115 protein-coding genes, 1 tRNA gene, 3 pseudogenes and 1 riboswitch (1 of these 120 cut by a window edge) are annotated in these 113305 nt (G+C 51.7%); of the genes and pseudogenes, 74 read left to right on the forward strand and 45 right to left on the reverse strand.

Annotated features, from left to right (window positions below; all coding sequences use genetic code 11):
* Positions 1 to 41: 41 nt before the first annotated feature.
* The 3 genes from thrB to rnc all read right to left on the reverse strand — a co-directional run bounded on the left by thrB (position 42) and on the right by rnc (position 2719).
* Complete coding sequence (thrB, locus tag NSCA4_RS0105775; protein ID WP_016687254.1) at positions 42 to 959, reverse strand: homoserine kinase; 918 nt, start codon at positions 957 to 959, stop codon at positions 42 to 44.
* Between the two features lie 46 nt (positions 960 to 1005).
* Entirely contained in the window at positions 1006 to 1932 is a 927-nt protein-coding gene (era, locus tag NSCA4_RS0105780) for a GTPase Era (RefSeq protein ID WP_016687255.1), read from the reverse strand.
* A gap of 67 nt (positions 1933 to 1999) precedes the next feature.
* Positions 2000 to 2719 carry a ribonuclease III gene (rnc, locus tag NSCA4_RS0105785; protein WP_016687256.1) on the reverse strand — a complete coding sequence of 240 codons (720 nt, stop codon included), beginning with the start codon at positions 2717 to 2719 and terminating at the stop codon, positions 2000 to 2002.
* A gap of 272 nt (positions 2720 to 2991) precedes the next feature.
* On the opposite strand from rnc, the gene NSCA4_RS0105790 reads away from it, so the two are divergent.
* From NSCA4_RS0105790 to nusB, 3 genes are all read left to right on the forward strand, one after another.
* Entirely contained in the window at positions 2992 to 3315 is a 324-nt protein-coding gene (locus NSCA4_RS0105790) for a DUF2185 domain-containing protein (protein WP_016687257.1), read from the forward strand.
* Between the two features lie 76 nt (positions 3316 to 3391).
* On the forward strand, positions 3392 to 3871 hold the full coding sequence (ribH, locus tag NSCA4_RS0105795; protein ID WP_016687258.1) for a 6,7-dimethyl-8-ribityllumazine synthase: 480 nt from the start codon (positions 3392 to 3394) through the stop codon (positions 3869 to 3871).
* A gap of 145 nt (positions 3872 to 4016) precedes the next feature.
* Positions 4017 to 4448 (forward strand): transcription antitermination factor NusB, encoded by a 432-nt coding sequence (gene nusB, locus NSCA4_RS0105800; RefSeq protein ID WP_003744263.1) that lies wholly within the window; start codon positions 4017 to 4019, stop codon positions 4446 to 4448.
* 410 nt (positions 4449 to 4858) lie between these two features.
* On the opposite strand, the gene NSCA4_RS0105805 is transcribed toward nusB, so the two are convergent.
* The gene (locus tag NSCA4_RS0105805; protein ID WP_016687259.1) at positions 4859 to 5323 is read right to left on the reverse strand and encodes an Lrp/AsnC ligand binding domain-containing protein; all 465 of its coding nucleotides are present in this window, start codon (positions 5321 to 5323) and stop codon (positions 4859 to 4861) included.
* Positions 5324 to 5456: 133 nt separating this feature from the next.
* Between NSCA4_RS0105805 and NSCA4_RS0105810 the strand changes: the two genes are divergently transcribed.
* Positions 5457 to 6716 carry a D-amino acid dehydrogenase gene (locus tag NSCA4_RS0105810; protein ID WP_016687260.1) on the forward strand — a complete coding sequence of 420 codons (1260 nt, stop codon included), beginning with the start codon at positions 5457 to 5459 and terminating at the stop codon, positions 6714 to 6716.
* Between the two features lie 243 nt (positions 6717 to 6959).
* Here NSCA4_RS0105810 and NSCA4_RS0105815 read toward each other — a convergent pair whose 3' ends face one another.
* From NSCA4_RS0105815 to NSCA4_RS0105830, 4 genes and pseudogenes are all read right to left on the reverse strand, one after another.
* Positions 6960 to 8297, reverse strand: coding sequence for a DUF3482 domain-containing protein (locus NSCA4_RS0105815; RefSeq protein WP_016687261.1), 1338 nt, complete (start codon positions 8295 to 8297; stop codon positions 6960 to 6962).
* Between the two features lie 72 nt (positions 8298 to 8369).
* Entirely contained in the window at positions 8370 to 9710 is a 1341-nt protein-coding gene (locus NSCA4_RS0105820; protein WP_016687262.1) for a DUF2868 domain-containing protein, read from the reverse strand.
* Positions 9711 to 10051: 341 nt separating this feature from the next.
* A pseudogene (locus tag NSCA4_RS12875) lies at positions 10052 to 12276 on the reverse strand (NADP-dependent isocitrate dehydrogenase).
* A gap of 452 nt (positions 12277 to 12728) precedes the next feature.
* Positions 12729 to 14420 carry a sigma-54-dependent Fis family transcriptional regulator gene (locus tag NSCA4_RS0105830; protein WP_016687263.1) on the reverse strand — a complete coding sequence of 564 codons (1692 nt, stop codon included), beginning with the start codon at positions 14418 to 14420 and terminating at the stop codon, positions 12729 to 12731.
* Between the two features lie 426 nt (positions 14421 to 14846).
* Between NSCA4_RS0105830 and NSCA4_RS0105835 the strand changes: the two genes are divergently transcribed.
* The 14 genes from NSCA4_RS0105835 (at position 14847) to dmpE (ending at position 26524) form a co-directional block, all read left to right on the forward strand.
* Positions 14847 to 15101: a phenol hydroxylase subunit gene (locus NSCA4_RS0105835; RefSeq protein WP_016687264.1), complete on the forward strand. Its 255-nt coding sequence runs from the start codon at positions 14847 to 14849 to the stop codon at positions 15099 to 15101.
* A gap of 119 nt (positions 15102 to 15220) precedes the next feature.
* Positions 15221 to 16231, forward strand: coding sequence for an aromatic/alkene monooxygenase hydroxylase subunit beta (locus NSCA4_RS0105840; protein WP_016687265.1), 1011 nt, complete (start codon positions 15221 to 15223; stop codon positions 16229 to 16231).
* Complete coding sequence (locus NSCA4_RS0105845) at positions 16228 to 16500, forward strand: MmoB/DmpM family protein (RefSeq protein ID WP_016687266.1); 273 nt, start codon at positions 16228 to 16230, stop codon at positions 16498 to 16500. Before NSCA4_RS0105840 ends, NSCA4_RS0105845 begins: the two co-directional genes overlap by 4 nt.
* Before the next feature lie 35 nt (positions 16501 to 16535).
* Complete coding sequence (locus tag NSCA4_RS0105850; protein WP_016687267.1) at positions 16536 to 18035, forward strand: aromatic/alkene/methane monooxygenase hydroxylase/oxygenase subunit alpha; 1500 nt, start codon at positions 16536 to 16538, stop codon at positions 18033 to 18035.
* A 102-nt stretch (positions 18036 to 18137) separates the two neighbouring features.
* Positions 18138 to 18500, forward strand: a complete 363-nt coding sequence (locus NSCA4_RS0105855; RefSeq protein ID WP_016687268.1) for a phenol hydroxylase subunit P4 — start codon at positions 18138 to 18140, stop codon at positions 18498 to 18500.
* A 13-nt stretch (positions 18501 to 18513) separates the two neighbouring features.
* Positions 18514 to 19575, forward strand: coding sequence for an NADH:ubiquinone reductase (Na(+)-transporting) subunit F (locus NSCA4_RS0105860; protein ID WP_016687269.1), 1062 nt, complete (start codon positions 18514 to 18516; stop codon positions 19573 to 19575).
* A 65-nt stretch (positions 19576 to 19640) separates the two neighbouring features.
* A complete protein-coding gene (locus NSCA4_RS0105865; RefSeq protein ID WP_016687270.1) occupies positions 19641 to 20549 on the forward strand; it encodes an acetaldehyde dehydrogenase (acetylating) in 909 nt (302 codons plus the stop codon).
* 10 nt (positions 20550 to 20559) lie between these two features.
* Entirely contained in the window at positions 20560 to 21591 is a 1032-nt protein-coding gene (gene dmpG, locus NSCA4_RS0105870) for a 4-hydroxy-2-oxovalerate aldolase (RefSeq protein WP_016687271.1), read from the forward strand.
* Positions 21588 to 22379 carry a 2-oxo-3-hexenedioate decarboxylase gene (gene dmpH, locus NSCA4_RS0105875; protein ID WP_016687272.1) on the forward strand — a complete coding sequence of 264 codons (792 nt, stop codon included), beginning with the start codon at positions 21588 to 21590 and terminating at the stop codon, positions 22377 to 22379. The genes dmpG and dmpH overlap by 4 nt, the downstream gene beginning before the upstream one ends.
* A gap of 21 nt (positions 22380 to 22400) precedes the next feature.
* A complete protein-coding gene (locus NSCA4_RS0105880) occupies positions 22401 to 22592 on the forward strand; it encodes a 4-oxalocrotonate tautomerase (protein ID WP_016687273.1) in 192 nt (63 codons plus the stop codon).
* A gap of 58 nt (positions 22593 to 22650) precedes the next feature.
* Positions 22651 to 22974, forward strand: coding sequence for a 2Fe-2S iron-sulfur cluster-binding protein (locus NSCA4_RS0105885; RefSeq protein WP_016687274.1), 324 nt, complete (start codon positions 22651 to 22653; stop codon positions 22972 to 22974).
* A gap of 58 nt (positions 22975 to 23032) precedes the next feature.
* On the forward strand, positions 23033 to 23959 hold the full coding sequence (locus NSCA4_RS0105890) for a catechol 2,3-dioxygenase (RefSeq protein ID WP_016687275.1): 927 nt from the start codon (positions 23033 to 23035) through the stop codon (positions 23957 to 23959).
* 196 nt (positions 23960 to 24155) lie between these two features.
* Entirely contained in the window at positions 24156 to 25616 is a 1461-nt protein-coding gene (locus NSCA4_RS0105895) for a 2-hydroxymuconic semialdehyde dehydrogenase (RefSeq protein WP_016687276.1), read from the forward strand.
* Between the two features lie 122 nt (positions 25617 to 25738).
* On the forward strand, positions 25739 to 26524 hold the full coding sequence (gene dmpE, locus NSCA4_RS0105900) for a 2-oxopent-4-enoate hydratase (RefSeq protein WP_016687277.1): 786 nt from the start codon (positions 25739 to 25741) through the stop codon (positions 26522 to 26524).
* 351 nt (positions 26525 to 26875) lie between these two features.
* Here dmpE and NSCA4_RS16025 read toward each other — a convergent pair whose 3' ends face one another.
* A complete protein-coding gene (locus NSCA4_RS16025; protein WP_016687278.1) occupies positions 26876 to 27238 on the reverse strand; it encodes a PM1805 family lipoprotein in 363 nt (120 codons plus the stop codon).
* A 556-nt stretch (positions 27239 to 27794) separates the two neighbouring features.
* The gene (gene purF / locus NSCA4_RS0105910) at positions 27795 to 29345 is read right to left on the reverse strand and encodes an amidophosphoribosyltransferase (protein WP_029609570.1); all 1551 of its coding nucleotides are present in this window, start codon (positions 29343 to 29345) and stop codon (positions 27795 to 27797) included.
* Between the two features lie 213 nt (positions 29346 to 29558).
* Between purF and NSCA4_RS0105915 the strand changes: the two genes are divergently transcribed.
* Positions 29559 to 31073, forward strand: coding sequence for a polyamine aminopropyltransferase (locus NSCA4_RS0105915; RefSeq protein ID WP_016687282.1), 1515 nt, complete (start codon positions 29559 to 29561; stop codon positions 31071 to 31073).
* Between the two features lie 453 nt (positions 31074 to 31526).
* On the opposite strand, the gene cysI is transcribed toward NSCA4_RS0105915, so the two are convergent.
* From cysI to NSCA4_RS0106005, 17 genes and pseudogenes are all read right to left on the reverse strand, one after another.
* Positions 31527 to 33281 (reverse strand): assimilatory sulfite reductase (NADPH) hemoprotein subunit, encoded by a 1755-nt coding sequence (gene cysI / locus NSCA4_RS0105925; protein WP_016687284.1) that lies wholly within the window; start codon positions 33279 to 33281, stop codon positions 31527 to 31529.
* 193 nt (positions 33282 to 33474) lie between these two features.
* A complete protein-coding gene (locus NSCA4_RS0105930; protein ID WP_016687285.1) occupies positions 33475 to 33939 on the reverse strand; it encodes an MliC family protein in 465 nt (154 codons plus the stop codon).
* 221 nt (positions 33940 to 34160) lie between these two features.
* Positions 34161 to 34286: a type B 50S ribosomal protein L36 gene (gene ykgO / locus NSCA4_RS13825; RefSeq protein ID WP_003685279.1), complete on the reverse strand. Its 126-nt coding sequence runs from the start codon at positions 34284 to 34286 to the stop codon at positions 34161 to 34163.
* Complete coding sequence (locus NSCA4_RS13830; RefSeq protein WP_003744241.1) at positions 34286 to 34561, reverse strand: type B 50S ribosomal protein L31; 276 nt, start codon at positions 34559 to 34561, stop codon at positions 34286 to 34288. Before NSCA4_RS13830 ends, ykgO begins: the two co-directional genes overlap by 1 nt.
* A 152-nt stretch (positions 34562 to 34713) precedes the next feature.
* Positions 34714 to 35450 (reverse strand): annotated as a pseudogene (locus NSCA4_RS12890) (toxin-antitoxin system YwqK family antitoxin).
* Between the two features lie 347 nt (positions 35451 to 35797).
* A complete protein-coding gene (locus NSCA4_RS0105945; protein WP_016687286.1) occupies positions 35798 to 36115 on the reverse strand; it encodes a hypothetical protein in 318 nt (105 codons plus the stop codon).
* Positions 36099 to 36401: an integration host factor subunit alpha gene (locus NSCA4_RS0105950; RefSeq protein WP_003675494.1), complete on the reverse strand. Its 303-nt coding sequence runs from the start codon at positions 36399 to 36401 to the stop codon at positions 36099 to 36101. The genes NSCA4_RS0105945 and NSCA4_RS0105950 overlap by 17 nt, the downstream gene beginning before the upstream one ends.
* 73 nt (positions 36402 to 36474) lie before the next feature.
* Entirely contained in the window at positions 36475 to 38838 is a 2364-nt protein-coding gene (pheT, locus tag NSCA4_RS0105955) for a phenylalanine--tRNA ligase subunit beta (RefSeq protein WP_016687287.1), read from the reverse strand.
* Between the two features lie 28 nt (positions 38839 to 38866).
* Positions 38867 to 40057 carry an HpaII family restriction endonuclease gene (locus NSCA4_RS0105960; protein ID WP_016687288.1) on the reverse strand — a complete coding sequence of 397 codons (1191 nt, stop codon included), beginning with the start codon at positions 40055 to 40057 and terminating at the stop codon, positions 38867 to 38869.
* A gap of 2 nt (positions 40058 to 40059) precedes the next feature.
* Positions 40060 to 41155: pseudogene (locus NSCA4_RS13340) on the reverse strand (DNA cytosine methyltransferase).
* On the reverse strand, positions 41145 to 41570 hold the full coding sequence (locus NSCA4_RS0105975; protein WP_016687289.1) for a very short patch repair endonuclease: 426 nt from the start codon (positions 41568 to 41570) through the stop codon (positions 41145 to 41147). The pseudogene NSCA4_RS13340 and the gene NSCA4_RS0105975 overlap by 11 nt, the downstream one beginning before the upstream one ends.
* A gap of 16 nt (positions 41571 to 41586) precedes the next feature.
* On the reverse strand, positions 41587 to 42576 hold the full coding sequence (gene pheS / locus NSCA4_RS0105980) for a phenylalanine--tRNA ligase subunit alpha (protein WP_016687290.1): 990 nt from the start codon (positions 42574 to 42576) through the stop codon (positions 41587 to 41589).
* 247 nt (positions 42577 to 42823) lie between these two features.
* Positions 42824 to 43183: a 50S ribosomal protein L20 gene (gene rplT, locus NSCA4_RS0105985; protein ID WP_016687291.1), complete on the reverse strand. Its 360-nt coding sequence runs from the start codon at positions 43181 to 43183 to the stop codon at positions 42824 to 42826.
* 12 nt (positions 43184 to 43195) lie between these two features.
* Positions 43196 to 43393 (reverse strand): 50S ribosomal protein L35, encoded by a 198-nt coding sequence (rpmI, locus tag NSCA4_RS0105990; RefSeq protein WP_002232040.1) that lies wholly within the window; start codon positions 43391 to 43393, stop codon positions 43196 to 43198.
* Between the two features lie 146 nt (positions 43394 to 43539).
* On the reverse strand, positions 43540 to 44061 hold the full coding sequence (gene infC, locus NSCA4_RS0105995) for a translation initiation factor IF-3 (RefSeq protein WP_074895063.1): 522 nt from the start codon (positions 44059 to 44061) through the stop codon (positions 43540 to 43542).
* 17 nt (positions 44062 to 44078) lie between these two features.
* Positions 44079 to 45992, reverse strand: coding sequence for a threonine--tRNA ligase (gene thrS / locus NSCA4_RS0106000; RefSeq protein WP_016687292.1), 1914 nt, complete (start codon positions 45990 to 45992; stop codon positions 44079 to 44081).
* A 54-nt stretch (positions 45993 to 46046) separates the two neighbouring features.
* Positions 46047 to 46123: transfer RNA gene (locus tag NSCA4_RS0106005), tRNA-Val, on the reverse strand.
* Positions 46124 to 46379: 256 nt separating this feature from the next.
* Between NSCA4_RS0106005 and tgt the strand changes: the two genes are divergently transcribed.
* The 4 genes from tgt (at position 46380) to prmB (ending at position 50190) form a co-directional block, all read left to right on the forward strand.
* A complete protein-coding gene (tgt, locus tag NSCA4_RS0106010) occupies positions 46380 to 47495 on the forward strand; it encodes a tRNA guanosine(34) transglycosylase Tgt (protein ID WP_016687293.1) in 1116 nt (371 codons plus the stop codon).
* A 109-nt stretch (positions 47496 to 47604) separates the two neighbouring features.
* The gene (gene hemH / locus NSCA4_RS0106015; protein WP_016687294.1) at positions 47605 to 48615 is read left to right on the forward strand and encodes a ferrochelatase; all 1011 of its coding nucleotides are present in this window, start codon (positions 47605 to 47607) and stop codon (positions 48613 to 48615) included.
* A gap of 138 nt (positions 48616 to 48753) precedes the next feature.
* A complete protein-coding gene (locus NSCA4_RS0106020; protein WP_016687295.1) occupies positions 48754 to 49152 on the forward strand; it encodes a c-type cytochrome in 399 nt (132 codons plus the stop codon).
* Positions 49153 to 49290: 138 nt separating this feature from the next.
* On the forward strand, positions 49291 to 50190 hold the full coding sequence (gene prmB, locus NSCA4_RS0106025; protein ID WP_029609575.1) for a 50S ribosomal protein L3 N(5)-glutamine methyltransferase: 900 nt from the start codon (positions 49291 to 49293) through the stop codon (positions 50188 to 50190).
* An 81-nt stretch (positions 50191 to 50271) separates the two neighbouring features.
* Here the strand turns inward: prmB and NSCA4_RS0106030 are convergent, their stop codons facing one another.
* From NSCA4_RS0106030 to NSCA4_RS0106045, 4 genes are all read right to left on the reverse strand, one after another.
* Positions 50272 to 50466, reverse strand: a complete 195-nt coding sequence (locus tag NSCA4_RS0106030; RefSeq protein WP_003744600.1) for a YbdD/YjiX family protein — start codon at positions 50464 to 50466, stop codon at positions 50272 to 50274.
* A complete protein-coding gene (locus NSCA4_RS0106035) occupies positions 50456 to 52537 on the reverse strand; it encodes a carbon starvation CstA family protein (RefSeq protein ID WP_016687297.1) in 2082 nt (693 codons plus the stop codon). The genes NSCA4_RS0106030 and NSCA4_RS0106035 overlap by 11 nt, the downstream gene beginning before the upstream one ends.
* A gap of 288 nt (positions 52538 to 52825) precedes the next feature.
* Positions 52826 to 52954: a hypothetical protein gene (locus NSCA4_RS16030; RefSeq protein ID WP_255265283.1), complete on the reverse strand. Its 129-nt coding sequence runs from the start codon at positions 52952 to 52954 to the stop codon at positions 52826 to 52828.
* 14 nt (positions 52955 to 52968) lie between these two features.
* Positions 52969 to 54009, reverse strand: coding sequence for a zinc-dependent alcohol dehydrogenase family protein (locus tag NSCA4_RS0106045; protein WP_016687299.1), 1041 nt, complete (start codon positions 54007 to 54009; stop codon positions 52969 to 52971).
* A gap of 161 nt (positions 54010 to 54170) precedes the next feature.
* Here NSCA4_RS0106045 and mutY point away from each other — a divergent pair, with 161 nt between their 5' ends.
* Both mutY and NSCA4_RS0106055 read left to right on the forward strand, forming a co-directional pair.
* On the forward strand, positions 54171 to 55250 hold the full coding sequence (gene mutY / locus NSCA4_RS0106050; RefSeq protein WP_016687300.1) for an A/G-specific adenine glycosylase: 1080 nt from the start codon (positions 54171 to 54173) through the stop codon (positions 55248 to 55250).
* Between the two features lie 78 nt (positions 55251 to 55328).
* Positions 55329 to 56798 (forward strand): protein adenylyltransferase SelO, encoded by a 1470-nt coding sequence (locus NSCA4_RS0106055; protein ID WP_016687301.1) that lies wholly within the window; start codon positions 55329 to 55331, stop codon positions 56796 to 56798.
* 144 nt (positions 56799 to 56942) lie between these two features.
* Here the strand turns inward: NSCA4_RS0106055 and NSCA4_RS0106060 are convergent, their stop codons facing one another.
* Positions 56943 to 57689 carry an amino acid ABC transporter permease gene (locus NSCA4_RS0106060; protein WP_016687302.1) on the reverse strand — a complete coding sequence of 249 codons (747 nt, stop codon included), beginning with the start codon at positions 57687 to 57689 and terminating at the stop codon, positions 56943 to 56945.
* 360 nt (positions 57690 to 58049) lie between these two features.
* Here NSCA4_RS0106060 and trhP point away from each other — a divergent pair, with 360 nt between their 5' ends.
* The 3 genes from trhP to NSCA4_RS13840 all read left to right on the forward strand — a co-directional run bounded on the left by trhP (position 58050) and on the right by NSCA4_RS13840 (position 60247).
* Positions 58050 to 59402: a prephenate-dependent tRNA uridine(34) hydroxylase TrhP gene (trhP, locus tag NSCA4_RS0106065; RefSeq protein ID WP_016687303.1), complete on the forward strand. Its 1353-nt coding sequence runs from the start codon at positions 58050 to 58052 to the stop codon at positions 59400 to 59402.
* 407 nt (positions 59403 to 59809) lie between these two features.
* Complete coding sequence (locus NSCA4_RS0106070) at positions 59810 to 60007, forward strand: CsbD family protein (protein WP_016687304.1); 198 nt, start codon at positions 59810 to 59812, stop codon at positions 60005 to 60007.
* An 81-nt stretch (positions 60008 to 60088) separates the two neighbouring features.
* Entirely contained in the window at positions 60089 to 60247 is a 159-nt protein-coding gene (locus NSCA4_RS13840; RefSeq protein WP_016687305.1) for a DUF1328 domain-containing protein, read from the forward strand.
* Between the two features lie 121 nt (positions 60248 to 60368).
* On the opposite strand, the gene gcvP is transcribed toward NSCA4_RS13840, so the two are convergent.
* The 4 genes from gcvP to gcvT form a co-directional block, all read right to left on the reverse strand.
* Positions 60369 to 63221: an aminomethyl-transferring glycine dehydrogenase gene (gcvP, locus tag NSCA4_RS0106080; protein ID WP_016687306.1), complete on the reverse strand. Its 2853-nt coding sequence runs from the start codon at positions 63219 to 63221 to the stop codon at positions 60369 to 60371.
* Positions 63222 to 63372: 151 nt separating this feature from the next.
* A complete protein-coding gene (locus NSCA4_RS0106085) occupies positions 63373 to 63924 on the reverse strand; it encodes a DNA-3-methyladenine glycosylase I (protein ID WP_016687307.1) in 552 nt (183 codons plus the stop codon).
* A gap of 107 nt (positions 63925 to 64031) precedes the next feature.
* Positions 64032 to 64418 (reverse strand): glycine cleavage system protein GcvH, encoded by a 387-nt coding sequence (gene gcvH / locus NSCA4_RS0106090; RefSeq protein ID WP_029609577.1) that lies wholly within the window; start codon positions 64416 to 64418, stop codon positions 64032 to 64034.
* Positions 64419 to 64537: 119 nt separating this feature from the next.
* Positions 64538 to 65638: a glycine cleavage system aminomethyltransferase GcvT gene (gene gcvT / locus NSCA4_RS0106095; protein ID WP_016687309.1), complete on the reverse strand. Its 1101-nt coding sequence runs from the start codon at positions 65636 to 65638 to the stop codon at positions 64538 to 64540.
* 207 nt (positions 65639 to 65845) lie between these two features.
* Positions 65846 to 65942, reverse strand: a riboswitch (glycine riboswitch).
* Between the two features lie 209 nt (positions 65943 to 66151).
* On the opposite strand from gcvT, the gene NSCA4_RS0106105 reads away from it, so the two are divergent.
* Complete coding sequence (locus NSCA4_RS0106105; RefSeq protein ID WP_016687311.1) at positions 66152 to 66637, forward strand: Lrp/AsnC family transcriptional regulator; 486 nt, start codon at positions 66152 to 66154, stop codon at positions 66635 to 66637.
* Between the two features lie 414 nt (positions 66638 to 67051).
* On the opposite strand, the gene NSCA4_RS0106110 is transcribed toward NSCA4_RS0106105, so the two are convergent.
* Positions 67052 to 68467, reverse strand: coding sequence for a DEAD/DEAH box helicase (locus NSCA4_RS0106110; RefSeq protein WP_016687312.1), 1416 nt, complete (start codon positions 68465 to 68467; stop codon positions 67052 to 67054).
* A gap of 458 nt (positions 68468 to 68925) precedes the next feature.
* On the opposite strand from NSCA4_RS0106110, the gene NSCA4_RS0106120 reads away from it, so the two are divergent.
* Positions 68926 to 69168, forward strand: a complete 243-nt coding sequence (locus tag NSCA4_RS0106120) for a hypothetical protein (protein WP_016687314.1) — start codon at positions 68926 to 68928, stop codon at positions 69166 to 69168.
* A 192-nt stretch (positions 69169 to 69360) separates the two neighbouring features.
* Here NSCA4_RS0106120 and NSCA4_RS0106125 read toward each other — a convergent pair whose 3' ends face one another.
* The gene (locus NSCA4_RS0106125) at positions 69361 to 70002 is read right to left on the reverse strand and encodes a GrxB family glutaredoxin (protein WP_029609578.1); all 642 of its coding nucleotides are present in this window, start codon (positions 70000 to 70002) and stop codon (positions 69361 to 69363) included.
* A 301-nt stretch (positions 70003 to 70303) separates the two neighbouring features.
* On the opposite strand from NSCA4_RS0106125, the gene NSCA4_RS0106130 reads away from it, so the two are divergent.
* Complete coding sequence (locus NSCA4_RS0106130) at positions 70304 to 72517, forward strand: RelA/SpoT family protein (RefSeq protein WP_016687316.1); 2214 nt, start codon at positions 70304 to 70306, stop codon at positions 72515 to 72517.
* Positions 72518 to 72905: 388 nt separating this feature from the next.
* Here NSCA4_RS0106130 and adhP read toward each other — a convergent pair whose 3' ends face one another.
* Complete coding sequence (gene adhP / locus NSCA4_RS0106135) at positions 72906 to 73949, reverse strand: alcohol dehydrogenase AdhP (RefSeq protein ID WP_016687317.1); 1044 nt, start codon at positions 73947 to 73949, stop codon at positions 72906 to 72908.
* Positions 73950 to 74381: 432 nt separating this feature from the next.
* On the opposite strand from adhP, the gene NSCA4_RS0106140 reads away from it, so the two are divergent.
* Positions 74382 to 75857, forward strand: coding sequence for an aldehyde dehydrogenase family protein (locus tag NSCA4_RS0106140; protein ID WP_016687318.1), 1476 nt, complete (start codon positions 74382 to 74384; stop codon positions 75855 to 75857).
* A gap of 769 nt (positions 75858 to 76626) precedes the next feature.
* Here NSCA4_RS0106140 and NSCA4_RS0106145 read toward each other — a convergent pair.
* The 3 genes from NSCA4_RS0106145 to dnaE form a co-directional block, all read right to left on the reverse strand.
* Complete coding sequence (locus tag NSCA4_RS0106145) at positions 76627 to 76881, reverse strand: hypothetical protein (RefSeq protein ID WP_029609581.1); 255 nt, start codon at positions 76879 to 76881, stop codon at positions 76627 to 76629.
* Positions 76882 to 77118: 237 nt separating this feature from the next.
* Positions 77119 to 78597, reverse strand: a complete 1479-nt coding sequence (ubiD, locus tag NSCA4_RS0106150) for a 4-hydroxy-3-polyprenylbenzoate decarboxylase (protein ID WP_016687320.1) — start codon at positions 78595 to 78597, stop codon at positions 77119 to 77121.
* A 129-nt stretch (positions 78598 to 78726) separates the two neighbouring features.
* Positions 78727 to 82161 carry a DNA polymerase III subunit alpha gene (dnaE, locus tag NSCA4_RS0106155; protein ID WP_016687321.1) on the reverse strand — a complete coding sequence of 1145 codons (3435 nt, stop codon included), beginning with the start codon at positions 82159 to 82161 and terminating at the stop codon, positions 78727 to 78729.
* 12 nt (positions 82162 to 82173) lie between these two features.
* On the opposite strand from dnaE, the gene NSCA4_RS12905 reads away from it, so the two are divergent.
* Entirely contained in the window at positions 82174 to 82485 is a 312-nt protein-coding gene (locus tag NSCA4_RS12905; protein ID WP_176621477.1) for a hypothetical protein, read from the forward strand.
* Between the two features lie 157 nt (positions 82486 to 82642).
* Complete coding sequence (locus NSCA4_RS0106165) at positions 82643 to 83545, forward strand: ribokinase (protein WP_003741510.1); 903 nt, start codon at positions 82643 to 82645, stop codon at positions 83543 to 83545.
* Between the two features lie 367 nt (positions 83546 to 83912).
* Here the strand turns inward: NSCA4_RS0106165 and NSCA4_RS0106170 are convergent, their stop codons facing one another.
* Positions 83913 to 84632, reverse strand: coding sequence for a LexA family transcriptional regulator (locus NSCA4_RS0106170; RefSeq protein ID WP_029609582.1), 720 nt, complete (start codon positions 84630 to 84632; stop codon positions 83913 to 83915).
* Positions 84633 to 84845: 213 nt separating this feature from the next.
* Between NSCA4_RS0106170 and NSCA4_RS0106175 the strand changes: the two genes are divergently transcribed.
* The gene (locus NSCA4_RS0106175) at positions 84846 to 85100 is read left to right on the forward strand and encodes a helix-turn-helix domain-containing protein (protein WP_016687324.1); all 255 of its coding nucleotides are present in this window, start codon (positions 84846 to 84848) and stop codon (positions 85098 to 85100) included.
* A 68-nt stretch (positions 85101 to 85168) separates the two neighbouring features.
* A complete protein-coding gene (locus tag NSCA4_RS0106180; protein ID WP_016687325.1) occupies positions 85169 to 87160 on the forward strand; it encodes a Mu transposase C-terminal domain-containing protein in 1992 nt (663 codons plus the stop codon).
* A gap of 66 nt (positions 87161 to 87226) precedes the next feature.
* Here NSCA4_RS0106180 and NSCA4_RS0106185 read toward each other — a convergent pair whose 3' ends face one another.
* Positions 87227 to 87484, reverse strand: coding sequence for a hypothetical protein (locus NSCA4_RS0106185; protein ID WP_016687326.1), 258 nt, complete (start codon positions 87482 to 87484; stop codon positions 87227 to 87229).
* Between the two features lie 45 nt (positions 87485 to 87529).
* Here NSCA4_RS0106185 and NSCA4_RS0106190 point away from each other — a divergent pair, with 45 nt between their 5' ends.
* The 35 genes from NSCA4_RS0106190 to NSCA4_RS0106355 all read left to right on the forward strand — a co-directional run bounded on the left by NSCA4_RS0106190 (position 87530) and on the right by NSCA4_RS0106355 (position 106545).
* On the forward strand, positions 87530 to 88444 hold the full coding sequence (locus NSCA4_RS0106190) for an AAA family ATPase (protein ID WP_016687327.1): 915 nt from the start codon (positions 87530 to 87532) through the stop codon (positions 88442 to 88444).
* 90 nt (positions 88445 to 88534) lie between these two features.
* Positions 88535 to 88801 carry a hypothetical protein gene (locus tag NSCA4_RS0106195; RefSeq protein ID WP_016687328.1) on the forward strand — a complete coding sequence of 89 codons (267 nt, stop codon included), beginning with the start codon at positions 88535 to 88537 and terminating at the stop codon, positions 88799 to 88801.
* The gene (locus NSCA4_RS15520; protein WP_016687329.1) at positions 88794 to 88931 is read left to right on the forward strand and encodes a hypothetical protein; all 138 of its coding nucleotides are present in this window, start codon (positions 88794 to 88796) and stop codon (positions 88929 to 88931) included. The genes NSCA4_RS0106195 and NSCA4_RS15520 overlap by 8 nt, the downstream gene beginning before the upstream one ends.
* 2 nt (positions 88932 to 88933) lie before the next feature.
* On the forward strand, positions 88934 to 89134 hold the full coding sequence (locus NSCA4_RS0106205; protein ID WP_016687330.1) for a hypothetical protein: 201 nt from the start codon (positions 88934 to 88936) through the stop codon (positions 89132 to 89134).
* Positions 89128 to 89466 carry a hypothetical protein gene (locus NSCA4_RS0106210; RefSeq protein ID WP_016687331.1) on the forward strand — a complete coding sequence of 113 codons (339 nt, stop codon included), beginning with the start codon at positions 89128 to 89130 and terminating at the stop codon, positions 89464 to 89466. Before NSCA4_RS0106205 ends, NSCA4_RS0106210 begins: the two co-directional genes overlap by 7 nt.
* Positions 89463 to 89639 (forward strand): hypothetical protein, encoded by a 177-nt coding sequence (locus tag NSCA4_RS15525; protein WP_016687332.1) that lies wholly within the window; start codon positions 89463 to 89465, stop codon positions 89637 to 89639. Before NSCA4_RS0106210 ends, NSCA4_RS15525 begins: the two co-directional genes overlap by 4 nt.
* A 10-nt stretch (positions 89640 to 89649) precedes the next feature.
* Positions 89650 to 90315, forward strand: coding sequence for a DUF7168 domain-containing protein (locus NSCA4_RS0106220; RefSeq protein WP_255265284.1), 666 nt, complete (start codon positions 89650 to 89652; stop codon positions 90313 to 90315).
* A complete protein-coding gene (locus tag NSCA4_RS15530) occupies positions 90312 to 90482 on the forward strand; it encodes a hypothetical protein (RefSeq protein ID WP_003744997.1) in 171 nt (56 codons plus the stop codon). The genes NSCA4_RS0106220 and NSCA4_RS15530 overlap by 4 nt, the downstream gene beginning before the upstream one ends.
* Positions 90479 to 90676 carry a hypothetical protein gene (locus NSCA4_RS0106230; RefSeq protein ID WP_016687334.1) on the forward strand — a complete coding sequence of 66 codons (198 nt, stop codon included), beginning with the start codon at positions 90479 to 90481 and terminating at the stop codon, positions 90674 to 90676. The genes NSCA4_RS15530 and NSCA4_RS0106230 overlap by 4 nt, the downstream gene beginning before the upstream one ends.
* Complete coding sequence (locus NSCA4_RS0106235) at positions 90673 to 91500, forward strand: HI_1489 N-terminal domain-containing protein (protein ID WP_016687335.1); 828 nt, start codon at positions 90673 to 90675, stop codon at positions 91498 to 91500. Before NSCA4_RS0106230 ends, NSCA4_RS0106235 begins: the two co-directional genes overlap by 4 nt.
* A gap of 1 nt (position 91501) precedes the next feature.
* Positions 91502 to 91747, forward strand: a complete 246-nt coding sequence (locus tag NSCA4_RS12910; protein WP_016687336.1) for a hypothetical protein — start codon at positions 91502 to 91504, stop codon at positions 91745 to 91747.
* Between the two features lie 15 nt (positions 91748 to 91762).
* Positions 91763 to 92284: a host-nuclease inhibitor Gam family protein gene (locus tag NSCA4_RS0106245; protein WP_016687337.1), complete on the forward strand. Its 522-nt coding sequence runs from the start codon at positions 91763 to 91765 to the stop codon at positions 92282 to 92284.
* 432 nt (positions 92285 to 92716) lie between these two features.
* Positions 92717 to 92902, forward strand: coding sequence for a DUF4760 domain-containing protein (locus NSCA4_RS13850; RefSeq protein WP_255265285.1), 186 nt, complete (start codon positions 92717 to 92719; stop codon positions 92900 to 92902).
* Between the two features lie 147 nt (positions 92903 to 93049).
* On the forward strand, positions 93050 to 93454 hold the full coding sequence (locus NSCA4_RS0106250; protein ID WP_016687338.1) for a gp16 family protein: 405 nt from the start codon (positions 93050 to 93052) through the stop codon (positions 93452 to 93454).
* On the forward strand, positions 93451 to 93930 hold the full coding sequence (locus NSCA4_RS0106255; RefSeq protein WP_016687339.1) for a Mor transcription activator family protein: 480 nt from the start codon (positions 93451 to 93453) through the stop codon (positions 93928 to 93930). The genes NSCA4_RS0106250 and NSCA4_RS0106255 overlap by 4 nt, the downstream gene beginning before the upstream one ends.
* A 153-nt stretch (positions 93931 to 94083) precedes the next feature.
* Complete coding sequence (locus NSCA4_RS0106260) at positions 94084 to 94590, forward strand: TIGR02594 family protein (protein WP_016687340.1); 507 nt, start codon at positions 94084 to 94086, stop codon at positions 94588 to 94590.
* Complete coding sequence (locus tag NSCA4_RS14615; RefSeq protein WP_016687341.1) at positions 94587 to 94760, forward strand: hypothetical protein; 174 nt, start codon at positions 94587 to 94589, stop codon at positions 94758 to 94760. The genes NSCA4_RS0106260 and NSCA4_RS14615 overlap by 4 nt, the downstream gene beginning before the upstream one ends.
* Before the next feature lie 33 nt (positions 94761 to 94793).
* Positions 94794 to 95036, forward strand: coding sequence for a hypothetical protein (locus tag NSCA4_RS0106270; RefSeq protein ID WP_016687342.1), 243 nt, complete (start codon positions 94794 to 94796; stop codon positions 95034 to 95036).
* The gene (locus NSCA4_RS0106275) at positions 95008 to 95427 is read left to right on the forward strand and encodes an ATP synthase subunit B family protein (RefSeq protein WP_029609585.1); all 420 of its coding nucleotides are present in this window, start codon (positions 95008 to 95010) and stop codon (positions 95425 to 95427) included. Before NSCA4_RS0106270 ends, NSCA4_RS0106275 begins: the two co-directional genes overlap by 29 nt.
* Complete coding sequence (locus NSCA4_RS16280) at positions 95324 to 95641, forward strand: hypothetical protein (protein ID WP_368471237.1); 318 nt, start codon at positions 95324 to 95326, stop codon at positions 95639 to 95641. Before NSCA4_RS0106275 ends, NSCA4_RS16280 begins: the two co-directional genes overlap by 104 nt.
* Positions 95638 to 95967 (forward strand): hypothetical protein, encoded by a 330-nt coding sequence (locus NSCA4_RS0106285; RefSeq protein WP_016687344.1) that lies wholly within the window; start codon positions 95638 to 95640, stop codon positions 95965 to 95967. Before NSCA4_RS16280 ends, NSCA4_RS0106285 begins: the two co-directional genes overlap by 4 nt.
* 11 nt (positions 95968 to 95978) lie before the next feature.
* On the forward strand, positions 95979 to 96242 hold the full coding sequence (locus NSCA4_RS0106290; protein WP_016687345.1) for a hypothetical protein: 264 nt from the start codon (positions 95979 to 95981) through the stop codon (positions 96240 to 96242).
* Positions 96239 to 96436 carry a hypothetical protein gene (locus tag NSCA4_RS0106295; protein WP_002213613.1) on the forward strand — a complete coding sequence of 66 codons (198 nt, stop codon included), beginning with the start codon at positions 96239 to 96241 and terminating at the stop codon, positions 96434 to 96436. The genes NSCA4_RS0106290 and NSCA4_RS0106295 overlap by 4 nt, the downstream gene beginning before the upstream one ends.
* Before the next feature lies 1 nt (position 96437).
* Positions 96438 to 96941 carry a DUF1804 family protein gene (locus NSCA4_RS0106300; RefSeq protein WP_016687346.1) on the forward strand — a complete coding sequence of 168 codons (504 nt, stop codon included), beginning with the start codon at positions 96438 to 96440 and terminating at the stop codon, positions 96939 to 96941.
* A gap of 2 nt (positions 96942 to 96943) precedes the next feature.
* Positions 96944 to 98590: a phage terminase large subunit gene (gene terL, locus NSCA4_RS0106305; RefSeq protein ID WP_016687347.1), complete on the forward strand. Its 1647-nt coding sequence runs from the start codon at positions 96944 to 96946 to the stop codon at positions 98588 to 98590.
* A gap of 50 nt (positions 98591 to 98640) precedes the next feature.
* A complete protein-coding gene (locus NSCA4_RS0106310) occupies positions 98641 to 100086 on the forward strand; it encodes a phage portal protein family protein (RefSeq protein ID WP_016687348.1) in 1446 nt (481 codons plus the stop codon).
* Complete coding sequence (locus NSCA4_RS0106315) at positions 100073 to 101368, forward strand: phage minor head protein (RefSeq protein WP_016687349.1); 1296 nt, start codon at positions 100073 to 100075, stop codon at positions 101366 to 101368. The genes NSCA4_RS0106310 and NSCA4_RS0106315 overlap by 14 nt, the downstream gene beginning before the upstream one ends.
* A 3-nt stretch (positions 101369 to 101371) precedes the next feature.
* A complete protein-coding gene (locus NSCA4_RS0106320) occupies positions 101372 to 101671 on the forward strand; it encodes a hypothetical protein (RefSeq protein ID WP_016687350.1) in 300 nt (99 codons plus the stop codon).
* A 432-nt stretch (positions 101672 to 102103) separates the two neighbouring features.
* Positions 102104 to 103051 (forward strand): hypothetical protein, encoded by a 948-nt coding sequence (locus NSCA4_RS0106325; RefSeq protein ID WP_016687351.1) that lies wholly within the window; start codon positions 102104 to 102106, stop codon positions 103049 to 103051.
* The gene (locus NSCA4_RS0106330) at positions 103044 to 103373 is read left to right on the forward strand and encodes a hypothetical protein (protein ID WP_016687352.1); all 330 of its coding nucleotides are present in this window, start codon (positions 103044 to 103046) and stop codon (positions 103371 to 103373) included. Before NSCA4_RS0106325 ends, NSCA4_RS0106330 begins: the two co-directional genes overlap by 8 nt.
* Positions 103374 to 103414: 41 nt before the next feature.
* On the forward strand, positions 103415 to 104404 hold the full coding sequence (locus NSCA4_RS0106335; protein WP_016687353.1) for a major capsid protein: 990 nt from the start codon (positions 103415 to 103417) through the stop codon (positions 104402 to 104404).
* A 58-nt stretch (positions 104405 to 104462) separates the two neighbouring features.
* Positions 104463 to 104873, forward strand: a complete 411-nt coding sequence (locus NSCA4_RS0106340; protein ID WP_016687354.1) for a phage protein Gp36 family protein — start codon at positions 104463 to 104465, stop codon at positions 104871 to 104873.
* A 3-nt stretch (positions 104874 to 104876) separates the two neighbouring features.
* The gene (locus NSCA4_RS0106345) at positions 104877 to 105308 is read left to right on the forward strand and encodes a phage virion morphogenesis protein (RefSeq protein WP_016687355.1); all 432 of its coding nucleotides are present in this window, start codon (positions 104877 to 104879) and stop codon (positions 105306 to 105308) included.
* Position 105309: 1 nt separating this feature from the next.
* Complete coding sequence (locus NSCA4_RS0106350; protein WP_003741302.1) at positions 105310 to 105774, forward strand: phage tail terminator protein; 465 nt, start codon at positions 105310 to 105312, stop codon at positions 105772 to 105774.
* A gap of 12 nt (positions 105775 to 105786) precedes the next feature.
* Positions 105787 to 106545, forward strand: a complete 759-nt coding sequence (locus NSCA4_RS0106355; protein ID WP_016687356.1) for a phage tail tube protein — start codon at positions 105787 to 105789, stop codon at positions 106543 to 106545.
* A gap of 148 nt (positions 106546 to 106693) precedes the next feature.
* On the opposite strand, the gene NSCA4_RS0106360 is transcribed toward NSCA4_RS0106355, so the two are convergent.
* Positions 106694 to 106867, reverse strand: a complete 174-nt coding sequence (locus NSCA4_RS0106360) for a hypothetical protein (RefSeq protein ID WP_016687357.1) — start codon at positions 106865 to 106867, stop codon at positions 106694 to 106696.
* Between the two features lie 53 nt (positions 106868 to 106920).
* On the opposite strand from NSCA4_RS0106360, the gene NSCA4_RS0106365 reads away from it, so the two are divergent.
* The 3 genes from NSCA4_RS0106365 to NSCA4_RS0106375 all read left to right on the forward strand — a co-directional run.
* A complete protein-coding gene (locus tag NSCA4_RS0106365; protein ID WP_016687358.1) occupies positions 106921 to 110976 on the forward strand; it encodes a phage tail tape measure protein in 4056 nt (1351 codons plus the stop codon).
* 100 nt (positions 110977 to 111076) lie between these two features.
* A complete protein-coding gene (locus NSCA4_RS0106370) occupies positions 111077 to 111481 on the forward strand; it encodes a hypothetical protein (protein WP_016687359.1) in 405 nt (134 codons plus the stop codon).
* Positions 111482 to 111527: 46 nt separating this feature from the next.
* Positions 111528 to 113305 carry the 5' portion of a hypothetical protein gene (locus NSCA4_RS0106375; RefSeq protein WP_016687360.1) on the forward strand. Its footprint extends 55 nt past the window's final position, so only the first 1778 of its 1833 coding nucleotides appear in the window; it begins with the start codon at positions 111528 to 111530; its stop codon lies beyond the right edge, outside the window.

Here is a 113305-nt window from a genome sequence, read left to right on the forward strand (position 1 = left end):
TGAATCCGCCGACCTTTGAAATCATCACAACATATCTAAATTCAGTTCAGACTTAACAACAAATCCCTAAAAACATTTGGGTCTTTAATAAAAGTCATCTCACCCTCTTGGGGAAAATGAAAATCTAGCAGTCTTGATACCCAAAAGCGTACGCACCCAGCCCGCTGCGCCACAGGAAAATATTCCTTCTCTGCATCAGATAGCGGACGAATGCTTTCATAACCGTCAATAAACGCTTTACGTAACTTCGCGTCCAACTTGTTATCAGAAGTTCTCGACCAATCATTTACTGCGATTGCCAAGTCATACATGAAATTTCCATTACATGCATAATAGAAATCTATGAACCCGGCCACATTTTCATCATCCAACAAAACGTTGTCTTTAAATAAATCGGCATGAATGATGCCGGATGGCAAATGACTGCCGAGATTGTTTTCCAAATCCGAAATTTCCTTACCCAGCAACTTGGTATCAGCCTCATTCAACTGTGGCAATAATTGTTCGTAAGCTTGCTTCCACCATGTGTTATACCGGGGATTTTCCATTTTTTCGGGAAAATCTTGAACTGCCAAATGCATTTTGGCCAACATAGCGCCCGTGTTAAAACACTGAGCCTCGGTCGCCCATGCGGTATCCGCACCGTTTAATCTTGTAACGACGCAAGCCGGTTTACCTGCTAATATTGAATCCAGCTTGCCATCTTTTCGTACAATCGGACTTGGACAAGCCACGCCTTTACCGCTCAAATGTTGGTTCAGATTCAAGAAAAATGGCAATTCATCCTGACGCAGCACTTCAAATACAGTTAAAACATAGCTGCCTTTAGAAGTATTCAAAAAGTAATTACTGTTGGTAATTCCCTGCGCAATGCCTTGCAGCGAAACAAATTCTCCCAGATCGTAATCTGACAAAAATTCCCGTATTTGCTCATCAGAAATATTAGTATAAACAGACATAGACTAAATCCAGTGTAAACAATCAATCGCAGTATTTTCAGACGACCTACAAACCCAGTTCCCTCAGGAAACGCACGTCGTCCGCCCAGCCTGATTTGACTTTGACCCAAACCTTTAAAAACACTTTGGTATCAAACAATTTTTCCATATCGAGGCGGGCTTCGGTGGAGATTTTTTTCAGTTTTTCCCCGCCTTTGCCGATTAGGATGGCTTTTTGGCTGTCTTTATCGACCAATACGGCGATGTAGATTCGGTAAAGGCCGTTTTCCTCTTCTTCGAATTGTTCTATTTCCACGTTCATGGCGTAGGGCAGCTCTTCGCCGAGGTAGCGGAACAGTTTTTCGCGCACGATTTCGGTGGCGAGGAAACGGCTGGAACGGTCCGTCACCATTTCTTCCGGATACATCGGCACGCTTTCGGGCAGATAAGGTCTGAGGCGCGCAAGCAGGTTGGCGATGCCTAATCCGTGTTTGGCGCTGACGGTTTCATGTCCTGCAAATTTGAATTCTGCGCTGATTTGCTCGATAAATTCCTGCAAACCGCCATTGCCCGCTTTGTTTTTGTCGATTTTGTTGATAACGAGGATAACGGGCGTGTTTGTCGGCAGTTGCTTCATCACGATACGGTCGGCATCGGTAAAGCGCATGGCTTCGACGACGAAAACGACGGCATCGACGCCACTCAACGCTTCGGTTACGTTTTGATTGAGGCGGTCGTTTAGGGCGTTGCGGTGTTTGGTTTGGAAACCGGGGGTATCGACGAAAACGAATTGGGCGGTGTCGTCGGTGTAAATGCCGGTAACGCGGTTGCGCGTGGTTTGGGCTTTTTTGCTGGTGATGCTGATTTTTTGTCCGATAAGGTGGTTCATCAGCGTGGATTTGCCGACGTTGGGGCGACCGACTATGGCGACAAAGCCGCAACGGTAGTCGGCGGGATGATTGGATTCGTTTTGCAGGAAGGTTTCGATGTCCATGATGGCTTTCTGTTTGAGGTTTCAGACGACCTTTTCGTATCCCTAGGTCGTCTGAAAAATAAATCGGCTATTTTTTCGCTTTTTTCAAAGGATGGTGTTGCTCGAGCCATTGCAGCGCTTCTTTGGCGGCTTGCTGCTCGGCAACTTTGCGGCTGCTGCCTTGCGCTTTGCAGATGAAGCCCAGTTCGCCCAAGTCGCATGAAATCAAGAACATACTGTCATTGGCATGACCGATTTGTTCTTCGATACGGTATTTGGGCAGCGCAAGGCGGCGGGCTTGGAGGGCTTCTTGCAGGGCAGTTTTGTTGTCTTTGCCCTGCGTCTTGAAATCGGCGCGTTTGACGCGTTCTGCAAACAAGTGTCTCACCACTTTCTCCGCCTCGGCGAAATCCGCATCAAAGCTGACGGCGGCAAACATCGCTTCCATAGCATCGGCAAGGATGGAGGGTCGTCTGAATCCGCCGCTTTTCAATTCGCCCGCGCCCAAATAAAGCCCGTCGCCGACATTCATTTCCAAAGCGATTTCTGCCAACACGCCTTCATTGACCAAGCTCGCGCGCAAACGCGACAACTCGCCCTCGGTCAGTCTGGGGAACGCGTCAAACAACATTTTAGCGACGGTGTAGTTCAAAATCGAATCGCCGACAAACTCGAAACGTTCGTTATTTTTCGCATGGTAGCTGCGGTGGGTCAGCGCCTGCTGCAAAAGCGCGGTATCTTTGAAATGGTAACCCAGTTTATTCTGAATGGCGGCATGCGCTTGCTGTTTTAACACATCTGTTTTCATGAGGACGTTTGTCTTTCTTCTTGCTTCGGAATATCGGGCGGGAGGCGGCGAAAATTCAGCCTCCCAAACCAACCCGAATGCGTTTCGGCACTTGATGCAAATACGGAAACACTTTAAGGCTGCAATAGTCGTCTGAAATACAGTTCAGCCCGTTTCAGACGACCAGCATTGTACCATCAAACCATAAGCGGCAAATATAAAGATACACGATGCAGAGCCAGCCCTAATCATGATAAAATCCGCACAATTTTTACGGCACGCAACACACCACAATGAACAAATTTGCCCAAGCCCTCTCAGCCGCACTCGACCGCTGCATTGTTACCAACACGGTAACCAAACAAGGCGAACCCGTCGGCTTCCTCTACCGCGAAGCCCCCGTTTTCGAAAACGACAGCGGCTGGCGTTTCTTCAGCGGCGACGAGACCGACGAATACACCGACGATCCCGACAATTTCAGCGTCGTCAGCCTTTCCGAAATTACCCAGTCCAATCCCGCCGTTGCCGCGCTCATAACCCAACCCGAAGGCAGTGCATGGGAAATAGGCGAAGACGGCGAGTTTCAAGCCGTTGCCGACTGGCAGCCGCAGGAATAAATCCCCCAATATCGTTTTCAGAAAAGCCAAACGTCGTCTGGAAACCCGTTTACCGCTCAAAATACAAGGAAACACCATGAACATCATCGCCCCGAACCTCGACGGCGTACACCTGCGTATCGGCATCGTACAAGCACGCTTTACCAACGAAATCGGCAGCGAAATGCTCAAAGTCTGCTGCTGCACCCTGCAAGAATTGGGCGTAGCCGACAACAACATCACCATTGCCACCGTACCCGGCGCGCTTGAAGTACCGCTTGTTCTGCAAAACATGGCAGTCTCTGAGCAATACGATGCGCTGATTGCCATCGGCGTCGTCATCCGCGGCGAAACCTACCATTTCGAACTCGTTTCCAACGAATCCGGTTCAGGCGTAACCCGAGTCGGACTCGACTACAACATCCCCATTGCCAACGCCATCCTGACCACCGAAAACGACGAGCAAGCCGTCGCGCGCATTGAAGAAAAAGCCGCCGACGCCGCCAAAGTCGCTGTCGAATGCGCCAACCTCGTCAACTATCTGATCGAAGAGCAGTTTGACGACGAAGAAGAATAAGCCCGAACGCGAAACCCGTAGCTTTACCGCACTCCGGTTTCGCACCATCTGCCGGACAAACCGTTTTCAGACGACCCGTCATCCGACAGAGGTCGTCTGAAACATTCATTACCGCACCTACCGTGCCGCCAACGAAGGAATCCCCATGAAAACCCCACGCCGCCGCGCCCGCGAGTTAGCCGTACAAGCCCTCTACCAAGCCGGCATCAACAACACCGCCGCCCCCGAAATCGCCAAAAACATCCAAGACCAGCCCGACTTCGCCAAAGCGGACGAAGAGCTGTTCAACAAACTCTTCTTCGGCACGCACACCCACGCCGCCGAATACATCCAGCAAATCCGCCCCCTGCTCGACCGCGACGAAAAAGACCTCAGCCCCATCGAACGCGCCGTCCTGCTGATGGCATGCCACGAATTGAGCGCGATGCCCGAGACCCCCTACCCCGTCATCATCAACGAAGCCATCGAAGTGACCAAAACCTTCGGCGGTACCGACGGACACAAATTCGTCAACGGCATCCTCGACAAACTCGCCGCCCAACTGCGCCCGAATGACCCGAAGCGCGGCAACGTATAATCCATTGAGTAATCATAAAAAGGTCGTCTGAAAATTTCAGACGACCTTTTTGGCTTAAATTTAATTAAAGAGCTTGTTCTTGTCGTTGTATTACTCACCCCATATTCTTTTATCATGGAATATAACTACAAAATACAAAAATACAACAATCGAAGAGAAACTTTACAAGAAAAAACTTGCATTACTTCCGCTTAAAGCGCATAATTCATCCCGTTAGCTGGTTCGAGTAGTCAGTTAATAGTTTCTCCTCTATTTCTCCTTTGTAGACTTGGCACACATCCTATTGATGTGTGCATTTTTTTGCTTTTTTCTTTCAATCTAAGATATAAGCAAAGAAGTTGCAATCTTTCATATTTCCCTATCTACTATTTACCAGTGTAATTATTCTAATCTTAGTTTCTGTTCTGCATTCAATCCAAATCCAACACGGTTTCTTCTTTTACTTCTTCCATCACCACATAACTTCGGCTTTCCGCAGCAGCAGGCAGGTGCAGCAAAATATTGCCCAACATATCCCGATAGGCCGACATATCGGGCAGGCGGACTTTAATCAGATAATCGTATTCGCCCGATACCAAGTGGCATTCCAAAATTTGCGGAATCCTCATGACTTCCCGACGAAAATCTTCAAAAATATTGCCTGATTTCGAACGCAGCTTCAATTCAACAAAAATCAACAACCCTTTGCCCAATAAATTCGGATTGAGGCGGGCGTGATAGCCTGTAATGAAATTATCGCGCTCCAGCCGTTTGACGCGCTCGGTAACAGGCGTAGTCGAAAGACCCACTTTCTCCGCCAGTTCCGTCATCGGTATCCGGGCGTTTTGTTGCAGAATTTTTAAAATTTTTAGATCGGTTTTATCCAGTTCTTTCATACTGCTTTTCCTTTTGAATGTCATTAAATAGGGATAATACATACGAAATTATTAGAAATAAAGTGAATATACCTAATAAAAATATCCTAAACTAGCCATTCATAATCAAAAATAATTTTAAGGAGAAAAAAATATGAAGCTGATTGTTTTGGGTGCAGGTATCGCCGGAGTTTCAACCGCATGGTATTTGGCTTCCGAAGGGCATGACGTAACTGTCATCGACCGCGCTGAGGATGTGGCAATGGAAACCAGCTTTGCCAATGCCGGACAGCTCTCTTACGGCTACACCACGCCTTGGGCGGCTCCGGGTATTCCGCTCAAGGCCTTGAAGTGGATGTTCAAGCAACACTCGCCCTTAATTTTTAAACCTGATGGAAGCCTGTTTCAAATCCGCTGGCTCAAACAAATGCTGGACAACTGTACGGCGGAGCGTTATCAAATCAATAAAGAGAGGATGGTTCGGATTTCGGAATACAGCCGTGAAATGTTCCGTCTTTTTAAAGAACAGGAAAACATTGATTTTGAGGGTAGAAACAAGGGGACTTTGCAAATCTTCCGCACGCAAAAAGAAGTTGCCGCGGCTGAAAAAGACATTGCCGTTTTAGAACGTTACGGCGTTCCCCTACGTCGTCTGAAACCTGAAGAATGCTTGGAATTCGAACCCGCGCTACACCATGCTTTACCTAAAATCGCAGGCGGATTGCACCTTCCTGCCGATGCCACCGGCGATTGCCGTCTGTTTACCCGAAAACTGCGCGATTTGTGCATACAGAAAGGCGTGCGTTTTGAATTCGGACATCACATACGCCGCATCATACACGACCGATGCCGCATTACTGCCGTTGAAACCGACCAAGGACAGTTTGAGGCAGACGCATTCGTATGCGCCTTAGGCTGTTTCAGCAGAACGGTTTTGGAGGATTTGGGCTGGGATTTGCCGATTTATCCGGTAAAAGGCTATTCATTGACCCTCCCTGTCGTTCATGATGAAAAAGCGCCGGTTTCCACCGTTCTTGATGAAACATACAAAGTTGCCATCACCCGCTTCGACAAACGCATCCGCGTCGGCGGTATGGCGGAGTTGTCAGGTTACGGATTGCATTTATCCGAAAAACGCCGTGCTACTTTGGCATTGGTCGTCAACGACCTTTTCCCGGGCGGCGGAGATTTGCAGCAGGCGGAATTTTGGAGCGGGTTAAGGCCGATGACGCCCGACAGCACGCCGCTTATCGGCAAAACACCATTGGAAAACCTGTTTCTGAACACAGGACACGGGACTTTAGGTTGGACTATGTCGCTCGGCTCTGCCAAACTGACCGCCGATATAGTCTGCGGTAAGGAAACCGAAATCGGCAGCGATGATTTGGGTTTGTTTCGTTACACGAAAGTTTGACGGCGCAATGCACTGTCTTTGTAAAAAGGTCGTCTGAAAACGGATATAGCAAGTTTCCTCAAACCTATATTCCGACTTTTCAGACGACCTTTTTCAATTCGGTATTGTGTTGTTGCGGGTAAAATCCACGCTGCGGCGTTTTGGATTTTCAACCCGCTACACCTAGTAGAGTAGGTGAGGTTGCCGATATGGCAAAGGTCGTCTGAAAGCCTTGAGTTAAGGTTTCAGACGACCTTTGATTTTTTATCCGCCCAATTTCCTACTCAAACTTTCCGCATATTCCTCGCGCTCGGCGCGGCTGGTTTCGGGGAGGTGGGTGTTGAGGGACGACCATTTCCACCTGCTGCGTGCTTTGTTGAGTTCGGACGGGAGTTTGTCCGGCGTCCAGGGCGCTTTGCGGCTGTGCAACTCTACTTGCGATTGCGCAGCGTGGCCGCGCGTTTGCAGGATGTGGAGCAAATCGAGGGCGCGGGCGGCGAGCAGAGTCAGGGTTTCGGAATCGGTGTGCAGGGTTTGGCGGCCGTTGAGCTTGTCGGAAATAGTGCGGGTATTGGGCAGGATGCCGCCGAGAAAGCCGCCGATTGCCGTCCCCAATCCGAGCGAACCACCGAGCGTGGCGATGTCCAGCCCCAAGCCGATGAGTGCGCCGGTTGCCGCGCCCGTGCCGGTACGGATGCCGTATTCTTTGAGCAATTCGCTGTCGAACGGGTCTTGATGGAAGGCTTTGGGCACCCAGTCGCCGCGGTCGATTTCGCTGTGGTAGAAGCGGTAGAGGCCAAACAGCCGCTGCTGCATCTGCCGTTCGAGCTGGCGTATTTCTGCCTGCATGGTTTGCAGGACGGGCGCGGGGTCGTCGTTTTCGTCGATTTCCTGCGTAAAGGCGGCAACGTCGAGCAGGAAACCTGCGATTTCGTGTCGCGCTTCTTTATCCAGACGCGTCCATTCGCGGCGGCGGGAGGCGGTCAGGCGGTCGATGATGTCATGCTGCGGCAACATGGTGGCGAGCTTGTTCCAGAGGTTCAATTCGCCTTCAAAATCGAATGCGACGGTGTCGAATCCTGCGAAAACGTGCAGGTTGCGACGCGCCAGCATGGTCGTCCACGCTTCGGGAAGCTGCCCGCCGGTAAAGTTGAACACAGGCATGGCCGGTTTGGCGCACCATGAAAGGATGGTCAATTCATCCCGATATTTGTCGAGGACGGGTTCGCGCGCATCGATGACGTACAACGCCATATCGCTCTGCAAAAGCTGCCGCAGCACTTTGGCTTCTTGGTTGAAATCGTGATGCGCGCCGTCGCTGTCGAGAAACTGTTGCAGCCGCTCGATGCCGTCGGCGCGTGCATCCGTATGGGTTTCAAGCCAGTCCAAAACGCCGCCCGCGTCTTCGAGTCCGGGCGTATCGTACAGATACAGCAGCGTATCGGCGCCGTCGGTAATCGCGGCTTCTTCGACATGGCGCGTGGTGGACGGCGCGTTTTTGACTTCGCCGAAGCCGCTGTCGCGCAACAGGGTGCGCAGGAGCGAGGTTTTGCCGGTATTGGTATGCCCGACGACGGCAAGGGAAAGGGGTTGTTTGTTCATGATGTTTTTGAAGAATGGATTTTCAGACGACCTTTTTCAGGATGGCGGCTTTATGGGGCGTTTCAAGTGCGGTCATTGGTTTTTCAGACGACCTTCCTGCGCCGCCTTGTCAGGTTCCAGCCATGCCACGTCGCACTCTGCCAGCGCATTGCGCCAGTGGTTCAATGTTTCGGACAGGTCGTCTGAAAGCGCCCGCTCCGTCAAAAGCTGCACCACCGCCCCGCCCTGCGCCGCTTCAGAGAGTCGGACAATCTGCCGCAACACGCCGCGGTCGGGGACGGTTTCCGCGCGTACGCCGATGAGAAGCTGGGCGGGTTTCTGTTTCAACTCGTTTTCCAAAGCGGCAACCTCTTCCCGATTCGCCGCCACGCCTTTATCCAGCCATTCCTGCGCCAATCTGCCCGCAAACCATGTGCCTTCGTGCCATTCGGTTTCCAGCATGACTGCCCATTTGGGCGCGTCGTTTAAGGTGATTTTCGGAGAAACGGCAGACACGGTTTCCTGACGCGTATCCGCATCGACAATTTTGTTCTGCCAGCGGCGGATGACCGCCTGATAATAAGGTTTCTCCAAATCCAGCTTGCTTTGGCTTGTTTTTAAAAAGATTTTGCACACCGCCCAAGCCAGCAGGCGCGGCAGGATGCCGTAGCAGGCAATGCTGCCGACCAACAATCCCGACCACGCGCGCGCATCGGCGATGTTGCCGTTCAGACGACCTTCGACCACCGCCCGCGCATCGGGTGCAGGGAAACCGAGTTTCGACGGCAACCACGCCAACATTTCCACCGCGCGTACCGAAGCGGCATTGCTCAACAGCGTGCTTTCCCAGTTGAACGTATATTGGCGAACCAAAAGCAGCAGCAATACCGACACCAGCATCCCGCTCAGGGTGCAGAGCCATAGACTGTGCGAAGTCGCACCGGCGATCCAACGCGCCGAAGGCTGCCACCACTCGTCCGCATACAGCCGAAACACCGCCTGATTGACGGGATCTTTACCCCGAAACCACGTCGCCGGACTGCTGAAAAACCGCCCCACTTTCACGCGCAGGAACAGCGATGCCAACCATACCGCCAACATCAGCGTATTCATACCCAACACGCCCGCCAAAATCAGGAAGAAATTCAGCCCTTGGCTGTCCATCAGAAGGTAAGTACCTGAAAAGCCGGTACTGAACATCACCGTCGCCGCCACGATCCACAGCCAAAACGACCCGGTACGCACTTGTTCCAAGGTATGCCGAAGCTGACTGTCTCTGTCTATCATCTCCGCGCGGCGGATGATTTTGCCTTCCGCACCGCCTTCGACATGACGCAATGCCTCGGTCGCCTGCACGGGATCGCCGGCAAAAATATAGCCGCCCTCTTCCAAAATACGGACAAGCTCGGCGAGTTTTCGGGATGGGTTCAACATAAATAAGGTCGTCTGAAAGGGATAGTGAAAACGCAAAGATTTTATCACAGCCCTTTTCATTCGTAGACAGGATTCTTGAGTCCGGCGTTTTTATAGCAAATGGCAAGGTTCACTTCTTTTTAACCCCTGTCTGCCACCAACCATCATTTCCGCGCAAGCGGGAATTTATTGGAAACCCCAATAAAGAGATATTGGCAAATCGTCGGTGAAATTCAAAACCAGCTTTCAGACTGCGTGGCAATGTCAAAAAATAAAAACTAAGTACCAAAAAGGTCGTCTGAAAACCTTTGAATACAGGTTTTCAGACGACCTTTCATGTTTACAGCTTTACCGTAACACTTTTACAGCTTTGCCAATGCTTGATTGAACGTTTCACTTGGGCGCATGGCTTGGGCGGCTTTTGCAGCGTCGGGGGCGTAGTAGCCGCCGATGTCGGCTGCTTTGCCATGTGCGGCGGAAAGCTCGGCAACGATTTTGGCTTCGTCGGCGGTCAGGGTTTCTGCCAGCGGCACAAACGCTGCTTTCAATTCTGCGTCTTTATCCTGCGCTGCCAGTTCTTGCGCCCAGTAGAGCGTAAGGTAGAAATGGCTGCCGCGATTGTCGAGTTCGCCTGCTTTGCGTTTGGGCGATTTGTCGTTCAACAGCAGTTTTTCGGTGGCAGCATCGAGCGTATCGGCGAGGACTTGGGCTTTGGTGTTGCCGGTTTTTTGCGCCAGATGTTCAAACGATACGGCAAGCGCGAGGAATTCGCCCAGCGAGTCCCAGCGCAAGTGGTTTTCTTCGAGGAACTGTTGGACGTGTTTCGGTGCGGAGCCGCCCGCGCCGGTTTCAAACATACCGCCGCCGTTCATCAATGGAACGATAGACAGCATTTTCGCGCTGGTGCCGAGTTCCAAAATCGGGAACAGGTCGGTCAGATAATCGCGTAAGACGTTGCCGGTTACGGAAATGGTGTCTTCGCCTTTTTTCAGACGACCCAAGCTGAACTTGGCAGCTTCTTCGGGAGCGAGGATGCGGATGTCGAGGTCGTTGGTATCCAGTTCGGCAAGGTAGGCTTTGACTTTGGCGAGCAGGCTTTTATCGTGTGGACGGTTTTCGTCGAGCCAGAACACGGCGGGCGTGTTGCTCAGGCGGGCGCGGTTGACGGCGAGTTGTACCCAGTCTTTGACGGGCGCGTCTTTGGTTTGGCACATACGCCAGATGTCGCCTGCTTCCACGTCGTGCTGCATCAGGACTTTTCCCGCCGCATCAATGACTTGAACTTGACCGTCGGCTTCGATTTCGAAGGTTTTATTGTGCGAGCCGTATTCTTCGGCTGCCTGCGCCATCAGACCGACGTTGGGCACGGTACCCATGGTTGTCGGATCGAACGCGCCGTGTTCGCGGCAGAAGTCGATGGTTGCTTGATAAACGCCTGCGTAGCTGCTGTCGGGAATCACGGCTTTGGTGTCTTGCGCTTTGCCGTCTTTGTCCCACATACGGCCGGAATTGCGGATCATCGCGGGCATGGAAGCATCGACGATGACATCGCTAGGAACGTGCAGGTTGGTGATGCCTTTGTCGGAATCGACCATCGCCAAATCAGGGTTGGCAGCGTAAACGGCGGCGATTTCGGCTTCGACGGCGGCGCGGGTGTTGGCATCCAGTTTGTCCAGATTGGCAAGCAGGTTGCCGAAGCCGTTGTTGACGTTGACGCCTGCGGCAGCTAGTTTGTCGCCGAATTTTTCAAAGACGGGTGCGAAGAATACTTTGACGGCGTGTCCGAAGATAATCGGGTCGGACACTTTCATCATGGTGGCTTTCATGTGCAGCGAAAACAACACGCCTTTTGCTTTCGCGTCTTTTACTTGCTCGGCAAGGAAGGCGAGCAGGGCTTTTTTGCTCATCACGGTCGCGTCGATGATTTCGCCGGCTTTCAGGGCGACGGGCTCACGCAGCTCTTTTTTGTTGCCTTGTTTGTCGGTAAACACGATGGACACGGAAGTCGCATCGGGTACGGTAACGGATTGTTCGTTATGGAAAAAGTCGCCGCTTTGCATAGTGGCAACGTGGGTTTTGGAGTCTTTCGCCCATGCACCCATGCTGTGCGGATTTTTTTCGCAAAGTTTTTCACTGCTTTAGGCGCGCGGCGGTCGGAGTTGCCTTCTCGCAAAACGGGATTGACCGCGCTGCCTTTGATGCGGTCGTAACGTTCGCGCACGGCTTTTTCTTCGTCGGTTTGCGGGTCGGCAGGATAATCAGGGACGGCAAAGCCTTTTGCCTGCAATTCTTTAATCGCGGCGGTCAGTTGCGGTACGGATGCGCTGATGTTCGGCAGTTTGATCACGTTGGCGTCTGGCTGTTTCACCAGCTCGCCCAATTCGGCAAGCGCATCAGGTACGCGCTGCGCTTCGGTCAAATGATCGGGGAACGCCGCCAAAATGCGGCCGGACAGGGAAATATTGCTGGTTTTGACTTCGATACCGGCATGGCGGGTAAACGCCTGCACAATCGGCAGCAGGGATTGGGTCGCCAGCGCGGGGGCTTCGTCGGTATGGGTGTAGATAATGGTGGCTTTGCTAGTCATGGGATATTCTCTTGTAGGTTAGGTTTTTCTTTTCGAATGCGGTGTAAAAGGCGCACTGCGTGGCTATTATGGCATATTTCGGCAGGCTTGGGATATGGTTTTAATATGTTATCAAGCGGCTTGTAAAGGTCTCTGCCAATCAATCACCTGCTCCAACTTCAATAGTGGGGAAACGGTTGATGTGTTTGGTAATCATGGCTTGGGCGGTTTATTGGAAGAAGGTGTTCATGAGGAATCTCCTAAATGTCTTGATTGAGAATTTAGGGGATTTTGGGGGATGCAAAGGTCCCCGCCTATGATTTCTCTTGCTCTTTTCCCGGTCATTTGACCAGTATGCGAGACAAAATCTAATCGGTTTACTAAGTTTTCCAATCCCGTTTGGCAATAAACAAATAGCCAGTCTGAGAAAGTTCAGACTGGCATGGTTATATTGACTGCATTAATTGCGTTTATTAAGCATGCAAACTGTATTTCTTCAACTTGTAGTCCAGCGTGGCGCGGCTGATATTCAGTTTTCGCGCGGCTTCGGAAATATTGCCGCCGCTGCAGCGTACAGCTTCCCGCAGAATATCGGCAACCCAGTTTTCCAAATCGAAACCGTTCTCCAGTAGCTGGCTGATATACGCATCTTTGCTGTTTGTGTTCACGCTGGCCGACAATGCTTCACCGGCTATACTGAAATAATCCAAACCGGGTGTGAAATGTGGGAAAAGGTTTTGCGCTTCAATAACATGGTTGTGCTCGGTTAGGATGATGCCGCGTTCAATAACGTTTTCCAACTCGCGGATGTTGCCTAGCCATTGGTGTTTGAGTAGGAGTTCGCGCCCCTGGTCACTGATGCCGAGTATCTTTTTCTTGTAAATCTCACTGTATTTATCAAGAAAATATTTGATTAGCAAGGGAATATCCTGCCTTCGTTCGCGCAGAGGAGGAATATAGACGGGGAAGGTGTTGAGGCGGTAATAGAGATCGGCGCGGAATTTGCCGGCAGCTACAGCTTCAGCGAGGCTTTCATTGGTGGCGGCTACCAGCCGTACATCGACTTTGAGTACTTGTACGCCGCCTACGCGCTCCAGTTCGCCTTCTTGCAAAACCCGTAATAATGCGGCTTGTGCCCGCGGAGATAGTTCGGCGACTTCATCGAGGAAAATCGTGCCTTTGTCGGCTCGTTCAAATTTGCCGGCTTTGCTTTGTGTGGCGCCGGTAAAGGCGCCACGCTCGACGCCGAAGAGTTCAGCTTCAATTAGTTCGGGCGGGATGCAGGCGCAGTTGATGGCGACGAAAGGCTGGTTGCTTCTGTCGCTGCCGGCGTGCAGCCCTTTGGCAAAGGCTTCTTTGCCGACACCAGTTTCGCCTTCAAGCAATACAGCGGCTTTGCTTTTGGAGGCTTTGTTGAGCATTTCACACACATGGCGGAAGGCAGGAGATTCGCCTACAGCATCAAATAGACTGTCTTGCTCGAGCAGGTCGTTTTGCTTGCGGTGTTTAAGTTCGTCTAACTCGCTACGCAGGCTGAACAGCTCTTCTTCAACGGGATCGGGCAACATCGAGCGTTCTAAATCAGTAGTCTCGTCCCATTCTTCTATAGGTTTTCCGATGATGTGGCAGTGGGTATGCCCCATGGCTTCACATTGGGTTTCGGTAAAGGCAATCTGCTTGCCCATGAAATAGCTGCTGTATCCGCTGGCATAGCCGAGCAAAGTCCAACACACTGGCTCTTGGCTGATACCGTTTTTCTTTTTGTGGTAGGCCACTTCAAGCGAATCTTCCCATGCAAATACTCCGTAAAACTTGCCGTGTTCGATGTCGATATCGAGCGTAACTGGCGTCACTTTCACCATGCCACGGGTGGTGTGCAGCTGGGGGCCGACTAGAAATGCATCTCTCGGGTTGCTGCAGGGACGTACTTTTTGGGCGGTTTCGGCATCTTGCACACCAGCGTAATAGCCATATCGCATGAAAAAGCGTTTCGCCCGTTCTTTACCCAAAGATTCGACCAAATCTTCGCGTAGCCGCCATAATGCGTAGGCGTGGCTCAGTAGCATACGCTTTTCGCAAAACCAGATTTTTCCGTTCTCCACATCAAATCTGATTTGATTTATCAGGTCTTGTTTGTGTATCTGTGTTGTTTGGTGTGGTGACATAGTATTGTTCCTTTGTACGTATTATCACGGTGGCCTTTATTTGTTTGTTTACTTATTCATTTGTATCTAAATGCCTATCTGAAAAAAACAGTTTTCAGATAGGCATTTGATGGCACCTTGTGTACTAATATTCACACCTATCAACATTTTGTCAAATATTTTAGTGATTTTGTAACTGTCATTACTATGTTTTATATTTATATTTTCATTTCTGTTTGATTATTTGATGAAAATGGCTTCTGCACTTCACCAAATGATGAAATATTTTTCCAGATTGCTTTTCATACCTCTGTATGTATTTCCCTGTAAAAAAATTATTTACTTAATTATCATTATCTTGCGATTTATATTTGGGTTTGGCATTAAAAATGCTTAGTCTTTCATGAGGCTTGTCCATTATGAGTCCATTATAAGAGGAGGAAGTGGATGAATATGCAAACAACTGCTCCGGCCAGATTTGTAAAGTATGTTCGGGTACGCAGCGAGTCTGATGCTCGTTTTGTTGAGTTTGACTTTGCGATTAATGACCCATCGCTGTTTGTGGAGCTCATCATGCCGAAAGACTGTTTTGATGTGTTTTGCCGACGCAACGAAGTCGTGTATATGACCGAAGAGCAAGCGGAGAAAAACGATGAAGAAGCAGCCAAATGGCGCTACGGTACTGAAGCCGAGCTACGATAAATCAATCAATACCATAAAAGCTGTGGTACACGGTTTCAGACAGCCATTTTAAGTCAAGGTCGTCTGAAAATAGTCAGTTTCACAGCCATAACCATCCCTCAAGGAGAAGGAGAAACAGAATGTCTTTGGAAATCAAAACCGCTACTATCGACCCTGTGCGCCAAACCTACGCGCACATCGCCCGTCGCTTCGGCGAGAAGCCTGCTTCCCGTTATCAGGAAGCAACTTACGACGCCCAAGCTGCCGTCAATTTTCATTATCGCCCGCTCTGGATGCCCGAAAAAGAACTGAACGATCCCACCCACACCACGCTGACTATGCAGGACTGGTATGCGCTGAAAGATCCGCGCCAGTTTTACTACGGTGCTTATGTGCAAAACCGCGCAAAGATGCAGGATACAGCCGAGAGCAACTATGCCTTCTTTGAAAAGCGCAATCTCGCTTCGCTGATTGAAGAAAGTGTGAAAACGCGCATCATCACTGGTCTTTTGCCGCTGCGCCATGTCGAGCAAACAGCCAACCTGAACATGATGTCGTGCTGTGCTTACGGCTACGGCACTGCTTTAACTCAAGCATGCTTATATGCCGCAATGGATCGCTTGGGTATTGCCCAATACATATCGCGCATCGGTCTCTCGTTGGACGATAACAGCGGTGAATCATTAGCCGTGGCCAAAAAAGCATGGATGGAGGAACCTGTGTGGCAGGGTGTGCGTGCTTTGTGCGAAGAGCTGCTGGTCCATAAAGACTGGGGGGAATTGTTCGTTGCCCAAAATCTGGTAGTGGATACCTTACTGAATATCGTTTTCTACCAGCATTTCGACAAATGGCTGTCTGCCAACGGAGCGCGCGATATTTCTATGTTGACCGAATTCATGCAGTCCTGTTTGAAAGACCAAGCTGGCTGGGCAGATAACGTGTTGAAAACGTTGGCCGCCGAAAACGAAACCAACCGGGAACAGCTTAAGATCTGGATGGAAAAGTGGCAGGAAAAAGCCTTTGCTGCCTACCGCCCTATCATTGCTGATCTGTTTGGCAACGAAGCCGATAACATATTGGCAGAAACAGCCGTCCAAATCCAGCAACGTGCTGCGAAAATCGGATTAATCGAAAAAGGAAAAAAAGCATGAGTTCAAAAGTTTATCTCGCCCTGCAAGACAACGACACTTCCCGCTACATCGTAGAAGCCATCGAGCAGGATAACCCAGAGGTGGTGGTAATCCACCAGCCCGCTATGATTCGAATGGAGTGTGAAGGGCAATTGGTTGTTAAGAAAGCCACCGTGGAAGAGAAAATGGGCCAAAGCTGGGATGTGCAGGAGCTGCATCTGAATTTAGTTACCATCGGCGGCAATGTGGATGAGGATGATGAACAACTCACCTTAAGCTGGAACCGTTAATAGCTGGCTCGAGGATTAAAGAGGAGAAAAAAACAATGGCAAAGCTGAATTTAAAAGACAAATATCGTTTGCTTACGCGTGATTTAGATTGGGATTTTTCCTATCAAGACCGCAAAGAAGCATTTCCGTATGAAGACTTCGAAGGTATCAAAATTACCGACTGGTCGAAATGGGAAGACCCGTTCCGTCTCACTATGGATGCCTATTGGAAATATCAGGCCGAAAAAGAGAAAAAACTGTATGCCATTTTTGATGCGTTTGCCCAAAACAACGGTCAGCTAAACATCTCGGATCCGCGTTACGTCAACGCCATCAAAATCTTCTTGACCGGTGTTACCCCGCTCGAATATCAGGCTTACCAAGGCTACGCACACGTTGGTCGCCAGTTCAGTGGAATCGGTGCGCGCATTGCCTCGCAAATGCAGTCTATCGACGAATTGCGTCATGTGCAAACTCAGATCCATGCCATGAGCCACTACAACAAATATTTCGACGGCTTCCAAGACTGGAGCCATATGCACGACCGCGTGTGGTATCTCTCCGTGCCGAAATCATTTTTTGAAGACGCCCGCTCAGCCGGCCCGTTTGAATTCCTGCTCGCCATCAGTTTCGCCTTTGAATATGTGCTGACCAACCTTTTGTTCGTACCATTTATGTCTGGCGCAGCACACAACGGCGACATGGCCACCGTTACTTTCGGTTTTAGCGCACAATCCGACGAAGCCCGCCACATGACGCTCGGCCTTGAGATCATCAAATTCCTGCTTGAGCAACACGAAGACAACCTGCCCATCGTGCAGAAATGGATCGACAAATGGTTCTGGCGCGGCACCCGTCTGCTCTCTATTGTGGCTATGATGATGGACTACATGTTGCCGAACAAAGTGATGTCGTGGAAAGAAGCATGGGAAGTGTATTTTGAAGAAGCCGGCGGGGCGCTGTTTAAAGACCTCGAGCGTTACGGCATCCGCATGCCCAAATACAGCGACGTAATCGAAAAAGAAAAAGAACACATCTCGCATCAGGCTTGGTGGATTTTCTACAACTTCGGTCACGCGGCAGGCTTCCACACTTGGATTCCGACAGATGAAGAGCTGGATTGGCTGAGCGAAAAATACCCTAACACCTTCGACAAATACTACCGCCCGCGTTGGGAATTGGCAAAAAAAATGGAAGCCGAAGGCAAGCGTTTCTATTCCAGCGGTCTGCCACAGCTTTGCCAGGTGTGCCAAGTGCCGATGGGCTTTACGGAGATGAACGGAGATGCTGGCGAAATCAGCTATCGATGCGCTGAGTTTGAAGGAGAGCGTTACCACATGTGTTCGGATGGCTGCTACGACATCTTTATGGAAGAACCTGAAAAATTCGCCCAATCCTGGTTACCCGTGCATCAGATTCTACAAGGAAACTGTGGAGGTCCTGAACTGGAGAAAATCCTCAGCGAGTATTACCGCATCAACGTCGGTGCCGACAATCTGGACATGAAAGGTTCACCCGACGAGCAGCGCTGGAAAGAATGGAAAGGCGTGGCCTGACAAGCAATTTAGCGAAGCTCACAAGTTCGTTTTAGTGAAACTCGTAAAGCTCGTTTTCAGACAGCCTCATCGTCAATCAATAACAATATAAAAGGAGAAACCATGCCAACTAAAGCCATCCATGAAAACTATCATGGCGACATCCGCGACCGCCGAGAAAACTTTGGCGGCAACATCCTAGTGTATGTCGGATGGGATGAACACCTGCTCTTCTGCTCAGCCAAAGCGTTTCCGCTTCCGCCGTCCATGACCTTCAAAGACTTCCGTGAGCATGTACTGCCCGAAGGTTTTGCGCAACATCCTGACTTCGAACACATCAAGTGGAACGAAGTGCAATGGCAGCTCAACAACCAAGCCTTTTTGCCTGATGACGGCAAAACGTTAGAGCAGCTCGGTTTCGACCACAAATCGCTGCTACGCTTCAAAACGCCCGGGCTGAAGGGCTGGAACGGCACCGGCGTGTAGAAAGGGGGAAATCATGAGTTATCAAGTAACTGTAGAACCCACCGGTGACGTGATTGAAGTGGAAGAAGGTCAAACCATTTTGTCTGCTGCGCTGCGTCAAGGCGTTTGGCTGCCGTTTGCCTGTGGGCACGGTACCTGTGGTACCTGCAAAGTGCAGGTTATCGAAGGCTATGGTGATCTCGGCAACGCTTCGTCTTTCGCCCTAATGGACGTGGAGCGCGACGAAGGCAAAGTGCTGGCCTGTTGCTGTATGCCCGAATCAGATATGACCATCGAGGCTGATATCGACGTTGATCCCGATTTCTTGGGTTACACGGTGGAAGACTATACCGCCACCGTCTCTGCGCTGAAGCCGCTTTCGCCTACCATTCTAGGCATTACCCTGAAACTCGATCGACCCATGAAGTTTCAGGCAGGTCAATACATCAACTTGCAAGTACCAAGTGTGGAAGGCACACGCGCGTTTTCTATTGCCAACCCGCCGTCTATGGCTGACACGGTTGAACTGCATGTACGAAAAGTCGAAGGAGGTGCGGCCACCACTTGGCTGCACGAAAGCCTGAAAGAAGGCGATGAATTGCCGCTTTCAGGCCCTTACGGTCAATTCTTTGTGCGTAAGTCCGATGGCCAAGACGTGATTTTCATTGCCGGTGGTTCGGGCTTGTCCAGCCCTGAATCCATGATTTTGGATTTGCTGGAAGAGGACTACACCCACGAGATTTACCTGTTTCAAGGCGCGCGTAATGTGGCTGAACTCTACCATCGCGAGATGTTTGAGAAACTGGCCGAAGAGCATGAAAACTTTCACTACATCCCAGCGCTCAACGCCGCCTCGCCGGAAGAAAACTGGGAAGGCTTTAATGGCTTCGTGCACGAAGCCGTGGCCGATTACTTCAGCAACCGCTGCAGTGGCCACAAAGCCTATCTTTGCGGCCCGCCGCCGATGATCGAAGCCGCTATTACTACGTTGATGCAAAGCCGCCTGTTTGAGCGCGACATTCACATGGAGCGCTTCCTTACGGCCGCCGACGGCAGCGAAACACAAACCCGTTCGGCCTTGTTTAAGAAAATCTAAACCGCGGTTTAGATGTTTAGACAGGTCGTCTGAAAAAACCAAAACCTAATAACGAGGAGAAAGCAGTGACTAAAAAACTTAAAGCTGCCATTATCGGGCCGGGCAATATCGGCACCGACTTACTGATGAAAATGAAGCGTTCGGAGTGGATAGAGCCGGTGTGGATGGTCGGCATCGACCCACAATCCGAAGGTTTGAAGCGCGCCCGCGAAATGGGCATCAAAACCAGCGACATCGGCGTGGACGGTCTGTTGCCCCATGTGAAAGAAGACGATATCCGGATTGCCTTCGACGCTACATCCGCGTATGTGCATGCCGAAAACAGTCGCAAGCTCAACGAGCAGGGCGTGATTATGATCGACCTTACACCCGCCGCCATCGGCCCTTTCTGTATTCCGCCTGTGAATTTGAAAGCGCATGCTGAAAAGCTGGAAATGAACGTGAACATGGTTACCTGTGGCGGACAAGCTACCGTGCCGATGGTGGCGGCCATTTCCCGCGTTCAGCCGGTTAGCTATGGAGAGATCATCGCCACCGTGTCATCCAAATCGGTCGGCCCCGGCACCCGCGCCAACATCGACGAATTCACCCGTACTACCGCGCAGGCTGTGGAAAGCGTAGGCGGCGCCAAAAAAGGTAAAGCCATCATCATCATCAATCCGGCCGAACCGCCTTTGATGATGCGCGACACCATCCACTGCCTCACCGAAAGTGAACCCGACCAAGTCGCGATTACCGAATCCGTACACCGCATGGTAGCTGATGTGCAACGCTATGTACCGGGTTATACGCTGATCAATGGTCCTGTATTTGATGGTAATAAAGTGTCGATTTTCATCGAAGTGAAAGGCTTAGGCGACTTTCTGCCATCTTTTGCCGGCAACCTCGACATCATGACAGCCGCCGGTTTGCGTACTGCTGAAATGTTTGCTGAAGAAGCGGCCAACGGCGTTTTAACCCTGCCTGCGCGCTAAGGAGGAAGACATGGATTTAAAAAGTAAAAAAGTTATTTTGCATGACATGAGCCTGCGTGACGGCATGCACGCCAAACGCCATCAGATTTCTTTAGACGAAATGGTAAACATCGCCACTGGCCTCGATGAAGCTGGTATGCCGTTGATCGAAGTAACCCACGGCGACGGATTGGGCGGCGCGTCCCTCAACTACGGTTTTCCCGCCCACAGCGACGAAGAATATCTCGGCGCAGTGATTCCCAAAATGAAGCAGGCCAAAGTTTCGGCCTTGCTGTTGCCCGGTATCGGCACCGTTGACCACCTCTTAATGGCCAAAGAATTGGGCGTGTCGTGTATCCGCGTGGCCACGCACTGTACCGAAGCCGACGTTTCCCAGCAACACATCACCAAATCCGCCGAGTTGGGCTTGGATACTGTCGGCTTCCTGATGATGGCGCACATGGTACCCTCCGCCAAACTGATCGAGCAGGCCAAGCTGATGGAAAGTTACGGCGCGAACTGCATCTACTGCACCGATTCGGCGGGCTACATGCTGCCCGAAGAAGTGGAGGAAAAAATCGGTGCGCTGCGCCAAGCCCTGAAGCCCGAAACCGAGCTGGGCTTCCACGGACACCACAACCTCGGCATGGGCATTGCCAATTCGCTGACCGCCATCAATGCCGGCGCCAACCGTATCGACGGCTCAGTAGCTGGCTTGGGTGCAGGCGCGGGCAATACCCCGTTGGAAGTGTTTGTAGCGGTGTTGGAGCGAATGGGGGTCGAGCACGGCACCGACTTATTTAAACTGATGGACGTGGCCGAGGACCGAGTGGTGCCGATTATGGATCACCCCATCCGCGTCGACCGCAACGCACTAACACTGGGCTATGCGGGCGTGTATTCGTCGTTCCTGTTGTTTGCCAAACGCGCCGAAGCCAAATACGGCGTCTCCGCCCGCGAAATTCTAGTGGAGTTGGGCAAGCGCGGCACCGTCGGCGGGCAGGAAGACATGATCGAAGATTTAGCACTCACTATGGCCAAGCAGAAAGGCAAAACAGCATGAGCACATTAAGCAAACAACAAATCGAGCAACTGGCCGAACATTTAGAAAACGCCGAATTGCAGGCTTATGAAGTCACCAAAATCACCGACGATTTCCCTGAAATGGATTATGAAGACGCCTTCGACATCCAATGGGAAATCCGCCGCCGCAAAGAAGAGCGTGGCAACAAAATTGTTGGCATGAAAATGGGGCTGACCTCATGGGCCAAGATGAGCCAAATGGGCGTAGAGCATCCCTGCTACGGCTTTCTGGCCGACTATTTTAGCGTGCCCGAAGGTGCAGCAGTAAAGCACGACGAGCTGATCCACCCGAAAATCGAGGCCGAGCTGGCGTTTGTGACCAAAGCCGATCTGCGAGGTCCCGGCTGTCACATCGGCGACGTATTGGCCGCCACCGATTTTGTGATGCCTGCCATAGAAGTGATTGACTCACGCTACAAAGATTTCAAATTCGATTTGAAATCGGTGATTGCCGACAACTCTTCTTCCAGTCGTTTCATTACCGGCGGCTGTGCCAAACCCGTGAGCGAATTAGATTTGAAAACGCTGGGCGTGGTGATGGAAATCAACGGCAAAGTGGTGCAGACCGGCGCCGGCGCGGCGGTGCTGGGACATCCGGCAGCATCGATCGCTATGCTGGCGAACATGCTGGCTGAACGCGGCGAATATTTGCCGGCTGGTTCGTTTGTGATGATCGGCGCAATTACCGCCGCCGTACAGGTGGAAAAAGGCGACTCGTTCTGCGTGCATTTCCAAGATTTGGGCAGCATCAGCGGCCGTTTTGAATAAAGGTCAAGAAAGGAAACAATCATGCCGATTATTCAGATCCACATGATCGAAGGCCGTACCGACGAGCAAAAAGAAGCCGTCATCCGCGAAGTAACCGAAGCTATGGTTCGTGCAGTAGGTACGCCGAAAGAATCGGTGCGCGTACTGATTAACGAAATGCCCAAGCAGCATTTCGGTATCGGCGGAGAATCGGCGAAAGCGAAAGGACGTTGATGTTTCAGACGACCTGTCTGGAAACAAGAGGTCGTCTGAAGACCGCGAAGGAGGAAACATGGGCTACACCGTATGTATTAAAGATCCGAGCGGTTCGGCTGCTTGCACGCGCAGCATTATCGTGCACGAAGGTCAAACCCTGCTGGCCGCTTCTGAGCAGATGGGGCAGTGCACCATTTCGGTGGGCTGTCGCGGCGGAGGATGCGGCGTGTGTCGGATACGGATTTTGTCGGGCTGCTACCGCAAAAAGGCCATGAGCAAAACCCATATCAACGAGCAGGATTTGGCTGAAGGCGTGGTACTGGCTTGCCGAGTTTTTCCCGAAAGCGATATGGAAATCGTGAGCGAGCCGCCCCAGCCGCCTTACAACCCGTTTACTTAATTTATGCAACACCACAACCACAGACTGAACACTAAATAACGAATACAGGAGAAACATCATGAGAAAAGGTGTAATGCGTCCAGGACACGTACAAATCCGCGTATTGGACATGGAAGAGGCCGTGAAACATTACGGTGATTTGATGGGCTTGCTTCCCATGGGCAGCGACGAACAAGGCCGCCGCTATTTCAAAGGCTGGACGGAAGTTGACAGCTTCTCCGTCGTGCTGCGTGAAACCGACGAAGCGGGCATGGATTTCATGGCGTTCAAAGTGCTTGACGAAGCCACCCTTGACAAACTGCGTCAAGAGTTAATCGATTTCGGCGGGCTGGACGTACAAGACATCCCCGCGGGCGAATTGAAAGGCTGTGGCCGCCGCGTACGCTTCACCGCACCCACCGGTCATGTGTTCGAGCTGTTCGCTACCAAGGAGCAACCTGGCAAATACGGCGTGGGTGAACGCAACCCCGAAGCCTGGCCGCGCGATTTGAAAGGCATGAAAGTCACCCGTTTCGACCACTGCCTGCTCTACGGCGACGACCTTGATCGCACCTACGATCTGTTCACGCAGGTATTGGGCTTCGACTTGGCAGAACAAGTGCTAACACCCGACGGCACCCGCGCTGCGCAGTTCCTCACTTGCTCAATGAAAGCACACGACGTGGCCTTTATCCGCCATGCCGAAAAGGGCAAATTCCACCACGCCTCGTTTTATCTCGAAACGTGGAACGATGTTCTGCTGGCTGGTGATTTGATTGCTATGACCAACACTTCCATTGACATCGGCCCAACACGTCACGGCATTACCCTCGGTCAAACGATTTACTTCTTCGATCCGTCGGGTAACCGCAACGAAGTGTTTGCAGGCGGAAACTACCACTACCCCGACCACCCGCCGGTAACATGGGATGTCGATCAGTTGGGCAAAGCCATTTTCTACCACGACCGCGTGCTCAACGAGCGTTTCTTAACAGTATTGACTTAAATCGTATTTTCAGACGACCTGTCTGAAATCAAAGGTCGTCTGAAAAACTTGCACAAACCCTATCGCAAATAAACTGAACACAACAGCACGTTATTCCGGATTTAAATCCGAATATCTCTCCAAGTTTACTGAAAATCGGTATAGTCGAGTATGGCTGAATAAGTTTATTTGTCCTATTAAAAACAGAGGTAGGAACATGAAAGAATTCAAACATTTTATCAACGGCGAATATGTCGGCTCGTCCAGCGGCAAAACTTTTGAAAACCGCAATCCGGTCGACAATAGCCTAATCGGCATGGTACATGAAGCCGGTAAAGAAGAAGTCGATGCCGCCGTAGCCGCCGCCCGCGCCGCCCTCAAAGGTCCGTGGGGCAAGCTCACCCAAGCCCAGCGTATTCAGCTCTTAAACAAAGTGGCCGACCGTATTAACGAGCGTTTCGACGAGTTTCTTGAAGCTGAATGCCGTGACACCGGCAAGCCGCGCAAAATGGCTTCGCACATCGACATTCCGCGTGGTGCCGCCAACTTCAAAGCCTTCTCTGAAACCTTGGCCAACCATCCCACTGAAGCCTTCCGACTCGACACACCTGACGGTAAGGGTGCCATCAACATCGGCCACCGTACCCCAAAAGGCGTAGTTGCCGTGATTTCACCGTGGAACCTGCCGCTGCTGTTAATGACTTGGAAAGTTGGTCCTGCCCTAGCCTGCGGCAACACTGTTGTCGTGAAGCCTTCTGAAGAAACCCCCGCTACCACCACATTGCTCGGTGAAGTGATGAACGAATGCGGCGTGCCGCCAGGCGTATTCAACGTTGTACATGGTTTTGGTCCCAACTCCGCCGGTGCGTTCCTTACTGAACATAAAGGCATCGATGCCATCACCTTCACCGGCGAAACCCGAACCGGCGAAATCATCATGAAAGCTGCCGCTGTCGGCCTGCGCAACATTTCTATGGAATGCGGTGGCAAAAACCCAGCTATCGTGTTTGCTGATTGCGATTTGGAAAAAGCTGTCGAAGGAACCATGCGTTCCGCCTTCGTCAACTGCGGTCAAGTCTGCCTCGGTACCGAGCGCGTGTATGTAGAACGTCCGCTGTTCAACGATTTCCTGCGCCGCATGAAAGAAGAAGCCGCTAAGCTTAAACCCGGTCGCCCCGAAGACCCAGAAGCGAACTTCGGCCCGTTGGTGAGTCAAGAGCACCGCAACAAAGTGCTGTCGTACTATAAATTGGCCGTGGAAGAAGGTGCTACTGTCGAAATCGGCGGAGGTGTACCCGACATGGGCGAAGCCCTCAAAGACGGTGCATGGGTCGAGCCGACCATCTGGACAGGTTTACCCGACGACGCACGCGTAGTCCGCGAAGAAATTTTCGGTCCTTGTTGTCATATCCGCCCTTTCGACACTGAAGAAGAAGCTATCGCGCTGGCCAACAACACCGACTACGGTCTAGCAGCCGCCATCTGGACGGAAAACAGCAGCCGCGCCGTGCGTGTGGCCGAGCAGATGGAAGCCGGTATCGTGTGGGTGAACAGCTGGTTCCTGCGCGATTTGCGCACCGCATTCGGCGGAGCCAAACAGTCAGGTATCGGTCGCGAAGGCGGCGTGCACGGTCTAGAGTTTTACACCGAGCTGAAAAACATCTGTATCAAGATGTAAGCAGACCATCTGAAAGCAGACTGAGCGGTTCTAAAAAACCGTAGGGCGGGCATCCCTGCCCGCCACACTTACCCCATAATAAAAGGTCGTCTGAAATTTCAGAGACCTCACGGAGGCATACTATGACCCAAGACGATATCAAACGCTTCGGTACCATGCTCTACCAAGCCATGAGCAGCCGCCAAGCTATCCGTTCTCTCACCGAACAAGCGCCGGACATCACTATCGAAAACGCCTACCACATCTCCCAAGCCTTTTTGCAACATCGCTTGGATGCAGGAGAAAAAGTCATTGGCAAAAAAATCGGCCTCACCTCGCACGCCGTACAATCCATGCTTAAAGTTAATCAGCCTGATTTCGGTTTCCTCACTGACAAAATGGTATTCAGCCAAGGGCAAGATATGCCCATCAGCCAAATGCTGATGCAGCCGCGCGCCGAGGGCGAGATTGCCTTTGTGTTGAAAAAAGATCTAAACGGTCCCGGCGTGACCGTCGCCGACGTCATCGCCGCTACAGAATGCGTGATGCCGTGTTTTGAAATTGTCGACTCCCGTATCGAAAACTGGCAAATCAAAATCCAAGACACCGTCGCTGACAACGCTTCCTGCGGTCTCCTAATTCTCGGCGACACTGTCGTCAGCCCGCGCCAAGTCGATTTGCGCACCTGCGGCATGGTTGTTGAGAAAAACGGCAAAATCATCAGCACCGGTGCCGGAGCAGCCGCCCTCGGTAGCCCCGTCAACTGTGTCGCTTGGCTTGCCAACACCTTGGGTAGCTTCGGAATCCCACTCAAAGCAGGCGAGATCATCCTCTCTGGCGCGCTAGTTCCATTGGAAAACGTGAGTGCAGGCGATTTCATGTCTGTATCTATCGGCGGTATTGGTAATGCTTCAGTGTTGTTTAGCTGAAATGGTTTCAATAGGTAAATATAGTTAAAAAACTTAAAAATAGTATATTTGTCATACTCAGACTTAACCTGAGTATCTTGAGTTCAGGTAATTTAAGAGATACGAAGTTCAAGCACGAGTATGACGTTTATACTTCTGCTATTAATTGGCTGTACTAGAGACCTTTACAAAATAGCCCCTTTACCTAAGAGTCGAAACCCAAATACAGAATTTCGGATCTTGGATAAAGGGGCTATTTTGTAAAGGTTTCAGCTAAGAAGATGTAGTTGGTACAGGTTTCTCTCATAAAAAAGTCGTCTGAAAAGGCTGCGATAGCGTTTTCAGACGACCTTTGGTGAACTTTAACTCAGATTATTGGGCATATTTTTTACCCAAAGCTTCAGCAGCTTTTTGTACTTCCTGATTGGCTTGGCGTAAAACCGTTTCCATATTTTGGGTTTTGTCTTGGTATGCCTTCATGAATTGGACAGCTTCTTTGTCTTTCATGTCAATCTTTAGTGCAGAAGCATTTTCGCTGGACAGGATGATCATTTCGTTGGCTGTTTTGCTTGTTTGCAGCATACGGTCAAGAACGGCTTTGACTTCAGTATCTTGAATATTGAGTTTCTCGGCATCTTGAAGGTATTTATCAAGAGCGGGTGTCAACTCTTTGACGGCTGCAAGAGCGGCTGCTTCATCGCCTTTTAATGCAGTTTGTTGCAGCTTGGAAGCCATTTGCGCGATTTTTTATGCTTCTGCTCCTGAGATATATTCCATGAATTTCTTCAGGTCTTCCAAACCGGTTGGTGATTTTTTGTCGGAAATGGTAATCGGCTCTGCCAATTTAGGATCGGGAACGGGGAATTTATTGATGATTTCAGCGTATTTGCCGGAGAGGGTGACTTCGCCTTCTGCTGTTTGTACGGTAGTGGGTTGCTGTCAGCCGATTTGCCTGAGTCGCCACAGGCTGCCAATGTGGCAGCAGTGAATAATGCCAAGCCGAATTTTGTTAAGGTGTTCATAAGAGTCCTTTGAAGAAATAGGCAGATAATCGATGCTTATCGAAATGATAGACGCTTTATTCTAGCACGGACTCGATTGATATACTTAAGACTATTTGAACGGAATGGTAGGTTTCTATAGCGGGTTAACTTCAAATCAAAACAAAGTAATACCCTGTGCTGGTCTAATAAACTTAACCCACTATATAAAAAGGGTCGTCTGAAAACCGCTATCCTTTAAAGGGAAATGGTTTTCAGACGATCTTTTGCCTTAATCGTTCAAACCGGTTTTATTCTTCGTCACCCGTATCGCTGATGCTGATACTGATGCTGTGTTCCATCCTGCTCGGGTGGACTTTCAAGCCGCCGCAGCCGGATTTCTCGGCGGACAGGCGGTCGAGGTAGGCTTGGTCGATGTCGCCGGTTTGATAGATGCCGTTGAAACAGGACGAATCGAAGGACTCGATTTTCGGATTGAGTGCTTTGACGACGGTTTCTAAATCGCTCAAATTTTGGAAAACGATGCCGTCCGCGCCGATTTCGGCGGCGATTTCCGCCGCGCTGCGCCCGTTGGCAATCAACTCTTCGCGCGTGGGCATATCGATGCCGTACACATTGGGATAGCGTACTTCGGGTGCGGCGGAGGCGATATAGACTTTGCGTGCGCCCGCTGCGCGTACCATTTCAACGATTTCACGGCTGGTTGTCCCGCGCACGATGGAATCGTCCACCAGCAACACGCTCTTGCCTTCAAACTCGGTTTCCATCGGGCTGAGTTTTTGGCGCACGGATTTTTTGCGCGTCGCCTGGCCGGGCATGATAAAGGTGCGTCCGATATAGCGGTTTTTAATCAAACCTTCACGGTAAGGCTTTTTGAGGTGGACGGCAAGCTCCATCGCGCTGGGGCGGCTGGTGTCGGGAATGGGCATCACGACGTCGATGTCGTCCACGGGCAGCTCGCGTTTGATTTTTTCCGCTAAGGACACGCCCATATCCAAACGCGATTGGTAAACCGATACGCCGTCGATCACGGAGTCGGGACGGGCAAAATAGACGTATTCGAAGAGGCAGGGACTGAGTTTGGCGCGGTCGCTGCATTGACGGGCAATCAGTGTGCCGTCAAAGCCGACGAATACTGCTTCGCCCGGCTGGATATCGCGTTCCAAATCGTAGGCAAGCGCATTGAAGGCAACGGATTCGGAGGCGACGGCATAGGATTTTCTGCCTGATTCGTCGGTTTGCGAACCCAACACCAGCGGGCGGATGCCGTAAGGATCGCGGAAAGCGAGCATGCCGTAGCCCGCAATCATGGCAACCACGCCGTATGCGCCGCGCACAAGGCGATGGACTTCAGCAACGGCGTTGAAAATATTGTCGATATTGAGCCGGTGGGGATTGGCGTTTTTAGAGACTTCGCGGCGCAATTCGTGCGCGAATACGTTGAGCAAGACTTCGGAATCGGAGCTGGTGTTGACGTGGCGCAGGTGTTTGTTGCACACGTTTTCATACAGTTCGGCAGTATTGGTGAGGTTGCCGTTGTGTGCCAAAACGATGCCAAACGGCGAGCTGACGTAGAAAGGCTGCGCCTCCGCGCTGCTGCCCGCGTTGCCCGCCGTAGGATAACGGACGTGGGCGATGCCCGCGTTGCCAACCAAATCGCGCATATTGCGTGTGCGGAACACTTCGCGCACCATGCCTTTGCCTTTGTGCATGTGAAACGTTCCGCCCTCGGCCGTTACAATGCCCGCCGCATCCTGCCCCCTGTGTTGCAACATCTGCAAACCGTCGTACAGAAGCTGGTTTACCGGCTCATGGCTGACCAAACCTAATACACCGCACATATCGTCTTCTCCGAATTCGAGGTTAACTTGGAAACTAGAATTATAGAATAAATCGGACAAGGCTGCCCAAATTGTTGACAATATTTTCCTGTCAACCCCAAAAATACGGAAACGTCGTCTGAACAAAAGGCTGGAGTTTTTCAGACGACCTTTGCGGCAGACCATCCCTATTTCAATATACAATAGCAGCTCAAACCCCATTCCTACGACACCATGACCGCCAACCGCACCCTCATCATCTCCGTCTTTATCGTCGCCAGTTGCGGCCTTGCCTACGAACTCATCATCGCCGCGCTGGCGAGCTATCTTTTAGGTGACAGCATTTTGCAGTTTTCTTCCGTCATCGGACTTTATCTTTTCTCGATGGGCATCGGCGCGCACCTGACCCGCTACATCAAAGACGAAGACGTGTTGCACCGCTTCATCGAAATCGAACTTCTAGTCGGCATCATCGGCGGCATTTCCGCGCTGGCCTTGTTCGTCGCTTTCGGGCTTTCCGCCGCCCCGTTCCGCACCCTGCTCTACGCCTTCGTGCTGATTGTCGGCGCGGTCGTCGGCATGGAAATCCCGTTGGTGATGCGCGTGTTAAACCGCAAAGGCGCAGAATTTAAAGAACTCGTTTCCAAAGTCCTGACCTTCGACTATTTGGGCGCACTCGCTGTTTCCCTGCTCTTCCCGCTTCTCTTAGCCCCCAAACTCGGCATGGCGCGTTCCGCCCTCTTGTTCGGCATCCTCAACGCCGCTGTCGCCTACCTGACCGCGCGCGTCTTCAAAGCCGAACTGCCCCGCTATCGCGCCATCCGCCTGCGCGCGCTGATTGTCTTGTCCGTCCTCGCCGCTACCTTCGCCTACGCCGACCGCATCTCCTTCAAAGCCGAACAAAGCTACTTCGGCGACCCCGTCGTCTATCAAAGCCACTCGCCCTACCAGCGGCTCGTCGTGACCCGCTGGAAAGACGACACCCGCCTCTACATTAACGGCAACCTGCAATTCTCCTCGCGCGACGAAGCCCGTTACCACGAAGCCCTCGTCCTGCCCGCCATGCAGATGGTTCAAAACGCCGCCCGCATCCTCATCCTCGGCGGCGGCGACGGGCTGGCGGCGCGCGAAGTCTTGAAATACCCGCAGGTCAAACACGTTACCCTGGTCGATTTAGACCCCGACATGACCGCCACCTTTAAAACCTCCGCCGCCTTAAGCGCGCTGAACCAAGGCTCGCTATCCCATCCCAAAATGCACGTCGTCAACGACGATGCCGCCAAATGGCTGGAGGGGTCGTCTGAAAAATTCGATGTCATCATCATCGACCTACCCGACCCGTCCAATTTCTCGCTGGGCAAACTCTACTCCGTCCCCATGTACCGCCTCGTCGCCCGCCATCTTCAGCCGCAGGGCAAAATCGTCGTCCAATCCACCTCGCCCTACTTCGCCCCCAACGCCTACTGGTCGGTCGTCGCCACCCTCGAAGCCGCCGGCCTTTCCACCGCCCCATATCACGTTTACGTCCCCTCCTTCGGCGAATGGGGATTTGTGTTGGCAGGCTTCGATAAGCAATTCCCTGTCCCGCAGAAATTCGACGTTCCCACACGTTATCTAAACGCCCAAACCGCCGCCGAAATGTTCCGCTTCCCACCCGACATGGCAAGACGCAAGGTCGAGCCGAACTATCTGAACAACCAAATCCTTGTCAGCTATTTCGAAAGCGACTGGCACAACGTCATCCGTTGAGCTTTTTCCCAAAACAAAGGTCGTCTGAACACTTTCAGACGACCTTTTGACTACCGGCTTTCAACTCTTACTCTTATTTTTTCGAGTTTGCCAACACAAAGTCGAGCTATAGCTAAATTACTTTATTTTCGATACGCAATTTACCGGTTGTCGTCATTCCTGTGCAGGCGACAATCCATTTTTGAAATTCAGAAACTGTTTTTCAAACCAAGGTTTCTCAAGTTTTACGATAGACTCCCGCCGTAGCCTGTCCTCGCGTAGGCGGGGGCGGGAATGACGAAATTTAATGATATGCCGGAATTAAAATTAAGTATGTTTGCTAGATTCGGAAGACGTTTCGAATAGGATGTCACATCATGAGCTTTGCCAGCGAAAACCGTTACCCCAAAATCCAAAAGGTCGTCTGAATCTTTCAGACGACCTTTCTTCCTATACATCATTCCTTACCTGCACTCAAGCCCAGAAATCGCGTGGCGGATCGAGAACAGGTTTGACAATACCGGTGCGGATGGCGAAGTCGCCGAAACCTTCGTCGTCGAGGCGGTTTTGCGCCCAGTTGCCGACCCAGCCGTCGACGATTTCGAGGATTTCGGGTTCAGTAATGTTTTCTTTAAAGAGGCGCGGGATGCGGGTGCCTTCGCGGTTGCCTCCTGCGTAGAGGTTGTAGCGGCCGACGGCTTTGCCGACCAAGCCGATTTCGGCGAGCATGGCGCGGCCGCAGCCGTTGGGGCAGCCGGTGACGCGCAGGACGATGTATTCGTCTTCCAAACCGTATTTGGCGAACATTTCGTCGATTTTGTCGGAGAACGACGGCAGGAAGCGTTCGGCTTCCGCCATTGCCAGCGGACAGGTCGGCAGGGCGACGCACGCCATGGAGTTTTCGCGCTGGATGGTGATGGATTTGCTGATTAAGCCGTGTTCTTTAGCGATTTTGTCTATGGTGTCTTTCAGCTCGGGCGGGACGTTGGCGACGACGAGGTTTTGATTGGCGGTCAGTCGGAAGTCGCCGGGGTGGATTTTGGCGATTTCGCGCACGCCGGTTTTCAACGGTCTGCCGGGGTAGTCGAGCAGGCGGCCGTTTTCAATAAATAGGGTCAGGTGCCAGTTGCCTTCGAGGCCTTTAACCCAGCCGATGTGGTCGCCGCGATGGCTGAAGGCGTAGGGGCGGATGGGTTGGAACTTGATGCCCATGCGCTTTTCGACTTCTTCTTTGAACACTTCGACGCCGACGCGCTGGAGGGTGTAGCGGGTGCGCGCGGCTTTGCGGTCGCTGCGGTTGCCCCAGTCGCGCTGGGTGCTGACGACGGCTTCGGCGGCGTTGAGGGTGTATTCGAGGGGGACGAAGCCGAATTCGTAGGAGGTGTTGGGGTAGGTTTTGGTGTTGCCGTGTTCGCTGGAAAGCCCGCCGCCGACAAGGACGTTGAAGCCGACAAGTTTGCCGTTTTCTTCGATGGCGACGAAGCCTAAATCATTGGAATGGATGTCCACATCGTTGTCGGGCGGGATGACGACGGCGGTTTTGAATTTGCGCGGCAGATAGGTTTTGCCCAAAATCGGTTCGACGTTGTCGGCGATTTCTTTGTTGCGCGGCTCGGTCGGCTCGGTGGTGAACACTTTTTCGCCGTCCAGCCAGACATCGGCGTAAGCCATGGTGCGCGGCAGAAGGTGCATGCTGATGCGTTTCGCCCATTCGTAGGCTTCTTGGTGCAGCGGGCTTTGGACGGGATTGCTGGTGCAAAGTACGTTGCGGTTGACGTCGCTGGCGGTGGCAATGGAATCGAGGCCGAGTTTGTGCAGGGACTGGTGCGCCAGTTTCAAATCGGTTTTTAAAATGCCGTGGTATTGGAAGGTTTGGCGGTTGGTCAGGCGGATAGAACCGTAAATAGTGTGGTCGCCGGCAAATTCGTCTATGCCCAGCCACTGTGCCGGCGTGATGATGCCGCCGGGCAAGCGGCAGCGCAACATCATGTTTTTTAAGGGTTCGAGTTTTTGGCCGGTGCGCTCGGCGCGGATGTCGCGGTTGTCCTGCTCGTACATGCCGTGGAAACGGATGAGCTGGAAATTGTCGGCGGTAAAGCCGCCGGTAAAGTCGTCGGTCAAATCGTCTTTGATGGTACCGTGCAGATAGTCGCTGCGGTCTTTCAGGGCTTCGTTGCCGGAAAGCGGGGTATCGGGCAGCTTGGCGCGCGGGTCGGCGGTGGTCGTCATAGGGTGCTCCTTATTCTCAGTTTGGAGCTACTTTAATCAGGTCGTCTGAAAATGGGAAAGAATGGTTTGTTCGATTTAAAGATGATTTCGTTATATCCAAAAGATTGCCTGTAATGTAGGGGCACACTGCATCAAATAGAAAAAAGGTCGTCTGAAGACATTTTCAGACGACCTTTAGCAGGATATTTGATGTTTAGCGCACGCTGCAGGAAGTTTCTACACGGTTGCCATACGGATCGGTAAAGCTGAAGGATGCTTCGCCGTTTTTCTCATGCCATTCCGCACCTTTGCCGAACAGACCGCGGTTGGAAGTGTAGCGCGAGCCGGAACCGGAAACATCGGATGACAATACAGCGCGTTTGTCGTCAAGACGCAATTCCAACTGATCGTTATTCAAGTTGCGGACATCAACAGACAATCCATTCTCACAAGAGAATGTGCGCAAACGGCGGGACTCTGATGTGCGACGGTTTTCTTCATAACGACGCTCTTCACGGCGCATCTCGTTACGGTCGTAATTATTATCACGATTGTCGTAACGGTGTTCATGGCGATGCTCGTGGCGGGAACCATGTTCGAAATCATAATCCATGTCGGGTGCAACGCAGGCACCAAGGGATAATGCGGCGGCAACAGCCAGTAATACTTTTGATTTCATAAATATCTCCTAAATAGGAATTTGTCTGCTAAATGCGCTGCCATGTTATAAACATCTCCACCTCCAAACAAGCGGGATTACGCTAATTTACCCGATATTCCTAAAACTGGTTGTTTGCAGGCAAAAAAGATATTTTTAATGATATTAACCAACATGAGTTTACATGATTGCTAAAAAAATCCGCACCATTTTCAGGTGCGGACAGTCGATCCAGCCGGTATTTAACGCTGACGTGCCTTAAAGCGCGGGTTACTCTTACAAATAACGTAAACCTTACCCTTCCTTCGGACGATTTGACAGTCGCGGTGGCGTTTTTTCGCTGTTTTCAGTGAAGATAAAACTTGCATTATTTGTCCTTTCTAAATGAAGACATCATCGATTGGAAACGCTGATTGAACTTGCTCGCACGCCCTTCCGTGTTAACGTTGCGCTGTCTGCCGGTATAAACAGGATGAGATGCAGACGACGTATCCAGCGCGAAAAGCGGGTATTCTTTTCCATCTTTCCAAACCATCGTCTTACCATGCGTCTCCGCACAAGAGCGGATAAGCCAGCCTTCATTTGCACCACTGTCGAAAAACAAAACAGTACGGTAATTATCAGGATGAATATTCGGTTTCATCAATCAATACTCCATAAGTAATATGTTATAATATAACATTATACGCTATTTTAAAAATATCGCAAGTTTCCCTCCAAATAGCTTTTCATAAAAAAGAAATACGGATAAGGCATTAAACCTTACCCATACTTCCTTTTCATATATTTTAACATTTATTCAACAACATAACCTTCTTTATCCCAATGCGTTTTTTTCACCAGTTGATCGTTGGAATAAACCGATTCTGACTTTTTGGCACCATCTTCATACCATTCCAAAACAATACCGTTGCGACGACCATTAGAAATGCTGATTTCCGATAAAATACGACCATTTTCGTCCCAACTCAAAATCTCAGTCGGTTTATTGTTGACCATATTCATTTCCATCTTCGGACTACCGTCCGGATACCATTGCTTCCAATACCCGTTGGCTTTGTCGTGTTTGAACTGGATCTCGCTTTCCTTGACCCCATTACGGTAATATCGCGAACCGGTTCCTTCGCTCAACCCGTTTTGATAAGGCATCACAGCAGATTTCTTGCCGTTCGGATACCAGTTTGTCCATTCACCGTTCGGCTTGCTGTTTTTATAAGTCCCTACCATTTTTTCTGTCCGTTGAAATGCCAAAGCGTCAACGCCCCATTATCTAACACAGGAACAAACACTTTAATTTGCCCTGCAGGAACTTCATACGGATCAGAATATTTCTTCATGGACGGATAATAAAAATCCTGCGCCTTGGCGATACCTGATTGAACCGTATATTGTCGGACATATGCAACCGATGACATCGTTGCCGTAATTTTGCCATGTTGATTAAAATAAACAGAATGGGATTGCGCCCATGTTTGAGAAAATGCACCTAAAAGCAGTACGGCAGCCAAACTTTTTTGCAAATATTGAATCATTGTCAGATTATCCGGAAACTGGAGCCAATAATAACGCTCCTTAGATTAAATGTGCAGATTGAAGTATTCCGACGACACTTCATTGTGTCTGTATTATTATAACTTTCATAGCATGAATCGTTAAATACAATATCCTTGCAGTTTTTTGATATTAAGGACAATAATTTTGTAAAATGGTTCAATTCAATACAAACAGCATCAATACATCATTTAAAAACAGGTACCTATCATATTTATAAGGATGCTTATAAACTAAGTAAATATTTTCTAATACAGAGCAAGCCCCAAAATCCATAAAACAAACAGCCGCTTCCCTTAAATAAAGAAGCGGCTGTTTATCTAATAAACTAAGCAAGTGCTTTTTGCAAATCTGCCAATATAGAATTTAGCCCTGCTTTAACTTCTTCCGCCTTTGCAGCAGGATGACCGTTTTCATCCAAAGAATCACGGCTAAAGCGGTCGACATAAGGCGCAAAGGTATCTTTCAGCTTCAACAGTTTCACCACATCGGAACGGGTGTAACGATCGCCGCCGTAACCGACAACGATACCGTTCTCATGTTGCCACTGGGCAAATTGTGACGGGCTGATTTGCACCAGTTCGCACATTTCATCCAGTGAAAAATAACGTCTTGCAGGAATAACGGGATTAACGTTGTTTGTCATAGTAATGCTCCACCATGCCTTTGAGTTTTTGGCTGGCATGGAAAGTTACTACGCGGCGGGCGGTAATCGGTACTTCTTCGCCGGTTTTCGGATTACGGCCGGGACGTTGCGGTTTGTCGCGCAACTGAAAATTACCGAAACCGGAAATTTTGATTTCTTCGCCGCGTGCCAAAGTGCTGCGGATTTCTTCAAAAAAGAGTTCGACGATTTCTTTGGCATCGTTTTTGGTTACATTGCTGACTTTATCTACCAAAATATCGGCCAATTCGGCTTTAGTTAATGTCATATTATTACCTTCTGTTGTAACAGGTGCAGATTATTACCAATTTCTATTTAAAATTCAAGCGAATATTTATTTTTTAGCTGCGAAGTTGCGCTCCCGCAGCAGTTGCCGCGTCAATCAGTTTTCCGATAACCGGCTCGACTGTTTCATCCGTCAGCGTGTTTTCCATATCCTGCAAAATCACTTTGACCGCCATGCTCTTCATCCCTTCAGGCAGGCCTGTACCTCGATACACGTCAAATACGCTGATTTCCTGTACCAACTTGTTTGCCGCGCCTTTCAAGGCGGCCAACAAATCATCATGGGTCATGGTTTCAGGCATGACAAACGCCAAATCCCTGCGCACCGGCTGGAATTTCGATACTGCCTGATAGCGCGTTTTTTCGCGTTCCAACACGGCAGCCATGTCGATTTCAAATACCAGCGGCGCTTGCGGCAAGTCGTATTTTTGCAGCCATTTCGGATGCAATTCGCCGACAAAACCGATCACTTGGCCGTCTGAAACAATATTGGCGGCGCGTCCTGGATGCAGGGCGGGATGTTCGGTTTTGACGAATTCAATTGCTTTGTTTTTCAACAGATTTTCCACATCCGCCTTGATGTCGTAAAAATCTGCGTTGCGCGTTTTCTCGCCCCATTGTTCGGGCATTGCCGCGCCGTACCACAGGCCGCCGATGCGTTCGTTTTGCACAAACAGGCCGTCTGAACCTTTGCTGAACACGCGGGCGATTTCAAACACGCGTACGCGGTTTTGCTTGCGGTTCAGATTGTTTTGCAGAATTTCCACCAAGCCGCCGATGAGCGTGGAACGCATCACGGCATACTGCGCCGCCAGCGGGTTTTGCAGGCGGATGGGGTTGGCGTTGGCGGCAAAGTCGTGTTCCCACTGCTCGTCAACAAAGGCATAGCTGACCACTTCGCGGTAACCGCGCGCCGCCATTTCGTTATAAACGGCAAAACGCGGACGACGGGTTTCGGGCAGCGCCAGCATTTTCAGACGACCTGACGTGTAATCGTCGGGGATATTTTCATAGCCGTAAACGCGGCCGATTTCTTCAATCAAATCAGCTTCGATTTCGATGTCGAAACGGAAGCTCGGCGCGGTAACGCGGAAGCCTTCCGCCGTTTTTTCAGGCTGCAAACCCAAGTGCTGCAAAATAGTTTTCACCTGTTCGGCAGGAATATCCACGCCCAACACGGTTTTCAGACGACCCAAACGCAATTCAACCTGCTGCGCTTCAGGCAATTCGCCCTGCGCTTCCACCATTTCGCCCGCCGCACCGCCGCAGATTTGCAAAACCAATTCGGTGGCGCGTTCGATGGCGTCAGCCTGCAAACGGTAATCCACGCCGCGCTCAAAGCGGAACGACGAATCCGAACCAAAACCATATTGGCGCGATTTTCCGGCGATGATTTCAGGCGCAAACCAAGCCGCTTCCAGCACGATATTTTGTGTGCCGTCTGAAACCGTGCTCGCTGCGCCGCCCATCAGCCCTGCCAAACTCAACGCGCCTTTTTCATCGGCGACTACCAGCGTATTTTCAGACAGAGAGACGGTTTTCTCGTTCAGACATTCCAGCGTTTCACCTTCGTGCGCGCGGCGGATGTGCAGGCTGCCTGACAGTTTGTCGGCATCGAAAACATGCATTGGCTGACCGATTTCCAGCATCACATAATTACCAATGTCCACCAGCGAGGAAATACTGCGGATGCCGCTGCGCTCCAAACGCTGCTTCATCCAATCCGGTGTAGCGGCGCGCGCGTTCACGTTTTCAATCACGCGGCTGGTAAAGCGGCCGCAATCGGCAGGCGCATCAATCTGCACGGGCTGTTTGCGGCTGCCCGTAATGGGCGCTGCATGGATTGCAGGCTGCTTGAACGCGCAACCTGTCAGCGCGGACACTTCACGCGCAATACCTTTAATGCTCAGGCAATCGGCACGGTTCGGCGTGATTTTCAGCGTGAATACCGTATCGTCCAAATCTAAATACTCACGGATATTTGCGCCGACGGGAGCATCTTGCGGCAGAATGTGCAGGCCGTTCACGCTGTCGTCGGGCAGACCGAGTTCATCGGTGGAACACAACATCCCGTTCGACACCACGCCGCGCATCTTGGTCGGCTTGATTTTGAAATTACCCGGCAACACCGTGCCCGGCAACGAACACGGCACTTTGATGCCCGCTTTCACATTCGGCGCACCGCACACAATCTGCACCAACTCACCCGTACCCGCATCAACTTGGGTAACGTTCAAACGGTCGGCATCCGGATGTTTTTCAACGGATTTCACTTCGGCAATCACCACGCCCGTAAACGCAGGCGCGGCAGTCTCGGCTTCTTCCACTTCCAAGCCGGACATGGTTAACAGATGTTCCAGCTTATCGGCGGAAAGTTCGGTATCGGCTTGGGTTTTCAGCCATGAGTAGGAGAATTGCATTTATCACTTCCTATAAAATAAATCTGCTTTATTTAAAGCGAACTTGAAGATTCAGTTTGATAAAAAAATCATGGTCTTCTTTGAATAGCCAGCCGTAAAAATACTTCTTCTTAGCATTATTGTCGGGATATCCTGGATTATTTTCATCATCTCCCGTAGCAGCTTGTTCCAATTTTGTACGTTTTAAGAGATAGTTTCTAAGTAAATTGAAGTCATATATGTGGAAACATACGATACTTCCATCCTTTTTTGCTACAATCACTCCTCCAAAAGAATTATATTCTCCCAACCATACAGCTTCAGAGGTCATTCCCATCGCACTTTCTACTAGAAATTTTTTAATTTTATACTCATAAAACTTCTGCTGCCCCTTCTCTCCTTCATAAAAATTTAATGGGTCAGAATCCTCCAATATTTCCACCAATTTTTCAATCGAAGGCTCCTTATTTAAATACCTTAAATACAGGCAATGTGCCAAAATTTCAGGTAAATCTCCATCGATAATCTTCAAGTTAATCTTCAAGTTCTTATAAAACTGCTTGGACTGTATTTTTTGAAAACAACAATCTGCAGCAATGTCCCTTATTTTTTCTAATCTTGCCGTTATTTTTGCACCTGTCTTATAGGTATTACTGTTAAAAGACTGCAAATCGAAGTTTTCTGGAAGATTTTTTACCTTATAAATAAAGTTGTTTCCCGCGCCAGTGTTCAACAAAGTTGCATCTTTGCCCAATAATGACTTAATGCTGAAGCCTAAATCGGTATCCTTGGCGAGTCGATGATCATAAATTTTTAACCTTATATCCGATTTAGTGCCTGAATCAGCTTTTGCTGTTTCAATTTGATTATTCTGTAAGAATGAATTCAATTCAGGAATTGAAAATGAACGTCCTTTTCCTTCTTTTACTCCTGATAAAGTATCTTCAACTACCTTAGTTAGTTCCTGATATGTATAGCTATTCAATAAATTTCTTTGATTATTGAAAACTTTAAAAATGTGTATTTTTACCTGATCTTGATTTTCCCCTTGCTCTTCTCTTTCAAACTCTAACTGATATTCTCTTTCAGACTTATAGCTTTTCATGACTTGATAAATATTTTCTCCATCAGGCTCCAAATTCATGTCTGACTGAAACAGTTTTCCATCTGTAATTAGTTTGAACAGCACATATAACTCTGTCCACTCACCTTTATTTGCCCGTACTGTCATAATTTCCATCTCTAACCGATACTAAGCTTGTCTAAAATTTTCTCAGCCACCGCTTGAATCGCCGGCACGGCAACCGAATTGCCAAATTGTTTGTATGCGGAAGCATCTGCAACAGGGATTTTGAATTTTTCAGGAAAACCTTGCAGCCTCGCCCATTCGCGCGGGGTCATTTTTCTGATGCCCTCGCGGTTTACCTCACCTTTGATATTGGTGGTCGGAGTAAAGTCGGTAATGCGTTTGTCGATTACCAAATTCCGCTCCCTCCCCATACCGCCGACAACAATCGCATTGGCAATCCCATCATCGGGAATAATTTCATATCCGAACCCATTACCCTTTTCCTCATGCCTTTTCTTGTGTTTTCTTAAAGTATCGATGTATTGAGTGGACAAATAATATTTTGTCGGCACAGTATCTTTTTCCCGTATATCCTTAAAGGCTATCTGAATTCCTATCGGTTCGGGATATTCGAAATCTTTGATATCGGTATCTTTCCGAAAGCCCACAATAAAAATCCTTTCGCGGTTTTGCGGCACGCCGAAATCCTTTGCGTTGACAATTTTCGGCTCGGGTACAAAATATCCCAAATCTTCCCTCAGCGTATTCAATATCGTCTGCAACGTCCTGCCTCGGTCGTGATTGGTCAATCCTTTTACATTTTCTAAAAAGAATGCCTTAGGATGATGCCTGCGGATAATTTCCGCCACATCGAAAAACAATGTACCGCGCGTATCTTCAAACCCCCCCCCGCCGGCCGGCAATCGAAAATGCTTGACAGGGAAAACCCGCACACAGCAAATCAAATTGCTTCGGAATGTATTGTTTGGTTTCTTCCAAAGTAATATCACCAAACGGCACTTCTCCGAAATTGGCTTCGTACGTCAGTTTGGCTTTTTCGTCCCACTCGCTCGAAAACACGCATTCCCCGCCCAAGTTCTGCATGGCAATGCGGAAGCCCCCGATACCTGCAAACAAGTCGATAAAGGTAAATTTGGGTTTCAAGGCCGTCTGAAAAGTATCGTTGTTTTCAAAAAGGCGGTATTGCGCTGCTTTTTCTTCCAAGTGTTCACCTTGCTCATCATCCTTAATTTCGTTTTTATAAATCAATTCCTCTCGCTTGGACGATTTCTTTAACTTTTTCGGCACAGTAGGTTGTATTTTTAACGACATCGTTACTCCAAAAACGTAAAACCGTCCAGCCTTCGGCTTTCAGACGACCTGTTACTTCCATATCCCGTCGGATATTTCGCTCTATTTTGGCAATCCAAAACTCACGATTTCCCTTTATTTCCGCTTTTTTCCGTTCCCAATCCTTGCCGTGCCAAAACTCGCCATCGACAAACACGGCCACTTTGTATTTTTTAAATGAAAAATCAGGTTTTCCAAAAATGCTTCCGCTGTTTTTCCGATACCTGAGCCCCAAAGCCCACATCGCTTTTGCCAACACAAGCTCGGGTTTCGTCCCTTTGCTTTTGTTGGACTGCATACATTTTTTGCGCTGTTCTGGGGTTAATTTATCCATTAGGGTCGTCTGAAAATTATTTGAACTGTTTCAAAAAGTTCAAATCGTTATCAAAAAACAGCCGCAAATCGTTCACGTTGTAACGCAACATGGCGAAACGGTCGAGGCCGATGCCGAAGGCGAAACCGGTGTATTTCTCGGGGTCGATATTCACGTTTTTCAATACATTGGGATGCACCATACCGCAGCCGCCGACTTCCAGCCATTTGCCGTTTTCGCCCATGATGTCGATTTCGGCTGACGGTTCGGTAAACGGGAAGAAAGACGGTCGGAAACGTACTTGCAAATCATCGCGTTCGAAAAAGCGGCGGATGAAATCGGTGAACACTGCTTTCAAATCGGCGAAAGTTACGCCTTCTTCTACCCATAAGCCTTCAGCTTGGTGGAACATGGGCGAATGCGTAGCATCGCTGTCCACGCGGTAAACACGGCCGGGGGCAATAATGCGGATGGGCGGTTCTTTTTTATCGAGCATATAGCGGATTTGAATCGGGGAAGTGTGCGTACGCAAAACATCGCCGTTTTCAACGTAGAACGTATCCTGCATGGCGCGTGCCGGGTGGTTTGCGGGAATATTCAGGGCTTGGAAGTTGTGGAAATCGTCTTCGATTTCCGGGCCGTCCGCCACTTCAAAACCCATGCCGTGAAAGAGTTCGACCACGCGCTGCAAAGTCAGGGTTACAGGATGCAGACCGCCATTTTCCTGCGCATGACCGGGCAGGGTAATATCAAGAGCTTCGGCTGCAAGTTGGGCTTGGAGTTTGGCTTCGTTGAGGGCGTCACGTTTATTGTTAAAGGCCGTCTGAAACTGGTTTTTGCATTCATTGATATGCGCACCTATGGTTTTGCGCTCCTCAGGCGACATTTGACCTAAGGTTTTCAGAAGTCCGGTCAATTCGCCGGTTTTACCAAGATAGCGGGCTTTGATTTGTTCTAGAGCGTTGAAGTCTTGCGCAGCCTCTACTGCGGCAATGCCTTCTGCAACGATACGGTTTACATTTTCCATAGTGGTTTTATCGTCTGTCGGTTGATGATGGGTCGTCTGAAACAATGAGGCCGCCTGTATGGTTTGGTGTTGCCAAACTTTTCAGACGACCTTTTATCGTTTACGGCCAATCCGTTTGATAGAATCGGCGTATTTTAGCGCAAATCAATTCAAAAAAATAGACTTTAAAGAAAGAAAATCAATCACATAGACTTTCTTCAGACAAAGAAAAAAGGAAGCCGTAGCTTCCTTTTCAAATTTTTTTGGATTAAGCAGCCAAAGCAGCTTTAGCTTTCTCAACCAATTGTGCAAAAGCGGCTTTATCAAATACAGCCAGATCAGCCAATACTTTGCGGTCGATTTCGATAGCGGCGCGTTTCAGACCGTTCATGAATTTGCTGTAAGACAGACCATTTTCACGGGCACCTGCATTGATACGGACAATCCACAATTGACGGAATTGGCGTTTGCGTTGACGACGGTCACGGTATGCGTATTGACCGGCTTTCATTACCGCTTGCTTGGCAACGCGGTATACGTTTTTACGACGACCGCGGTAGCCTTTGGCTAACGCGAAGATTTTTTGGTGACGGGCACGAGCGGTTACACCGCGTTTTACGCGTGGCATATTCTAAACTCCTTAAGCGTAGGGTAACATTTTAGCAACAGAAGCCAAATCGCGATCGTTTACCATAGAGGTACCGCGCAGTTGGCGTTTGTTTTTAGTGGTCTTTTTAGTCAAGATGTGGCGTTTGAACGCATGAGCGCGTTTTACACCGCCGTTACCCAGTACTTTGAAGCGTTTTTTCGCGCTAGACTTGGTTTTCATTTTAGGCATGGGAAAACTCCATTCGTTATTAGATAAGGCATTAGGGGGTTTTAAAACATCGATTTCAAACACTTGAACCCAAAATGCCACGGTTTTTGCCGCCAATCAAAAGCTTACCCCGAAGCGGCAATCGGAGTAAGCTGGAAATTATAACTTTATTTTTTCTTTGGTGCAATCATCATCACCATTTGACGGCCTTCCATTTTAGGGAAGGATTCGATTTGGGCTACTTCCGCCAAATCCTCTTTTACGCGCTCTAAAAGTTGCGCACCGAGTTGCTGGTGAGCCATTTCACGACCGCGGAAACGAAGCGTTACTTTGACTTTATCGCCGTCAGCCAAGAAGCGGTTGATGTTGCGCATTTTGATTTGATAATCGCCTTCATCAGTACCCGGACGGAATTTAATTTCCTTAATTTGCACCTGCTTCTGGTTTTTCTTGGCTTCGTCGCGTTTCTTGGCTTGTTGGTATTTATATTTACCGTAATCCATCAGTTTGCATACAGGCGGTTTGGCAGTAGGGGAAATCTCTACCAAATCCACATCCTGCTCTTCGGCCATAGCCAAAGCTTCACGAACCGATACGACACCAAGCTGTTCGCCTGACTCACTGATTAAACGCACTTCTTTGGCGGTAATTTCGCCATTGATTCGTGCTTCGCGTTCTTGAGCGATGATGAATACTCCTATAAAAATTAATGGTTGACGAGGGCGTCTGCGATTTCTTGCTGCAGTTGTGCAATGAAATCATCCAAATCCAAAGAACCCAAGTCTTCTGCTTTGCGGCGCACGGCCACTTTGTTTTCCTGCTTCTCTTTATCGCCGACAACGATTTGATAAGGGAAGCGGTATTGGCTGTTATCGCGGATTTTGTAACCGATTTTTTCGTTACGCAAATCCAGCTCTACACGGAAGCCAGCGGCTTGCAATTTAGCAGCCACTTCACGGCAGTAATCCGCTTGATTTTCGGTGATATTCATAATCACCATTTGAACCGGAGCCAACCACAACGGGAAAGAACCTGCGTGGTTTTCAATCAGAATACCGATAAATCGCTCCAAAGAACCCAAAATGGCGCGGTGCAACATTACCGGACGGGCGCGGTCATTGTTTTCGGTTACATATTCTGCATCTAAGCGTTCCGGTAACACAAAATCCAGTTGCAGCGTACCACACTGCCAAGAACGTCCCAATGCGTCTTTGACGTGATATTCGATTTTAGGTCCGTAGAACGCACCCTCACCCGGCAACTCATCCCATTCCACGCCACAAGCAGTCAATGCTTCGCGCAAACCTTGTTCCGCCTTATCCCACACGTCGTCTGAACCGGCGCGCTTCTCAGGACGCAGTGAAAGTTTGACGGACACATCATGGAAACCGAATTGCTTGTAAATACGAACCAGCAATTCATTGAATGCCCGCGCTTCGCTGACAATTTGATCTTCGGTACAGAAAATATGCGCATCGTCTTGTACAAAACCGCGGACACGCATCAGTCCATGCAGTGCGCCACTCGGCTCGTTACGATGGCAAGAACCAAATTCTGCCAAGCGCATCGGCAAATCACGGTACGAGCGCAAGCCGTTATTGAAAATCTGCACATGCCCCGGGCAGTTCATCGGTTTAACCGCGTATTCGCGCTTTTCCGAGCTGGTTACGAACATATTGTCTTTGTAGTTATCCCAATGACCGGATTTTTCCCAAAAGGTTTTATCCATGATTTGGGGGGTTTTGACTTCTTTATAACCGGCAGCATTCAGTTCTTTACGCATATGCTGCTCAATAGTTTGCCACAAAGCCCAACCTTTGGGATGCCAAAACACCATACCCGGTGCTTCGTCTTGCAAGTGGAACAAATCCAGTTGTTTGCCCAATTTGCGATGGTCGCGTTTTTCTGCTTCTTCAATGCGTTGGATATAGGCTTTTAATTCGTCTTTTGTCGCCCAAGCCGTACCGTAAATACGTTGCAGCATTTCATTATTGCTGTCGCCGCGCCAGTATGCGCCTGCCAGTTTGGTCAGCTTGAAGTTTTTCAGGAAACGAGTGTTCGGAACGTGCGGACCGCGGCACATATCGACATATTCCTGATGATGATACATACCCATTGCTTCAACTTCGGGCATATCTTCAATCAGGCGCAGCTTGTATTCTTCACCGCGATCTTGGAAAATTTTGATGGTTTCGGCGCGCGGAGTCATGATTTTGATTACATCATAATCTTGTGCGATCAATTCTTTCATGCGCGCTTCGATAGCTGCAACATCTTCAGGCGTAAACGGTTTTTCCGTTGCGATATCGTAATAAAAGCCCTCTTCAATGACGGGGCCGATAACCATTTTTGCATTAGGATAAAGTTGCTTGACTGCATGGCCGACAAGGTGGGCGCAAGAGTGGCGGATGATTTCAACGCCTTCTTGGTCTTGCGGGGTAATGATTTGGACGGTTGAATCTTCGGTAATCGGATCGCACGCATCGACCAATTTACCGTTTACCTTACCTGCCACCGTCGCCTTCGCCAAACCTGCTCCGATAGACGCGGCAATCTGTGCCACGGTAACGGGCGATTCGTACTGGCGGACTGAGCCGTCCGGCAAGGTAATGTTCAACATCAAAAAAGCTCCAAAACATTAAAAAATAACGGCATAAATGCCGTTTGGGAAATTTGGTAGGCACGATTGGATTTGAACCAACGACCCCCACCATGTCAAGGTGGTGCTCTAACCAACTGAGCTACGTGCCTGTTTAACAGGGTTTGGATTATAGACGATACTTTGATGCGATGGCAAGCATGAAAACAATGTTTCAGACGACATTATCGGAACATTGTGATTTTTTTGAAACATTTTCAACAGTGAACATCTCGATACGAATAAGGTCGTCTGAAATATTCAAACACCGCTATTGCGATGAAAATCCTTTATAATCCCGTTTTTTACCTCAATCGTTTGACTGCACGGCGGCTTTGCACGCCGTTTTCGACATTATAGATACAACCTATGCTCAAGTTTACCTTACACAAAAAAGACGGTCATGCCCGACGCGGCACGCTGGAACTGAACCACGGCAAAATCGAAACGCCCGTATTTATGCCGGTCGGCACTTACGGCTCGGTTAAAGCGATGAATCCGCAAAACCTGCACGACATCAAGGCACAAATTATTTTGGGCAACACTTACCATTTATGGCTGCGCCCCGGTTTGGAAGTTATCGAACAGTTCGGCGGATTGCACGAATTTATCGGCTGGGACAAACCCATTCTGACCGACTCGGGCGGTTTTCAGGTTTTCTCGCTTTCCGATATGCGCAAACTGACTGAAGAAGGCTGCACCTTCCAAAGCCCGATTAACGGTGACAGACTCTTCCTCTCGCCCGAAATCTCCATGAAAATCCAAACCGTACTCAATTCCGACATTGTGATGCAGTTGGACGAATGCACACCCGGCGAAGCAACACACGAGCAGGCGCAAAAATCCCTGCAAATGAGCCTGCGCTGGGCAGAACGAAGCAAAAAAGCCTTTGAAGATTTGAAGAACCCAAATGCCCTGTTCGGTATCGTGCAAGGCGCGATGTATGAAGATTTGCGCGAAGAATCACTGCGCGGCTTGGAACAATTCGACTTTCCCGGTCTTGCTATCGGCGGGCTCTCCGTCGGCGAACCCAAACCCGAAATGTATCGTATGCTGCGCGCCGTCGGACCGATGCTACCCGAACACAAACCGCATTACCTGATGGGCGTCGGCACGCCGGAAGACCTTGTTTACGGTGTGGCGCACGGCGTGGACATGTTCGACTGCGTCATGCCCACCCGCAATGCGCGCAACGGCTGGCTGTTCACCCGTTTCGGCGATTTGAAAATCAAAAACGCCAAACACAAGCTTGACAAACGCCCGATAGACGAAAGCTGCACCTGCTACGCCTGCCAAAACTTCAGCCGCGCCTACCTGCACCATCTGCACCGCGCCGGCGAAATCTTGAGCGCGCAACTCAACACCATCCACAACCTGCATTTCTACCAAGTCATCATGGCGGAAATGCGCGAAGCCATCGAGCAAGGAAAATTTGCCGATTGGCAGGCTCAATTCCATGAAAACCGCGCCCGCGGAGTGGATTGAGATTTAACTATGCTTATCGGGGTCATCTGAAAACATTTATCTTGATTGACCCTTTGCTTTTCAGACGACCTTTTGCACAAAATATCATTCAATATTAAAGAAAGAAACCATGCCCCGTTTCCTGCCAGAGCCTCCCCTCCCGTACACCGACCAAACCCGTACCGCCGTCCTACTGCTTAACCTCGGCACACCGGATGCTCCGACCGCGCAAGCCGTCAAACCTTACCTGCGCGACTTTTTATCCGACCAACGCGTGGTAGAACTGCCGAAGCTGTTGTGGCAACCGATCTTGCGTGGCCTGATACTGACGCTGCGCCCGAAAAAAAGTGCGCATGCCTATGAAAAAATCTGGTTTAAAGAAGGCTCGCCCTTATTGGTTTATACCGCACGCCAAGCCGAAGCCTTGGGCAAACTACTGCCGGATGTAACCGTCCGCTACGCCATGACTTACGGCAACCCGGGCGTTGGCGACGTCTTAGCGGAATTGAAATCGCAAGGCATCGGTAATCTTTTGGTAGTCCCGCTTTATCCGCAATATGCGGCATCAAGCACAGGCGCGGCTTTGGATAAAGTATTCTTGCAATTACTGCGCCAGCGCAACCAACTCAGCATACGCACGGTATCCCGTTTCTACGATGATGCAGGCTATATCGAAGCCATGAAAAGGCAGATTCAGGCATATTGGGCGGAACACGGACGCGGCGAAAAACTGATGCTGAGTTTTCACGGCATACCTCAGAAACAGTACGACGAGGGCGACCCTTATCCCGACGAATGCCGCCATACCGCCAAACTGCTTGCCGAAGCCTTGGAGCTGACTGAGCAGGAATATATCGTTTCCTTCCAAAGCCAGTTCGGCAAGGCAAAATGGGTTAAACCGAGTACGCAGGTTCTGTTTGACGAACTGCCGAAACAAGGCATAACGAAATTGGACGTTTTCTGTCCGGGCTTCATTGCAGACTGCTTGGAAACGATGGAAGAAATCGCTTTGATGGGGCGCGAACAATTTCACGCCGCCGGCGGTAAAGAATACCGCTATATCCCCTGCCTGAACGACGGCGCAGCATGGATAGGCGCACTGGCAGATTTAGTGCGGCGCAATTTGCACGGATGGGTTTGAAGTATCCCTCCGTTTGTTTGACTTAAATCTAAGGTCGTCTGAAAAGCTTAGGCAGGATAGGTTTTCAGACGACCTTTATTGTATGATTGCCCTATTCCTTTAAAACAAAAACATCCCGACCATCTGCAAGGACAAACCATGAAAACCATCCACATCCTGACACTTGCCGCACTCTCCTGCTTTTCCGCCTCAACCTTCGCCTCCGATGCCGCACAGATGGCGCAAGGGCAGAAAATTTACGAAACCAACTGCGCCGCCTGCCACGGTAAAAAAGGTGAAGGCAGAGGCGCAATGTTTCCTCCCCTGTTCCGTTCCGACTACATCATGAAAAAACCGCAGGTACTGTTGAACAGCATGCTCAAAGGCATCAACGGCCCGATCAAGGTTAACGGCAAACCGTACAACGGCTTCATGCCCGCAACAGCCATCAACGAAGCGGACGTAGCAGCAGTTTCGACCTACATCATGAATGCATTTGATAACGGCGGCGGCACCATCACCGAAAAAGATGTGAAAGCAGCAAAAGGCAAAAAATAACCGCCCCCGCACTCAAGAGGTCGTCTGAAACCATGCTTTCAGACGACCTCTGTTATAATCGTTCCGCTTCGCAATAAATGACTTCCCGATTCCGCCGCCCGAAGGACGGTGTTCCGACCATTAAGGATTTAGATGAATATGTTTACCCAAGCAGCCCAAGAATTGACCACCGTCCGCGACATCCTGCGTTTCGCCGTCAGCCGTTTAAACGATGCCGGTTTGTTTTTCGGGCACGGCTCGGACAACGCACACGACGAAGCCGCCTACCTGATCCTGCATACCCTCAACCTGCCCTTGGACACGTTGGAGCCTTACCTCGACGCCAAGCTGCTGCAAAGCGAGAAAGAAGAAGTGTTGGCAGTGCTGGAACGCCGCGCAGTCGAACACATCCCCGCCGCCTACCTTACCCATCAGGCATGGCAAGGCGATTTCGATTTTTATGTTGACGAACGCGTCATCGTACCGCGCTCGTTTATTTACGAGCTGCTCGGCTACAACCTTACCCCTTGGATAGAACACCCCGAATTGGTTCACCGCGCATTGGATTTGTGTACCGGTAGCGGCTGCCTCGCCATTCAAATGGCACACCACTACCCCGCCGCTGAAATTGACGCCGTCGATTTGAGTTTGGATGCGCTGGAAGTAGCCGCCATCAACGTTGAAGATTATGGTTTGGAAGAGCGCATCAACCTGATTCACACCGACTTGTTCGAAGGATTGGAAGGCACATACGACCTGATTGTTTCCAACCCGCCCTACGTCGATGCCGAATCGGTCGATATGCTGCCCGACGAATACCTGCACGAACCCGAACTCGCCTTGGGCAGCGGAGAAGACGGTTTGGACGCCACCCGCCAAATCCTGCTGCACGCCGCCAAATACCTGAATCCCAAAGGCGTACTGTTGGTCGAAATCGGACACAACCGCGACGTATTGGAAGCCGCCTATCCCGAGCTGCCGTTCACTTGGCTGGAAACCAGCGGCGGCGACGGATTCGTATTCTTACTGACCCGCGAGCAGCTATTGGGCGAATACTAACCCGTTCTTTTTCAAGCAGCATTGATATAAAAAGGTCGTCTGAAAACTTTCAGACGACCTTTTTTTCAACCGTTCAAGCGATTAGCAACATCTTCCGCCGTTTGCACCGCAGCGGCGTTTGCGACAGTAGTCTTGAAATTGCAGCTCGGTCATGACAGGGGCGTTGGGATTATGTTTGCGTTGTTGTGCAACGTAGTTTTCATAATCGGGCACGCCTGCCATGAGGTTGGCGGTAAGTTTGGCGGTTTTCCACCAAGCGGCGAGTTTACGCTTCACTTTGTGCCTCCGGTTGTTTGCCGTCGCGGTACACCGCCGGAATTTCTTTAGCGGTCGGCCAACCGACTTTGCGTGCTTTCATAGCGGTACGCACGCCGTAGATGGCAACGACGACGACGACGGAGAGGAACAATGCGGTCAGACCGGCATTGATCTGGTCGTTGAAGATGATTTGCGACATTTCGCCGATATCTTTAGCGGGCGCGAGGACTTCGTTTTTAGCCAATGCGTCGCTGTATTTGCCGGCATGGGCAAGGAAGCTGACGCGCGGGTCGCTGTGGAACAGTTTTTGCAGACCGGCGTAGCAGGTTACAAACAGTACGCCGACGGCAGGAACGAGTGCCACCCAGACATAACGGTCGCGTTTCATCTTAATCAACACAACGGCACACATAATCAAGGCTACGCCTGCCAGCATTTGGTTGGCGATGCCGAACAAAGGCCAGAGCGAGTTGATGCCGCCCAACGGGTCGGTCACGCCGGTGTAGAGGAAGTAGCCCCACAATGCCACGGCGAAGAAGGTCGCAATCAGGTTGGCAGGGATGGAGTCGGTGTTGCCGAAAGGTTTGTAGAAGATACTGCCCAAGTCTTGAATCATGAAACGTGCGACGCGTGTACCGGCATCGACGGCGGTCAGGATGAACAAGGCTTCAAACAACAGGGCAAAGTGATACCAGAATGCCATCATGGCTTCGCCCGGAATCAGGCGGCTCATGATGTGTGCCATACCAACTGCGAGGGTAGGCGCACCGCCCGCGCGGGAAAGGATGGTGTTTTCGCCGACTTCCTTAGCGGTATGCAACAGGGTTGCGGCATCGACAGGGAATTGCAGCTTGGTGGTAATCACTTCGGCGGCGGTATTGGCATCTGTACCGATCAGGGCGGCGGGGCTGTTCATGGCGAAGTACACGCCGGGATCAAGCGATGCGGCAGCGGCAAGCGCCATAATGGCCACGAAACTTTCCATCAACATACCGCCGTAACCGATCATGCGGACGTGGGTTTCGTTTTCGAGCATTTTCGGCGTGGTACCGGAAGAAATCAGCGCGTGGAAGCCTGAAACCGCACCACAAGCGATGGTGATGAAGAGGAATGGGAACAATGCGCCTGAGAATACCGGGCCGGAACCGTCGATAAAGTGTGTCACAGCAGGCATTTGCAGCGCAGGGCTGACGATGAGGATGCCGATGGCGAGTGCGACAATCGTACCGATTTTCAGGAAGGTAGAGAGATAGTCGCGCGGAGTCAGCAGCAGCCATACCGGCAATACTGATGCCACGAAGCCGTAAATCATAATCGCCCAAGTGAGCTGGATGCCGTCAAGGTCAAACCAGTGACCGATGGAGCTGTGCGCCACATTGTCGCCGTAAATGACCGCCAGCATCAGTAGGATAAAGCCGACGATGGAAATCTCGCCGATTTTGCCCGGACGGATATAACGGGTGTAGATACCCATAAACAGCGCAATCGGCATGGTGGCGGCAATCGTAAACGTACCCCAAGGGCTGTGAACCAGTGCTTTCACCACAATCAGCGCCAACACCGCCATGATGATGACCATAATCATCAAAATGCCGATGGACGCGATCACGCCGGGTACAGTGCCGAGTTCTTGTTTTACGATATCGCCCAAAGACTTACCGTCGCGGCGCATGGAGACGAACAAGACCATCATGTCTTGTACCGCGCCGGCAAACACTACGCCGAAGATAATCCACAGCGTACCCGGCAGATAACCCATTTGCGCAGCCAGTACGGGACCAACCAAGGGGCCTGCGCCCGCAATCGCGGCAAAGTGGTGTCCGAACAATACGCCTTTGTGTGTCGGCACATAGTCCAAACCGTCATTGTGCCGTTCGGCGGGCGTGAGGCGGTTCGGATCAAGCTGCATCACATATTTGGCGATGTAGAGACTGTAAAAACGGTAGGCGATGCAGTACACCGATACGGCGGCGGTGACCATCCATACCGCACTGACCTGCTCGCCCCGACTGAGAGCCAGAGTGGTAAAGGACGCTACGCCGACCAAAACCACAATGCCCCAAATGAGGAACGTTTTGAGCGATTTCATTGTTTAATCCTTAAAATACAAGAGGGAGAATGTTCGGGTTCTTATTGTTGCGGAGGGACAAACTGCATCCCGAAGCATTTATGGAAGAAAAAAATGAAGCGATGATGGTGCGGGAACCCTGGCTTGAAATAATTAATAAACAAGGGAACTAAAGTCCTAGAATGTTAACTATTATCAAGCCTAGCGTAAGGTTAACACAATCCGATAACGTGCGGGCTAGATTTAACTCAAATAATCGTCATTCATTACGATGTTACCGTGCATTTCTTGACAAATTCTTTACAAATACTATAAAGCCACACTACCCGCTTGCATACGTTTAAAAGGATAACGCCATTCCAATCCAATCAGTCCCATAAATAAAAAGGTCGTCTGAAAACCTGTTTTCAGACGACCTCTATCTTTTTTAAAACTCAATAATCTGCTTCAAATCAATCCGCTTCCAAAACCACTTTCATGGCTTGGTTTTCAGCGGCGTGTTTGAACACGTCGTAGGCTTTTTCCAATTCGCTGAATTTGAAACGGTGGGTCAGCATTTTGGTGTAATCGACGGAGCTGCTGGAAATTGCCTTCATCAGCATTTCGGTGGTATTGGCGTTTACCAAGCCGGTTGTGATGGCGAGGTTTTTAATCCAGAGTTTTTCCAGTTTGAAATCAACGGATTGACCGTGTACACCGACAACGGCGATATGACCGCCCGGTTTGACGATGTCTTGGCACATATTCCATGTGGCGGGGATACCGACGGCTTCAATGGCGCAGTCCACGCCGTCTTCGCCGACGATGGCAAAGACTTGTTTGGAGACGTCGCCTGAAGTGGGGCTGATTGTATGGGTCGCGCCCAATTCTTTCGCCAGTTTCAAACGGTTTTCGTCCATATCGCAAACGATAATGGCGGCGGGGCTGTACAGTTGGGCGGTCAACAGGGCGGACATACCGACAGGGCCTGCGCCTGCGATGAATACGGTGTCGCCGGGTTTGACATCGCCGTATTGCACGCCGATTTCGTGGGCGGTCGGCAAGGCATCGCTCAACAGCAGGGCGACTTCTTCATTGACGTTGTCGGGCAGCGGAACAAGGCTATTGTCGGCATAAGGCGTGCGGACGTATTCGGCTTGCGTGCCGTCGATCATGTAGCCCAAAATCCAGCCGCCGTTACGGCAGTGTGAATAGAGTTGGATTTTGCAGTTGTCGCAAGTACAGCATTTGCTGACGCATGAAATAATGACTTTATCACCGACTTTGACGTTTTTTACAGCCTCGCCGACTTCTTCTACAATACCGATGCCTTCATGGCCGAGAATACGGCCGTCGGCAACTTCGGGGTTTTTGCCTTTCCAAATGCCCAAGTCGGTACCGCAAATCGTGGTTTTGACGATTTTCACCACTGCGTCGGTCGGATCGATAATCTGCGGACGGGGTTTTTCTTCAAAACGGATGTCGTTTGCGCCGTGATAAACCATTGCTTTCATGCTGATACTCCTTGCTTGTTGATAAATAATTTCAATACCGCAATAAAGTCTCTTTATATGAGTTATATACCCCTACAAAAAATAAGTCAATAAGAATTATTTTCACGATGTTATACCATAACATACTGTTTTAAATATAAATAAACCCCCGATTGATATTAATGAACACACCCATCCCCTTCTCCGAACGGCTCATCCGCTGGCAAAAACAACACGGTCGCCACCACCTGCCTTGGCAAGTGCAAAGCCCTTATTGCGTCTGGCTTTCCGAAATCATGCTCCAGCAGACGCAGGTCGCCACCGTTTTAGACTACTATCCGCGTTTCTTGGAAAAATTCCCGACCGTACAAACGCTTGCCGCCGCGCCGCAAGACGAAGTGTTGTCGCTGTGGGCGGGTTTGGGCTATTACAGCCGCGCGCGCAATCTGCACAAAGCCGCGCGACAAGTCGTCGAAGAATTCGGCGGCACGTTTCCATCCGAACGCAAAGACTTGGAAACCCTCTGCGGTGTAGGCAGAAGCACCGCCGCCGCCATTTGCGCCTTCGCCTTCAACCGCCGCGAAACCATTTTGGACGGCAACGTCAAACGCGTACTCTGCCGCGTGTTCGCCCGCGACGGCAATCCGCAGGACAAAAAATTTGAAAACTCGCTCTGGACGCTTGCCGAAAGCCTGCTGCCGTCTGAAAACTCCGATATGCCCGCCTACACACAAGGCTTGATGGATTTGGGCGCGACCGTGTGCAAACGGACAAAACCCCTGTGCCATCAATGTCCGATGGCAGACATCTGCGAAGCAAAAAAGCAAAACCGCATTGCCGAGCTGCCGCGCAAAAAAACCGCCCCCGAAGTACAAACCCTGCCGCTTTATTGGCTGATTGTCCGCGACCAAGACGGTGCAATCTTGCTGGAAAAACGCCCTGCCAAAGGCATTTGGGGCGGGCTGTATTGTGTACCGTGTTTTGAAAAATTGGACGAAGCATACACTTTCGCCGAGAAGCTCGACATTGTTTCAGAGTGCGCAGCCTCTCCGTGGGACGACCTTTCCGAGCAACCCGCCCTCACCCACCGCCTGACGCATCGTTTATTGATGATTACGCCGTTGGAAGCGCAAACCAGCTCGTCTGAAAATACGGCCTTGCCGCCAAACTGCCTTTGGGTTAAACCCGAAAATTTGGCGGATTACGGTTTACCCAAACCGCTGGCGGATTATTTGAAACAACGGCAGCAGGCATTGTTTTGAAAATGCTTGAAAATCAAACAGGCAGCATCCAACTCTAAAACACAATAAACATATCCGTACGCCCCCATCAGGAATCCCATGCACACCCTTCCCCTGCTTACCCAACAATTCGCCGAACTCTCGCCGTTTTTCTATTCCCGCGTTTCCCCTGAGCCGCTGACCGCGCCCTACTGGGTCACCTTCAACACCGATTTGGCGGCAGAGTTAAATCTGGATACAGATTTTCAGACGACCTCCATCCTTGCCTACCTCAGCGGCAACGCGCCGCAATACGCACCCGCTCCTATTGCCAGTGTTTACAGCGGCCATCAGTTCGGCGTTTATACCCCGCGCCTCGGCGACGGGCGCGCGCTCCTGATTGGCGATTCCGTCGATACCGCAGGGCAACGCCAAGAGTGGCAACTCAAAGGTGCAGGCAAAACACCCTATTCCCGCTTTGCCGACGGGCGCGCCGTCTTGCGCTCCTCCATCCGCGAATACCTCTGTTCCGAAGCCATGCACGGTCTCGGCATCCCCACAACCCGCGCCCTCGCCCTGTGCGGCAGCAACGATCCCGTTTATCGGGAAACCGTCGAAACTGCCGCCGTCCTAACCCGCATCGCCCCGAGCTTTCTGCGTTTCGGCCATTTCGAATACTTCTATTACACCGGCCGCGAAGCCGAAATCCAGCAACTTGCCGACTACCTCATCCGGCATTACTACCCCGACTGCCAAGATGCCGACAATCCCTACGCCGCCCTGTTGGCACAAATCCGCAACCGCACCGCCGATACTGTCGCCGCATGGCAAAGCGTCGGCTTCTGCCACGGCGTGATGAATACCGACAACATGTCCGCACTGGGGCTGACCATAGACTACGGCCCCTTCGGTTTCCTCGACGACTACGACCGCCGCCACATCTGCAACCACTCCGACACCCAAGGCCGCTACGCCTACAATGCCCAGCCCTTCGTCGCCCATTGGAATTTCGCCGCCCTCGCTTCCTGCTTCGACGCCCTCGCCCCACACGACACCCTCGAACAGCTCATCGACGGCTGGACAGAAGTTTTTCAGACGACCTATTTAGAAAAAATGCGCTGCAAACTCGGTTTGCAGCAAGCAGACCAAAGAGACGACGAAAGCCTTATCGCCGACCTCTTCGCCGCCTTGCAAGACCAAAAAACCGACTTCACCCTGTTTTTCAGAAACCTGTCCGAAGTCAGCAATACGCACGGCGAATCCCTCCCGCCCAAACTCGAACAAACCTTCAAAAACGGCGTTCCGCCCGCCTTCATCCGCTGGCTCGGACGCTACCGCCAACGCCTGCGCGCCGAAAACAGCGATCCCGCCGAACGCGCAATACGCATGAACCGAACAAATCCGCTCTACATCCTGCGCAACTACCTTGCCGAACAAGCCATCGCCCAAGCCCGAAACGGCGACTACCGCGAAATCGAACGCCTGCGCAGCTGCCTCGCCCGTCCCTTTGATGAACAGGCAGAATTCGCCGACCTTGCCGAACCGCCGCCCGAAGGCAGCATTCCGGTTTGCGTCAGTTGCTCAAGTTGAATAAGGTTTCCCACAAGGCAAAGGCGACATCGCCCTATTCGGTCTGTAAGCCCTAAAAACTAAAAGGTCGTCTGAAAACCCAAATCGGTTTTCAGACGACCTTTTGACATTACCCTAGCCGAAAACAATCGGCTTATTCGGAAATCAACGATGCTGCGGGTTGTAACGGTTTTCCAAGCGCAGGAACACCCAGCCCAAGAAAGTCGTCATCATGAGATAAATCAGCGCGACGGTATAGAGCGGTTCTTCATAAACAGAATAGCGACCGCTAATCGTACTTTGCACATAAGCCAGCTCCGCCACAGCGATGACGGATAAGAGCGAACTGTCTTTCAAAAGCGTAATAAATTCGCTGGCAAGCGGCGGCAGCATACGGCGCAACGCCTGCGGAAGAATCACATAGCGCATCGCCTGCGGATAAGTCAGACCCAGCGAACGCGCTGCTTCCATCTGACCGCGGTCGATGGACTGGATGCCCGCGCGGAAAATCTCGCAGATATACGCGCCGGAGTTGGCAATCAAGGCAAGCGAACCGGCAATCAGCGCGCCGTAAGAACGTCGGATGTCCACCGCCTGATCGCCGTTAATCAGCAAACCATCGGTAGGATGGACGAAAAATGGGAACCAGACGTAAGACCAAATCACAATCTGCACAAACAGCGGCGTACCACGGAACAGCGTTACATACAGCAACGAAACCTTACGCAAAACCCAAGCCAGCGCGCGCATGGGCGCACCCGCCTTTTCCAGATGAATCAAGCGCGCCAGCGCGAGCAGCAGACCCAATACGGAGCCGCCCGCCGTCGCCACTACGGTCAAACCCAGCGTCGTCAGCGCGCCGTAGAAAAACATCCAGCGGTATTCGTAAATAATGTCAAACCGAAAATCCATACTCGTCCGCCTGTCTAAAACTCTGGGAAACGGATTGCGGCAGCCGCCCGATTCCCGAACATTGGAAAAATGAAACTCGATATTTTACAAGAAAATACATTATTTGAATGCCTTTTTGTTAAATTAATCGGGTTGCCGTCCGTTTTTTTACATTTCCCCATCCGTAGTGTTTATCCGCTTATTGCCACTCGAAAACCCGTTTTCCTCTGAAAAAACAACGCAAAACAATCCCGATATGCCGCCGCAAAATTGACCGCCCCGACAAAAAGGCGGATAATCCGCCCATCCTTAAAACACCGTTTCAGACGACCTTTTCCCGTGATTTAAAAGGTCGTCTGAAACCTTTTATAAAGCACGAACATGAAAGCACCCGAACTCCTCCTTCCCGCCGGCGGCCTCGAACGTATGCGCGCCGCCTACGACTACGGCGCAGACGCCGTTTATGCCGGCAGCCCGCGTTATTCCCTGCGCGCCCGCAACAACGAATTTGCCAAACTCGACGTCCTCGAACAAGGCATTAAAGAAGCGCACGAGCGCAACAAAAAATTCTTTTTGACCGTCAACACCCTGCCGCACAATTCCAAACTCAAAACCTTCGTCGCCGACATGGAGCCGCTGATTGCCATGAAGCCTGACGCGCTGATTATGGCGGATCCGGGTTTGATCATGACCGTGCGCGAAAAATGGCCGGAAATGCCGATCCACCTGTCCGTACAGGCAAACACCACCAACTACTGGGGCGTGAAATTCTGGCAGAACATCGGCGTCGAACGCATCATCCTGTCGCGCGAATTGAGCATGGAAGAAATCGCCGAAATCCGCCAAGAATGCCCCGACATCGAACTCGAAGTCTTCATCCACGGCGCATTGTGCATCGCCTACTCAGGCCGTTGCCTGTTGTCAGGCTATTTCAACCACCGCGACCCTAACCAAGGTACCTGCACCAACTCCTGCCGCTGGGACTACAAAGTCCATAACGCCACTGAAAGCGATGCGGGAGACGCCCAGCTTCTACAAGGCTTCAACTTTGAAAAAGCCCAAGAAGAAGCCAATCAAAACTTCGAAGGCATCAACGGTCAGAAACGCCACTCCTACGCCGACAAAGTCTTCCTGATTGAAGAGTCCAACCGCCCAGGCGAAATGATGCCGATTATGGAAGACGAACACGGCACCTACATCATGAATTCCAAAGACCTGCGCGGCATCGAAGTCGTCGAGAAACTCGCCAAAATCGGTGTGGACAGCCTCAAAGTCGAAGGCCGCACCAAGTCGCTCTACTACGTCGCCCGCGTCGCCCAGTCCTACCGTAAAGCGATTGACGATGCCGTCGCAGGCCGTCCGTTCGACTACGGCTTGTTGAGCGAACTCGAAGGCCTCGCCAACCGCGGCTACACCAGCGGCTTCCTCGAACGCCACCAAACCCAAGACTACCAAAACTACCTCAGCGGCCATTCCACTGCCAAACAAAGCCAATACGTCGGACACGTTACCGAAATCGACGCCGAAGGCTGGGCAACGGTGGAAGTCAAAAACCGCTTTGCCGTCGGCGACACCTTAGAAATCATCCATCCCGAAGGCAACCAAACCATCAGGCTGGAACAAATGACCCGCAAAGGCGCAGCCGTCGAAGTCGCCCCGGGCAACGGCATCCAAGTCAAAATCCCGAATATGCAGGGCAAAGAAAAAGCCTTGCTGGCGCGGGTCATCAAATAATCAAAAGGCCGTCTTATCAAAAGGTCGTCTGAAAAATTTTTCAGACGACCTTTTGTCTTTTCCGACTCCAATCCCTTCTCAGCAATCTATAAATGAACGGCTTTAATATTGAATAAACGGTTGTAAAATAACTCTGAATATTAATATATTCTTAATTTTTTCATGTTGATTTAAAAGTAAAATTTAACCTAGGAGCGACTAATTAATAAAATGTAGGCATTTTTCAAAACTTAACAAATAAGCACAACTCATTGATTGTCAGATAAATTAGTTGAATCATTTATTGTAAATCAACATTTCCATAACTTGCGCCATACTTGCCAACAAACAAATTCTCAGTTAATGTTTTGTGTAAGCGGTTACATCCGTGAGTATTCTATTAGTCAATAACATAGGATGGTATAGCCATGAATGAAGATATTATCAAAGGCAAATGGGCACAGCTCAAAGGTAAAGCCAAAGAAAAATGGGGCGAATTGACCAACGATGATTTGGATGTAATCGAAGGCAAACGCGACCAATTGGCCGGTAAAATCCAAGAACGTTACGGTCGTTCAAAAGAAGAAGCCGAAAAAGAAGTTGATGACTGGCTGAACGAAAATTAATATCAAACCCCACTAACACTAAAAAACGGTCGGGGGTTTCTCTCTGACCGTTTTATCATTGAAAATCCGAAAGGAATAATTATGCTTCATTATGCAGTAGTCTTCTTCGTCATTGCCCTCATTGCAGCCTTCCTTGGCTTTGGCGGCATTGCAGGTAGCGCGGCAGGTATTGCTAAAATCCTGTTTATCTGTTTCTTGGTTTTAGCTGTGTTGTCTCTGATTTTTGGCAAGAGAAGATAATTAAAACCTAATAATTTAAATAATAAAGTAAATCGTAAACAATTTTCTTACGAAATATTTTGTTGTTTATGAAAACAAAGGTCGTCTGAAATTTTCAGACGACCTTTCTTCATGTCAAACCTTAATCTTCATACGCTTCCATCGGCGGGCAGGAGCAGACCAGATTCCGGTCGCCATACACGTCGTCCACGCGGTTGACACTCGGCCAGAATTTGTTTTCACGCACGAAAGGCAGCGGGAAGACGGCTTCTTCACGGGAGTACGGATGCGCCCATTCGCCGGTTACGTCGGCGGCGGTGTGCGGGGCGTTGACCAGCGGGTTATCGTCTTTCGGCCATTCGCCGCTCTCGACTTTCAACACTTCCTGCTTGATTTGTTTGAGGGCGGCGATGAAGCGGTCGAGTTCGGCTTTGCTCTCGCTTTCGGTCGGCTCGATCATCAGCGTGCCGGCAACGGGGAAGGAGACGGTCGGGGCGTGGAAGCCGTAGTCCATCAGGCGTTTGGCGATGTCGGTTTCGGTGATGCCGCTTTCGGCTTTGAGCGGACGCAAATCGACGATACATTCGTGCGCGACGTGGCCGTTTTTGCCTGTGTAAAGGACGGGATAGTCTTCGCTCAGGCGTTTGGCGACGTAGTTGGCGTTGAGCAATGCCCAGCGCGTCGCCTGCTCCATGCCTTGTTTGCCCATCATGGTCAGGTACATCCAGGTAATCGGCAGGATGGACGCGGAGCCGAAGGCGGCGGAGGAAACGGCGGTTTGACCGGCACTTGCGCTGTGTGTGTCGGTTAACACATGGCCTGGAGCAAACGGGGCGAGGTGGGCTTTCAGACCGATGGGACCCATGCCCGGGCCGCCGCCGCCGTGGGGGATGCAGAAGGTTTTGTGCAGGTTCATGTGCAATACGTCCGCGCCGACTTCGGCGGGCTGCATGATGCCGATTTGGGCGTTGAGGTTGGCGCCGTCCATGTAAACCTGTCCGCCGTTTTCATGGATGATGCGGCAGATGTCGCGGATGCCTTCTTCGTACACGCCGTGGGTGGACGGGTAGGTAATCATGATGGCGGACAAGGCGTCGCGGTGTTGTTCGGCTTTGGCTTTCAAATCGTCGATGTTGACGTTGCCGTGTTCGTCGGTATCGACGACGACGACTTTCAAACCGAGCATGGCGGCAGTGGCGGGGTTGGTGCCGTGGGCGGACTTGGGAATCAGGCAGATGTTGCGGTGCGCTTCGCCTTGGGCTTCCTGATAGCGGCGGATGGACAGCATACCGCTGTATTCGCCCTGCGCGCCGGAGTTGGGCTGGAAGGAAATCGCGTCAAAACCGGTGATGGCTTTCAGGCTGTTTTCCATGTCGGTCAGGAGTTCGCGGTAGCCGGCGGTTTGGGTTTCGGGGGTGTAGGGGTGGATGTCGGAGAACTCCGCCCAAGTAATCGGCAGCATTTCGGCGGTGGCGTTGAGCTTCATGGTGCAGCTGCCCAGCGAAATCATGCTGCGGTTCATCGCCAAATCGCGGTCTTCGAGCTTTTTCAGGTAGCGCAGCATTTCGTGTTCGGTGTGGTAACGGTTGAACACGGGATGCTGCAAGATATTGTCTTGGCGCAGGAATTCGGTTTTCAGACGACCTTTGACGTCGTCTGAAAGCGTGAAGGTGTTGTTGCCGGTGAAGGCGTAGTACAACACGGCAAGGTCTTCGCGCACGGATGTTTCGTGGAAGGCGGCGGCGATTTGGGTGTCGCTGACGCGGCGCAGGTTGTAGCCCAGTTCCAAAGCGGTTTGGAACGCTTTGTCCGCTTTTTCTTTGCTGCCGAAATCGACGGTAACGGTATCGAAGAAGACTTCGTGAAGCACTTTCAGGCCGTCTGAAACCAGCGCGTCGGCAAAGGCGGAAGCCAGCGCGTGAATGCGGTTGGCGATGCGTTTCACGCCTTCGGGGCCGTGATAAACGGCGTACATGCCCGCCAAGTTCGCCAGCAATGCCTGCGCGGTACAAATATTGGACGTGGCTTTTTCGCGGCGGATGTGTTGCTCGCGGGTGGACAAAGCCATGCGCAGCGCGGGTTTGCCCGATGCGTCTTTGGATACGCCGATGATTCGACCTGGAGCGGAACGTTTGAACTCGTCTTTAAACGCGAAATAAGCGGCGTGCGGACCGCCGAAGCCCATCGGTACGCCGAAGCGTTGGGTGTTGCCCAACGCGATGTCCGCGCCCAATTCGGCAGGCGATTTCAGCAAGACCAAGCTCATGATGTCGGCGGCAACGGCAACAATCGTGCCTTTGGTTTTCAGACGACCTATAACGTACTGCAAGTCTTGCACATCGCCGTCTTTGCCGACGTATTGGAACAGCGCGCCGAAGTATTCGCCTTCATCCGCTTTGGCAAAATCACCGACCACCAGCTCGAAGCCGAAATATTTGGCGCGGGTTTTCATTACGCCCAAAGTCTGCGGATAGACGCGCTCGTCCACGAAGAAGCGTTCGGATTTCACCTTGCCCACACGGTGCGCCATCGCCATCGCTTCAGCGGCGGCGGTTGCTTCGTCCAACAAAGATGCACCCGCCACGGGGAAGCCGGTCAAATCGAGGCACACCTGCTGGAAGTTCAACAAGGCTTCCAAACGACCCTGCGCGATTTCTGCCTGATAAGGCGTGTAGGCGGTGTACCAGCCCGGATTTTCCAACACGTTGCGCAAAATCACGTTCGGCACGCGGGTCGGGTAATAGCCCAAACCGATATAGGATTTGTTGACCACGTTTTTCGCCGCAATGGCTTTCAGCTTCGCCAAAGCATCCGCCTCGGTCAGGGCTTCGGGCAGGTCGAGTTCGGACGGCATACGGATGCTTTGCGGCACGGTGTTGCCGACAAAATCGTCCATGCTTTTCTCGCCGAGCGCTTCCAAAAGCGCGGCCTCGTCGCCGAAACTCAAATGACGCGCGGCAAATTCGTTGGGGTTGAACAGTTCGGATAGTTTCATTTCTACTCCTTCGGTGTTGTAGGAATCTGCCGCGAAGGCAGGTGTTTTGGTTTTCAGGTGTTTTGGTTTTCAGACGACGTTTGGATTAGTGAGGTCGTCTGAAAACATTTATTTAAAAATAAATACGGTAAGTGATATCAAAAACTTGTTTTCAGACGACCTCTGTCCATTTCGGGCGACTTTCCAAAACTTCTTGATAAACCGGACAGCTTTCAATATGCGCGCCGGGCAGGTAGCCGGTACTCATTAAAAATTCGCCGACGATTTCGCCGCCGACAAATCTGAAATGTTTTTTAAAGAGCTTCACCCACTCGGCTTTATCGAGCGGATGGTTCGTATCGAGCCAGTGTTTGAACGAGCCGTATTCCTGTTGCAACTTTTTGATTTGTCTAGCATTGTAAATAGCGGCATTGATTTTCAGGCGGTTGCGGACGATGCCTGCGTCGGCAAGCAGGCGTTCGATGTCGGTTTCGTCGAATGCGGCGACAGCGTCAATGTCGAAATCTTTAAATGCAGCCCGAAACGCCTGTTGTTTCTTCAGCATCAATGTCCAGCTCAGACCCGCCTGATTGATTTCCAACACCAGCCGTCCGAACAACTCATTGTCGTCTGAAATCGGAAAACCGTATTGCTTATCGTGGTAATGTTTGTTCGGATTGTCCGTATTGCTCCGAAGGGCGGCAACAAATTCGCAGTAATTCATGTTTTATCGGTCAAGCGAAACAAAAGTCGTCTGAAAACCTAAAACGGGGTTTCAGACGACCTTTCAAAATCAAAACGCGGCAATATGCCTGCCGCGCCATTTTAAAATCAATCTACTTCGCCCGCGTATTGTTCGGCGGTCAGCAGGCCGTCGTAGTCGGCAGGATTGGCAGGTTTGATTTTGAAAAACCAGCCTGCGCCGTAAGGGTCGCTGTTGGCGGTTTCCGGCGCGCCGGGCAAATCTTCGTTGACGACAACGACTTCGCCTGCAATCGGCGCGTACACGTCGGACGCGGCTTTCACAGACTCAACCACACCGGCTTGCTCTTCGGCGGCAAGGTTCGCACCGACTTCGGGCAGCTCGACGAACACGATGTCGCCCAACAACTCTTGCGCGTGGTGGGTAATGCCGACGGTAATCGTACCGTCTTCTTCAAGGCGCAGCCATTCGTGGCTGGCAACGTATTTCAGTTCGGCTGGGATGTTGTTGCTCATGGTTTGATTCTCCATTGGTTTTTTGGCTTAAAGAGTGAAGCCTTCGGATATGATCGACAGGCTGTTCTACGTTTGTTTTCAGACGACCTTAACTTTGGCAAAGGTCGTCTGAAACCGCATCAATCAAACTGTTTCTGTCCGTTGCGTACAAACGGCAGCTTCAATACGCGCACGTCCACTTCCTTACCGCGCATCAGCACTTTGGCGGTATCGCCGTCAAAATCTTTCGGTACGCGGGCGATGGCGATGGATTGTTTCAGGCTGGGCGAGAATACGCCGCTGGTGGTTTCGCCTTTGCCTTTGTCGGTCAACACTTCCATATGCGCGCGCAGGATGCCGCCTTTGTCGAGCAGCAAACCGACTTGTTTGACGGCAACGCCTTTTTCTTTCAATGCCAACAAGGCGGCTTTGCCGACGAAATCGCGGTTTTCGTCTTTCAAATCAACGGTCCAGCCCATGCCTGCTTCGAGCGGGCTGGTGTCGTCGTCCATATCGTTGCCGTAAAGGTTCATACCGGCTTCCATGCGCAGGGTGTCGCGCGCGCCGAGGCCGCAGGGCTGTACGCCGGCTTGTTGCAGGGCTTTGAAGAATGCGACGGCTTCGGTACCGGGCAGGATGACTTCGACGCCGTCTTCGCCGGTGTAGCCGGTGCGGGCGACAAACCAGTCGTTGCCCAAATCCACGCCTTGGAACGGTTTGAGGTTGTGGACGACATCCGCCCATTCGGGTTTGACGGTCAGGAGTTTTTCAATGGCTTTAGGGCCTTGTACGGCAAGCATACCGAGGTCGTAGCGCGGATTGAAGGCGACGCCGAATTCTTGTCCGACTTTGTGGAACTGGGCGGTGTCTTTTTCGCGGGTCGCACCGTTGGACACGATGCGGTATTGGGTCTCGGCTTCGTTGGTGCGGTAAACGATCAAGTCGTCAATCACACCGCCGTTGTCGTTGAGCAGTGCGGAATAAAGGGCTTTGCCGACGAAAGCGAGTTTGGCAACGTCGTTGGCAATCAGTTTGCGGAAAAAGGCTTTTGCATTCGCTCCGGCGACGTCGGTAACGAGCATATGGGATACGTCGAACATACCGGCGTCGGTGCGCACGGCTTCGTGTTCGGCGATTTGCGAACCATAATGGATGGGCAGCTCCCAGCCGGCAAAATCGACCAACTTCGCGCCTGCATCTTGATGGGCTTGGTGAAACGGGGTGGTTTTCAGGGCAGTCATTCTCAGCTTCTCCGGATTTATTGTTCAGATGCCGTCCGCACAAGATGCGCGGAAGACCCTATCTGTCCTTGAACCTGAGATTTTCGGCCGTATCCGCTTGATGGCAAACCAGTCTGCTCACTGCTTTGCGCGGCTGTCTGAATGGTGGTTCAGACGACCTTCTCCCCTTCGGTGGGTGCGATCGCGCACCGCTCTCCAGATGTTTTATTTCAATGTGCAGTCCCTGTTGCCTGAGCGATTTAAGGGCATCTGCGCCTTCGGCGGCTACATGTAACCTGATGTAACTCTCTCCTGCACATGGTTCGATTATGGCTTGAAAAGGCAGTTTGGGCAAGCTTTCCATTTGAAATAAAACCGTTGTAAAAATCTCTAAAATTGCAAGCCGTTTGACACATATTATACCGACAAACCACCCGTCATTAGAGCATAATATGTTAAAAACAATTTATTCAGGATATAATTCCATGAAATCAACTAGCCGACCCGGCAAGCGGGTTCGGAGAAAGAAAGCAAATGACCCAGCAGATTACTTTGGATAAAACCGATTTGAAAATTTTACAGGTTTTACAGGAAAACGGACGTCTGACCAATGTCGAGCTGGCGGAACGCATCTCCCTCTCTCCCTCGCCCTGCTTACGCCGCCTCAAACAACTGGAAGACGCAGGCATCATCCGCCGCTATGCCGCCCTACTCTCTCCTGCAGCCGTCGATTTGGGCTTACAGGCGTTTATCCGCGTTTCTATCAGCAAAGCAAAAGACGCACGCGAAGATTTTGCGCAATCGGTACAAGGATGGCCGGAAGTATTGAGCTGCTTCGCCCTCACCGGTGAAACCGACTACCTGCTCCACGCATTTTTTACCGATATGAATGCTTTTTCCCATTTCGTCTTGGATACACTCCTTTCCCACCACGGCGTACAGGACGCGCAATCAAGCTTCGTATTGAAAGAAATCAAAACCACTACCTCCCTGCCGCTTTCGCATTTGGTACGGGAATAGGCAGATCTTCAAAAAAGGTCGTCTGAAACCTGATTCTTAGGCTTCAGACGACCTTTTTTACCGTACTATTTTCACAACAAAATACACGCTTCCGTAGATTGTTTAGGAAATTACAGAAAGGCCTATCAAGCAATAACTGTCCCTCCATTCATTCGCAGGCCCAATATCCTGTATAGTGGATTAACAAAAATCAGGACAAGGCGACGAAGCCGCAGACAGTACAGATAGTACGGAACCGATTCACTTGGTGCTTCAGCACCTTAGAGAATCGTTCTCTTTGAGCTAAGGCGAGGCAACGCCGTAGTGGTTTAAAGTTAATCCACTATATTTTTTCGAACCCGCTATTTTCCCGACACCAAAAGGTCGTCTGAAAACGTTTTCAGACGACCTTTGGGGTTTGATGGACAACCGGCTTTATTTCGTACCGTAATTGGGTTGCAGCAGGGCGCAGGGTTGGCGTTCCCTGCGGCTGCGGCGGCTTCGTCCGGCGATGGTGCCGCAGGCGGCGCCGGGATCAGCTTTGTCCGCTTGGGGGGATTTGTCGCCGCGGTCATTACGCTCGTTACGTTCATTGCGTTCGCTGCGGTTGTTCCGTTCGGAACGGTTTCTGTCGCTGCCGCGGCTGCGTGTTGGGGCGGCTTGGGTGTCTGCGGCGGCATCGCCGTCGGCGTCCGCGCCCCACCAGTTCGGCTCGAAGCCTTCGATGCGTTCGACTGCCAAGTCGTTGCCGGTCAGCTCTTTGATGGCTTCAAACATTTTCTGTTCGGTTTTATCCATCAGGGAAATGGCGACGCCGTCCGCGCCTGCTCTGCCGGTGCGTCCGATGCGGTGGACGTAGTCTTCGGGCTGGGTCGGCAGTTCGTAGTTGATGACGAAGGGCAGCTCGGCGATGTCCAGTCCGCGTGCAGCGACGTCGGTGGCAACAAGAACGCGCAGGCTGCCTTCTTTGAAGGCGTTGAGGGTTTCGAGACGGCTTTGCTGGGATTTGTCGCCGTGGATGGATTGGGCGGCGAGGTTGCGGCGCATGAGGTCGCGGGTCACTTGGTCGACGCTTTGTTTGGTTTTGCAGAATACGATGACTTGGTTCATCTGCAAATCGACAATCAGCCGCTCTAAAAGATTGCGTTTTTTGAGTGCGTCAACGGCGATGATGTGCTGCTCGACATTGGCGCTGGTGGTGTTTTGCGCGGCGACTTCGACGATTTCGGGCGCATTCATGAAGTCTTTGGCGAGTTTGCGGATGGGCGGGGCAAACGTTGCGGAAAAGAGCAGGGTTTGGCGTTGTTTAGGCAGCATCTGCATGATTTTGCGGATGTCGTCGATGAAACCCATATCCAACATGCGGTCGGCTTCGTCGAGAACGACGATTTCGACTTTGTTTAAATTGATGTTTTTTTGTTTGACGTGGTCAAGCAGCCTGCCGACGGTGGCGACGACGATTTCGCAGCCGGCGCGCAGGTCGGCGGTTTGTTTGTCCATGTTGACGCCGCCGAAGAGGACGGTGTGGCGCAGCGGCAGGTTTTTGATATAGCCCTGCACGTTTTGGTCGATTTGGTCGGCGAGTTCGCGCGTCGGGGTCAACACGAGCATACGCACGGGGTGCATCGCGGGCGAGGTGCTGGCGGTGGCGTAGCGTTTGAGGCGTTCCAGACTGGGCAGCATAAAGGCGGCGGTTTTGCCCGTACCGGTTTGGGCGGCGGCGAGTAAATCATGACCGGCAAGTGCTTTGGGAATGGCGGCGGCTTGGATGGGCGTCGGTTTTTCGTAACCTTGCGCGGTCAGTGCGGAAACGAGTTCGCTGCCCAGCCCGAGTGAGGCAAATGGATTCATGGCGGTATCTTTCTGTCCAGACGGGATGCGGCATGCCGCGTGGGGTCGTCTGAAACGGGAGGATGTTTTGATGATGTGTTTTATAGGATGCCGCCGGCAAAGTGTGCGGCCGGTGTACGGCAAACCGCAGAAAATGAATGTGGTTTCTGCGGTATGGAAAGGTAAGCGGGATTATGCCATAAAACCCCTGCGCCGCCTAACGGCAGGCGGGCGGAGCATGATTGTTCGGCTGTGTTGCCGAGTCGATAAGGGAATTTTTTACATTGCGGTGTCGTTGGCGTTTATGTTCCTTAAATTCATGAAACCGCTTATCATTTTCTGACGGCATTTACTGTCATAGTTCAAACTTATCAAAAACTTTCATATGTAAATGAAACTAAATCGTACTAATGGGACTCTGTTTTGGGACAGACGCAAATTTGCGCTGTAAACCATCAATCACAATAGGAATATACGACATGAAAACTTTATTGATCGCCGTTGCCGCTGCAAGTCTGATGCTGGGTGCCTGCTCTAGCAGCAAAACTTCTGAAGAAGCAAAAACCCCTAGCGTTAGCGTTGAAGAAGCAATTGCTCAATGTCAACAAGCTTCCGGTGCAAACCAAGACCGCGCCGTGTTCGATGCATGTATGAAAGACAAAGGCTACCAACGCAGCGCCGCTGAAGGTGGTGCCGCTGCTTCCGCACCTGCCGCACAATAAGCACAGCTAGGAATTATTGATGTATCACCCGATCTGTTCGGGGTCATACATCAACAATTTCCCGCCATGCTTGCCCCGCCTGATTGCATTCACTCCCGGAAGGTAGGGCGGGGATAAACGTAAAGGTCGTCTGAAACCTGATTTTGGGTTTCAGACGACCTTTGCGTTTGTTTTATCCGGCAGATTCGGTTATTACAAGGCGCGGTCAAAATACAGCGGCACGCCCGATGCTTCGCTCATGCGCAGCAGGTAATCCATAATCTTTTGCGGCCACTCGATACCGCGCACGATGGTCAGGTTGCGCAGTATCGGGAACACCAACACATCTTCCATACCGGCTTCACCGTTCAAGCCCGTGCCGCCTTCGGCCATCAGCGTTTCCAGTTCCGCCAAATCCTCGTGCAGCCGTTCCACATACTGACCGGTTTTGTCCAAATTGGTGGCAAAGCTGCCGATGTTTTTCTCTTTTTTGTCCGTGAAATATTTCACCGCTTCCGGCGTTTCAAATTCGGGCAAACCGATTTTCACGACGCGCGGATGGACGAGTTTGGTGTTGTAGCCGCCCACCTTGTCAAACCATGCCTGTATTTCGGGGCGGATTTCATTTTTCAGACGACCCTCGCGGTCAAGATAGCGGACAACGTCCAAACTCTCGCCCATAAACGAACCGTCTTCTTTTTGCAGGATAGGCACTTGTTTCGCGCCAATCATGCCGATGGGCGTCGCCTCGTCGTCGTTTGCCAGCACGACTTCTTCAACGTCCGCGCCCAACAGCCCCGCCGCCATCCGCGCCCGCACACAAAACGGGCAATGGTCGTAAACATACAGCTTCATCGGATACTCCTTGTTATGTTACTCAAACGGACGAACCTTATCACTTAAGGTCGTCTGAAACAACCGCTGACAATCGGTTCGCTTAAAACCGACGCAAAATCGCCGAGTTCAAATCTGATCGAAGAGTTTTTCAGCGTGCCGAACCGTGAAGAGAATCGGTTTCTTAAGTTTAATAGCATCTGCCGTTTAGCTGATTGAAAGCCGATTCGCGATACATACAACATCCCGTAAAACAGCCCGCAAATCCGCTTTACAACCTGTTACAATAAACCTGTTTTTATCGAAACGAAAAGACACCATCATGACCAACACCAGCCCGATTCAAGACACGCAAAGCGCGACTCCGCAAGAATTGCGCGAATGGTTCGACAGCTACTGCGCCGCGCTGCCGGACAACGATAAAAACCTCATCGGTACCGCATGGTCGCTGGCGCAGGAACACTATCCCGCCGATGCCGTCACGCCGTATGGCGAGCCGCTGCTCGACCATTTCCTCGGCGCTGCGCAGATGGTCGATGAACTCGACCTGCTCCCCGATGCCGTCGCCGCGACGCTGCTTGCCGACATCGGACGCTACGTCCCCGACTGGAATCTATTGGTTTCCGAACGCTGCAACAGCACCGTCGCCGAGCTGGTCAAAGGTGTGGACGAAGTGCAGAAGCTCACCCATTTCGCCCGCGTGGACAGCCTTGCCACGCCCGAAGAGCGCGCCCAACAGGCGGAAACCATGCGTAAAATGCTGCTGGCGATGGTCACCGACATCCGCGTTGTGTTAATCAAACTCGCCATGCGCACCCGCACCATGCAGTTTCTCAGCGAGGTTCCCGACAGCCCCGAAAAACGCGCCGTCGCCAAAGAAACCCTCGACATCTTCGCCCCGCTTGCCAACCGTCTAGGCGTGTGGCAGCTCAAATGGCAGCTCGAAGACCTCGGCTTCCGCCACCAAGAACCCGAAAAATACCGCGAAATCGCGCTGCTTTTGGACGAAAAACGCACCGAACGCCTCGAATACATCGAAAACTTCCTCAACATCCTGCGCGGCGAACTAAAAAAATACAACGTCCACTTCGAAGTCGCCGGCCGCCCGAAACACATCTACTCCATTTACAAAAAAATGGTGAAGAAAAAACTCAGCTTCGACGGGCTGTTTGACATCCGCGCCGTGCGGATTCTGGTCGATACCGTCCCTGAATGTTACACCACGCTGGGTATCGTCCACAGCCTCTGGCAGCCCATCCCCGGCGAGTTCGACGACTACATCGCCAACCCCAAAGGCAACGGCTATAAAAGTTTGCACACCGTCATCGTCGGCCCCGAAGACAAAGGCGTGGAAGTGCAAATCCGCACTTTCGATATGCACCAATTCAACGAATTCGGTGTCGCCGCCCACTGGCGTTACAAAGAGGGGGGCAAGGGCGATTCCGCCTACGAGCAGAAAATCGCCTGGTTGCGCCAACTCTTGGACTGGCGCGAAAACATGGCGGAAAGCGGCAAGGAAGACCTCGCCGCCGCCTTCAAAACCGAGCTTTTCAACGACACGATTTATGTCCTGACCCCGCACGGCAAAGTCCTCTCCCTGCCCACCGGCGCAACCCCCATCGACTTCGCCTACGCCCTGCACAGCAGCATCGGCGACCGCTGCCGCGGCGCGAAAGTCGAAGGGCAAATCGTGCCGCTGTCCACCCCGCTTGAAAACGGACAGCGCGTCGAAATCATTACCGCCAAAGAAGGGCATCCTTCCGTCAACTGGCTCTACGAAGGCTGGGTCAAATCCAGCAAGGCAATCGGCAAAATCCGCGCCTACATCCGTCAGCAAAACGCCGACACCGTGCGCGAAGAAGGCCGCGTCCAACTCGACAAGCAGCTTGCCAAACTCACGCCCAAGCCCAACCTGCAAGAGCTTGCCGAAAACCTCGGCTACAAAAAACTCGACGACCTCTACACCGCCGTCGGACAGGGTGAAATTTCCAACCGCGCCATCCAGAAAGCCTGCGGTACGCTGAACGAACCGCCGCCCGTGCCCGTCAGCGAAACCACCATCGTCAAACAGTCCAAAATTAAAAAAGGCGGCAAAACAGGTGTCCTGATTGACGGCGAAGACGGCTTGATGACCACGCTTGCCAAATGCTGCAAACCCGCGCCGCCCGACGATATCGTCGGCTTCGTTACTCGCGAGCGCGGTATTTCGGTGCACCGCAAAACCTGCCCCTCTTTCCAACACCTCGCCGAACACGCGCCTGAAAAAGTGCTGGACGCAAGCTGGGCGGCGTTGCAGGAAGGACAAGTGTTCGCCGTCGATGTCGAAATCCGCGCCCAAGACCGCGCTGGGCTGTTACGCGACGTATCCGACGCGCTCGCCCGCCACAAACTCAACGTTACCGCCGTGCAAACCCAGTCCCGCGACTTGGAAGCCAGCATGAGGTTCACGCTCGAAGTCAAACAGGTCAACGACCTCCCGCGTGTCCTCGCCAGCCTCGGCGACGTCAAAGGTGTGTTGAGCGTCACGCGCTTGTAAGGTGGAACAAAAGGTCGTCTGAAAAACGGATTTTAGGTTTTTCAGACGACCTTTTTATGAGAATACTTGCGAAGATTTAGAGATTTGGCCATTTCGTTGAGTCAACTGCCATCATATAGTGGATTAAATTTAAACCAGTACGGCGTTGCCTCGCCTTAGCTCAAAGAGAACGATTCTCTAAGGTGCTGAAGCACCAAGTGAATCGGTTCCGTACTATTTGTACTGTCTGCGGCTTCGTCGCCTTGTCCTGATTTTTGTTAATCCACTATACCTGTCGATGCGTGAATGACGGCGCAAGATTTTTATTGTCATGCCGATAAATTAAAGATCGTCTGAAACCCCAAAACAAGGTTTCAGACGACCTTTTTAGTCAACTGCCTACATCAAATTAATGATGACCGCAGCCACATTCTTTTTTCATGTCGATAACCATGCGGCCGGTGATTTTGCCTTCTCGCATTTCTTGGAAAATCGCCGGAGCCTCGTCCAAAGCACGCAGTTGGACTTTCGGTACCACCAAGCCTTCTGCGCCGAATTGGAAAGCTTCTTCCAAGTCTTTGCGCGTACCGACCAGCGAGCCGACCACTTCGATGCCGTCCAAGACCAGACGCGGGATGGACAGGTCCATAGATTCGGGCGGCAGACCGATGGCAACGACGCGGCCGCCTGCGCGGACGCAGTCCACAGCGGAGTTGAACGCGGCAGCGGATACGGCGGTAACAACGGCTGCGTGTGCGCCGCCGGTTTTTTCTTGAATCACTTTGGCAGCGTCTTCTTTGGCGGCGTTGATGACTAAATCTGCGCCGCTTTCTTTAGCGAATGCCAGTTTTTCATCGTTGATGTCGATGGCGACAACGTGTGCGCCGAATACTTTTTTCGCGTATTGGACACCCAAGTTACCCAAACCGCCCGCACCGTAAATGGCAATCCATTGTCCCGGACGCACGCCGGAAACTTTCACGCCTTTGTAAGTGGTTACGCCGGCGCAGGTAATGCTGGAAGCTTGCGCAGGGTCGAGGCCGTCGGGTACTTTGACGGCGTAGTCTGCATCGACGATACAGTGGGTCGCCATGCCGCCGTCGGCGGTGTAGCCTGCGTTCAATACGGAACGACACAAGGTTTCGCGGCCGGTATTACAGTATTCGCACGAACCGCAGCTTTGGAACAACCATGCGATGCTGACGCGGTCGCCGACTTTCAGGGCGTTCGCGCCCGCAGCGACTTCTTTGACGATGCCGATGCCTTCGTGTCCCAACACGCGGCCCGGTTTTTCGCCGTAGTCGCCTGCCGCAACGTGCAAGTCGGTATGGCACACGCCGCAATATTCGACTTCAACCAACGCCTCGCCGTATTCCAACGGGCGCACTTCGCGTTCTACAACTTCTACATCGCCCTCTACATTTTGATTCACAACAACAGCTTGCATCTTCATAGTGTTCTCCTTGGCATTCGTAAGAAATCCGTAAAAGGTCGGGTAGGAGGTAAACCCCCTGCAAATGAGAATACTCCCCTTCATTTCGCTGTGTCAACACCCTATCTTTTTGAAAAATAAGAAATAAAATGTTATATTATAACAATCTGTTTGCGTAGAAATATATCTGCCAAGCCGCTGAAAAATTCTTACACGTATCATGTAAAAAAGGTCGTCTGAAAACTTTAAATACATTAACAAACCCGCTTCATTTCCATGCGGAGTCAAGCCTTACCGGATTGGATTTCCTATTTTAGAAAATTACATATTTGGAATTTTGAGAACGTTATCATTTTTAATGCTTGAACTTAAACAGAAAAAATACTATCCTGTTTTCAGACGACGTTGGAGATACGTCCGAAACCTCAAGAAGATAACCAAGGAGACAGCATCATGGCAAAAGATTTAAATGTGTTTGATAAAGAGTACGGTCTCTTAATCAATGGCGAATGGACAAAACCCGGCGCACTTTTGGATTCGCACAATCCCGCCAACGGCGAAGTACTGGCAAAGTTTACCGACGCATCCGATGCCGATGTTGATGCTGCGGTTGCCGCTGCGCAAGAAGCGTTCAAAACATGGCGCAAAACCACCACCACCGAACGCGCTGCCATCCTCAACAAAATCGCCGATGTGATTGACGAAAACTTGGAATTGTTCGCCTTGCAGGAAACGCTGGACAACGGCAAACCCATCCGCGAAACCCGCGCCGCCGATATACCTTTGGCTTCCGACCATTTCCGCTACTTTGCCAGCGTAATCCGCGGCGAAGAAGGCACTGCCACCCAGCTTGACTCCGAAGACCTGTCTATCGTCCTGCGCGAACCTATCGGCGTAGTCGGTCAAATTATCCCGTGGAACTTCCCTTTCCTGATGGCGGCTTGGAAAATCGCACCCGCACTTGCCGCAGGCTGTACCATCGTCATCCACCCGTCTTCCAGCACTTCGCTGAGCCTGTTGTCGCTCGCTCAAAAAATTAACCACCTGCTGCCTAAAGGCGTGCTGAACATCATCACCGGACGCGGTTCTAAATCCGGCGAATACATGCTGCACCACAAAGGCTTCAACAAACTCGCCTTCACCGGCTCGACCGAAATCGGCCGCCGCATCGGCATCGCTGCCGCCGAAATGCTCATTCCCTCCACCTTGGAGCTGGGCGGCAAATCCGCCAACATCTTCTTTGACGACATGCCGTTTGACAAAGCCCTCGAAGGCGCGCAAAAAGGCATTTTGTTCAACCAAGGTCAAGTGTGCTGCGCCGGTTCGCGCATCTTCGTACAAGAAGGCATTTACGACAAATTCGTCAACGCCTTGGCTGAAGAGTTCAAAAAAATCAAAGTCGGCTTACCTTGGGAAGACGACACCCAAATGGGTTCGCAAGTCAACGCCGGTCAGCTTGAAACCATTTTGAAATACGTCAAAATCGGCGAACAAGAAGGTTGCCGCATCATCACCGGCGGTAAGAAAATCGAAGGCGAATTGGGCAAAGGCGAATTTGTCGAGCCGACCTTAATTGAAGCCGGCAGCAACAGCGCACGCGTCGCCCAAGAAGAAATCTTCGGCCCGGTTGCTACCGTGATTAAATTCAAAACCGAAGAAGAAGTCATCAAAATGGCGAACGACAGCGAGTACGGCTTGGGCGGTGCAGTGTGGAGTACCGACATCAACCGCTGCCTGCGCGTTTCCAATGCGCTGGAAACCGGCCGCGTTTGGGTGAACTGCTACAACCGCCTGCCCGCAGGCGCACCGTTCGGCGGCTACAAAACTTCAGGCATCGGTCGCGAAACCCACAAAATGATGCTCGCCGCCTACACGCAGGTGAAAAACATCTACATCTCCACTCGCGAAGAGCGCGAAGGCTTCTATTGATTGCCTGTTGAACATCGTTTATTGATGTAGAAAAAAGGTCGTCTGAAATCCGGATTCGGGGTTCAGACGACCTTTTTGTGTTGACTGGATTTTTATGAGTACTTGTCGTTATCGAAAAACAAACCGTCAGGCTTGGCTTTGGGAAAGATTAAACGGTTTGCAGGAGATCTATGAAGTCAAAGGGTAGAGGTAATTTCGCTATACGGTGTTTCGCCATCATGATTAACGGATAAGGTTCCAAGCCATTTTGATGGCAATCAATTGGAAATGTCGGATTCGAGAATCAGACCTACGGCAAAAACCGTAGCATGAGAATAGAAACCCATAGCGTGGGCTTTGACCATGAATCAAACCCAAAATTGCAGACGACTTTTTTACCTAGCATCATCGTGGGCAAAGCCCACGCTACAATGCACACCGACGGGGCAATAGGTGGTCTGAAAACAGGGGGCAATTTTTGCCGAAACCTCTACCGTCATTCCCGCGCAGGCGGGAATCCATTTTTTAAGTTCAGAAACTGTTTTTCAAATTAAGGTTTCTTAGGTTTTACGATGGATTCCCGCCTGCACGGGAATGACGGCATTTGATGACATGCCGGATTTAAAGTTAAGTATATTTACTATAGAAAGCCGGATAAATCCGTTATTTCAAATTTAACGAATTTAAATTTGAAATAAGCAATAAAAGGTCGTCTGAAAATCTGTTTTCAGACGACTTTTTTTTGAAATTGCAGTCAGGTCATCGTTACCTTATCGACGGTTAAAATTACCTAGTTAGCTAAAACCTGCCACACCACCCAAGCAATGATTGTCCAAGCAAATACCATTCCCGCTGCCAATATCATCACAAATACCAGCCAGACGGCAATCTCCATCTTACGTCCGTTCGATACGCGCCGTACTTTCCGCCGGCCGCCATGCCGATATGCGCGGCGCAGAACGGAAATGCGCTTTTTGCCGTAGCTCAGGAAATCCCAAGTAGCGGCAAAGAGTTCGAGAACGCCAGCTACAAAATCCAATACCACTATTTAAATTAAACTCCGTAAAATATACTGGCGTTATAGTAAATCCAAACAAGGAATCCCTATTCCGTCATGTACGCGCAGGCGGGAACCCGAGCCCTGATTTATCAGGAATATTTAGAGGTTGCCGCGACTTCAAACTTCTGGATTCCCGCCTGCGCGGGAATAACGGTAATTGAATCTTCCCTGTTCCAATCCACTGTAAAAAACGTTTTCAGACGACCTTTTTGATGTTCGGGTTTACAACCCCAATTCCCCCCAAATCTCATCAATCTTAGCCGTAACCGCAGGGTCTTTTTTGATTACCCGTCCCCATTCGCGGTCGGTTTCGCCCGGCCATTTGTTGGTTGCGTCCAAGCCCATTTTGCCGCCGAGTCCGCTGACGGGGCTGGCGAAGTCGAGGTAGTCGATGGGCGTGTTTTCCACCAAAACGGTGTCGCGCACGGGGTCCATGCGTGTAGTTACCGCCCAGATGACTTCTTTCCAGTCGCGTACGTTCACATCGTCATCAACCACAATGATGAATTTGGTGTACATAAACTGGCGCAGGAACGACCAGCAGCCCATCATCACGCGCTTGGCGTGTCCGGCGTACTGTTTTTTCATGCTGACCACCGCCATGCGGTAGGAACAGCCTTCGGGCGGCAGGTAGAAATCGGTGATTTCGGGGAACTGCTTTTGTAAAAGCGGTACGAACACTTCGTTCAATGCCACGCCCAAAACGGCGGGTTCATCGGGCGGTTTGCCTGTGTAGGTGGAGTGGTAAATAGGGTTTTCGCGCATGGTGATGCGTTCGACCGTGAACACGGGGAAATGGTCCTGCTCGTTGTAATAGCCGGTGTGGTCGCCGTATGGGCCTTCCAACGCGGTTTCGTTCGGATGAATCACACCTTCCAACACGATTTCGGCACGGGCGGGCACTTGCAAATCGTTGCCGATACATTTCACCAGCTCCGTCCGCGAACCGCGCAGCAGTCCGGCAAACTGGTATTCGCTCAAGGTATCGGGAACAGGCGTTACCGCGCCCAAAATGGTGGCGGGGTCGCAGCCGAGCACAACGGCGACGGGATACGGCGTCTCGGGATTGAGTTTGCGGAATTCTTGATAATCCAGCGCGCCGCCGCGATGCGACAGCCAGCGCATAATCAGTTTGTTTTTACCGATGAGTTGTTGGCGGTAAATGCCTAAGTTTTGGCGTTTTTTGTGCGGACCGCGCGTTACGGTCAAGCCCCACGTTACCAGCGGCGCAACGTCTTCCGGCCAGCAATGTTGAATCGGAAGTTTATATAAATCAACGTCTTCGCCTTCCCACACAACTTCCTGACACGGCGCATTTCTCACCACATTCGGCGCCATGCTCCAAATGTCTTTCAGCAGCGGCAGTTTGGAAAATGCGTCTTTGATGCCTTTGGGCGGTTCGGGTTCTTTCAAATACGCCAGCGTCTGCCCGATTTCGCGCAGTTTGGACACGCTGTCCGCACCCATGCCCATCGCCACGCGTTCAGGCGTACCGAACAGGTTCGCCAATACTGGATAATCGTAGCGCGTGCCGTCGGGCTTAATCGGGTTTTCAAACAACAACGCCGGCCCTTCGGCACGCAGCACGCGGTCGGCGATTTCGGTCATTTCCAAATGCGGGGAAACGGGATGCGCGACGCGCTTGAGTTTGCCCTGCTGCTCGAGCAAGGCGATGAAGTCGCGTAGGTCTTTGTATTTCATGTTGATCCTTATTTGAGGTCGTCTGAAAGCCGGAGTTTGGATTTCAGACGACCTGAAACGTCAATTTTTTGTCAAATTCTTTACAGAAGTTTTAATCGGTTCCGAAACAAATTTATGGTTTACCTATAACTACCAATTCACGCGCACTGCCCTGCTGCCGAGCAGTTTTTCCAATTCATCGAATAACGCGGAGCTGGGTGTCACCATCCATTTCGGCGGCACTTGAAACCTGCCCGACGCTTTGCTGTTGCTGTACGACAGTTGCAACGGGATGTGCGACGTGTCGGGCAGGCGGTGGGCGGTGAGGATGGCGGCAAGGCGCGTGATGTCGTGGCCGGGGGCAAGGGCGAGGCTGAGGCTGCGGGCGTAGCGTTCGCGCGCCATTTGCAGGGTCATGACTTGGTTTGCCATGATGCGCAGCCCGTCGCCGCCGCCGTAATCGTCGCGGCTGACTTTGGATTCGATAATCAGCACTTGGTCGGATTTGAGGTAGTAGGCGCAGTTTTCCAGCGTCTGGCCGCTGACCATGATTTCAATCTGCCCGCTCAAATCTTCGAGGCTGACGAAGGCGATTTTGCCGCGTTTGCCCATCATGGTGCGCACTGCGGTCACGAATCCGGCGAGGCGAATGCTGTCTTGCGGTTTCAGACGACCTAATTTGGTCGGGGCGATTTGGCGGACTTCTTGGGCATACGGACCGAACGGGTGGCCGGACAGATAGAAGCCGATGACGGTTTTTTCTTCGGCGAGTTTTTCCGATTCGCTCCACATGGGAGCGTCGGCGAGCTGCACCGGTTCGATGGCATCTTCCATCATGTCAAACAGCCCGCCCTGATTGGCGTTAGCGGCTTTTTGGTCGGCGTTGTTCATGGCGAGGTCGATGTTCGCCAAGAGCATGGCGCGGTTGGGTTCGATACTGTCGAACGCGCCGCCGCGTATCAGGGCTTCGAGGGTGCGGCGGTTCATGTGTTCTTTGCCGACGCGCTCGCAGAAGTCCAAGAGGCCGGTAAACTTGCCGCCGCTTTGCCGCGCGGCGATGATGGATTCGACGGCGGCTTCGCCCGTGCCTTTAATCGCGCCGAGTGCGTAGCGGATTTTCATGTTCGGATACGGCGTGAAACGGTAGTCGGATTCGTTGATGTCGGGCGGCAGGAACTCGATGCCGTTGGCGCGGCAGTCGTCGTAGAAATGCTTGAGCTGGTCGGTGTTGTCCAATTCAGACGACATGGTCGCTGCCATAAATTCGGCGGGGTAATGGGCTTTGAGCCATGAGGTCTGATAGGAAATCAGGGCGTAGGCGGCGGCGTGGGATTTGTTGAAACCGTAGCCGGCGAATTTTTCCATGTAGTTGAAGATTTCGTCGGATTTTTCGCGCGAAATGCCTTGTTTTGCCGCGCCTTCGGCGAAGATTTCGCGGTGTTTCACCATTTCTTCGGGCTTTTTCTTACCCATGGCGCGGCGCAGCAAGTCCGCGCCGCCGAGCGAGTAGCCGCCGATAATCTGCGCCGCCTGCATCACTTGTTCCTGATACACCATAATGCCGTAGGTCGGCGCGAGGATGCCTTCGAGCAGCGGGTGGATGTATTGGAATTCCTGACCCTTCATGCGCGCGACGAAGTCGGGGATGTTGTCCATCGGGCCGGGACGGTAGAGCGACACGAAGGCGATGAGTTCTTCAAACTTGGTGGTGTGCGCCGTTTTCAGCATTTTTTTCATGCCGGTCGACTCGAACTGGAATACGGCGGTGGTGTTCGCATCGCGGAAGATTTTGTAGGCGGCTTGGTCGTCGAGCGGGATTTTGCCGACATCGACAATATCGCCGGTGGTGTTTTTGATGTTGTTCTGCGCCATTTCGATAATGGTCAGGTTGCGCAGACCCAAAAAGTCGAACTTCACCAAACCCACGTCTTCCACGTCGCCCTTGTCATACATGGATACGGGCGAGGCGGATTCGTCCGCCTGATACACGGGGCTGTAATCGGAAATCTTACCCGGCGCAATCAACACGCCGCCCGCGTGCATACCCAGACCGCGCGTCAGGTCTTCCAGCTTTTTCGCCAGCGTAATCAGTTCGTCCGCTTCTTCCGCTTCGATCAATTCCTGAATCTGCGGCTCCGCCTTCATCGCGTCGTCCAGACCCAAAGGTTTGTTGGCTTCCAGCGGAATCAGCTTCGACAGTTTGTCGCACAGGGTAAACGGCAGCTCCAGCACGCGCCCCACATCGCGGATCACCGCTTTGGACGACATCGTGCCGAAAGTCACAATCTGGCTTACCGCCTGGGCGCCGTATTTTTCGCGCACATATTCAATCACGCGCCCGCGGTTTGCCTGACAGAAGTCCACGTCGAAGTCAGGCATGGAAACGCGTTCGGGGTTTAGGAAACGTTCGAACAGCAGCGCGTATTTCAGCGGGTCGAGATCGGTAATCTTCAGCGAATACGCCACCAGCGAACCCGCACCCGAACCGCGTCCCGGCCCCACCGGACAGCCGTGCGTTTTCGCCCAGTTGATAAAGTCTTGTACGATAAGGAAATAGCCGGGGAATTTCATCTGGATGATGATGTTCAACTCAAAATCCAGCCGCTCCTGATATTCCGGCATTTTCGCCGCCCGTTCCGCCTCGTCGGGATAAAGCTGAACCATGCGTTCCTGCAAGCCCTCGTTGGACAGCTTCACTAGATAATCGTCCAGCGACAGGCCGTCGGGCGTCGGGAATAAAGGTAGGAAGTTTTTACCCAGCGTGATATGGATATTGCAGCGTTTGGCAATTTCCACCGTGTTTTCCAAGGCTTCGGGCAAGTCGGCGAAACGTTCCAGCATCGTTTCCGGCGGAATGAAAAACTGGCTCGGCGTAAAATCGCGCGGACGTTTCTTGTCCGTCAGCACCCAGCCGCCCGCGATGCACACCCGCGCCTCGTGCGCGTTGAAATCGTCGCGGCTCATAAACTGCGTCGGATGCGTCGCCACCACCGGCAAACCCAATTCCTCCGCCAGCTTCACACTGCCCGAAACGCAAGCCTCCCATTCGGGACGCTCGGGCAGGCGTTGCAGCTCCAGATAAAACGCATCGGGGAACCACGCCGCATACTTCAACGCCGCCGCACGCGCCGCGTCTTCGTTGCCGTTCAAGAGATTCACGCCCACTTCGCCGTAATGCGCGCCGCTCAAACAAATCAAGCCGCTGTTGTCGCCGTTTTCCAGCCATTCGGGATTGAGTTCCGCATGATGGACATTGCGGTCTTTGCCGACATAAGCAGCGGTCAAAAGTTCGCTCAAGCGCAGATAGCCCGCATCGTTGCGGATAACCAGCATGGCGCGGAACGGCTTGTCGGGCGCATTCGGATTGCCTATCCACACATCCGCCGCCCCGACGGGCTTAATCCCCGCGCTGCGGCAGGCTTTATAGAATTTCACCAAACCGAATTCGTTCATCAAATCGCTGATGCCCAAAGCAGGCAAACCGTATTCCTGCGCTTTGGCGATCAGTTTTTTAATCCGCACCATACCGTCGGTAATCGAGAACTCGGTATGCAGGCGCAGCGGGATGTAGGTCGGCTCGGTCATGGCAAAATCGGCGTGAACAATAAAAGGCGTATTGTAGCAGGGTTGGAAAAAGGTCGTCTGAAAACGAGCGTAGCGAGTTTCGCTAAAAAGAGTGAAGCGGGTTTCGCTAAAACGGACAAAGTGAATTTCGCTAAAACGAACGTATTGATTGGGCTTTCAGACGACCTTGGAAGAAAAATGGTACTTAAAAACAGAAAAAATTTTCTATTCTATTTAAATTTTATAAAAAACAAAATAAAAACCGACCAATGTACAGATTTAGCATTCAAACGGTATGAAATTTCCGAAATTTTACGATTTAATTACAACAAAATCCGATATTAAAATATGAAAAACGGGAATTAATATTGCATTTGCAATTCCAGCGGGTACAATGACGCAAAATGCCTATCGGCATAGAGAATGCGGTTTCCTGCATATTTCAATATTAATAAAGACCGCCTGATACGGTCGTATCGTGTTTCAAAAGGGATATATCAGAATGCTCCATACCAAAGTCGTTGTCGTCGGTAGTATCAACATGGATTTAGTAACCCGCGCCACCCAATTCGCGCGCGCGGGCGAGACTTTGCTGGGAAGCTCATTCCATCGCTACATGGGAGGCAAAGGTGCCAACCAAGCAGTTGCCGCCGCACGCCTAGGTGCATGCGTAACCATCATCGGTGCAGTCGGCGACGACGATTTCGGACTGGAAATGGTAACCAACCTCCGCCACGAAGGCATATGTACCGATTATGTCCAAACCATCATGGGACAAAACAGCGGCATGGCAAACATTACCGTTGCCGACGAAGAAAATTCCATCATCGTTATTGCCGGTGCAAATATGTATCTGACCGTCGCCGACATCGAAGCCGCAGAAGAACGGTTTGCCGAAGCCGACATCATCCTCAGCCAGCTTGAAATTCCGATGGAGTGCGTGATGGCTGCATCAAGGCTGGCAGCAAAATACAATAAACCCTTCATCCTCAATCCTGCACCCGCCCGCGCCATCCCAAAAGAATTGCTGGAACAAATTACTATCTTAACGCCCAACCGCTACGAGCTTGCCGCCAGCCTGGGAGCGCCGCAAGGCTTGTCCCCCGAAGAGTTGATTTTGAAATCCCCCTGCCCCGTCCTGATGACTTCAGGCAGCAAAGGCGCCGTATATAAAGACCCTAAAGGCCGCCTGCGTCATGTTTCAGGTTTTAAAGTACAAACCTCCGACACCACGGGTGCCAGCGATGCCTTCAATGGCGCATTGGCAGTATTCTGGCACGAAGGCATAGACATCGCCGTACGCAAGGCCTGCGCCGCTGCCGCCCTGTCTATTACCCGCTCTGGCGCACAAAACGGAATGCCTTTCGAATTCGAGCTAAGCGGCTTCCTCGCCTCTCAAAAATAAGGTTTGATGCGGCATATTTCTCCCTTAGTCAACATCGTCTGAAACTGCCACATATAAATAAATCGGAATTAAGGTCTAATCTTCATTTCGGTACATAAATAAACAGCAATCACAATAAAAACGTCGTCTGAAAATCCTTTTCAAGTTTTCAGACGACGTTTTCTGTGGGGGGCTGTTAGTTTTTGCACAAATAATAAGTAATATAAAAAAACGCCGAAATCTTGGAAAGACGTGGATTTCGGCGTTTTTGTGTTTGGAAAAAAATTGCATCAGCTTTTTCACAAAACCGCGCGGGAATGCGCGGTTTTTTGTTGAAAGCTGTCGGGTTTTGATAGGTTTTTAAACGGGTTTTAAGAGGTTTTTAAAATCAGTTCACGGAGCGGCCGAACCATTCGACGCGTCCGATGATGGCGATGTCGGTGTTGTCGGTTGTGAGGTCGATTTCAAAAGGCTCGTAGAGGGGATTGGCGGATTTAACTAAGAGCCGTCCGGGCAGGCGTTGGATGTTTTTGACGAAAAGGTCGTTGCCTATGCGTAGGACGTACAGGCCGTCGCGCGGCTCGGTTTCGGCGTGGTTGATTAGGATGTTGTCGCCGTGGTTCAGGATGCCTTCCATTGAATCGCCTTTGACGGCAATTACGGAGAGTTTGTCTGTTTGGCGGGTGACGTAGTTTTCTATCCAGTAGCGGCGGAAAGCCATACAGAATAAGGGTTTTTCATCGCTTACGGTTTTTCCATGCCCTGCTGCTGCTTCGACGCTGTATCGCGGGATAAAGACAAACTCACGCAAATCGACGGGGTTGCCGAGCGTATCGACCGCGCCTGCGCCGCTATCTGATACGGGAAAGGCTCCGGCATTCTCAGGACGGGCGCGGTCAAGGTATGGCACGCCCTTGCCTGTCAGCAACCAGTTGAGGTCGCAGCCTGTAACTTCTTGAATCTTTACGAGGTAATCAGCCGTCGGGACTGCCCCCTCTTTCCAAACTCTATTAAAGCCAGATGCTGACATATCTATCTTGTTATAGATGTCAGACGGCTTTACACCATCAGGCCAAAGGGATTTGAGCCTCTCTAAAAAAGTATCCATAGCGCTCACTCATTTAAGCAAAAGATTAAGCAAAAAAGTGTTTCTTTTGCTTAAATAAAATTACTCAAATAATCAAAATGTTATTAAATTAATCTCTTTTTTGCGTAAAATAATTTAGCAAAAGAGTTGCAAGAAACTATTTTGCTAAATATAATTCACTCACTTACTCAATAACGGCGAGTAACAAACCTACTTAATTAAGGAAATCCAAAGATGAAAAAAAAGCAAGAAACCATGACTGATTGGCATCGTGCTGACATTGTGGCTCGTCTTAAAAAGGCGGGCTGGTCGGTAAGAGCATTATCTATTCAAGCCAATTTGGCACCGAATACATTAGGGAAGGCTTTAGATGCCCCATACCTAAAAGGCGAAAAGATTATAGCTGCTGCAATCGGAGTGCCGGCAGAAGAGATTTGGCCTTCTAGGTTTGAGAAAAGAAACCGTAAGCCTACTTTCCCAAGTCTGTAAATAGATAACGGTTTTGCTAAAGAGTTCCAAAAGGGTAACGCATTTAAGCAAAAATAGAAAGCATAAATATGAAAATATCTGCATCAGATATTGCGAAATTGGGTATCCCAAGTCTGCCAACTGATAGGCAAGGGATTGAATACCATGCCAAGAAAAACAATTGGCAACACTGTTTTGAGCAAATAGGAAGAGGCAGACCCAAAAAACTGTATGAAATTGCCTCTCTCCCCGCCGAAATCCGAGCCGCAATCATGAAACGTCAGGCAGACGAAATGGCGGAGAGTATGCCGAAAGCCCTACCCCAAATCAGACAGGAGAAGACGGCGATGTCGCCTCAAGTCTTGGCGGAAGCGGCAAAGCGATTGAACGAGAAACAACGGTCGGTGGCGGATGCGCGATGTGCGGTGGTGGCGGCGGTGTTGGGTATCAAATATCAATACGGTTGCTCTGCCAAGGTTGCGGTGGCTCAGTTTTTGAGGCTGCTGGCGGAGGGTAAGTTGGACGAGGTTACGCTCGGCAACTTGGAAACGGCAAATGACCGCAGCCGGTCGGCAAAGGTTGGCGAACGTACTTTAGACGGCTGGATTTCTGCCTACCTTAAGGCGGAAAACGCGACGGAGCGGTTGGTCTCTTTGGCTCCGAAGGTAACTAAGGCGGTCAAACCGATTGAGAGCTACGGTTGGTTGCCGACATTTATGCAGTTTCACAATATTCCGTCCGCGCCAAAATTGGCACACAGCTACCGCCGATTTGTGCAGTGGGCTGAAGCGGAAAATATGCCGGTCAATGATGTGCCTAACTTGAGTATGGTGCGGCGCGTTTGGGAAAAGCTCCCGCTGATTATGCAGGAGCGCGGCAGGAAAACGGGGGCGGCTTATAAATCGCTGCTGCCTTATGTGAAACGTGATTGGGGGGCTTTGAAGCCGAACGATGTTTGGATCGGCGACGGCCACAGCTTTAAGGCGAAGGTGGCGCACCCTGTACACGGCAGACCGTTTAAGCCTGAAGTGACGGTGATTATTGATGGTTGTACGCGGTTTGTGGTCGGTTTTTCGGTGTCGTTGGCTGAAAGTTGTGTGGCGGTATCGGACGCTCTGCGTATCGGGGTCAAGCACTTTGGTTTGCCGATTATCTACTACTCGGATAACGGCGGCGGTCAGACAGGCAAGACGATTGACCATGAAATCACGGGTATTACGTCCCGATTGGGTATCCGCCATGAAACGGGTATCGCGGGCAATCCGCAAGGTCGAGGCATCATCGAGCGATGGTGGAAAGACAATCTGATTGAGATGGCGCGCCAGTATGAGACGTTTGCGGGCGCGGGGATGGACAGCAGCACGAAGAATCTGATGTACCGCAAGATGGAAAGTGCGTTTAACGCTTTGGAAAAAGGCAAGGAGTTGACGGTAGAACAGCAAAAATATTTGAAAAAGCTGCCGAGCTGGTCGCAATTTATCGCGGATGTGGTCAAGTGTATTGACGAATACAACAACCGCCCACACGGCGAGCTGCCCCGACATCCGGACGGCGGGCATTACACGCCGAAGGCTTATCGGGAAATGAGGCTGGAACAGGACGGTATCGCGCCGGATATGTTGTCGGCGGAAGAGCTGGCGACGATGTTTATGCCGCAGGAGGTGCGAAAGGTACAGCGCGGTTGGCTGGATTTGTTCAACAACTCTTATTTTTCAGTCGAGCTGGCGGAGTATCACAAAGACGAGGTACGGGTCAGCTACGATTTGGACGATGCGTCGGTGGTCAATGTGTTTGATATGGACGGCAAGTTTATTACGAAGGCACAAGTCAACGGCAATAGCCGCGAGGCGTTCCCGACGGCGCGTATCGACCAACTGGCGGAAAAACGCCGAAAAGGCAAAATCAAGCGGGCGGAAAATGCAATCAAGCTCGCGAATGCGGAAGTCAATCCGGCTCTGGAACAGGCTGCGGTTTGGGACGAGCTGGGACATTTGGGCGGAAACGTCATCGAGGCGGAGTATGCGGTATTGCCGAGAACGGGAACAGACGACGAGATTGTCTTGTTTGAGGCGGATATGTAAAGGAAAACATGATGGACAAACAGAAAAATGCGGCGTTTCCGACCGAGCTTGTTGAAAAATTGAAACTCAAGCGAGCTCTTGGGCGGATTCAACGAGCTCAAGTAAAGATTCAAGGTGTTCCCGCTGAACAGAATCAGGCTCAAACGTTTTTGCCTGCGCTTGAAGGAAGCGGCGAACCTGCTCAATCGAAGTCGGCTCTTGACGGGTAATCCGCTGGAGCAGCCAGGCAAGTACGAAGGAATCGGTAAGCGACCTGTCTTCCAAGTCTTGAACGGCGACTTCCAGCATGATCAGACGTTTTTCTAAATCGGGTAACTCTTTCATTTCAGACGACCTTTAAAGGTTGTTTAAAACTCAAGGATATTAAAAATGAAACAAATTAATCAAGCATTGCAGCAAAAACTTACTGAATTTAAAGCCAAATCGGGTATGAACCAAACCGAACTGGCACGCGGTATCGGGGTATCTCCGGCATCTATCAGCATGTATTTGAATAATACCTACGCTGAAAAAGGCGGCAAATATGAAACCATCGAGCCGAAAATCGAAGCGTTTTTAGAGGTGCAGGAAAGTAAGGCGCAACGCGAAGAGCTGGTTTTGGGGTTTGTATCGACCAAGACAACCCGCCGAATCTCTGAAGTGATGCGCGACGCACATGAAGCGGGCGACACGGTCGTTATCTACGGCCAAGCGGGTTTGGGCAAGACGCAAGCGGTCAAAAACTACTGCGAGAAGAATCCCGCCGCCATCCTGATTGAGGCTAATCCGAGCTTTACGGCACTTGTGCTGATGCGCAAGCTGGCGGCAGCGGCGAAGGTCTCAACGGTTGGCAGCCTGAATGATTTGTTTGAGTCTGTATCTGACCGCCTGCGTGATTCGGGTCGTCTGATTGTGGTCGATGAAGCGGAAAACCTGCCTTTTCGCGCCCTTGAGATTATCCGCCGACTGCATGACGACACGGGCTGCGGTTTGGTTTTAAGCGGTATGCCGCGATTGGTGGCGAATCTGCGCGGTAAGCATGGCGAGCTGGTACAGCTTTATAGCCGCGTATCGGTTGCGCTGAATTTGGGTGACTCCATGCCGGATGACGAATTGGAGGAAATTGCCAGAGCGGCGATGCCGGAAGCAGACGATGCGACGATTGCGGAACTGGTCAAACAAAGCAACGGCAATACGCGACGGATGAGCAAGTTGATGTGCGGTGCGGTACGAACGGCGAATAAAAACGGCATCAAAATGCAATCGGGCATCATCAAAAAATACTCGACATTGATTATCCGATAGGTCGTCTGAAACGGTAAGTCTTTGACAGGGCTATATATTTTTTTACCCTATGATTTTAATAAGTTATTGTTTTTAAAGGAAAACGCAAAAATGAATGTTTTAAAGAACGTTGATTGGAAGATGTTTGTGGCGCGCTCTTTTTGGCGGTGGGTGCCGGTTGGTTTGACGGTGGGCGTGTGGTGTTTTGTGGGTGGAATGGCGTTGTATGGCTGCACCCAAGAACCCGAACCTATTGCGAAAGAGCTGACGAAGGTTGAGGCGATGGAAAGACAGGCGGATTTGGAAGTTTTGAAAACGGAACGTGCCTACGAGGCAATGAGTGTGGAGCAGAAGATGGAAGGAGTGGTTTATGAATAAGTTCAGACGTCCAAAACGGGGACTGAACCGAGCCAAGAAATTGGCTTTGAAACGGGCAGTCGAGGAAATCCGCGCCAAGTACGGCGAACGGGCGATTACTAAGGGATGGCGCAAGCCGGAAGGGAAGTAAAAATGATGGAAATTTGGATGATTTGGATGATTTTGGGGGCTGCGCTGGGCGCGGTGATCGGGATGTTTATCTACGCGGAAGGCATCTTGCTCGAAAACGAGCGTCTGCGCGGGATTTTGAGAGTGGAAGTTGCGGCGCGTGAGGTGTTGGAGGCATGGATGGACGCGGCATACCTCAGCCGGAAGGGAGGCGGGAAATGTTAACCAAATTGAAACCCTGCCGAGTTTGCAAACAGATGAAGCCTGAATCGGCATTTGCGTGGACTTTGGACAAAAACGGGGTACGGAAGCGAACCCAACGTTGCGCGAAATGTTGGGCGGAGCAGATGGAAAAAGAAGCTCGGTTGAATATGGAATGGCATCGCGAAAAGCGCGGGACGGTACTTGAGTTTGGACGACCTGCCGTCGCCCGCTCGGTTTGGGGCGACAGTTGGCCTGCCGCTCCTGAGATTATGGATAACCGGTACTGGCCGGCAACAGATACGCGCAAAGCGGATGCCGAATGGGCATTGAAATTTAGGGAGTCTGCGAAATGAGCTTTAAAAGACGGAACAACGATTGGCAGGCATGGGGGCAACACCGCCGTCGCGCGACGAAGTTTATGGTAAAGCGGAACCGCGATCAGGAAGTCGCCAAATATCAGGCGCAGTTTGAAGATAAGGACGGCAAAGGTCGTCTGAAAGAAGAAAAGGAAATGAAAAATGGATAAGCAGGCAGTTTTGGAAAAAATCAAAAAGTGTTTGGCTTTGAGCAAATCGGCAAATGAACACGAGGCGGCGCAGGCAATGAAACAGGCGCAGGCACTGATGAAAAAGTATGAAGTTGATGCTGTTGATGTTGTCTTGTCGGAAGTCTCCGAGCGTGGCAGCGGTCGGAAGATGGCAGTTAAGCTGGCCGAATGGCAGTGGGCTGTCGCAAACATGATTTCCGAAGTTTTCGGGTGCAAATGTTATCAACAGGGAGATGCAATGGTTTTTTACGGTTTGGGCAACCGAGCCGAGATTGCTTCCTATGCTTTTGATGTGGTCTATCGGCAGATTTCCGCCGCCCGCCGCGAATTTCTGAAAACCTGCCGAGCAAGAAAACCCTCAAACCGAACCTATCTTGCCGACCAGTTTTGTAACGGATGGATGATGGGGGCGTGGGGTGCCGTCAAAGAATTTGAGATGTCAGACGATGAAAAGGCGGTCATGGCTGACTATAAAAGAAAAAAACATCCACATATCGCCAAGGCGGTAGTTAGAGACGCCAAGTCGTCCAAACTGGACGGGAGTGCCGCGATGATTGAGGCAATAGTCAAGGGGCAGGCGGCAGGGCAAAAAGTGCAATTGCACCACGCGATGAACGGCGCGGAAGGCGTTAAACAAATTGGAGAACGGAAATGAACGAAAAAGATTTAATCGAATGGCTGGAAGACCGTGGAGAACTCATGGTCATGAAAAAGGACGGTGAAGGTTTCGTGATCGCCGCCCGCGCGCCGGACGGTATTTGGAAAACGGCGGAGGCGGCAACGCTGACAATGGCAATAGAAGCTTGGGAGGAAATGCGATGACTACCGGAATGATGATTTATCTATTGGTCTGCGGGCTGATTGGTTTGGCACTGGTGGTTTTGGCACTGATGAGCCTGATTGAAAACTGGTTTAAGCAGCGGACTAAAGCTGTTGTTTTGGATGCCTGCGGTATGTTTTTTGGGTTGGTTGTTGTCCTTGTGGCGTTTTTGGCGATTCTTGGGGTGATTAAATGAATATCAAATGCCAGAACTGCGGGGCGGTGCATAGTCTGGACAGCTTAATCAACGATGCCGACGCATCGGCTGTATTGCGGGCTGTGTTGGAGATGGACGCTGAAATGGGCAAGGCGGCGATAAGGTATGTCGGCTTGTTCCGCCCCGCCAAGTCGCAGTTGAGCTGGGCGCGTACGGCGAAGCTCTTAAACGAGTTGATGCTGATGATTAAAGCGCAGGAGGCGGTACGCGACGGGGTGTCCTACCCCGCTCCCGCCGAGGCTTGGCTGCACGGCTTTAACGGAACGGTCAACGCCCGCGACCAAGGTCGTCTGAAACTGCCCTTAAAGTCGCATGGTTATTTGCTGGAGATTGTGAGCCAGTGGCAGGGTTCGGGGTTGCCCTCTCCCCAGTCCTCTCCAACAGGGAGACTGGGCGAAGGCGGCGCGCCGTCAAAACTGCGGCAAGGTGTGGCAGCCTTGGGCGAATGGGCAGGGAATGATTGGGCAAAACGTGAAATTGCATCAGGTTTTTCGCTGCTCGCCGCGCTGAATCTGCCCAACCGCCCCGCAGCGCAGGATATGCCGGTAGTTGCGGAAATTTGGTATCGGAAACTGATGGAGACAAAAGAAATCGTCTCGCCGGAATATGACCCGATACGGATTCAGAGTGGGTTTAAGGTGTTGCAGGCGGCGGAAACGTGGCCGCAACCCGCCGAACTGCTCCGCAACCTGCCGCCACGGTTGATACCAAGGGCGATGCTGGCAAAGCCCGCGCCGGACAAAGAAAAAGGTCGTCTGAAAATGGCGAAAGTGAGAGAAGTTTTAAATAAGAAAGGTAAGTGAAATGAAAGAGTATGTTTTTAAAATTGTTTCGGAAAATGGGAAGTGTCGCGTCGAGTTGCCCGAAATCAAGATAAACGGTGAGTATCAAGCTCCCGACCTGATGGCTGCGTTGACAACGGAATTTTTAGACAGCGCATGCAGTGATGCCGCCCGAGATACGGAAGGATTTATCAAGGCTACTGTCACTAATTTAAAAGTATTGCAACTGGCAAGACAGTTGAGAGATGCGGAACGAAAAGTAAATTAAGAAAGGAAAAAGCAAATGGCTAAACAACGTATCAAACAGGCGGCAATCGAAGCCGCACAAGACAAAACCGAAGTAACGGCGCATATCCGTGCGATTGGCGACCTGAACCGCGAAATCAAACGCTTGGAAACCGAAGCGGGCGATAAAAAAGCGGTGATTGAAGAAGAATACGCCGCGCTTGCCGCTCCGTTGAAAGCCGAGTCGGAACGCCTGACTGCTGCCGTCGCCGCCTACTGTGAGGCACACAAGGACGATCTGACGGAAAACGGCAAGACCAAGACGGTGGATTTTGTGACGGGACTCGTCAAATGGCGTATCCGCCCGCCTAGCGTCAAGGTAACAGGCGTCGCCGCCGTCTTGGCTTGGATGTCGGAAAAAACGGCATATCAAAGCTTTATCCGCACCAAGCAGGAAATCGACAAAGATGCCATTCTGAATGAGCGCGATCAGTTTGCCAATGGCCAAGTGCCGGGTATTAAGATTGTGTCGGGGCTTGAAGATTTTGTGATTGAGCCTACTGAGCAGGAGTTGATGTAGAAGTGTTTTAAAGTCTTTAACAGGATATTCAACACCGGTTTTAACAAGCTGTTAAAACCGGTGTTGAATTTTTACAATACTAGATATGCCACTTTTACCTCAATATTTCTAAATCGGCACAATATATTGGATTCTATACTGGCAGTGGTAAATCAACTACTCGTACCGAATTCGCCAAATTATACGGTTTATATTAAAATCAAGCGGTGCTTCAAATTTGCACTAATAAGTAATTTAGAAAGGAAAAAGATGGATAAAAAATACTTAGACGGTTGGGACGGAAATGACTGAACTAGTTTCTAATTGTTACGAATATATCACGCCGATACTGACAGTTATCGGCGTTTTCATTGCAGCCTATGGAATATTTAGGAATACTGAAAATGCCAACTGAAGGTACTTAATCAACGCGAATTTGTTGCTGCCGGTGTATTGCGTGGTGCTTTCCATGAGCCGCTTTTCAAAGAATTTGAATATTCTATCTTATTACGAGATTGGAATAATTTGAATGGGTTTATTCAAGAAATAAGAAGAAAACGTAATTCGCCAACAGCATTCCAAGAATTTGAGACACTGGCGAAAAAGTGGAAGAAAAAACCGCTTAAAGTAAAACATTAATTATTGCAAAGGTCGTCTGAATTATTCAGACGACCTTTTTTATGCCTGTCCGTTTCGCAAAAAAAACAGCGGCTTACTACAATATATAGTATTTTATCTGTATAATATGCGATAATTAATCAATATATTGTGTTTTAGGGGTTTGAAATGCGCCGTGCGTTGATTGCGAAAATTAAAATCGCTCAAAAAGAGCTTGGTTTGGATGATGCGACGTATCGCGCGGTGTTGGAGCGGGTGACGGGCAAGCGGTCGTGTACCGAGTGCAGCATCCCTGAGCTGGAGCGTGTGGTCGAGGATTTGCGCCAGCATGGGTTTGCGCCGAAAAAAACGGCAGGACAACGACCGAACCGCCGCGATTCTGCCGACCCGATGATGCGCAAAATCGAAGCCCTGCTGCTGGATAACGGCTGGACTTGGAATTATGCGCACGGCACGGCGAAAAAGATGTTTAAGGTTGACCGCGTGGAATGGTTGTCCGACGGCAATATGCACAAGTTGGTGGCGGCTTTGCAGATTAGCGCGAACCGCAAGAAAAAGGAGAAAACGGGATGAGTTTGAACTGGGAGATGACGGAGCAGGATTTTGAGGATGTGAAACATCTGCTGCCGCACAGCGTGGTGGCGATGATTACGGTTATCGGGCTGGAGGCGACGTTTCACATGGTTAAGGTTTGGGGTGGGACGAATTATCCGATTTCCAACCGCCGCCGCAATACGCGTCAGAGCCGCATCTTACACGCTCAACTGGTCGAGGACATCGGCGAAGAAGCGGCGGGACGGTTGGAGCGTGCTTATGTCGGGCAGCCTTTCTTGGCGATTCCGCGCTGCTGGGATGCGATGCGCGAACTTCGCAACCGGTTCATCCGCCGCCAATATGATGCGATGAGCGCGGAAGGTTTGAGCGATTTGTTTATTGTGCGCGAGCTGGTGTTGGCGCATAAGCTGTCGACGCGAAATATCCGATACATTCTGAAAGAGGCCGACCGCGAGGCGGCGGCAAGGGCGCAGGCTGATTTGTTTGCGGCTTAGTTTTTGTTGTGCTTGTGTTGAGAGTGGACCTTTTACCCTGCCTTCGGGCAGGGATTTTTTTTGCCTGTATTCCGCTGAATGCAAGCCTGACGGGGCTTGGGGGTCGTCTGAAAAGGTTTAATGGGGTTTTAAAACTATCTATTTGAGGTATTTATGGCCCAGCAAAAAGAACTCCCTTGGGTGGCAGAGGCGCGAAAGTATATCGGTCTGACAGAAATCCCCGGTAAAAACCACAATCCGACCATTTTGAATTGGCTTCACGGCTTGAAGGCTTGGTGGAAAGACGATGAGACGCCGTGGTGCGGCGTATTCGCAGCCCATTGTCTGCGAGCCGGTAACCGAGACATCCCGAAGGATTGGATGCGCGCCAAAGAATATGCTTTTTGCGGTAAACGCCTTACCAAGCCTGCTTACGGCTGTTTGGTCGTGTTCACTCGCCAAGGCGGCGGTCATGTTGGGTTTGTTGTCGGCAAGGACAAGGCGGGTAATCTGCTGGTTTTGGGCGGCAATCAAGGCAACCGCGTCAGCATCGCGGAATTTCCGACGTCCCGCGTGGCTGCGTATGTATGGCCGTCTGTTGGTGGTGCGCCTCTTGACCCCGCTCCGGAGCGTTACAACCTGCCATTGGGCGGTGCGGCAATGAGCAGGAGCGAAGCATGAAAAAGGCTTTAATTGCTTTGGCATTGGCGGCATTGAAACCGCAGGTGCCTGAATTTGAGATTAAACCTGCCCGTGTGGGCAATTTGAAACAACATCCGAGCCTGCGCTTGGGTAAATCAGGCGTGGCAGCCGCCAAACGTGCGGCGCGTAAACGCAAAGCGAGAAAGTAAGAAATATGATACACGGTTGGGACGGTTATTAAGATGCGGATTTTCGACATTTTTAAAAACCCTGCGACAGGCAATGTGTCGCACTCGAAGCTGTGGGCAAATATCGCCTGCGCGGCAGGGACGGTTAAATTTGTGATGTTGCCTGATCCGTCGGCAGAAATTTGGGCGGTGTATTTGGGCATTGTGGGCGGCTATGCCGTGGCGCGCTCGCTGGTCAGCGTCAAACGTCAGGAGGTCGAGAATGAATCTGAATCTCGTGAAACTGTTGACGAATAACTGGCAACCGATTGCCATCATCGCGCTTGTCGGCACGGGATTGGCGGTGTCGCACCATCAAGGCTACAAGTCGGCGTTTGCCAAACAGCAAGCCGTCATCGACAAGATGGAGCGCGAAAAGGATCAGGCCTTGCGTCTGTCGGCTCAAAACTACGCGCGCGAGCTGGAGCAAGCCCGCGAGGAAGCAAAACAATCTGAAGCCAAGGCGCACGCCGTCGGTGTGGCTTTGGCGCAAAAACAGGCGGAAGTCAGTCGTCTGAAAACGGAAAACAAAAAGGAAATCGAAAATGCGCTTACTCAAGACCGCCAAAAAGCAGGCGGCGGTTGCATTGACGGCCTTGGCTCTCACAGCCTGCGCCTCTACGCCCGCGCCCTCGGCTACGGAAATTAAGGTTGTCGAAAAGGCAGTCATGCCGACACCGCCCGCTGCGTTGATGGTCGCGCCGGTGCGCCCGAATCCGCCGAAAGACGGCAAGACAGCAACGCTGCTCGAACACGCCGCTGAGTTTGGCGGCTATGTTGCCGAACTTGAAAATCAAAATCAGGCTTGGCGCGACTGGGTCAACAGTCAAGCGGAAGTTGACGGTTCGGAGGGCGCGCGATGACGACTTATCGTGAGTTGGTACAACGCACGGTCGCCTGCCGCCATGCGGATTTAGAGCTGGGATTGAGCCGCGCACGCGAGCAAGAGCCGTTTGTCATTCATGTTTCCGACCTATTGGATAAGGCAGGCATTGAGTACGCAGTGCGTATGGATAAGGATTTTCAGACGACCTTTTGCGTGGAGTTTGACGGCAACGCGGAAGCGGCTGTCTATTCTGCGGTGTCGCCGTATTACCTGATTTTTTCAGGAGATGGAAAATTTGAAGTAGCGAGTCGCCATCCTGACGGCTACTCCGTCCGTATCGTATTCGGCGATGTGCCGGTTTAAGGGGGTTTTAAATGGATTTCGAATTCGGGTTCAAAACCCTTTGGCCGATTGCGACTGCCGCGTTTTGGTTTTGGGTCAACGGCATTTCAGGCCGTCTGAAAGAGGCGGACAAGCGTATCGACGACCTGAAAGAGGAGCTGCACGCGGTCAAGCTCTCCTATCACACCAAGCAGGACGCCAAGGCAGACAGCACTAATATTGCGGCGGCCTTGGAACGAATTGAAAACAAGTTGGAAAAAGTAAACGAAAAACTGGACAGGAAAGCGGACAAATGAGCGACCCGATTTTAGAAGTCTTGGCGCGTATTGAAGCCAAGCAGGATGACATGCTCGCCAATCAGGCGCGTATGGACGAAGAATTGCAGCAAATTAAGAAAGACTGCAAGAAATCTGCTGCGGTTTACGGCGGTCTCGGCGGCGTGATTGTAACGACCGGCTGGGAGTTGCTGCGAGCCAAGTTCGGGGGCTGATATGGCACACCCGAAAGAAACCCGCGAAAAGCTGCGCAGGCTGTACGTCAGCGACGGGCAGACGCTCGAAATCGCTGCGATGATGTGCGAAATCCCGACAGCTACCGCCCGTAGTTGGAAGCGTGCCGCCAAAGAGACCGGCGACGATTGGGACAAAGTACGCGCAGCCTACATCTTGGCGGGCGGCGGCATCGAAGACTTGAGCCGTTCTCTGTTGGCGGGTTTTTTGGTGCAGTACCAATCGACGATGACTATGTTGCAAGACACGTCGATTGAAGAGCTGATGCCGTCCGAGCGCGCCAAATTGTTGGCGAGCCTGTCCGACGCGTTTACCAAGACGGTGGCCGCAAATAAGCGGGTATTGCCTGAAGTTCAACAATCTGCGATTGCCATTAAAGTCATCGAAAAGCTGTTTGCCTATATTGCCGACCAACATCCAGATATGTTGGCTGCTTTTGATACGGTACTGCAAGGCTTTCAAACTGTCATCGAGAAAGAGTTTTAACCATGCAGCAGAGAAAATTGAGCCAATCCGAACTACGCGCCAAAATGTCCGCTATCCGGGCAGACATCAATCGGCGCATCAGTGCGGCGGATATCGGATTGTCTGCTGCGCCTGCGGATATTGCCGAGCGTCGCGCCAAAGTGATGCGGTGTACGCCCGAGGCTTTCCGTTTTTTCTGCAAGACTTATCTGCCGCATTATTTCCCCGACGACAGCGAATCTGTTTTCCATACATGGGCATACACAGAGCTGCCCGAAATCGAAAAAGAGCAGGAGTCGGTCTTGCAGGGTTGTGCGGCATCGCGCGGCGAAGCGAAAACATCGCTGACCGTACAGGCGTTTGCCCTTTGGCGCGAAGTGCGCAATGCCAAACACAATACCGTCATCGTATCTGACACCGAAGACCAAGCCGACGCCATCGTCGAGGCCATTAAAACCGAACTGACCGACAATCCCGCGTTGCAGTTGGACTTCCCCGAAGTCTGTGGACAGGGGCAGGTATGGCGTATCGGAGAAATCCGAACCCGCCAAAATAACCAGTTCAAAGCCTATGGTGCGGGACAGGGTATCCGCGGTGCAAAAAAAGGTGAGGTGCGCCCCGATGCAGTCTATCTCGACGACTTGGAAAATGAAAAACATTCCGAAAACATCCGCCTGCGCGACAAACTGACCAAGTGGATAGGCAGTGTCATCAATCCTTTGGGTGGTGCGGGCGCGAAGTGCGACATTTTGTATGTCGGTACGATTTTATGTTTGGACAGTGTATTGGCTCGGGTGTTGAAAAATCCGTTTTGGCGCAGTGTGCGCTTTTCCGCCATCATGAAGTGGCCTGTCAATATGGATTTGTGGGCGGAATGGGAAAACATCTACCGTAACACGCCGAAAGAAAACCGCGCCAACGAAAAGGCGGCTCAGGCGTTTTACGAAGCAAACGAAGCGGCAATGTTGGAAGGCAGCGAAGTGAGTTGGAGCAAACGACCGCTTCTCGCCCTGATGAAAATCCGCGCCCGTGACGGTATCCATGTCTTCAACTGTGAGTACCAAAACCAGCCGGGCAATCCCGAAAATGCGATTTTTGCTGATTATTTGGACAACTGTTATTACCGTGCACTGCCGCATGATGTCGTGTATTTTGGTGCGGTTGACCCTTCGCTTGGCAAACAGGGTAAAGGCACTGACCCGTCCGCCATTCTGGTCGGCGGCTACCAACGCGCCACAGGTACGCTGTTTGTCGTGGAGGCATCCATTAAGAAACGTGTACCGAGCCTGATTATTCAGGACGTCATCAGACTGCAAAAGCAATACGGCTGCTTGCTGTGGGTCATCGAGACCGTCCAGTTCCAAGAATTTTTCAAAGACGAACTGATTAAAGAGGCGGCAAAACAAGGGACACATGTTCCTGCGCGTGGAGTCAAGCCGAGCGCAGAAAAAGTGATGAGGATTGAAAGTATCCAACCGCATTTTGCCAACGGATTTATCAAACTGTTACCGGAGCAACGTGTATTGATTGAGCAGTTGCGGGAATTCCCCGATGCCGACCACGACGACGGCCCCGATGCGCTGCATATGCTGTGGATGGCGGCAACAACGGGCAATGTATCAAACAGAGCGCGGGCGATTGATTTGCCTGCGCCGATGTTGGAAATGTGATTTTAAGGTCGTCTGAAACCGTTTTCAGACGACCTTTGGAGTAAAAAAATATGTTCGGATTGATTAAAAGCGCAACACGGAAAACCGCCATCAAGACATTGACGAGCGCGACAGAAGACGCGCTGGAAAGCCTGTTCTCTAACATGGAAGGCACGGACGCTCTGCTTTCGCGCCTCGGCGTGGACAGGCAGCAGGCATTGGACGCGGTAGCGGGCGACGATGAGGTCGCCGCCTGTTTGGAGGATTTACACTCCGCCATGCAGAATAAATCTTGGCGAATCTATGGCGAGGACTTGAGTGACGAAGACAAAGACCGTTTGTGGAAAACGCTGAAACGCCATTTGCCCGCGCTTGCCGAAATCGTCCTGACGGCGCGGCTGGGCGGATACGGCGTGGGGCGTTATGTCTATCAGCCCGAACCCGACGGCTTTTTGACGATTAAACACATCAGCAACAAGAGCGGCGAACTGGCGAAATATATCCCCTACCGCGACGGTTCGCTGGTGTATCGCGGCAGCGGAGGCGAAGAAGCCTGCAATACGGACGTGCTGTATCTCTTTATCACCCATCGTGCGACTTCAACCAATCCAGCGGGCGAAATGGCGGCGGCGCGGCTGTATGCGCCCGTCGCGTTGCGTAAAAAAGGCTTTGTCTATGCCGCGCAATTTATTACGCGCTACGCCCAGCCTTATCTGATTGCCAAAATCCAAGCCAACAGCGAGGACGATCACAATGGATTCATGAGCCGTTTTTACCGATTTGTCTCCGGCGGCGCGTTGAGCATCGACCGCGAGGACGATGTGATGATGCTGCAAAACAGCGCGGACGGTCAGGCATTCCGCCGTCTGGAAAACCTTGCCAATGCGCGCATCCAAAAAACGCTGCTGGGCAAAGTCAAAACCAGCGACCTTGAGACCGCCAGCCGCGCCAGTCAGGAAACCGAAGAAAACAACCGCGACGAGCGTATCGGCGCGTATCTTGCCCTTTTGTCCCGCGCGGCGCAGCACTTTATCGACGCGCTTGTGATGGTCAACAACGCCTACGGCAAGCCGATTCACGCGCCAAAAGGTGTATGGTTCGAGTTTGAAGACGAAATCAAGGTCGATAAAACCCGCGCCGAACGCGACAAGATGTATATGGATACGGGACAACTCATACTGACCGAGACCTACTACCGCGACATCTTGGGCTTCGAGCCGGAACATTTCGAGCTGCGCGATCCGAAAACGTCGTCTGAAAACCCTGCGTCCGCCAAATTCAGCCTGCGCCTGTCTGATGGTCTTGCCCGTAATGCGCCCGATACGGCGGAGCAGGCAATCGCCCGTCCGAAGATGGAAGCGGTGTTGGGTTTGTTGGAAAGCTGCAAAGACTACGCCGAATTTGAGGAGAAGCTGTCGGGACTTGATTTGAACAAGGGCGACAATCTTTTGATTCAGCGTTTGGTTTCAGACGGCCTTTCAGCCTGGGCTGACGGAGCGGGTGATGGACGGGATTGAATACAACTTCGCGGGGCTGGTCGATAAAGCCGCTTTCGAGCATTTCAAATCCAAGAAAATCCTTGCGGGTTTCAGTCATTACGACGTTTGGCTGTATCAGCACAGCCTTGCCTTTACCGTCGCCAAGATGATGGACGCGGATATGCTCGCCGAAGTCAAAGATGCCATCGAATCCGCGCAGCAAAACGGCACAGCGTTCGCTGATTTTAAAAAGCGTTTAAAACCGTATTTAATGGCTAAAGGCTGGTGGGGAGAGCAAGTGATGACCGACCCGCTGGACGGCGAGCCGAAATTGGTACAGCTCGGCAGTACACGTCGTCTGAAAACCATTTTCAACACCAATATGCAAACCGCCTTTGCGGCGGGGCAGTGGCAGCGGATTCAGGCAAATAAAAAAGCCCTGCCGTATTTGCGCTACAACCATTCCGCCGCCGGGCATCCGCGCGACAGCCATAAACGCTACTACGGTTTAGTCCTGCCGGTCGATCACGACATTTGGAAGGTCATCTTTCCGCCCAACGGCTACGGCTGCAAATGCTCGGTGTCCGCCCTGACCCGTCGGCAGGCGGAGCGCGAGGGCATCAGCGGCGAGCCTGATGTAGATATGGTCGAGTTTACCAATCCGCGCACAGGTCAAACGGTTTTGATACCCGACGACATCACGCCGAGCTTTGCGCACAACCACGGCGACCGATTGGGCGCGATGGACGCGCTGTTTGGCGAGAAAAACGGCGAAGAGGCACTGACCGCCATGATTGCCGAGCGCGAGGCGTGGTTGGACAAGCGGTATAGCGTGCCGTCTGACAAAGTGGCGGTGTTCGCTTTGCCGGACAAGGTGTCGGAAAAAGAAGTGCGCAGGCTGACAAAAGAGCAGTCTGCCAACAATACCAAAGACCACGAAGCGAGAGCTGCGGCAGCGTGGCAGTCTGAAACGGGGGATAGGCTGGAAGTGTTCGATTTGCCCGTGGAGAAAGGTAAGGGTCAAGCCGATTATCTGATTGTTTCAGACGACCTGCCCCGTGAGCAATGGGTAACACTGGATTTTATGTTTACCGAAAATCCCGAACGTGCGGAATTGATGAACCGTTATTTTGCGCCCACCGCAGGGGCGTGGAATACTAAGGTCGATAAGATTCAGGAACATTTTGATAAAGCCGATATTGTCCCGCTTGATTTGCGCCATCTGAATGCGGCGAACCGGCATAAATTGTTGCAGTATGTGTTATCATTGCCGAAAGAACAGCGGGATAAAGTCCGCTTATTGGTAAAAATATCGGAGTAAGTCATGCCGTCTGAACTGTATGTCAGCCGCGAGGTAAAAGTATTTTTAGGCGGGAAAACCGCCCCGTCCGAATTGTTGGACTATCTGTACCCGCGTCTTGCTGAAATTGACAAGGAAGCAGCCGACCAAATGCAGGGCGAGTTTTCGGGCTGCGTATTTTCGATTGCGGATTTGTCCGCTGCGGCATTCGCCCGTGTGCGCGGATGGATACTTGAGGCAGCAGAAAAGTCCGAGTGGATTAAGCCTTACAAGTCTGATTTAAAAGCCGCGCTTGAAGCTGATCCGAGATTTAAATCTGTATAACCCGAAGGTCGTCTGAAACCGTTTCAGACGACCTTTTTTCATAACCGCCCAAATTTCGCGTTTTAGCGCATTTTATCGGTCGGGATAGGCAAAGATATATCCGAGAGTTTAAATGCAATCTGACGCAGCCCTAAAAGCCCCCTGAAACGTTTTTTTAAACCGCCGCCGTCTGCGTTTTTGGATATGCCCTAAATTTGCGATTTTAGGTGGGTCGGATGCCAAAGATAGGCAAACCCCCGCCAGAATCTTAAAAATCAATCTGACGCGATTCTAAAGCGGTTTTAAAGTGGGTATTTTCATATTTTGCGCGTAAGTATTTTTAAAAGGTCGTCTGAAAACCAAATACGGTTTCGGGCGGCCTTTTCCATTTTGGGCAGCAAAGTGAAGTCATGCCGCCGTCTGTTTGCCGTCATGCGTTGCACAATGGCGGCTATGAATACGAAAACATCACCCCTCAATATCAAGTTGTCCGCCGCGCTGCCGGTTGCTTTGGCGACCCGTGCGGATGATGTGCGCACTTTTAAAGGTATTGCCAATTCTGGCAAGCCGTTCGGCTACGGCGGTTATCAGACCGTCGTCGATTTGGCGGAGCTGTCGCACAAAGCGTCCGTACCCGTCCTGTTGGAGCATTCGCCGCTGAAAATGGCGGGCGTGTGCAGCCTGTCGGTAACGGCGGACGGTCTGATTGCCGAGGGCAGTCTGTTGTCCAACGAGTTTGGCACGCAGATCGCCGAAGCAGCCGACCAAGGCTTCCCTTGGGAGATGTCGGTTTACGCACAGGCGGCATCCTACGAGGAGCTGGCGGCAGGCGCGGTATTGTCCGTCAACGGCAACGAAGTAACGGGGCCTGCGGTGATTTTGCGCCGCTGCACCATCCGCGAGGTGTCGTTTACCGCCGTCGGTGTGGACAGTGAGACGGAGGCGGTGGTGTTGTCGGACGGCAGCCCCTTGCCGGATATTTTTAAACAACCTTTGGAGTTATCCATGACCCCTGAAGAGAAACAAGCGTTTGACGACCTGAAAGCGGAAGTCGATACGCTCAAGGCTGAAAAAGCCGAAGCCGAGAAAAAGCTGAAAGAAGCCGAAGCTGCCGCCAAGAAAAACCAAGTCAAGGCGAAATTGTCCGCCGCAGGCTTTAAGGAAGGCGAAGACGGCAAGTTTGAAGGCTTGTCCGACACGACCATGACTGTGCTTTTGTCTGCCGACATTGCGGCGGCTGAAGCCATGATTGCCGATTTAGCGCCGAAAGCTGCTCCATCTGCCGTACCGCCCGCGCTGTTGAGCGAAGGCGCAGGCAGTGGCAAGCCTGAAGAAACTGCCGCAGAAGGTAAATTCTCTATTGCCAGCCACAAAGGCTTATTGGGAGGCTCTTATGTCTAAAGTCAAAACCGAAATCTTAGGCCCTGTTATTTCCGACTTTTTGAAATACGAGGCGACGCCGCAGACCCGTGTTGCCGTTGCTGCCGATGCCGGCACGAAAGCAGGCAAGTTTGTCGAATACCCACTGCGCGGCAAAAAGCTGGTGGCGTTAACTGACGAAACCGACGGCAAAGTTGTCGTACAGCCGCTCAACTGCATCATCGACCTGTCAAAAGTTGCCGATGCAGACATCAAAACGGCAACTACCGGCAAAACCTTGGACGCGCTGAAAAAAGAAGGCGACGCATACGGCATCGTTTACCAAGGCACGCCCATCGCCTGATTTTCAGACGACCTTTAAACCTGATTTAACAAGGACACATCATGCCTTTATCCGATAACAGCAAGTTTGGCGTGCAGGCTATGACTACCGCCATCAACAAAATCGACCCTGGCGCAAGCCAAATCCGCGAGTTGGGCATCTTCGAACCCGAATATCTGACCACCACTTATGCCGACATTGAGTTCCAAGACGGCAAAGTCAGCTTGGTTGCCAGCAAAGAGCGCGGCACATCCGGTCAGGCGGTCGAAAGTCCGAAACGCACCGTGCGCACCGTCAAAGTGCCGCACCTGCCGATTCATGACGTGGTTCGCGCCGACGACGTGCAAAACCTGCGTGCTTTCGGTACGACCCAAGCCGCAACCGTCATGGACAAGGTCAACGAAAAACTCGCCGGCGGAAAATCCGACCTTGAATACACCCGCGAGCATCTGATGCTCGGCGCGTTGCAAGGCAAGATTTTGGATGCGGACGGCAGCGTGCTTTTGGATGTCAACACAGAGTTCGGCGTGCAACGCAAAACGCAAAACATCGAACTGTCCAAAGACACGACTAAAGTCGGTTCGGTATTGGACAAGCTCTTGTCCGAGCAACGCCAAAAATTCGCCGGTGCGCAGGTGCGCGGCTGGGTCGTGTATTGCGGCGCAGAGTTTTTGAGCGCGCTCAAAGAGCATAAGTCCATCTTCGAAGTGTACAAACGCTTTGATGAGGCTCGCGCCTACCGCGAAGGCGATACGCTCAATCCGTCCGAGTTTGTCCACAAGGGCATCCGCTTTATCGAGTATGCCAATCATTTCGGCAGCGACGCCGATATCGGTGCGGACAAGGCAATTCTGTTGCCGGTCGGCCGCAATCTCTACAAAGAGTATTTCGCGCCCGCCGATATGAACGCCACCGTCAATACCCGCGCCCTGCCGTATTACGCCAGCCGCGAGAAATTGCAGCACGACAAGGGTTGGAGCCTGCACATGCAGTCAAACCCGCTGCCGATTGCGCTGCGCCCCGAGTTGTTGGTAACGCTGACCATGTCTTAAACGGATTTCAGACGACCTTTAAGGCAGTTTTAAAGGTCGTCTGAAAACGGAGGACGGCATGATTACCATCCAAGACATGATGACCCGCTTCGGCGAGCAGGAGATGGCGGAGCGGTCGAACCATGAAAACTACGAAACCATAGACGAAGCGGTGATGGCGGCGGCGATTGCGGACGCGGAAGAAGAAGCGGCAAGCTACCTTAGGGCGGCGAAACTGTTTTTTACCAACGACACCGCGCCGCAGGTTTTGAAAATCAAAGTCTGCGACATCGCCCGCTACTACCTCTACGACGACGCGGTAACGGGTATTGTCGAAGAGCGTTATCAGTCGGCGGTCGCTTGGCTCAAAATGGTCGTCAAAAATCCCAATATGCTGGACGAAACCCGCGTATCGGATGACCGCAAACCGTCAACTTGTGCCGTTTATGTGAATGCCGAACCCGATTTGCGGGAATGGCTGAAGGAGTAGGCAATGCGGATTACGGTATCGCACGACTTGTCGCGTATCGCCCAAAGCCTGAACCGCCTGTCGGGCAGGTTGAACGGCAGCCTTGAAGAGCCTTTGCGCGCCATCGGCGGCATGCTCGAAAGAACCACCAAAGACCGTATCCGTGAAACCAAAACCGCGCCCGACGGCAAACGCTGGCAGGATGTCAGCCCCGCAACGGCGGCAGCCAAAAACGGACGCGGCGGGATTTTGTTAGACCACGGCAACCTATTTGCAAGCATTACGCACGAGGCATCGGCAAAAAGCGTGATTACCGGCTCAATCATGGGCTACTCGGTTTATGCGCAGGAAGGCACGAAAACCATGCCGGCGCGTCCGTTTTTGGGCTTGTCTTCGCAAGATTATCAGGACATTGACGAATTGATGTCCGATTGGCTGGGAGGATTGATTGTCTGATATGGCTTTGAAACAGCATGAAAACTTATTGGCGGTCTATCCCGAAATCCTAGGTCGTCTGAAAACCGTCAAAGGCATCAAGGCGGTCAAGGAAATCGGCGAACTTGCCGAGCTGCTCGCCCAAGGTGCGGCGAAGCGCAAAGCCGCCCCGCTGGACGGCGCGGTCTATGTCGTTTACGGCGGCTCGACCTTTGCTGACGAAGCGAAAAACGGCAAATACCTGAAATCGACGCTGCACTTTACCTTTGTTCTGGCGCGAAGCTATACCGCCAACGGCAAATCCACGCTGTATGAGGTCGGCGAGACCCTGACGGCAATCCAGCGTGCGTTTTCAGGCTGGGATGCGGGCGACGAATATGCCGTTACCCCTTTCCGCCGCATCGCCTCGCCATCCATCGAGTATAACGACGGCTTTGCTTTTTACCCTATTTCATTCGCCTGCGACACCGTGCAGGCGGCAAACTAAAGGAGCTGCCACATGGCAAAACAAAACGACCACGGCTTAATCTTTGAGGGCGACGTCAAGGTACGCAACCTCAATCAAAAAGGCTCGGGCTTTATCGACATCGGCAACACCACCGCTTTGACCACGCAGACCAGCGTGGAAACCAAAGAGCGCGTGTCCAAGCAAAAAGGCACTTACGGCAGCGCGTTGGACAGCCTGAAAACCGTCAAGCCTACCGAAATCGGTCTGAAGCTTGACACCTTTGACAAAGACAACCTCGCACTTGCCCTGATGGGCGAAGCCGCAGTCATCGCGGCAACGGCGCAGACCGTTACCGACGAGACCGTAACCATCGGCAAAAAAGGCATGGCGTACAAACTGGCAAACGGCAACATCGACCCGGCTACCGTCAAAGTCAAAAACAAGTCCAAAGCCAATGTCGACGCCAAGCATTTGGACATCAATGCCACCTTGGGCATGATTACCGTCCTGCCTACTGCCGACACCGTCAACGACGGCGAAGAAATTACCGTCGAATACAAAACCCGCGATTCCGGCGGCTACAAAGTGTCCGCCGCGACCTTGTCCCGCTTGGATTTGGAAATCTACGTTGACGGCCGCAACCGCGTTACCGGCGAGACCGGCATCCTGCACATCCCCCATGCCGTATTGGCTGCGGACGGCAGTATCGACTGGTTCGGCGACGACTTCAACGAAGCCGAATTCAAAGGCACGGCGGTATTGGCTTCGGGCGAGACTTCGACCTATTCCTTCACGTCGTACAACAACTAAAGATTCGGGCGGCTTATGCGGATTGGCGGGTTCGCCGGTCGGGCTGTCCGATAAACGGCAAAAAGGTCGTCTGAAACGGGCTTCTGCGTGTAGGCGCAGCGGCATGGAGTTTCAGACGACCTTTTTTTTAAACGGGTTTTAAAACAGATTAGAACCGATACAGGGCTGATTTAATCAGGTATCCGCTGACGGCCATAAAGGCGGAAAATTCCGGCAGTTTCATGTCGCGGATGTGCGCCAACATATCGAAACCGAGATACAGGGCGATAAATGCCGAGAATGCGCCGACGGCGAAAAGTATGGTTAGAGCGAGGGTTTTCATTGGCTGAAATCTGTTAAGGGTTATTCATTCGAGATAGTAAAGGTATCAAAATAATGGCGAATATTCAAGCAGGTTTAGAGATTAAGGCGGGCGTGTCCGGTGCCGAAAACATCGACGCGCTGGCGCAGTCCATCGAGGCGGCGGGCATCGATACGGGTAAACTGACGGCAGAGGCGAAAGAGCTGGGCGCGACGCTGTCGAAAGCGCAAGCCCAACAGGCGGCGATTGCGGAGTATAAGGCATTGTCGGCAGAATTGGACAATACCGCCAAGGAAATGCGTGCGCTGGACGAGCTGACCGCAACGCTTGAAAAATCCATGCGCGGCGGCGGTACGCAGCAACAGCAAGCCGATTTAGCGAAGCTACGCGCCGAATCCGAACGCTTGGCAAAAAGCGAAACCGAGCTAACGGGCAAACTGTATGCCGCCCGCGACGCGATGGCGGTGTCGGGCGTATCCGTCAAAAACCTTGCCGCCGAGGAAAGCCGACTAGCTGCTGAGACGGCAACTGCGACGGTAAAGTTGGATAAGCTGACAGCCGAGGCATCGGAACTTAAAGCCATTGCCGATGCAAAAATCAAACTTGGTATCGATACCGATGAGAAAGCCTTGCGTGAGCTGCAGGAGCTTAAGAAAAGCTATGACCTTTTGAAAAGTAGCGGCACGTTAACCAAAGAAGAACTCTCCCGCGCAACAGCCCGCTATAACGATAAAGTGTTCCAGCTGAATAAGAGCTTATCGGATTTGCGTCCTACACTTGCCGACTTTGCCAATGAGTTCCGAGGGGTGGCGAGTGGTGCTGCCGGGCTGACGTATGCTGCTCGTGAGGCGGTGAAATTTGAAAGCGCAATGGCAGGTGTTCGGAAAGTCGTGGACGGTACTCCTGAGCAGATCGAACAGTTGGGCGGGCAAGTTAAAAAACTGGCGGTAGAGTTCGGCATGATGCCGGAGAAGATGGCTGAAATCGTTGCCGCTGGCGGTCAGTTAGGTATTGCTGCCGATAAGTTGGATGAATTTGCACGCGTTACCGCGACTATGGCAACCGCATTCGGCCTGACGGCTGAGGAAGCAGGCAATGCCGCCGCAACGATTGCCAACGTGTTCCAGCTTCCGATCGATGAAGTGGAAAAGCTCGGCGATGCCATCAACGTTTTGGGCAACAATACCGCCGCGCGTGAAAAAGACATTGTTGCGGCGATGGCGCGTATCGGCGGTACGGCGAAACAGTTCGGACTTGCCGCCGACGAAGCCGCCGCACTTGCCGACGCCTTTATCGCATTGGGCAAACCGCCCGAAGTGGCGGCTACCGCCATCAATGCCCTGCTGCAAAAATTGCAAACCGCGCAAAGCCAGGGCAAAGGTTTCCAAGATGCGCTGCAATCCATCGGAACGTCCGCCGACGAGATGGCGGCAAACATCGCTGCGAACCCGCAACAGGCTCTGACCGAGTTCCTGCATAAACTCGAAGGCTTGGACAAACAAAGCCGCGCCCTGACGCTCTCGCAACTCTTCGGCACAGAATACAGCGACGACATTGCCCTCTTGGTCGGCTCGCTTGGTGAATATGAAAAGGCTTTGGGCTTGGTAAACGACCAAGCGCAAATACAAGGCGCGATGCAGAAGGAGGCGGCAGCTGCATTAAATACTACCGAAGGGCAAATCAATAAGGCTAAGGCGGCAGTTTCCAATATGGCAGGAGAGCTGGGTGATGCCTTATTGCCTATTTTAAAAATAACGGCATCCACGGTTGAGACGGTTGCAACGGCAATTAGCGATTTCACAAAAGATTTTCCGGTATTGTCCAAGCTGGCGGTTTACTTTGCTGCCGCCCGTGTTGCAATGGAGGCGTATTCTGCAGTTGTGCGTCTTGGTGGCGCTGCTGCATTGAAAAGTTTGGTGTCTCAAAAAACTGCTGTCGATGCGTTGACCGTTTCATATGGTAAAGCCGGTTTGGCGGCTAAAGAATACGGGAGTATTGCATCAGCAGGTGTCGCGGCACAATCAAAAGGGTTGACCGGTTTGGCTTCGGGATTGTCTTCCCTTGTTGCCCGATGGGGCATTATCGGTACGACGGCAACGATTGCCGGAGAAGCAGTCGGCGGGTTTATTCAGGATTTGTACGAACATATTCCTGGTCTTCGTGCAGTGTTTGACGAGATGGCGCGTCCGATAGCTATGATTGACAGCCTGTTGACGACGGGGAGTTTGGATAAATATCACGAATTTTTCAAAACTGACGCCGAAATCAAGCGCGAACTGGAAGAATCAAACAAACGGTCTGCTGAAGCCGCCGAAAAAGCCGCTGCCGCCAAGAGAAAGGCAGCCGAAGAGGAAGCCGCCGCCGTCAAAGCCCTGCAAGCCGAATATCGTGCTTCCGCCGCCGAACAGGCTGCGTTGGAGCGCAGTATGGCTGCCTTGCGTGCCGACGGGCGCGAAACTGGCGATTTTTATAGCGAGCTGGCGGTCAAGCTGGAAAACGTGCGTACCAAAACCGCCGACCTGAAGGCAGAACTTGACAAGAAAAACATCAAAATCAGCGCGGATACGGGCGAACTTGCCGAAGCGCAAAAAGCCCTTGAATCTTTGGGGCTGACGGCGGAAGAAGTCACCACCGGTCTGAGTAAGAAAGCGTCTGAAGGGATTGCCAACTTTTCCACCGCCGCTGCCAAGTTTGGCAATGATGCCGAGCAGATGTCGCGTGTATTTCAGGCGGCATTAAAGCAGATGGACAGTCCCGAAGCGGTCGAAAAACTGAAAGCCGCATTGGAAGACGCAGGCAAACAGGCGGGCATGACCGCCGAGGAGATCAAAAAAATCGGCGACGCCGCCCCTGTCGCGTCCGATAAGGTTGCCGACGCATTTGCCAAAATTGGCGTGGACAGCAAAGCCGTGATGACCGGCATCAGCAGCGACGCCCGACAGGCGTTTGCCGACTTTAAGGGCGCGTCCGAACAGGCGGCAGCAGCGGGTCAGAAAGATGCCAAGCTGATGCAGGCGGCGTTTGAGCAGATGATGGGCAAACTCAAAAGCAAGGAGGAGTTCGCCGAGTTCCAACGCCAACTCAAAGCCAGTGGCGATGCAGCACTGTTGACGCAGGAGCAGCTTGCCCGTTTGGGCGACGCGGCGTCAGGCGGCGCGGAAAAAGCCAAAGCCGCCTATCAAGGGCTGAACGATACCGCCGCGCAGGCGGGCGAGGCTGCCAAAAACGCCCACAACAAAGGCGCGCAGGCGGCGGAAAGCCATGCCCAATCCGTCAGCAAGGTGGTCAAGGCAAACGACGATGCAGCGGCGAGTGCGGAAAAGGCGGCGGCAGCGACCGAAAAAGCCGCCAAAGCCGTAACCGACTACGGCTACCGGCTTAGTCAGACGGGCGGCTACGTCAAGTTCAGCAACGAACAGCTTGAATTGATGAACCAAAAATTCAGGGGCGTCAAAATCGGTATGGAAGCAACGCTGCAAATCGGGCGCATGAAGGACTACACCCAGCAGATTTACCTTGCCAACTCCGCCATGCAGCGGTTGAGCGACGCAACGGCGCAGGGCGCGTTGACACAGGGTGTGTTGAACGATGCAGCCAGTGCGGCTGCGGCGGCTGCCGACAAGCTGGGCAATACCGAGCTGACCAAGTTTCGCAATGCGATTGCTGACGCGCAACGTCGTCTGAATGCGCTGCGCCAAGAGGCAAGCGACGCGACGCGCGCCCTTGAGGCAGAGCTTGCCGAACTCAACGGCAACGCCGAAGCGGGCTACGCTTTGCAGCAGGAGAAAAAGCTGCGCGAGCTGAATCAGAAACTGGCAAACGCCAAGCAACTGGGACAAGGAGACATCGCCCGCGAATACCAGCGTCAAATCGAGCTGCAACAGCAGATCTACGACCGCCAACGCAACAAACGCGACGAGTCTGCCGCCCAAGACCGCGCCCGCAGCCAAAACACGGCAAACGGCAGCAACAATGTGGCACGCCAGTTGCAGCAAATCGGCAATCCGCAGGTCAACGTCAATACTGACGAGCTTAACCGCCTTTTGGCGCAGCGCGACGAAGCAGTCGCCAACAGAGCAGTCGGCAGCCTGATGACGCAACTGGAAAACTCGTTCAAGCGGACGAGTTAAATCAGACGGTAGATACAAACCCGACTGCAACCATGCCAAGCCCCGATTTTCGGGGCTTTTGCTTTAATGGGGTTTTATATTTAGGCAAAGGTCTTCTGAAATGGCCGATTGGATTTTAAAGCGCAAGGACACCGGCGCAAGCGTCCGCCTGCCGCAGGATATGCGTTGGGAAGATGAATTTAGTTGGAACAAGGTGGCGCAGGCCGCGCCGCAGCGTACCTTGTCGGGCGGTTTGGTCATTCAACAAGGCATCAAGGCAAACGGCCGCCCGATTACGCTGTCGGGCGATTGGGTATGGCTGGACTTGGGGTCTTTGCGGACTTTACGCGATTGGACGGACGTCCCTGAATTGGAAATGACGTTGTCCCATTACGACGGGCGCGAATTTAATGTCATTTGGCGCACGCATGACGCGGCTTTGGGCAGCGTCGAGCCGGTGCGGTACTCAACGCCCGAGGCGGACAGCGAGCGATACACCGCCAAGCTCTGCCTGATGACGTTTTAAGGTCGTCTGAAAACAGGTTTAAACAGGATTTTAAAAAGGTTTCAAAATGGAAAAAACAACGCGCCTGACGCAACAGGATTTGCAGATTTACCCCAGCCAGCGCATGACCGATACGCCCGACGGCGGCGGTTTGATGGTGGGGCAGCCGCTGACGGGCGAGGATAACGAGATTTTCCCGCCCGTTTCCGACGTTGACCGCACGATGGGCAGTTTGGACGCCCGTTTGCTCTATCCTGCCGTCTTGCGTAACGATTCCGAGCCGCTCTATGGCGGTCATTTTGTCATTACCGAGCCGCCGACCTCTGAAAACGTGTCGTTTTTGGCGTTTAAGGCGCGCAACTACGGCGAGAGCCGCGCAGACATTATGCCGCGAATTGAAGCGTATTCCGTGCCGACGGTGGAGAGCCGTATGACGCTGATGGGGCGGCATTTGGCGGGCGTGCGCCTTGTGCAGGCATATCAGCGCGAAGAAGCTCCGCTGCCTAAAGTGGGCGAACGGTATTGCCTGCAACACGAAGACAAAACCAACAGTAAGACCGAGCGCATCACTGAATATTTCCGCATCGCCAATCTGACGCACGAAATGCGGACGTTTGAAATTCCCCTGCCAAGCGGGCAGACCAAAGAAATCCGCCGCCGTGTCGTCAAAATGGAGACGACCAACCCGCTGACGCGAGATTTTGATGGTGTCGATTACCCGGTCGAGGGGTATGCAGGCAACAAGGTCAAGATTTTGGAGACGCAGGTCGCTGATTCGGCGACTTACTACGGCGTAAAGCCCGTTTCAGGCGACCTCAAGGCGGGTGATGCATCGCTGACGGTTGCCAGCATTTACGAAAAGCTGGTTCCCACTTCGACGGTGGAGACGCCGTATGCCGACCAATATCCCGTTGCGGGCGATATGTGGGTGGCTGCCGCGCCTGAAAAACAGGTGTTTCACGGGTATGTATCGGGCGGTACGCTGACGATGCCCCATTCGCTTTTGCCGGGCAGCATCAAAATCGGCAACTACAAAGACAATGCGCAGGGGCAGCTTATCTCCGGCGACAACATCATCCAAGCCGATTATGAAAAAGGTCGTCTGAGCGGCATCCCGAGCGGGACTTATACCGTTTCCGCCATTCCTGCCGCCAAATCATCGGCTGCGCGGTTTGCCTTTGCCGTTGAAATCAAAGAGACCAACCAAGGCACGGCATTTGCGCCGCTGCTGACACCCGCCCCCGCTGCGGGCAGTCTGAAAGTGTCGTTTATGGCGTTGGGCGTTTGGTATCTGCTCGCCGATTCTGGCGACGGCGTGTTGCGCGATGAGGCAGGCAAAGCGGTAGGCACGGTGTCATCAACCACTGGCTCTGTCGTGCTTAATCTGCCCGTATTGCCCGATGTCGGCAGCCGACTGGTGTTCCAATGGGGCGGGATTTCGGGATTCGCGTCATCCGACGGCGGCAAGACCGGGACGGCAGCGACGCCGAAACCCGCAGAAAGCAAATGCACCTATGGTTTGGGTCATCCAATCAAGCCGGGTACGTTGGTATTGACTTGGGAGGACAGCGGCACCAAAACCGCCCGCGACGACGGCAACGGCAGTCTGACAGGCGATATGCAGGGGTCGGTTGATTACCTCAACGGCGTGATTTCGACCGAACGCTACATCAACAGCAACACGGTCGAATATGCCTGTGAAGAGACGCGACGAATCAGCGCAAGCGTGGTCGGCGGCGCAGGCTACGGCATGACGGCGGAGGATAAAGGGGCGCATTGGGAGCTGGTATTCAAGGACGCTACGCCTAATCAGTCGGTCTTCAGATTGGATGTCAAAGGGCAAGT

The organism is Neisseria sicca 4320 (assembly GCF_000193735.1).
GTDB classification, from domain to species: Bacteria; Pseudomonadota; Gammaproteobacteria; order Burkholderiales; family Neisseriaceae; genus Neisseria; species Neisseria sicca_E.

Excerpts from the sequence above, each read along its gene's own strand:
- purF (WP_029609570.1), bottom strand. The coding sequence starts at position 29,345 with ATGTGCGGTGTATTAGGTTTGGTCAGCCATGAGCCGGTAAACCAGCTT.
- NSCA4_RS0105820 (WP_016687262.1), bottom strand. The coding sequence starts at position 9,710 with ATGTTGAACCCATCCCGAAAACTCGCCGAGCTTGTCCGTATTTTGGAA.
- NSCA4_RS0106140 (WP_016687318.1), top strand. The coding sequence starts at position 74,382 with ATGGCAAAAGATTTAAATGTGTTTGATAAAGAGTACGGTCTCTTAATC.
- NSCA4_RS12910 (WP_016687336.1), top strand. The coding sequence starts at position 91,502 with ATGAAAGAGTATGTTTTTAAAATTGTTTCGGAAAATGGGAAGTGTCGC.
- NSCA4_RS0106260 (WP_016687340.1), top strand. The coding sequence starts at position 94,084 with ATGGCCCAGCAAAAAGAACTCCCTTGGGTGGCAGAGGCGCGAAAGTAT.
- NSCA4_RS0105950 (WP_003675494.1), bottom strand. The coding sequence starts at position 36,401 with ATGACATTAACTAAAGCCGAATTGGCCGATATTTTGGTAGATAAAGTC.
- NSCA4_RS0106105 (WP_016687311.1), top strand. The coding sequence starts at position 66,152 with ATGACCCAGCAGATTACTTTGGATAAAACCGATTTGAAAATTTTACAG.
- NSCA4_RS0106085 (WP_016687307.1), bottom strand. The coding sequence starts at position 63,924 with ATGAATTACTGCGAATTTGTTGCCGCCCTTCGGAGCAATACGGACAAT.
- NSCA4_RS0105840 (WP_016687265.1), top strand. The coding sequence starts at position 15,221 with ATGTCTTTGGAAATCAAAACCGCTACTATCGACCCTGTGCGCCAAACC.
- NSCA4_RS0105890 (WP_016687275.1), top strand. The coding sequence starts at position 23,033 with ATGAGAAAAGGTGTAATGCGTCCAGGACACGTACAAATCCGCGTATTG.
- NSCA4_RS0106175 (WP_016687324.1), top strand. The coding sequence starts at position 84,846 with ATGAAAAAAAAGCAAGAAACCATGACTGATTGGCATCGTGCTGACATT.
- cysI (WP_016687284.1), bottom strand. The coding sequence starts at position 33,281 with ATGACGACCACCGCCGACCCGCGCGCCAAGCTGCCCGATACCCCGCTT.
- NSCA4_RS0106205 (WP_016687330.1), top strand. The coding sequence starts at position 88,934 with ATGATGGAAATTTGGATGATTTGGATGATTTTGGGGGCTGCGCTGGGC.
- NSCA4_RS0106235 (WP_016687335.1), top strand. The coding sequence starts at position 90,673 with ATGAATATCAAATGCCAGAACTGCGGGGCGGTGCATAGTCTGGACAGC.
- hemH (WP_016687294.1), top strand. The coding sequence starts at position 47,605 with ATGCCCCGTTTCCTGCCAGAGCCTCCCCTCCCGTACACCGACCAAACC.
- NSCA4_RS0106290 (WP_016687345.1), top strand. The coding sequence starts at position 95,979 with ATGGATTTCGAATTCGGGTTCAAAACCCTTTGGCCGATTGCGACTGCC.
- NSCA4_RS0106285 (WP_016687344.1), top strand. The coding sequence starts at position 95,638 with ATGACGACTTATCGTGAGTTGGTACAACGCACGGTCGCCTGCCGCCAT.
- NSCA4_RS0105855 (WP_016687268.1), top strand. The coding sequence starts at position 18,138 with ATGCCAACTAAAGCCATCCATGAAAACTATCATGGCGACATCCGCGAC.
- prmB (WP_029609575.1), top strand. The coding sequence starts at position 49,291 with ATGTTTACCCAAGCAGCCCAAGAATTGACCACCGTCCGCGACATCCTG.
- NSCA4_RS0105895 (WP_016687276.1), top strand. The coding sequence starts at position 24,156 with ATGAAAGAATTCAAACATTTTATCAACGGCGAATATGTCGGCTCGTCC.
- gcvH (WP_029609577.1), bottom strand. The coding sequence starts at position 64,418 with ATGAGCAACAACATCCCAGCCGAACTGAAATACGTTGCCAGCCACGAA.
- NSCA4_RS0106170 (WP_029609582.1), bottom strand. The coding sequence starts at position 84,632 with ATGGATACTTTTTTAGAGAGGCTCAAATCCCTTTGGCCTGATGGTGTA.
- pheT (WP_016687287.1), bottom strand. The coding sequence starts at position 38,838 with ATGCAATTCTCCTACTCATGGCTGAAAACCCAAGCCGATACCGAACTT.
- NSCA4_RS0106250 (WP_016687338.1), top strand. The coding sequence starts at position 93,050 with ATGCGCCGTGCGTTGATTGCGAAAATTAAAATCGCTCAAAAAGAGCTT.
- NSCA4_RS13830 (WP_003744241.1), bottom strand. The coding sequence starts at position 34,561 with ATGAAACCGAATATTCATCCTGATAATTACCGTACTGTTTTGTTTTTC.
- NSCA4_RS0105810 (WP_016687260.1), top strand. The coding sequence starts at position 5,457 with ATGAAGCTGATTGTTTTGGGTGCAGGTATCGCCGGAGTTTCAACCGCA.
- NSCA4_RS0106125 (WP_029609578.1), bottom strand. The coding sequence starts at position 70,002 with ATGAAGCTGTATGTTTACGACCATTGCCCGTTTTGTGTGCGGGCGCGG.
- rnc (WP_016687256.1), bottom strand. The coding sequence starts at position 2,719 with ATGAAAACAGATGTGTTAAAACAGCAAGCGCATGCCGCCATTCAGAAT.
- thrB (WP_016687254.1), bottom strand. The coding sequence starts at position 959 with ATGTCTGTTTATACTAATATTTCTGATGAGCAAATACGGGAATTTTTG.
- dmpH (WP_016687272.1), top strand. The coding sequence starts at position 21,588 with ATGAGCACATTAAGCAAACAACAAATCGAGCAACTGGCCGAACATTTA.
- NSCA4_RS0105835 (WP_016687264.1), top strand. The coding sequence starts at position 14,847 with ATGAATATGCAAACAACTGCTCCGGCCAGATTTGTAAAGTATGTTCGG.
- NSCA4_RS0105915 (WP_016687282.1), top strand. The coding sequence starts at position 29,559 with ATGACCGCCAACCGCACCCTCATCATCTCCGTCTTTATCGTCGCCAGT.
- mutY (WP_016687300.1), top strand. The coding sequence starts at position 54,171 with ATGAACACACCCATCCCCTTCTCCGAACGGCTCATCCGCTGGCAAAAA.
- NSCA4_RS0105790 (WP_016687257.1), top strand. The coding sequence starts at position 2,992 with ATGAACAAATTTGCCCAAGCCCTCTCAGCCGCACTCGACCGCTGCATT.
- NSCA4_RS0106300 (WP_016687346.1), top strand. The coding sequence starts at position 96,438 with ATGGCACACCCGAAAGAAACCCGCGAAAAGCTGCGCAGGCTGTACGTC.
- NSCA4_RS15530 (WP_003744997.1), top strand. The coding sequence starts at position 90,312 with ATGAACGAAAAAGATTTAATCGAATGGCTGGAAGACCGTGGAGAACTC.
- NSCA4_RS0106190 (WP_016687327.1), top strand. The coding sequence starts at position 87,530 with ATGAAACAAATTAATCAAGCATTGCAGCAAAAACTTACTGAATTTAAA.
- adhP (WP_016687317.1), bottom strand. The coding sequence starts at position 73,949 with ATGAAGATGCAAGCTGTTGTTGTGAATCAAAATGTAGAGGGCGATGTA.
- NSCA4_RS0105830 (WP_016687263.1), bottom strand. The coding sequence starts at position 14,420 with ATGTCACCACACCAAACAACACAGATACACAAACAAGACCTGATAAAT.
- NSCA4_RS0106340 (WP_016687354.1), top strand. The coding sequence starts at position 104,463 with ATGATTACCATCCAAGACATGATGACCCGCTTCGGCGAGCAGGAGATG.
- NSCA4_RS16025 (WP_016687278.1), bottom strand. The coding sequence starts at position 27,238 with ATGGCTTCCAAGCTGCAACAAACTGCATTAAAAGGCGATGAAGCAGCC.
- NSCA4_RS0105975 (WP_016687289.1), bottom strand. The coding sequence starts at position 41,570 with ATGGATAAATTAACCCCAGAACAGCGCAAAAAATGTATGCAGTCCAAC.
- NSCA4_RS0105885 (WP_016687274.1), top strand. The coding sequence starts at position 22,651 with ATGGGCTACACCGTATGTATTAAAGATCCGAGCGGTTCGGCTGCTTGC.
- NSCA4_RS0106195 (WP_016687328.1), top strand. The coding sequence starts at position 88,535 with ATGAATGTTTTAAAGAACGTTGATTGGAAGATGTTTGTGGCGCGCTCT.
- NSCA4_RS0106345 (WP_016687355.1), top strand. The coding sequence starts at position 104,877 with ATGCGGATTACGGTATCGCACGACTTGTCGCGTATCGCCCAAAGCCTG.
- NSCA4_RS15525 (WP_016687332.1), top strand. The coding sequence starts at position 89,463 with ATGAGCTTTAAAAGACGGAACAACGATTGGCAGGCATGGGGGCAACAC.
- NSCA4_RS14615 (WP_016687341.1), top strand. The coding sequence starts at position 94,587 with ATGAAAAAGGCTTTAATTGCTTTGGCATTGGCGGCATTGAAACCGCAG.
- NSCA4_RS0106120 (WP_016687314.1), top strand. The coding sequence starts at position 68,926 with ATGAAAACTTTATTGATCGCCGTTGCCGCTGCAAGTCTGATGCTGGGT.
- NSCA4_RS0106365 (WP_016687358.1), top strand. The coding sequence starts at position 106,921 with ATGGCGAATATTCAAGCAGGTTTAGAGATTAAGGCGGGCGTGTCCGGT.
- NSCA4_RS0106070 (WP_016687304.1), top strand. The coding sequence starts at position 59,810 with ATGAATGAAGATATTATCAAAGGCAAATGGGCACAGCTCAAAGGTAAA.
- NSCA4_RS0105960 (WP_016687288.1), bottom strand. The coding sequence starts at position 40,057 with ATGGAAATTATGACAGTACGGGCAAATAAAGGTGAGTGGACAGAGTTA.
- NSCA4_RS0106355 (WP_016687356.1), top strand. The coding sequence starts at position 105,787 with ATGGCAAAACAAAACGACCACGGCTTAATCTTTGAGGGCGACGTCAAG.
- rplT (WP_016687291.1), bottom strand. The coding sequence starts at position 43,183 with ATGCCACGCGTAAAACGCGGTGTAACCGCTCGTGCCCGTCACCAAAAA.
- NSCA4_RS0106255 (WP_016687339.1), top strand. The coding sequence starts at position 93,451 with ATGAGTTTGAACTGGGAGATGACGGAGCAGGATTTTGAGGATGTGAAA.
- NSCA4_RS0106045 (WP_016687299.1), bottom strand. The coding sequence starts at position 54,009 with ATGAAAGCAATGGTTTATCACGGCGCAAACGACATCCGTTTTGAAGAA.
- NSCA4_RS0106060 (WP_016687302.1), bottom strand. The coding sequence starts at position 57,689 with ATGGATTTTCGGTTTGACATTATTTACGAATACCGCTGGATGTTTTTC.
- tgt (WP_016687293.1), top strand. The coding sequence starts at position 46,380 with ATGCTCAAGTTTACCTTACACAAAAAAGACGGTCATGCCCGACGCGGC.
- NSCA4_RS0106185 (WP_016687326.1), bottom strand. The coding sequence starts at position 87,484 with ATGAAAGAGTTACCCGATTTAGAAAAACGTCTGATCATGCTGGAAGTC.
- NSCA4_RS0106370 (WP_016687359.1), top strand. The coding sequence starts at position 111,077 with ATGGCCGATTGGATTTTAAAGCGCAAGGACACCGGCGCAAGCGTCCGC.
- NSCA4_RS0106310 (WP_016687348.1), top strand. The coding sequence starts at position 98,641 with ATGTTCGGATTGATTAAAAGCGCAACACGGAAAACCGCCATCAAGACA.
- NSCA4_RS0106335 (WP_016687353.1), top strand. The coding sequence starts at position 103,415 with ATGCCTTTATCCGATAACAGCAAGTTTGGCGTGCAGGCTATGACTACC.
- dnaE (WP_016687321.1), bottom strand. The coding sequence starts at position 82,161 with ATGACCGAGCCGACCTACATCCCGCTGCGCCTGCATACCGAGTTCTCG.
- NSCA4_RS0106320 (WP_016687350.1), top strand. The coding sequence starts at position 101,372 with ATGCCGTCTGAACTGTATGTCAGCCGCGAGGTAAAAGTATTTTTAGGC.
- NSCA4_RS0106330 (WP_016687352.1), top strand. The coding sequence starts at position 103,044 with ATGTCTAAAGTCAAAACCGAAATCTTAGGCCCTGTTATTTCCGACTTT.
- NSCA4_RS0106325 (WP_016687351.1), top strand. The coding sequence starts at position 102,104 with ATGAATACGAAAACATCACCCCTCAATATCAAGTTGTCCGCCGCGCTG.
- gcvT (WP_016687309.1), bottom strand. The coding sequence starts at position 65,638 with ATGACTGCCCTGAAAACCACCCCGTTTCACCAAGCCCATCAAGATGCA.
- NSCA4_RS0106035 (WP_016687297.1), bottom strand. The coding sequence starts at position 52,537 with ATGAAATCGCTCAAAACGTTCCTCATTTGGGGCATTGTGGTTTTGGTC.
- rpmI (WP_002232040.1), bottom strand. The coding sequence starts at position 43,393 with ATGCCTAAAATGAAAACCAAGTCTAGCGCGAAAAAACGCTTCAAAGTA.
- thrS (WP_016687292.1), bottom strand. The coding sequence starts at position 45,992 with ATGTTGAACATTACCTTGCCGGACGGCTCAGTCCGCCAGTACGAATCG.
- NSCA4_RS0105880 (WP_016687273.1), top strand. The coding sequence starts at position 22,401 with ATGCCGATTATTCAGATCCACATGATCGAAGGCCGTACCGACGAGCAA.
- pheS (WP_016687290.1), bottom strand. The coding sequence starts at position 42,576 with ATGGAAAATGTAAACCGTATCGTTGCAGAAGGCATTGCCGCAGTAGAG.
- NSCA4_RS0105945 (WP_016687286.1), bottom strand. The coding sequence starts at position 36,115 with ATGACAAACAACGTTAATCCCGTTATTCCTGCAAGACGTTATTTTTCA.
- NSCA4_RS0106210 (WP_016687331.1), top strand. The coding sequence starts at position 89,128 with ATGTTAACCAAATTGAAACCCTGCCGAGTTTGCAAACAGATGAAGCCT.
- NSCA4_RS16280 (WP_368471237.1), top strand. The coding sequence starts at position 95,324 with ATGCGCTTACTCAAGACCGCCAAAAAGCAGGCGGCGGTTGCATTGACG.
- gcvP (WP_016687306.1), bottom strand. The coding sequence starts at position 63,221 with ATGAAACTATCCGAACTGTTCAACCCCAACGAATTTGCCGCGCGTCAT.
- NSCA4_RS0105930 (WP_016687285.1), bottom strand. The coding sequence starts at position 33,939 with ATGAAATCAAAAGTATTACTGGCTGTTGCCGCCGCATTATCCCTTGGT.
- nusB (WP_003744263.1), top strand. The coding sequence starts at position 4,017 with ATGAAAACCCCACGCCGCCGCGCCCGCGAGTTAGCCGTACAAGCCCTC.
- ribH (WP_016687258.1), top strand. The coding sequence starts at position 3,392 with ATGAACATCATCGCCCCGAACCTCGACGGCGTACACCTGCGTATCGGC.
- NSCA4_RS0106180 (WP_016687325.1), top strand. The coding sequence starts at position 85,169 with ATGAAAATATCTGCATCAGATATTGCGAAATTGGGTATCCCAAGTCTG.
- NSCA4_RS0105860 (WP_016687269.1), top strand. The coding sequence starts at position 18,514 with ATGAGTTATCAAGTAACTGTAGAACCCACCGGTGACGTGATTGAAGTG.
- NSCA4_RS0106245 (WP_016687337.1), top strand. The coding sequence starts at position 91,763 with ATGGCTAAACAACGTATCAAACAGGCGGCAATCGAAGCCGCACAAGAC.
- ykgO (WP_003685279.1), bottom strand. The coding sequence starts at position 34,286 with ATGCAAGTTTTATCTTCACTGAAAACAGCGAAAAAACGCCACCGCGAC.
- NSCA4_RS0106130 (WP_016687316.1), top strand. The coding sequence starts at position 70,304 with ATGACCAACACCAGCCCGATTCAAGACACGCAAAGCGCGACTCCGCAA.
- NSCA4_RS15520 (WP_016687329.1), top strand. The coding sequence starts at position 88,794 with ATGAATAAGTTCAGACGTCCAAAACGGGGACTGAACCGAGCCAAGAAA.
- terL (WP_016687347.1), top strand. The coding sequence starts at position 96,944 with ATGCAGCAGAGAAAATTGAGCCAATCCGAACTACGCGCCAAAATGTCC.
- NSCA4_RS0106360 (WP_016687357.1), bottom strand. The coding sequence starts at position 106,867 with ATGAAAACCCTCGCTCTAACCATACTTTTCGCCGTCGGCGCATTCTCG.
- ubiD (WP_016687320.1), bottom strand. The coding sequence starts at position 78,597 with ATGAAATACAAAGACCTACGCGACTTCATCGCCTTGCTCGAGCAGCAG.
- NSCA4_RS0106230 (WP_016687334.1), top strand. The coding sequence starts at position 90,479 with ATGACTACCGGAATGATGATTTATCTATTGGTCTGCGGGCTGATTGGT.
- NSCA4_RS0105815 (WP_016687261.1), bottom strand. The coding sequence starts at position 8,297 with ATGAACAAACAACCCCTTTCCCTTGCCGTCGTCGGGCATACCAATACC.
- NSCA4_RS0106295 (WP_002213613.1), top strand. The coding sequence starts at position 96,239 with ATGAGCGACCCGATTTTAGAAGTCTTGGCGCGTATTGAAGCCAAGCAG.
- NSCA4_RS0105805 (WP_016687259.1), bottom strand. The coding sequence starts at position 5,323 with ATGAAAGAACTGGATAAAACCGATCTAAAAATTTTAAAAATTCTGCAA.
- NSCA4_RS0105845 (WP_016687266.1), top strand. The coding sequence starts at position 16,228 with ATGAGTTCAAAAGTTTATCTCGCCCTGCAAGACAACGACACTTCCCGC.
- NSCA4_RS0106020 (WP_016687295.1), top strand. The coding sequence starts at position 48,754 with ATGAAAACCATCCACATCCTGACACTTGCCGCACTCTCCTGCTTTTCC.
- dmpE (WP_016687277.1), top strand. The coding sequence starts at position 25,739 with ATGACCCAAGACGATATCAAACGCTTCGGTACCATGCTCTACCAAGCC.
- dmpG (WP_016687271.1), top strand. The coding sequence starts at position 20,560 with ATGGATTTAAAAAGTAAAAAAGTTATTTTGCATGACATGAGCCTGCGT.
- NSCA4_RS0106055 (WP_016687301.1), top strand. The coding sequence starts at position 55,329 with ATGCACACCCTTCCCCTGCTTACCCAACAATTCGCCGAACTCTCGCCG.
- NSCA4_RS13840 (WP_016687305.1), top strand. The coding sequence starts at position 60,089 with ATGCTTCATTATGCAGTAGTCTTCTTCGTCATTGCCCTCATTGCAGCC.
- NSCA4_RS0106270 (WP_016687342.1), top strand. The coding sequence starts at position 94,794 with ATGCGGATTTTCGACATTTTTAAAAACCCTGCGACAGGCAATGTGTCG.
- era (WP_016687255.1), bottom strand. The coding sequence starts at position 1,932 with ATGGACATCGAAACCTTCCTGCAAAACGAATCCAATCATCCCGCCGAC.
- NSCA4_RS0106315 (WP_016687349.1), top strand. The coding sequence starts at position 100,073 with ATGGACGGGATTGAATACAACTTCGCGGGGCTGGTCGATAAAGCCGCT.
- NSCA4_RS0106110 (WP_016687312.1), bottom strand. The coding sequence starts at position 68,467 with ATGAATCCATTTGCCTCACTCGGGCTGGGCAGCGAACTCGTTTCCGCA.
- NSCA4_RS0106165 (WP_003741510.1), top strand. The coding sequence starts at position 82,643 with ATGCTCCATACCAAAGTCGTTGTCGTCGGTAGTATCAACATGGATTTA.
- trhP (WP_016687303.1), top strand. The coding sequence starts at position 58,050 with ATGAAAGCACCCGAACTCCTCCTTCCCGCCGGCGGCCTCGAACGTATG.
- NSCA4_RS0106350 (WP_003741302.1), top strand. The coding sequence starts at position 105,310 with ATGGCTTTGAAACAGCATGAAAACTTATTGGCGGTCTATCCCGAAATC.
- NSCA4_RS0105850 (WP_016687267.1), top strand. The coding sequence starts at position 16,536 with ATGGCAAAGCTGAATTTAAAAGACAAATATCGTTTGCTTACGCGTGAT.